The organism is Amycolatopsis sp. WGS_07, assembly GCF_045278895.1.
Classification (GTDB): domain Bacteria; phylum Actinomycetota; class Actinomycetes; order Mycobacteriales; family Pseudonocardiaceae; genus Amycolatopsis.
In genome coordinates, this window is record NZ_CP136053.1 from 5,456,007 (window position 1) to 5,568,400 (window position 112,394).

The 112,394-nt window shown below is 70.0% G+C and carries 101 protein-coding genes and 8 pseudogenes (2 of these 109 cut by a window edge); 63 read left to right on the forward strand and 46 right to left on the reverse strand.

Translation table 11 applies throughout. The features are described 5' to 3' along the window. Positions 1–2,110, forward strand: a pseudogene (locus RPX00_RS25840) (AAA family ATPase) (it extends 906 nt beyond the left edge of the window). Positions 2,111–2,114: 4 nt separating this feature from the next. Here the strand turns inward: RPX00_RS25840 and RPX00_RS25845 are convergent. Then, positions 2,115–3,725, reverse strand: coding sequence for a succinic semialdehyde dehydrogenase (locus RPX00_RS25845; protein WP_406629182.1), 1,611 nt, complete (start codon positions 3,723–3,725; stop codon positions 2,115–2,117). Between the two features lie 67 nt (positions 3,726–3,792). Continuing rightward, the gene (locus RPX00_RS25850; protein ID WP_344267802.1) at positions 3,793–4,401 is read right to left on the reverse strand and encodes a TetR/AcrR family transcriptional regulator; all 609 of its coding nucleotides are present in this window, start codon (positions 4,399–4,401) and stop codon (positions 3,793–3,795) included. Between the two features lie 98 nt (positions 4,402–4,499). Between RPX00_RS25850 and RPX00_RS25855 the strand changes: the two genes are divergently transcribed. Together RPX00_RS25855 and RPX00_RS25860 are read left to right on the forward strand one after the other, a co-directional pair. Continuing rightward, entirely contained in the window at positions 4,500–5,651 is a 1,152-nt protein-coding gene (locus RPX00_RS25855; protein WP_406629183.1) for an acyl-CoA dehydrogenase family protein, read from the forward strand. Positions 5,652–5,677: 26 nt separating this feature from the next. Further along, the gene (locus RPX00_RS25860) at positions 5,678–6,820 is read left to right on the forward strand and encodes a CaiB/BaiF CoA transferase family protein (protein ID WP_406629184.1); all 1,143 of its coding nucleotides are present in this window, start codon (positions 5,678–5,680) and stop codon (positions 6,818–6,820) included. Between the two features lie 10 nt (positions 6,821–6,830). On the opposite strand, the gene RPX00_RS25865 is transcribed toward RPX00_RS25860, so the two are convergent. Next, positions 6,831–7,346: a GNAT family N-acetyltransferase gene (locus tag RPX00_RS25865; protein WP_406629185.1), complete on the reverse strand. Its 516-nt coding sequence runs from the start codon at positions 7,344–7,346 to the stop codon at positions 6,831–6,833. A 194-nt stretch (positions 7,347–7,540) separates the two neighbouring features. On the opposite strand from RPX00_RS25865, the gene RPX00_RS25870 reads away from it, so the two are divergent. The 6 genes from RPX00_RS25870 (at position 7,541) to RPX00_RS25895 (ending at position 11,476) form a co-directional block, all read left to right on the forward strand. Next, the gene (locus RPX00_RS25870; protein WP_406629186.1) at positions 7,541–7,708 is read left to right on the forward strand and encodes a hypothetical protein; all 168 of its coding nucleotides are present in this window, start codon (positions 7,541–7,543) and stop codon (positions 7,706–7,708) included. Positions 7,709–8,048: 340 nt separating this feature from the next. Further along, positions 8,049–8,531 carry a hypothetical protein gene (locus RPX00_RS25875; RefSeq protein ID WP_037713183.1) on the forward strand — a complete coding sequence of 161 codons (483 nt, stop codon included), beginning with the start codon at positions 8,049–8,051 and terminating at the stop codon, positions 8,529–8,531. Positions 8,532–8,637: 106 nt separating this feature from the next. Then, complete coding sequence (locus RPX00_RS25880; protein ID WP_406629187.1) at positions 8,638–9,114, forward strand: hypothetical protein; 477 nt, start codon at positions 8,638–8,640, stop codon at positions 9,112–9,114. Between the two features lie 105 nt (positions 9,115–9,219). Beyond that, a complete protein-coding gene (locus RPX00_RS25885) occupies positions 9,220–10,152 on the forward strand; it encodes a lytic transglycosylase domain-containing protein (RefSeq protein ID WP_406629188.1) in 933 nt (310 codons plus the stop codon). A gap of 605 nt (positions 10,153–10,757) precedes the next feature. Beyond that, positions 10,758–11,099, forward strand: a complete 342-nt coding sequence (locus RPX00_RS25890) for a hypothetical protein (RefSeq protein ID WP_406643086.1) — start codon at positions 10,758–10,760, stop codon at positions 11,097–11,099. A gap of 26 nt (positions 11,100–11,125) precedes the next feature. Then, positions 11,126–11,476: a DUF3817 domain-containing protein gene (locus RPX00_RS25895; RefSeq protein ID WP_406629189.1), complete on the forward strand. Its 351-nt coding sequence runs from the start codon at positions 11,126–11,128 to the stop codon at positions 11,474–11,476. A gap of 54 nt (positions 11,477–11,530) precedes the next feature. Here RPX00_RS25895 and RPX00_RS25900 read toward each other — a convergent pair whose 3' ends face one another. After that, on the reverse strand, positions 11,531–13,132 hold the full coding sequence (locus tag RPX00_RS25900) for a cation acetate symporter (RefSeq protein WP_406629190.1): 1,602 nt from the start codon (positions 13,130–13,132) through the stop codon (positions 11,531–11,533). Next, positions 13,129–13,572 carry a DUF485 domain-containing protein gene (locus RPX00_RS25905; protein ID WP_406629191.1) on the reverse strand — a complete coding sequence of 148 codons (444 nt, stop codon included), beginning with the start codon at positions 13,570–13,572 and terminating at the stop codon, positions 13,129–13,131. Before RPX00_RS25905 ends, RPX00_RS25900 begins: the two co-directional genes overlap by 4 nt. Positions 13,573–14,536: 964 nt before the next feature. Between RPX00_RS25905 and RPX00_RS25910 the strand changes: the two genes are divergently transcribed. From RPX00_RS25910 to RPX00_RS25925, 4 genes are read left to right on the forward strand one after another with little or no spacing between them, the layout of a single operon-like run. Next, entirely contained in the window at positions 14,537–18,862 is a 4,326-nt protein-coding gene (locus RPX00_RS25910) for a nitrate- and nitrite sensing domain-containing protein (RefSeq protein ID WP_406629192.1), read from the forward strand. Then, entirely contained in the window at positions 18,859–19,311 is a 453-nt protein-coding gene (locus RPX00_RS25915; RefSeq protein ID WP_037809909.1) for a roadblock/LC7 domain-containing protein, read from the forward strand. Before RPX00_RS25910 ends, RPX00_RS25915 begins: the two co-directional genes overlap by 4 nt. 7 nt (positions 19,312–19,318) lie before the next feature. After that, complete coding sequence (locus RPX00_RS25920) at positions 19,319–20,089, forward strand: DUF742 domain-containing protein (RefSeq protein ID WP_406629193.1); 771 nt, start codon at positions 19,319–19,321, stop codon at positions 20,087–20,089. Continuing rightward, a complete protein-coding gene (locus RPX00_RS25925) occupies positions 20,070–20,684 on the forward strand; it encodes an ATP/GTP-binding protein (protein WP_093574469.1) in 615 nt (204 codons plus the stop codon). Before RPX00_RS25920 ends, RPX00_RS25925 begins: the two co-directional genes overlap by 20 nt. Positions 20,685–20,865: 181 nt before the next feature. Here the strand turns inward: RPX00_RS25925 and RPX00_RS25930 are convergent, their stop codons facing one another. From RPX00_RS25930 to RPX00_RS25945, 4 genes are all read right to left on the reverse strand, one after another. Then, entirely contained in the window at positions 20,866–21,429 is a 564-nt protein-coding gene (locus RPX00_RS25930) for a dihydrofolate reductase family protein (RefSeq protein WP_406629194.1), read from the reverse strand. Positions 21,430–21,515: 86 nt separating this feature from the next. After that, positions 21,516–22,166, reverse strand: coding sequence for a DUF899 domain-containing protein (locus tag RPX00_RS25935; RefSeq protein ID WP_406629195.1), 651 nt, complete (start codon positions 22,164–22,166; stop codon positions 21,516–21,518). Further along, positions 22,163–22,600: an SRPBCC domain-containing protein gene (locus RPX00_RS25940; RefSeq protein WP_406629196.1), complete on the reverse strand. Its 438-nt coding sequence runs from the start codon at positions 22,598–22,600 to the stop codon at positions 22,163–22,165. Before RPX00_RS25940 ends, RPX00_RS25935 begins: the two co-directional genes overlap by 4 nt. Further along, on the reverse strand, positions 22,597–22,929 hold the full coding sequence (locus RPX00_RS25945) for an ArsR/SmtB family transcription factor (RefSeq protein WP_406629197.1): 333 nt from the start codon (positions 22,927–22,929) through the stop codon (positions 22,597–22,599). Before RPX00_RS25945 ends, RPX00_RS25940 begins: the two co-directional genes overlap by 4 nt. A gap of 123 nt (positions 22,930–23,052) precedes the next feature. Here RPX00_RS25945 and icmF point away from each other — a divergent pair, with 123 nt between their 5' ends. After that, positions 23,053–26,292 (forward strand): fused isobutyryl-CoA mutase/GTPase IcmF, encoded by a 3,240-nt coding sequence (icmF, locus tag RPX00_RS25950; RefSeq protein ID WP_406629198.1) that lies wholly within the window; start codon positions 23,053–23,055, stop codon positions 26,290–26,292. A gap of 4 nt (positions 26,293–26,296) precedes the next feature. On the opposite strand, the gene RPX00_RS25955 is transcribed toward icmF, so the two are convergent. Next, positions 26,297–27,001: a class I SAM-dependent methyltransferase gene (locus RPX00_RS25955; protein ID WP_406629199.1), complete on the reverse strand. Its 705-nt coding sequence runs from the start codon at positions 26,999–27,001 to the stop codon at positions 26,297–26,299. Between the two features lie 109 nt (positions 27,002–27,110). Between RPX00_RS25955 and RPX00_RS25960 the strand changes: the two genes are divergently transcribed. Then, on the forward strand, positions 27,111–27,947 hold the full coding sequence (locus RPX00_RS25960; protein ID WP_406629200.1) for an LLM class F420-dependent oxidoreductase: 837 nt from the start codon (positions 27,111–27,113) through the stop codon (positions 27,945–27,947). 49 nt (positions 27,948–27,996) lie between these two features. Here RPX00_RS25960 and RPX00_RS25965 read toward each other — a convergent pair whose 3' ends face one another. Continuing rightward, positions 27,997–30,003, reverse strand: coding sequence for an acyl-CoA dehydrogenase family protein (locus RPX00_RS25965; protein WP_406629201.1), 2,007 nt, complete (start codon positions 30,001–30,003; stop codon positions 27,997–27,999). A 149-nt stretch (positions 30,004–30,152) separates the two neighbouring features. On the opposite strand from RPX00_RS25965, the gene kstR reads away from it, so the two are divergent. The 6 genes from kstR (at position 30,153) to RPX00_RS25995 (ending at position 36,666) form a co-directional block, all read left to right on the forward strand. Continuing rightward, on the forward strand, positions 30,153–30,785 hold the full coding sequence (gene kstR / locus RPX00_RS25970; protein WP_037809922.1) for a cholesterol catabolism transcriptional regulator KstR: 633 nt from the start codon (positions 30,153–30,155) through the stop codon (positions 30,783–30,785). 245 nt (positions 30,786–31,030) lie between these two features. Then, a complete protein-coding gene (locus RPX00_RS25975; RefSeq protein WP_406629202.1) occupies positions 31,031–33,766 on the forward strand; it encodes a DEAD/DEAH box helicase in 2,736 nt (911 codons plus the stop codon). Beyond that, positions 33,766–34,920, forward strand: a complete 1,155-nt coding sequence (locus RPX00_RS25980) for an SWIM zinc finger family protein (protein WP_406629203.1) — start codon at positions 33,766–33,768, stop codon at positions 34,918–34,920. Before RPX00_RS25975 ends, RPX00_RS25980 begins: the two co-directional genes overlap by 1 nt. A 96-nt stretch (positions 34,921–35,016) precedes the next feature. Continuing rightward, positions 35,017–35,838 (forward strand): SDR family NAD(P)-dependent oxidoreductase, encoded by an 822-nt coding sequence (locus RPX00_RS25985; RefSeq protein ID WP_406629204.1) that lies wholly within the window; start codon positions 35,017–35,019, stop codon positions 35,836–35,838. 1 nt (position 35,839) lies between these two features. Continuing rightward, a complete protein-coding gene (locus RPX00_RS25990) occupies positions 35,840–36,385 on the forward strand; it encodes a TetR/AcrR family transcriptional regulator (protein ID WP_406629205.1) in 546 nt (181 codons plus the stop codon). Continuing rightward, positions 36,385–36,666, forward strand: coding sequence for a hypothetical protein (locus RPX00_RS25995; protein WP_406629206.1), 282 nt, complete (start codon positions 36,385–36,387; stop codon positions 36,664–36,666). Before RPX00_RS25990 ends, RPX00_RS25995 begins: the two co-directional genes overlap by 1 nt. A gap of 267 nt (positions 36,667–36,933) precedes the next feature. On the opposite strand, the gene RPX00_RS26000 is transcribed toward RPX00_RS25995, so the two are convergent. Then, positions 36,934–37,644, reverse strand: coding sequence for a helix-turn-helix transcriptional regulator (locus tag RPX00_RS26000; RefSeq protein WP_406629207.1), 711 nt, complete (start codon positions 37,642–37,644; stop codon positions 36,934–36,936). 139 nt (positions 37,645–37,783) lie between these two features. Between RPX00_RS26000 and folE the strand changes: the two genes are divergently transcribed. After that, positions 37,784–38,380: a GTP cyclohydrolase I FolE gene (gene folE / locus RPX00_RS26005; protein WP_406629208.1), complete on the forward strand. Its 597-nt coding sequence runs from the start codon at positions 37,784–37,786 to the stop codon at positions 38,378–38,380. Here folE and RPX00_RS26010 read toward each other — a convergent pair. Continuing rightward, complete coding sequence (locus RPX00_RS26010; RefSeq protein WP_406629209.1) at positions 38,344–39,582, reverse strand: alpha/beta hydrolase; 1,239 nt, start codon at positions 39,580–39,582, stop codon at positions 38,344–38,346. The two genes, folE and RPX00_RS26010, sit on opposite strands and share 37 nt — an antisense overlap. A gap of 59 nt (positions 39,583–39,641) precedes the next feature. Between RPX00_RS26010 and RPX00_RS26015 the strand changes: the two genes are divergently transcribed. Further along, positions 39,642–41,036 carry a WS/DGAT/MGAT family O-acyltransferase gene (locus RPX00_RS26015; protein ID WP_406629210.1) on the forward strand — a complete coding sequence of 465 codons (1,395 nt, stop codon included), beginning with the start codon at positions 39,642–39,644 and terminating at the stop codon, positions 41,034–41,036. Here the strand turns inward: RPX00_RS26015 and RPX00_RS26020 are convergent. Then, positions 41,033–42,664 (reverse strand): TIGR04141 family sporadically distributed protein, encoded by a 1,632-nt coding sequence (locus RPX00_RS26020; protein WP_406629211.1) that lies wholly within the window; start codon positions 42,662–42,664, stop codon positions 41,033–41,035. The two genes, RPX00_RS26015 and RPX00_RS26020, sit on opposite strands and share 4 nt — an antisense overlap. A 490-nt stretch (positions 42,665–43,154) precedes the next feature. Here RPX00_RS26020 and RPX00_RS26025 point away from each other — a divergent pair, with 490 nt between their 5' ends. Further along, positions 43,155–43,694, forward strand: a complete 540-nt coding sequence (locus RPX00_RS26025) for a Uma2 family endonuclease (protein WP_406643088.1) — start codon at positions 43,155–43,157, stop codon at positions 43,692–43,694. Positions 43,695–43,706: 12 nt separating this feature from the next. Here the strand turns inward: RPX00_RS26025 and RPX00_RS26030 are convergent, their stop codons facing one another. Together RPX00_RS26030 and RPX00_RS26035 are read right to left on the reverse strand one after the other, a co-directional pair. Next, positions 43,707–44,255, reverse strand: coding sequence for a hypothetical protein (locus RPX00_RS26030; RefSeq protein ID WP_406629212.1), 549 nt, complete (start codon positions 44,253–44,255; stop codon positions 43,707–43,709). A gap of 251 nt (positions 44,256–44,506) precedes the next feature. Next, positions 44,507–45,520 (reverse strand): alpha/beta fold hydrolase, encoded by a 1,014-nt coding sequence (locus tag RPX00_RS26035; RefSeq protein WP_406629214.1) that lies wholly within the window; start codon positions 45,518–45,520, stop codon positions 44,507–44,509. A gap of 47 nt (positions 45,521–45,567) precedes the next feature. Here RPX00_RS26035 and RPX00_RS26040 point away from each other — a divergent pair. From RPX00_RS26040 to RPX00_RS26060, 5 genes and pseudogenes are all read left to right on the forward strand, one after another. Then, positions 45,568–46,634 (forward strand): annotated as a pseudogene (locus RPX00_RS26040) (acyl-CoA dehydrogenase family protein). Between the two features lie 2 nt (positions 46,635–46,636). Continuing rightward, the gene (locus RPX00_RS26045; protein ID WP_406643090.1) at positions 46,637–47,809 is read left to right on the forward strand and encodes an acyl-CoA dehydrogenase family protein; all 1,173 of its coding nucleotides are present in this window, start codon (positions 46,637–46,639) and stop codon (positions 47,807–47,809) included. Beyond that, a complete protein-coding gene (locus tag RPX00_RS26050) occupies positions 47,806–48,714 on the forward strand; it encodes a bifunctional MaoC family dehydratase N-terminal/OB-fold nucleic acid binding domain-containing protein (protein WP_406629216.1) in 909 nt (302 codons plus the stop codon). The genes RPX00_RS26045 and RPX00_RS26050 overlap by 4 nt, the downstream gene beginning before the upstream one ends. Then, on the forward strand, positions 48,711–49,109 hold the full coding sequence (locus tag RPX00_RS26055) for a MaoC family dehydratase (RefSeq protein WP_406629218.1): 399 nt from the start codon (positions 48,711–48,713) through the stop codon (positions 49,107–49,109). Before RPX00_RS26050 ends, RPX00_RS26055 begins: the two co-directional genes overlap by 4 nt. Next, the gene (locus RPX00_RS26060; protein WP_406629220.1) at positions 49,106–50,275 is read left to right on the forward strand and encodes a lipid-transfer protein; all 1,170 of its coding nucleotides are present in this window, start codon (positions 49,106–49,108) and stop codon (positions 50,273–50,275) included. The genes RPX00_RS26055 and RPX00_RS26060 overlap by 4 nt, the downstream gene beginning before the upstream one ends. Here RPX00_RS26060 and RPX00_RS26065 read toward each other — a convergent pair. Then, positions 50,247–50,816 carry a dihydrofolate reductase family protein gene (locus RPX00_RS26065; RefSeq protein WP_406629222.1) on the reverse strand — a complete coding sequence of 190 codons (570 nt, stop codon included), beginning with the start codon at positions 50,814–50,816 and terminating at the stop codon, positions 50,247–50,249. The two genes, RPX00_RS26060 and RPX00_RS26065, sit on opposite strands and share 29 nt — an antisense overlap. Positions 50,817–50,961: 145 nt before the next feature. On the opposite strand from RPX00_RS26065, the gene RPX00_RS26070 reads away from it, so the two are divergent. Continuing rightward, on the forward strand, positions 50,962–51,519 hold the full coding sequence (locus tag RPX00_RS26070; protein WP_406629224.1) for a DUF5134 domain-containing protein: 558 nt from the start codon (positions 50,962–50,964) through the stop codon (positions 51,517–51,519). A gap of 1 nt (position 51,520) precedes the next feature. On the opposite strand, the gene RPX00_RS26075 is transcribed toward RPX00_RS26070, so the two are convergent. Genes RPX00_RS26075 through kstD form a run of 6 tightly spaced genes read right to left on the reverse strand, consistent with a single transcriptional unit; the run spans position 51,521 to position 57,025 of the window. Then, entirely contained in the window at positions 51,521–51,988 is a 468-nt protein-coding gene (locus tag RPX00_RS26075; RefSeq protein WP_406629226.1) for a riboflavin kinase, read from the reverse strand. Positions 51,989–52,015: 27 nt separating this feature from the next. Further along, entirely contained in the window at positions 52,016–52,876 is an 861-nt protein-coding gene (locus RPX00_RS26080; protein WP_406629228.1) for a MaoC/PaaZ C-terminal domain-containing protein, read from the reverse strand. An 11-nt stretch (positions 52,877–52,887) separates the two neighbouring features. Beyond that, positions 52,888–53,913 (reverse strand): 2Fe-2S iron-sulfur cluster-binding protein, encoded by a 1,026-nt coding sequence (locus tag RPX00_RS26085; RefSeq protein WP_406629230.1) that lies wholly within the window; start codon positions 53,911–53,913, stop codon positions 52,888–52,890. Next, positions 53,906–54,172 (reverse strand): hypothetical protein, encoded by a 267-nt coding sequence (locus RPX00_RS26090; protein WP_406629232.1) that lies wholly within the window; start codon positions 54,170–54,172, stop codon positions 53,906–53,908. The genes RPX00_RS26085 and RPX00_RS26090 overlap by 8 nt, the downstream gene beginning before the upstream one ends. Further along, complete coding sequence (locus RPX00_RS26095; RefSeq protein WP_406643091.1) at positions 54,169–55,332, reverse strand: Rieske 2Fe-2S domain-containing protein; 1,164 nt, start codon at positions 55,330–55,332, stop codon at positions 54,169–54,171. The genes RPX00_RS26090 and RPX00_RS26095 overlap by 4 nt, the downstream gene beginning before the upstream one ends. A gap of 16 nt (positions 55,333–55,348) precedes the next feature. Next, positions 55,349–57,025 carry a 3-oxosteroid 1-dehydrogenase gene (gene kstD, locus RPX00_RS26100; RefSeq protein ID WP_406629234.1) on the reverse strand — a complete coding sequence of 559 codons (1,677 nt, stop codon included), beginning with the start codon at positions 57,023–57,025 and terminating at the stop codon, positions 55,349–55,351. A 100-nt stretch (positions 57,026–57,125) separates the two neighbouring features. On the opposite strand from kstD, the gene RPX00_RS26105 reads away from it, so the two are divergent. Genes RPX00_RS26105 through hsaB form a run of 5 tightly spaced genes read left to right on the forward strand, consistent with a single transcriptional unit; the run spans position 57,126 to position 62,221 of the window. Beyond that, the gene (locus tag RPX00_RS26105) at positions 57,126–58,712 is read left to right on the forward strand and encodes an FAD-binding protein (protein WP_406629236.1); all 1,587 of its coding nucleotides are present in this window, start codon (positions 57,126–57,128) and stop codon (positions 58,710–58,712) included. 32 nt (positions 58,713–58,744) lie between these two features. Further along, positions 58,745–59,914 carry a 3-hydroxy-9,10-secoandrosta-1,3,5(10)-triene-9,17-dione monooxygenase oxygenase subunit gene (hsaA, locus tag RPX00_RS26110; protein ID WP_043829213.1) on the forward strand — a complete coding sequence of 390 codons (1,170 nt, stop codon included), beginning with the start codon at positions 58,745–58,747 and terminating at the stop codon, positions 59,912–59,914. Further along, entirely contained in the window at positions 59,914–60,759 is an 846-nt protein-coding gene (gene hsaD, locus RPX00_RS26115) for a 4,5:9,10-diseco-3-hydroxy-5,9,17-trioxoandrosta-1(10),2-diene-4-oate hydrolase (protein ID WP_406629238.1), read from the forward strand. The genes hsaA and hsaD overlap by 1 nt, the downstream gene beginning before the upstream one ends. Next, positions 60,759–61,658 (forward strand): iron-dependent extradiol dioxygenase HsaC, encoded by a 900-nt coding sequence (gene hsaC, locus RPX00_RS26120; RefSeq protein ID WP_406629240.1) that lies wholly within the window; start codon positions 60,759–60,761, stop codon positions 61,656–61,658. Before hsaD ends, hsaC begins: the two co-directional genes overlap by 1 nt. Next, positions 61,655–62,221: a 3-hydroxy-9,10-secoandrosta-1,3,5(10)-triene-9,17-dione monooxygenase reductase subunit gene (hsaB, locus tag RPX00_RS26125; RefSeq protein ID WP_406629241.1), complete on the forward strand. Its 567-nt coding sequence runs from the start codon at positions 61,655–61,657 to the stop codon at positions 62,219–62,221. The genes hsaC and hsaB overlap by 4 nt, the downstream gene beginning before the upstream one ends. A 21-nt stretch (positions 62,222–62,242) precedes the next feature. Here hsaB and RPX00_RS26130 read toward each other — a convergent pair whose 3' ends face one another. Continuing rightward, positions 62,243–62,497 carry a Smr/MutS family protein gene (locus tag RPX00_RS26130; RefSeq protein WP_009075408.1) on the reverse strand — a complete coding sequence of 85 codons (255 nt, stop codon included), beginning with the start codon at positions 62,495–62,497 and terminating at the stop codon, positions 62,243–62,245. Between the two features lie 84 nt (positions 62,498–62,581). Here RPX00_RS26130 and RPX00_RS26135 point away from each other — a divergent pair, with 84 nt between their 5' ends. Together RPX00_RS26135 and RPX00_RS26140 are read left to right on the forward strand one after the other, a co-directional pair. Beyond that, a complete protein-coding gene (locus RPX00_RS26135; protein WP_406629243.1) occupies positions 62,582–63,175 on the forward strand; it encodes a PadR family transcriptional regulator in 594 nt (197 codons plus the stop codon). 44 nt (positions 63,176–63,219) lie between these two features. Further along, positions 63,220–64,351 (forward strand): annotated as a pseudogene (locus RPX00_RS26140) (FAD-dependent oxidoreductase). Here the strand turns inward: RPX00_RS26140 and RPX00_RS26145 are convergent. The 3 genes and pseudogenes from RPX00_RS26145 to RPX00_RS26155 all read right to left on the reverse strand — a co-directional run bounded on the left by RPX00_RS26145 (position 64,348) and on the right by RPX00_RS26155 (position 66,659). Further along, entirely contained in the window at positions 64,348–64,587 is a 240-nt protein-coding gene (locus RPX00_RS26145; RefSeq protein ID WP_406629245.1) for a hypothetical protein, read from the reverse strand. The pseudogene RPX00_RS26140 and the gene RPX00_RS26145 overlap by 4 nt on opposite strands. After that, the gene (locus tag RPX00_RS26150) at positions 64,566–65,615 is read right to left on the reverse strand and encodes an MBL fold metallo-hydrolase (RefSeq protein ID WP_406629247.1); all 1,050 of its coding nucleotides are present in this window, start codon (positions 65,613–65,615) and stop codon (positions 64,566–64,568) included. The genes RPX00_RS26145 and RPX00_RS26150 overlap by 22 nt, the downstream gene beginning before the upstream one ends. A gap of 10 nt (positions 65,616–65,625) precedes the next feature. Then, positions 65,626–66,659: pseudogene (locus tag RPX00_RS26155) on the reverse strand (fatty acid desaturase family protein). Between the two features lie 822 nt (positions 66,660–67,481). Here RPX00_RS26155 and RPX00_RS26160 point away from each other — a divergent pair. From RPX00_RS26160 to RPX00_RS26175, 4 genes are read left to right on the forward strand one after another with little or no spacing between them, the layout of a single operon-like run. Further along, complete coding sequence (locus RPX00_RS26160; protein ID WP_406629249.1) at positions 67,482–67,628, forward strand: hypothetical protein; 147 nt, start codon at positions 67,482–67,484, stop codon at positions 67,626–67,628. A 2-nt stretch (positions 67,629–67,630) separates the two neighbouring features. Beyond that, positions 67,631–69,064, forward strand: coding sequence for a sodium:solute symporter (locus RPX00_RS26165; protein ID WP_406629251.1), 1,434 nt, complete (start codon positions 67,631–67,633; stop codon positions 69,062–69,064). Continuing rightward, complete coding sequence (locus RPX00_RS26170) at positions 69,061–70,263, forward strand: amidohydrolase family protein (RefSeq protein ID WP_406629253.1); 1,203 nt, start codon at positions 69,061–69,063, stop codon at positions 70,261–70,263. The genes RPX00_RS26165 and RPX00_RS26170 overlap by 4 nt, the downstream gene beginning before the upstream one ends. A gap of 41 nt (positions 70,264–70,304) precedes the next feature. Then, a complete protein-coding gene (locus RPX00_RS26175) occupies positions 70,305–71,447 on the forward strand; it encodes a low temperature requirement protein A (RefSeq protein ID WP_406643092.1) in 1,143 nt (380 codons plus the stop codon). A gap of 378 nt (positions 71,448–71,825) precedes the next feature. Here RPX00_RS26175 and RPX00_RS26180 read toward each other — a convergent pair whose 3' ends face one another. After that, on the reverse strand, positions 71,826–72,641 hold the full coding sequence (locus RPX00_RS26180; protein ID WP_406629255.1) for an alpha/beta fold hydrolase: 816 nt from the start codon (positions 72,639–72,641) through the stop codon (positions 71,826–71,828). Between the two features lie 83 nt (positions 72,642–72,724). On the opposite strand from RPX00_RS26180, the gene RPX00_RS26185 reads away from it, so the two are divergent. Beyond that, complete coding sequence (locus RPX00_RS26185) at positions 72,725–73,201, forward strand: pyridoxamine 5'-phosphate oxidase family protein (RefSeq protein WP_406629257.1); 477 nt, start codon at positions 72,725–72,727, stop codon at positions 73,199–73,201. A 153-nt stretch (positions 73,202–73,354) separates the two neighbouring features. After that, positions 73,355–73,732 carry a VOC family protein gene (locus RPX00_RS26190; protein ID WP_406629259.1) on the forward strand — a complete coding sequence of 126 codons (378 nt, stop codon included), beginning with the start codon at positions 73,355–73,357 and terminating at the stop codon, positions 73,730–73,732. 339 nt (positions 73,733–74,071) lie between these two features. Here the strand turns inward: RPX00_RS26190 and RPX00_RS26195 are convergent, their stop codons facing one another. Continuing rightward, positions 74,072–75,202 carry a steroid 3-ketoacyl-CoA thiolase gene (locus tag RPX00_RS26195; RefSeq protein WP_406629261.1) on the reverse strand — a complete coding sequence of 377 codons (1,131 nt, stop codon included), beginning with the start codon at positions 75,200–75,202 and terminating at the stop codon, positions 74,072–74,074. A 254-nt stretch (positions 75,203–75,456) separates the two neighbouring features. Between RPX00_RS26195 and RPX00_RS26200 the strand changes: the two genes are divergently transcribed. From RPX00_RS26200 to RPX00_RS26210, 3 genes are all read left to right on the forward strand, one after another. Next, on the forward strand, positions 75,457–76,683 hold the full coding sequence (locus RPX00_RS26200) for a cytochrome P450 (protein ID WP_406629263.1): 1,227 nt from the start codon (positions 75,457–75,459) through the stop codon (positions 76,681–76,683). Between the two features lie 76 nt (positions 76,684–76,759). After that, complete coding sequence (locus tag RPX00_RS26205; protein ID WP_406629265.1) at positions 76,760–77,545, forward strand: transglutaminase family protein; 786 nt, start codon at positions 76,760–76,762, stop codon at positions 77,543–77,545. A gap of 43 nt (positions 77,546–77,588) precedes the next feature. Continuing rightward, complete coding sequence (locus tag RPX00_RS26210; protein ID WP_406629267.1) at positions 77,589–78,617, forward strand: YhjD/YihY/BrkB family envelope integrity protein; 1,029 nt, start codon at positions 77,589–77,591, stop codon at positions 78,615–78,617. On the opposite strand, the gene RPX00_RS26215 is transcribed toward RPX00_RS26210, so the two are convergent. From RPX00_RS26215 to RPX00_RS26225, 3 genes and pseudogenes are all read right to left on the reverse strand, one after another. After that, positions 78,614–79,774, reverse strand: a complete 1,161-nt coding sequence (locus tag RPX00_RS26215) for a thiolase domain-containing protein (RefSeq protein WP_406629269.1) — start codon at positions 79,772–79,774, stop codon at positions 78,614–78,616. The two genes, RPX00_RS26210 and RPX00_RS26215, sit on opposite strands and share 4 nt — an antisense overlap. Next, entirely contained in the window at positions 79,771–80,823 is a 1,053-nt protein-coding gene (locus tag RPX00_RS26220) for a thiolase domain-containing protein (protein ID WP_406629271.1), read from the reverse strand. The genes RPX00_RS26215 and RPX00_RS26220 overlap by 4 nt, the downstream gene beginning before the upstream one ends. Positions 80,824–80,829: 6 nt before the next feature. Then, positions 80,830–81,812: pseudogene (locus tag RPX00_RS26225) on the reverse strand (Zn-ribbon domain-containing OB-fold protein). Between the two features lie 81 nt (positions 81,813–81,893). Here RPX00_RS26225 and RPX00_RS26230 point away from each other — a divergent pair. After that, positions 81,894–83,422, forward strand: a pseudogene (locus RPX00_RS26230) (acyl-CoA synthetase). A gap of 234 nt (positions 83,423–83,656) precedes the next feature. On the opposite strand, the gene RPX00_RS26235 reads toward RPX00_RS26230, so the two are convergent. Further along, entirely contained in the window at positions 83,657–84,445 is a 789-nt protein-coding gene (locus RPX00_RS26235) for a crotonase/enoyl-CoA hydratase family protein (RefSeq protein ID WP_406629273.1), read from the reverse strand. 65 nt (positions 84,446–84,510) lie between these two features. Here RPX00_RS26235 and RPX00_RS26240 point away from each other — a divergent pair, with 65 nt between their 5' ends. Beyond that, the gene (locus RPX00_RS26240) at positions 84,511–86,106 is read left to right on the forward strand and encodes an acyl-CoA synthetase (protein WP_406629275.1); all 1,596 of its coding nucleotides are present in this window, start codon (positions 84,511–84,513) and stop codon (positions 86,104–86,106) included. An 8-nt stretch (positions 86,107–86,114) separates the two neighbouring features. Beyond that, complete coding sequence (locus RPX00_RS26245; RefSeq protein WP_406629276.1) at positions 86,115–87,221, forward strand: NAD(P)H-dependent flavin oxidoreductase; 1,107 nt, start codon at positions 86,115–86,117, stop codon at positions 87,219–87,221. 1 nt (position 87,222) lies between these two features. Here RPX00_RS26245 and RPX00_RS26250 read toward each other — a convergent pair whose 3' ends face one another. Genes RPX00_RS26250 through RPX00_RS26265 form a run of 4 tightly spaced genes read right to left on the reverse strand, consistent with a single transcriptional unit; the run spans position 87,223 to position 91,716 of the window. After that, positions 87,223–87,588, reverse strand: coding sequence for a hypothetical protein (locus tag RPX00_RS26250; RefSeq protein WP_406629277.1), 366 nt, complete (start codon positions 87,586–87,588; stop codon positions 87,223–87,225). Next, positions 87,588–88,577: a hypothetical protein gene (locus RPX00_RS26255; RefSeq protein WP_406629279.1), complete on the reverse strand. Its 990-nt coding sequence runs from the start codon at positions 88,575–88,577 to the stop codon at positions 87,588–87,590. The genes RPX00_RS26250 and RPX00_RS26255 overlap by 1 nt, the downstream gene beginning before the upstream one ends. Then, entirely contained in the window at positions 88,574–90,859 is a 2,286-nt protein-coding gene (locus RPX00_RS26260) for a hypothetical protein (RefSeq protein ID WP_406629280.1), read from the reverse strand. Before RPX00_RS26260 ends, RPX00_RS26255 begins: the two co-directional genes overlap by 4 nt. Next, the gene (locus RPX00_RS26265; RefSeq protein ID WP_406629282.1) at positions 90,859–91,716 is read right to left on the reverse strand and encodes a hypothetical protein; all 858 of its coding nucleotides are present in this window, start codon (positions 91,714–91,716) and stop codon (positions 90,859–90,861) included. The genes RPX00_RS26260 and RPX00_RS26265 overlap by 1 nt, the downstream gene beginning before the upstream one ends. A 52-nt stretch (positions 91,717–91,768) precedes the next feature. Between RPX00_RS26265 and RPX00_RS26270 the strand changes: the two genes are divergently transcribed. Beyond that, the gene (locus RPX00_RS26270; RefSeq protein WP_406629284.1) at positions 91,769–92,107 is read left to right on the forward strand and encodes a hypothetical protein; all 339 of its coding nucleotides are present in this window, start codon (positions 91,769–91,771) and stop codon (positions 92,105–92,107) included. A 35-nt stretch (positions 92,108–92,142) separates the two neighbouring features. Here the strand turns inward: RPX00_RS26270 and RPX00_RS26275 are convergent, their stop codons facing one another. After that, entirely contained in the window at positions 92,143–92,922 is a 780-nt protein-coding gene (locus tag RPX00_RS26275; RefSeq protein ID WP_406629285.1) for a Crp/Fnr family transcriptional regulator, read from the reverse strand. A gap of 150 nt (positions 92,923–93,072) precedes the next feature. On the opposite strand from RPX00_RS26275, the gene RPX00_RS26280 reads away from it, so the two are divergent. Then, complete coding sequence (locus tag RPX00_RS26280; RefSeq protein WP_406629287.1) at positions 93,073–93,594, forward strand: hypothetical protein; 522 nt, start codon at positions 93,073–93,075, stop codon at positions 93,592–93,594. An 8-nt stretch (positions 93,595–93,602) separates the two neighbouring features. Here RPX00_RS26280 and RPX00_RS26285 read toward each other — a convergent pair whose 3' ends face one another. Both RPX00_RS26285 and RPX00_RS26290 read right to left on the reverse strand, forming a co-directional pair. Further along, positions 93,603–94,289, reverse strand: coding sequence for a Crp/Fnr family transcriptional regulator (locus RPX00_RS26285; RefSeq protein WP_406629289.1), 687 nt, complete (start codon positions 94,287–94,289; stop codon positions 93,603–93,605). 53 nt (positions 94,290–94,342) lie between these two features. After that, positions 94,343–95,236, reverse strand: a complete 894-nt coding sequence (locus RPX00_RS26290; RefSeq protein ID WP_406629291.1) for an alpha/beta hydrolase — start codon at positions 95,234–95,236, stop codon at positions 94,343–94,345. A 135-nt stretch (positions 95,237–95,371) separates the two neighbouring features. Between RPX00_RS26290 and RPX00_RS26295 the strand changes: the two are divergent. Next, positions 95,372–95,542, forward strand: a pseudogene (locus RPX00_RS26295) (MarR family transcriptional regulator); the annotation flags it as partial. A gap of 575 nt (positions 95,543–96,117) precedes the next feature. On the opposite strand, the pseudogene RPX00_RS26300 reads toward RPX00_RS26295, so the two are convergent. Beyond that, a pseudogene (locus RPX00_RS26300) lies at positions 96,118–96,923 on the reverse strand (S1 family peptidase). A gap of 277 nt (positions 96,924–97,200) precedes the next feature. Beyond that, positions 97,201–98,421: an APC family permease gene (locus tag RPX00_RS26305; RefSeq protein ID WP_406629292.1), complete on the reverse strand. Its 1,221-nt coding sequence runs from the start codon at positions 98,419–98,421 to the stop codon at positions 97,201–97,203. 77 nt (positions 98,422–98,498) lie between these two features. On the opposite strand from RPX00_RS26305, the gene RPX00_RS26310 reads away from it, so the two are divergent. From RPX00_RS26310 to RPX00_RS26360, 11 genes are all read left to right on the forward strand, one after another. Beyond that, positions 98,499–99,275, forward strand: coding sequence for a GntR family transcriptional regulator (locus RPX00_RS26310; protein ID WP_406629294.1), 777 nt, complete (start codon positions 98,499–98,501; stop codon positions 99,273–99,275). Positions 99,276–99,328: 53 nt separating this feature from the next. Further along, the gene (locus RPX00_RS26315; protein ID WP_406629296.1) at positions 99,329–99,709 is read left to right on the forward strand and encodes a DoxX family protein; all 381 of its coding nucleotides are present in this window, start codon (positions 99,329–99,331) and stop codon (positions 99,707–99,709) included. A 105-nt stretch (positions 99,710–99,814) separates the two neighbouring features. Next, on the forward strand, positions 99,815–100,933 hold the full coding sequence (locus tag RPX00_RS26320) for a TIGR03364 family FAD-dependent oxidoreductase (RefSeq protein WP_406629298.1): 1,119 nt from the start codon (positions 99,815–99,817) through the stop codon (positions 100,931–100,933). Then, on the forward strand, positions 100,927–101,613 hold the full coding sequence (locus RPX00_RS26325; protein ID WP_406643093.1) for a phosphonatase-like hydrolase: 687 nt from the start codon (positions 100,927–100,929) through the stop codon (positions 101,611–101,613). The genes RPX00_RS26320 and RPX00_RS26325 overlap by 7 nt, the downstream gene beginning before the upstream one ends. After that, positions 101,610–102,644, forward strand: coding sequence for a 2-aminoethylphosphonate ABC transporter substrate-binding protein (locus RPX00_RS26330; protein WP_406629299.1), 1,035 nt, complete (start codon positions 101,610–101,612; stop codon positions 102,642–102,644). Before RPX00_RS26325 ends, RPX00_RS26330 begins: the two co-directional genes overlap by 4 nt. Further along, positions 102,641–103,708, forward strand: a complete 1,068-nt coding sequence (locus tag RPX00_RS26335; protein WP_406629301.1) for an ABC transporter ATP-binding protein — start codon at positions 102,641–102,643, stop codon at positions 103,706–103,708. Before RPX00_RS26330 ends, RPX00_RS26335 begins: the two co-directional genes overlap by 4 nt. Beyond that, entirely contained in the window at positions 103,705–104,568 is an 864-nt protein-coding gene (locus RPX00_RS26340; RefSeq protein ID WP_406629303.1) for a 2-aminoethylphosphonate ABC transporter permease subunit, read from the forward strand. Before RPX00_RS26335 ends, RPX00_RS26340 begins: the two co-directional genes overlap by 4 nt. Then, positions 104,546–105,343, forward strand: a complete 798-nt coding sequence (locus tag RPX00_RS26345; RefSeq protein ID WP_378313171.1) for an ABC transporter permease — start codon at positions 104,546–104,548, stop codon at positions 105,341–105,343. Before RPX00_RS26340 ends, RPX00_RS26345 begins: the two co-directional genes overlap by 23 nt. A gap of 76 nt (positions 105,344–105,419) precedes the next feature. Beyond that, on the forward strand, positions 105,420–105,896 hold the full coding sequence (locus RPX00_RS26350; protein WP_406629305.1) for a hypothetical protein: 477 nt from the start codon (positions 105,420–105,422) through the stop codon (positions 105,894–105,896). A gap of 44 nt (positions 105,897–105,940) precedes the next feature. Next, complete coding sequence (locus RPX00_RS26355) at positions 105,941–106,447, forward strand: hypothetical protein (protein ID WP_406629307.1); 507 nt, start codon at positions 105,941–105,943, stop codon at positions 106,445–106,447. Between the two features lie 273 nt (positions 106,448–106,720). Further along, entirely contained in the window at positions 106,721–107,158 is a 438-nt protein-coding gene (locus RPX00_RS26360; RefSeq protein WP_406629309.1) for an SRPBCC family protein, read from the forward strand. A gap of 18 nt (positions 107,159–107,176) precedes the next feature. Here RPX00_RS26360 and RPX00_RS26365 read toward each other — a convergent pair whose 3' ends face one another. From RPX00_RS26365 to RPX00_RS26380, 4 genes are all read right to left on the reverse strand, one after another. Beyond that, positions 107,177–108,838 carry a fumarate hydratase gene (locus RPX00_RS26365; protein ID WP_406629311.1) on the reverse strand — a complete coding sequence of 554 codons (1,662 nt, stop codon included), beginning with the start codon at positions 108,836–108,838 and terminating at the stop codon, positions 107,177–107,179. Between the two features lie 1,441 nt (positions 108,839–110,279). Further along, on the reverse strand, positions 110,280–111,311 hold the full coding sequence (locus RPX00_RS26370) for a sigma-70 family RNA polymerase sigma factor (RefSeq protein WP_406629313.1): 1,032 nt from the start codon (positions 111,309–111,311) through the stop codon (positions 110,280–110,282). Positions 111,312–111,588: 277 nt separating this feature from the next. Further along, positions 111,589–112,014, reverse strand: coding sequence for a D-aminoacyl-tRNA deacylase (gene dtd, locus RPX00_RS26375; RefSeq protein WP_406629315.1), 426 nt, complete (start codon positions 112,012–112,014; stop codon positions 111,589–111,591). Then, positions 112,011–112,394: the 3' end of a methyltransferase gene (locus tag RPX00_RS26380; protein ID WP_406629317.1), read on the reverse strand. It continues 1,122 nt past the right edge of the window; only the last 384 of its 1,506 coding nucleotides appear in the window; the start codon falls outside the window, past its right edge — the gene reads right to left on this strand; it ends in the stop codon at positions 112,011–112,013. Before RPX00_RS26380 ends, dtd begins: the two co-directional genes overlap by 4 nt.

Consider the following 112,394-nt stretch of genomic DNA (forward strand, 5'->3'; position numbering starts at 1 on the left):
CGGCCGAGACGCGCCGGGTGCTGCGGGTCATCTCGGTGGCCAACGAATCGGTGTCGCACGCCGCGCTCGCGCAGGTCGCGGGCATCGGCGACCTGGAGCTGGACGAGGCGCTGCGCGAGGCGGTGCAGCACCACGTCCTGGTGATCGAACGCGGTTTCTACACCTTCCGCCACGCATTGCTGCAGGAAGCGGTCTACGCGGACCTGCTGCCCGGCGAGCGCACGCGGATGCACGCGGGATACGCTGCGCGGATCAAGTCGATGCCGCAAGGCCGCGGCCACGACGCGAAGCTAGCCTTCCACAGCCTGGAAAGCCGGGATTTCGACACCGCGCTGCCCGCGTTGCTGCGCGCTGCGGACGAGGCGGAAAAGCTGGGCGCGCCCGGCGCTGCGTTGCGGCACATCGAGCAGGCACAGTCCATCTGGGACGCCGTCGCCCCGGAGAACCGTCCAGAAGGCGTAGACGAGCTGAGGCTGCTCAGCGAGGCGTCTTACTTCGCTGGCACTTCGGGTGAGCCGGAGCGCGCGGTCGCGTACGCGCGCTCAGCCACCGAAGCGTTGAAGCCGGACGCGTCGCCCGAGCACGCGGCGAAGGTCTGGCGTCGGCTGGCCGAAACGCTGCTCACGCTGGAAGGCACGTTCGACGAGGCGGTCCGGGCGATCGAACGGGCCTGGGAGCTGGTCGCGGACCGGGAACCGAGCGGAGCGCGGGCCTGGGTGCTGGCTTCGCGGGCCGGGTTCCAGCGGTTGCTTGACCAGCCGGACGAGGCGCTGGCCAGCGCGCACACCGCGGTGGCGGACGCACGCGCGGTCGGGGCCGTCGGGGCCGAGGCATCGGCGCTCGTCACGCTCGGCACGCTGGCCGACAGCGCGGGCGACCCGGTCGAGGCCCGCGAGCGGTTGCGCGAAGCCGAACGCAAGGCGCACGACGCGGGCGCGCTGAACGTCGAGATCCGCGCGATGTACTTCCTCGCGCTCAGCTACGACGACCAGGCCGAAATGGAGCTGGCTCTCGCGCACGCCGCGCGCGGGGTCGAGCGGGCGGAGGCAAGCGGGCTCACCTGGAGCACGTACGGGCTGGAGCTGCGCGCCCGGCTGCTGTACCTGCGCTACCTCAGCGGAGATTGGCCGAAGGAGGACGCTGCGGGTCGCGCGCAGCGGGGCGTGTCGAGTGCGGTCGCCGCCCGGATCCTGGCCAACTGGGTGCTGTTCCTCGTAGGACGCGGCCGGTTCGCCGACGCGGCCAAGGCGCTGCCCAGCCTCCGCCAGCAGTGGATGGCCGACCTGCAGATCGCGCTCGCGTCCGGCGACGCCGCGATCGAACTCGCCGCCTGGCGCGGCGAGCACGCCGAAGCGCTGCGGATCACCGAAGAACTGGTGCAGTGGCTGGAAAAGTCGAGACCGCGCTGCTCGGCGGGATCCGGATCGTGGCGCTGGCGATCCCGTCGGCCGCTGCGCTCGCAGCCGAAGCGCGGGCCAAGGGCGACCACGCCGCGGCGGACGCTTTCGCGGCGACCGGCCGTCGCCTGCTGGAACACGGCCGTCGCTGCGCCGCCGAAGGACATCCGCGCTCCGGCACGATGGGTCCGGAAGGCCGGGCGTGGCTGGCCCGGATGGAAGCCGCGGCGTCGGCGCTCGAAGGGGCGGCGGACCCGGACCGGTGGGCCGAAGCCGCCGAGGCTTATTCCTACGGCGCGATCTATGAACAGGCAGTCTGCCGCTGGCGGCAAGGCGAAGCGCTGCTGGCCGCCGGGCGTCCTGGCGCGGCGGAAGCGCTGGAGGCCGCGCATTCGGTCGCGGTGAAGCTGGACGCGGTCCCGCTGCGCGACGCGGTGCGCGACCTGGCGCATCGGGCCCGGATCGAGCTGTCCGGCGTCGAAGCGCCGCCGCCTGAGCGGCCCCAGCTGAACCCGTTGACCGATCGCGAGCGGGATGTGCTGGAGCGGGTCGCGCTCGGTCGCACTAACCGTCAGGTGGGGGAGGAGTTGTACATCAGCGAGAAGACGGTGAGCGTGCACTTGTCCCGGGTGATGGCGAAGCTGGGCGCGAGTCGCCGTGCGGAAGCAGTCGCGATCGCTTACGACCGCGGGCTGCTCACCGCACCCGAGTAAGGCCTCAGCGCCCCGGCATCCGCCGCAGCAGCTTCATGCTCACGGTCATGAACCGGGCCCACAGCGATCCCGGCACTCCCTTAGGCGGCCGCAAGCCGACCGCACGCTGCACCGCGATCGACTGCGCCTCGGTGTACTTCAACAGTCCTTCGGCGCCGTTCCGCCGTCCAGCGCCGGATTCCTTCATTCCGCCCATGGGCACGCCCACGGTGCCGAACGTCGCCGCGTAGCCCTCGTTCACATTCACCGTGCCCGCCTTCAGCCGCGCGCCGATTTCCCAGCCGGCCCGGCCGTTCCGCGTCCACACGCTCGCGTTCAGCCCGAACGGGGTGTCGTTCGCCCGCTCGATCGCGTCCGTGACGTCGCTGAACCCGTAGATCGACACCACCGGCCCGAACGTCTCCGAAGCGAACGGCGTCATCCCCGGCCGCACGTCTGTCAGCACGGTCGGCTCGTAGAACAACGGCCCGAGATCCGGCCGGGCCCGTCCGCCGGTCAGCACCTGCGCGCCCTTGGCCCGAGCGTCCTCCACGTGCGCCGACACCGTTTCCAGCTGGCTCTGCGAGGTCAACGACCCCATCCCGGCGTGGTAATCCAGCGCGCCGCCGAGCCGCAGCGCAGCCGTCCGCGTCACGAACTCGCGCGTGAACTCCTCGCGGATGCTGTCGTGCACGTAAATCCGCTCCACCGACACGCACAGCTGGCCCGCCGACGAGAAGCACGCCGTGACCGCGCCGGCGGCGGCCTTGGCGACGTCGGCGTCCGGCAGCACGATCATCGGGTTCTTGCCGCCCAGTTCGAGCGAATAGCTGGTGAGCCGCTGCGCGATCCGGCCGGCCAGGTCCTTGCCGGTCGGCGTGGACCCGGTGAAGCACAGGTAGTCGCATTCCTCCAGCAGCGCGTCGCCGATCCGCGAACCCCGGCCGAGCACGATCTGCCACAGCCCGGCGGGCAGCCCGGCCTCCTCGGCCAGTTCCTGCAGCCACAGCGCGGACAGCGCGGTCTGGTTGTCCGGCTTCTGCACCACTGCGTTCCCGGCGACGAGCGCGGGGAACACGTCCATCGCGGTCAGCGCGAGCGGGTAGTTCCACGGCGAGATGATCCCGACGACGCCTTTGGGATGCCGCAGCTCGCCCGCGCGCGTCAGGCCGGGGATCACCCCGGGCGCGCGTCGCGGCGACAGGATCTTCGCGCTGTGCTTGCCGTAGTAGGCCGCGACCAGCACGGTGGCGCTGACCTCGTCGAACGCGTCGATCCGGGCCTTGCCGGCTTCCACCTGCACGAGGTCGAGGACCTCCGCCTGCCGCGCGAGCACCAGGTCGTGCAGCCGCAGCAGGAACTGCTGCCGCCGGGCCACCGGCAGCGCCGCCCATTCCCGCTGCGCCTCGCGGGCGGAGGCGAACGCGGCGCGCACCTCGGCGTCGTCGGCCTGGGGGAGCGAGGCGATCGGCTGGCCGGTGAAAGGCGCGGTCATCTGCACCGGCGCGTTGTCGGCGCCGCCGGTCACGCGGGCCACGAGCGCCGCCGCACGGGCCGTGGACGGAGCGCCCGCCACGCCGCCGACGGTCGCGGGCAGGGACTGGCCGGCGAGGTTCGCCGGGGTCGTACTCGTCATCGAGCGCACCTTCTTCCGTGCGGGGCCGGGTGTTACCGACGAGTACACCATACCGGCGGTATGGACACTAGTCGCCCGAATACAGCAGCACGGCGATCCGCTTCCACTCCTCCAGCAGCTGACGGCGCCGACGCGGGTCGCCGCCCAGTTCGGCGTCGAGAGCGAGGCCCCGGGTGAGGTTCACGGTGAGCCAGAACAGCATCTCCGCGCGCTCTTTCGGCAGGTCGCCGGCGACCTCGCTGATGTGCTCCAGCGTTGCCCGGCCCAGCGCGCGGTCCACCGGCCGGATCGCCGCGCGCAGCTCCGGATCGGTGCGCGCGGCCACCCACAGCTCGGTGACCGCGGTGGACAGCGTGCCCGAGTAGCCCTCCCACAGCAGGTCGATCGCCGCCGCGACGCCGGACGCGCCGCCGGGCAGCGAGCCGAGCGAGGCGGCGAGCTGGGTGCGCAGCTTCGTGGTGAGGTGCTCGACCGCGGCCGCCATCAGCTCGGCCTTCGTGGCGAAGTAGTGCTGCACCGCGCCCTTCGAGACGCCCGCGCGGGTGCAGATCTCCTGCACCGACGCGCGCGAATACCCGATCTCGACCAGGCAGTCGATCGTCGCGTCCAGCAGGGCGGTGCGCGTCTGCTCGCGGCGTTCGGCCTGGGTGCGGTGTCCCCGGGCGACCTCGGTCATCGCGGCTCCTGCTTTACCTACCGGACGGATGGGATGTACATTCCGGCTAGAACTTACCTGCCAAGCGTCATGTTTTCCAGTTCGCGGGAGGCGTAGCCGTGCCGTTGCAGACCCAGAAAAGCTCGTGGAGCACCACCGAACTCGAAGACCTCCGGGAGCTGGCCCGGTCGTTCCTGCAGAAGGAATTCGTGCCGAACCAGGAGCGCTGGGCGGCGGAGAAGAAGCTCGACCGGGAGATCTGGACCAAGGCGGGCGAACTCGGCCTGCTGTGCCTGTCGATCCCGGAGGAGTACGGCGGGGGCGGCGGCACGTTCGCGCACGAGGCCGTGCTGTACGAGGAGCAGGCGCGCGCCGGGGACAGCGCGTGGGGCGTAACCGTCCACAGTGGAATCGTCGCGCATTACTTGCTGGCGTACGCGTCGGAGGAGAAGAAGCGTGAGTGGCTGCCGAAGATGGCCACCGGCGAACTGGTCGGCGCGGTCGCGATGACCGAACCGGGCACTGGTTCAGACCTGCAGAACATCAAGACCCGCGCGGTCCGCGACGGCGACCACTACGTGATCAACGGCGCGAAAACGTTCATCACCAACGGTTTCCACTCCGACCTCGTCGTGGTCGCGTGCAAGACCGACCCGGACGCCGGCGCGCAGGGCGTGTCGCTGATCGTGGTCGAGACCGACACCCCGGGCTTCCGCCGCGGCCGCGTGCTCGACAAGGTCGGGCTCAAGGGCCAGGACACCGCCGAGCTGTTCTTCGACGACGTCCGCGTGCCCGCCGCCAACCTGCTCGGCGACGCGGAGGGCCAGGGCTTCATCCAGCTGATGCTGCAGCTGCCGCAGGAACGGCTGATCATCGCGGTGACCGCGGTGGCCGGCTTGGAAGCCGCGGTGAACCTGACCATCGACTACACCAAGGAACGCACGGCGTTCGGCCGCCCGATCTTCAACTTCCAGAACACGAAGTTCAAGCTCGCCGAGGCGGCGACGGAAGCCGCGGTGTCGCGCGCGTTCCTCGACCAATGCATCGAACGGCATCTGCGCGGCGAACTCGACGTGCAGGGCGCGGCGATGGCGAAACTGTGGACCACCGAACGGGTCAACAAGGTGGTCGACGACTGCCTGCAGCTCTTCGGCGGCTACGGCTACATGACCGAGTACCCGATCGCGCGGGCCTGGGCCGACGTGCGGATCTCGCGGATCTTCGGCGGCACCAGCGAGATCATGAAGGAAATCATCTCCCGCACGCTCTGAAACCCCTTGCCGCGAAAGGACTTCCCGTGAAACAAGGTCCGCTCGCCGGGCTGCGGGTGGTGGAGCTGGCCGGGCTCGCGCCCGCTCCGTTCGCCTGCATGATCCTGGCCGACCTCGGCGCCGACGTGATCCGCGTCGACCGCGCCACCCCGGGCGCCGACGTGCTCGGCATTCCGAACGACCCGCTCGCCCGCGGCCGGCGCTCGGTCGGCGTGAACACGAAAACGCCCGAGGGCGTCGAACTGGTGCTGAAGCTGGCCGACCGCGCCGACGTGCTGATCGAAGGCTTCCGGCCGGGCGTCGCGGAGCGGATGGGCATCGGCCCGGAACAGGTGCACGCGCGCAACCCGCGGCTCGTGTACGGCCGGATGACCGGCTGGGGCCAGGACGGCCCGCTCGCCTCGGCGGCCGGGCACGACATCAACTACATCGGCGTCGCCGGCGCGCTCGATCCGATCGGCCGGGCGGGCGAACGCCCGGTGCCGCCGCTCAACCTGGTCGGCGACTTCGGCGGGGGCGGCCTGATGCTCGCGATGGGTGTGCTGGCCGCGCTGCACGAGCGCACGACGTCCGGGCGCGGTCAGGTCGTGGACGCGTCGATGGTCGAAGGCGCGGCGCTGCTCACCACGAGCCTGCACGGGATGCGCGCGGCGGGTGTCTGGCCGGGGGAGCGCGGCGAGAACCTCCTCGACGGCGGCGCACCGTTCTACGACACCTACGAGACGGCGGACGGCAAGTACGTCGCCATCGGCGCGATCGAGATGCGGTTCTGGGCCGACCTCGTCAAGGTGCTCGGGCTGGAGAACGAGGACCTGCCGATGCACGTCGACCAGAGCCAGTGGCCGCGGCTGCGCAAGATCCTGGCGGACGCGGTCGGCCGGTTCACCCGCGACGAACTGGTCGCGCGGGCGGAAGGCACCGACGCGTGCCTCACCGCGGTGCTGTCGCCGTGGGAGGCCGCCGGACACCCGCAGAACGCGGCGCGCGGAACGTTCGTCGAGATCGGCGGCACGGTGCAGCCCGCGCCGGCCCCGCGCTTCGACCGGACGCCGGCCGCCACCCCGGAAGCGCCGCACGAGAAGGGCGCGGACACCGCGGAAGTGCTGGCGGAGCTGGGTTACGACGACGCCGGGGTCGCGGCGCTGCGGGAGGCGGGCGCGGTCTTGTGAAGGGCACCGCTCACAAGTCGGACCGGACCATCGCGTAGAGGACGTGGTCCCGCCACTCGCCGTCCCGGAAGTCGAACCCGCGCAGGATCCCCTCGCGGGTGAACCCGGCCTTCTCCAGCGACCGCTGCCCGGCCCGGTTGCCGACCTCCGTGCTGGCCTCGACGCGGTTGAACTGCGTGTGCGCGAACAGGTAGCGCGCGAGCTGCCGCTGCGCCTGCGCGCCGAGGCCGTGCCCGCGCGCCTCCGGCAGCAGGACCATGCCGATGTTCCAGCAGTAGGTGTGCGGGCCGGTCCGCGTGCGATGCCACGACACGAGCCCGAGCGGCCGTTCGGCGAGCGTCGGGATCAGCATGCCGTTGTCGGTGGTCAGCATGCCGTTTTCGCGCCAGAGCCGCTGGAGGTACCCGGGGTCGTGCCAGCCGAACCACTGGTGTTCGCCGACCGTCTCCGGGTCGTTGGTCAGCGCCTCCAGCAGCCCGAGATCGGACTCCCGCACCGGGCGAAGAGTCACCGCGCCTTCGTCCATCGCCGGAGCGTACCGGGGCGCCGTCCGGACTTGATCACCCGATGGTGATCCGCGTCACCCCGTCGTGAGCTTTCTGGCTGGATCCGGGCCTGCGACGGGCCATTCCGCCGCGTCGTCACTACAGTGGGAGCCGACTCTGCCGAGGCGGGGCCGGCGTCCGACCGGGGGCCGGGGGAGCGGAGGGGGACGAAACCATGTCGAGCGGCCTGAAGAAGATCGTCGTCGTCGGAGTGGTCGCGCTCGTGCTGTTCTTCCTGATCACGCAGCCCACCAACTCCGCGGACTTCGTGCACCGCGTGCTCGGCTGGCTCAAGGACGGCGCCGAAGCGATCGTCACCTTCTTCAAGAGCCTCTTCGCCTGACCCGGCCTTTCTTCCCCCGCCGGGCCGCCGCCGCGCACCCGTCCGGGCAACCAGTCACGCATCGTCACCGGATCCCGGGATTCGGGCACTTCGCTCGACCATCCGGGTGGATTGGCCCGTGAAACCGCCTGGTCACGGAATTTCCGGGGTCCGGGGTATGGCGGAGAAAGCGGGTGCCGCCCTACGGTGCTCACATTGCGTGATCAGCCGGTTCTCCGGTCCCCCGGGAACCGGGTCACGGCGGGTGTTCCGCCCGGTCGCGCGTGGGGTGCCAGTCGTGGACGCGCAACGGGGCAGGTAGTCGAATGCCTGCCCGTCGGGGACCGATGAGGAGGCAGGGATGACCGGAGATCCCGGAGTGGACGCGTTGATCCGGCAGTGGTCGGCCGAGCGCGAGAAGACCCCCGAGGAGCAGGAGGTCGACCGCATCGCCTCGGCCTGGCTGGCCGACGCGCCGGCCGCTCCGCCCGGCATTCCCGGCCAGCGCGCCCGGTCCGGACCGGCCCGCTGGGCCCCGGTCGAGGCCGCCGACCCCGGCTACCTCGACGCGATGCGCGCCCGGCTGCCGGAGGTCCCGGAGGAACTGCTCGTGGCCGCCGCCGGCTGGTGGCAGATGGTCGGCGACGTCGCCGAAGCCCAGCAGTGGTGGGACGCCGGCATCAGCCCGCTGGACCAGCGGGCACTCGACTACCGGGCGGCCGGCCTCGCGCCGTCCGACCTCGCCCGCCGCCTCGGCCCGATGACGGTCTTGCAGCACCTCCGCCGCGGCAGCGCGCCGGCGTGGTGCGTCGCGCGGCTGGCGCGACAGCAGAAGCCCGCTTGACAGCTGTGTTGCCTGGCCGGTGCGTTCGGCCAGGCAACACGGCGGATTCGGGGTCTCTCCCCGCGCGCAGCCGCTAATGTTCGGCGGCGGACAGGGGGAGACCGAAATGCCGATTGCCGAACTGGTGGCGTGGCGGCGCGAGCTGCTGAGCGTGTGCGACGCCGATTTCGACGCCGAGCGCTACATGGAGCTGGCCGATCTGGTCGACGGCGACGAAGGACCCGCGGTGGTCCACACGCTGATCGCGTCGCTGCGAGCCGAGGACGATCACGGCGGCGCGCACGAAGCGGCCTACAGCGCTTTGGCACGATTCCCGCCGGGCGACCTCGTCTCCGGCACGATCACGGCGGCCGCCGATCTGCTTGCCCTCCCGCGAGACAACAGCGGCCAGGTGCTGCAGCTGATCACTCTCGTCGCCGCCGCGCAGGATCTCGAGGACTTCCATCGCGGCGTGCGCTTGCTGGACCCGGACCTGCGGCACCGGCTCGGCGACCTCGTCCGCGACCACGAGCAAGACGAATGGCTCGCCGGCGAGCGTTCCCTCGGCAAACTGCGCTTTGTACCGCCCGAACCGTCCGCCTGACGGAACCGGACTACCCGGCCGGGTGAACCGGCGTGGCGGGGACCATGGCGATGCGTGCGTAACGCTAACCTGCGCGGGCTCGTTGTGTGTTGCGAACCCCAAGCCATGCTGGAGGACCGGAGTTTCGTGCCCGCCACCGGACAGACCCCCGACACCGCGCGGACCGGGGACGAGACCGCGGCTCCCGCCGCCGACCCCTCGCCCGCCCGCCGCGGCCACGGCGCCGCGCTCGCGGTGCGGATCGCCGTCGTCGTCGCGGTGCTCGCGGTCGCGGGCGGCGGGATCTGGATCGTCACCAGGGCGGCCGCCCCGGAAGCCAGCCCGACCACGACGGACATCCCGGCGCTGAGCGTCAAGGCGGTCGACGTCAAACCCGGGTCGATCGCGCCGGTCAACGCCGTCGTCGCGGGCGGGGCCGCCGACCAGGGCACCGCGCCGCAATCGGCCCGCCCGAGCGGCGGCGACCCGCTGCAGGGCTGGGCGGACAAGGTCGCGCCGGTCACCGGCATCCCGGCGCGGGCGGTGCGCGCGTACGGCAACGCGGAACTCGCGATGCGCGAGGTCGACCGCGGCTGCCACATCTCCTGGGCGACGCTCGCCGGCATCGGCCGCATCGAGTCCAACCACGGCCAGTACGGCGGCGCGGTCCTCGGCGCGGACGGCCGCCCGTCGAAGCCGATCATCGGCGTCCCGCTCGACGGCTCCTCCGGGGTCCGCGCGATCAGCGACACCGACGGCGGCCAGCTCGACGGCGACCCGGTCGCCGACCGCGCGGTCGGCCCCATGCAGTTCATCCCGGGCACCTGGCGGAAATGGGCGTCCGACGCCACCGGCGACGGCCGCGCCGACCCGCAGCAGATCGACGACGCCGCCCTCACCGCGGCCCGCTACCTGTGCGCGGGCGGCCGCGACATGGCGAGCCCGGCGGGCTGGTGGTCGGGGATCCTGTCGTACAACAACTCGACCGAGTACGCGCAGAAGGTCTTCGGCCTGGCCGACGGCTACGCCAAGGCCGCCCAAAAGGTCCAGGCAGGCTGACGCTTCCGGCCTCCGCTCCGCTTCGTACCTCGCTCCCGTACTCGATGTCCGTGAAGGACTCCTTGAGGGAATCCGGTTCCCTCAAGGAGTCCTTCACGGACCTCTGCGGAGCCGCGCGGCCCGTCTCGCCTCGGCTGGCACCGCACACAGCACTGCGGAGAAACCCCCAACGCCACATTGGGTGCATCTGACGCACCCAATGTGGCGTTCGGTGCATGTCACGCACCCAATGTGGCGTTGGTTGCGTGGGACGCACCCAAAGTGGCATTGGGGCGTTTGGGCCGAGTCGGGTGCCGGGGCTGAGCTGTGGAGCAAGAGGGCTGGCGGCGGTTGCGCGGGGAGCGAGCGCACGGCGGATTCGGCGGCGAGCGCGGGGCGGGTGCAGGGCGGATTAGGCGGCGGGTGCGGGGCGGGAGTGCGGCGAGCGCGGGGTGGATCAGGCGGCGAGCGCGGGACGGGTGCGAGGCGGATCCGGCGGCGGGCGCGGGGTGGGGCGCCGGTCACGGCCTCGCCGCCTCTCAGCAACGCTCGCCCAGGCCAGTGCTAGCGTCGATACCGTGCCCGCACATCCCGGCCCGGCCGCCTCTCCGCTCGGGCGCCGGCTCATGATCGTCGCGACGAGCGTCGTGAGCCTGGCGCTGTGCTGCGGGCTGGCCTGGTGGCAGTGGGACCGGTTCACGTCCGCCACCGGCACCTTCCAGAACCTCGGCTACGTGCTGCAATGGCCGCTTTTCGGGCTCTTCCCGGCGTTCATGTTCTGGCGCATCAAGAAGCTGCGCGAACGCGAAGAGGAAGCCGCCGAGCAGGGCGAACAGACCCCGGCGGCCCCGGCTCCGGTGCGCGTGCCCGCCCCGCGACCGGCCGCGGCTCCCGCCGAAGAGGACGACGAACTCGCCGCCTACAACCGCTACCTGCGCGAGCTGAACGCCCGCGACCAGCAGTCCTGAACGCCCGCGGAAGTGAGGACGCTCCCATGACGACCAGCACCGACGGTGCCGCCCCGACGCGACAGGCGAAGGTGTCCGGCTCGCTGACCCGGTTCCGCGCCAGCGCGTACGTGACCGGCGTCGGCCTGCTTGCCCTCTGCGTCACCATGATCATCGAGTACGGCTTCGGCAACGCCACGCCCGCCGCGGTGTACTCGCCGATCCACGGCGTGCTCTACATGATCTACCTCGTGCTCACCATCGACCTCGCGATCAAGGCCCGCTGGTCGATCAAGAGCACCGTCCTGGTGCTGCTGGCCGGATGCGTCCCGTTCGTGTCGTTCGTCGTCGAGCGCCGGGTGACGCATCGCGTGCAGGCCGGGCGCGACATCTTCTGAGCAGTAAAAAACCGCGGCACCCGAGCGGGTGCCGCGGTTTTTTCGTGCCAGGGGTCAGGAGCCGAAGCCGATCCCGGTCAGCGACCGGACCTCCATCTCCGCGTGCTTGGCCGGATCGCCCTTCGCCCGGCCGACGAAGGTGCCGATCGCGCCGCACAGGAACGACACCGGGATCGACACCAGACCCGGGTTCTTCAGCGGGAACCAGTGGAAGTCGATGCTCGGGAAGATCGAGTCCGCCGCGCCCGACACCACCGGCGAGAACAGCACCAGCACGACGCACGCGGTGAGCCCGCCGTAGATGCTCCACAGCGTGCCGGTGGTGTTGAACCGCTTCCAGAACAGCGAGTACAGCAGGGTCGACAGGTTCGCCGACGCCGCCACCGCGAGCGCGAGCGCCACGAGGAACGCGATGTTCTGGCCGTTGGCGAGGATGCCGCCGAGGATGGCGAGCACGCCGATCACGACCGCGGTCAGCCGGGCGACCCGCACCTCCTCCTCCGGCTCCGCCTTGCCGCGCTTCACGACATTCGCGTACACGTCGTGCGCGAACGAGGCGGACGCGGTCAGCGTCAGCCCGGCCACCACGGCGAGGATCGTCGCGAACGCGACCGCGGAGATGATGCCGAGCAGCACCGTCCCGCCCACGTGCAGGGCCAGCAGCGGCGCGGCCGAGTTCTCGCCGCCGGGCGCGGCCTTGATCTCCTCCGGGCCGACGATCGCCGCCGCGCCGAAGCCGATCACCAGCGTGCACAGGTAGAAGACGAACATGCACGCGGTCGCCCACACCACCGAGCGGCGCGCTTCGCGGGCGTTCGGCACGGTGTAGAAGCGCATCAGCACGTGCGGCAGCGAAGCGACGCCGAGCACCAGTGCCAGCGACAGCGACACGAAATCGAGCTTCGTGGTCCCGTTGGCGCCGTAGGAACCGCCGGGGGAGAGCAGGTCCTTGCCCATCGGGCTGCGGTCGGCGGCCGCGCGCAGCAGGCTCGAGAAGTTGAAGCCGTACTTGCCCATCAGGAACACCGTGATCAGCGAGGCCGCGGTGAGCAGGATGGTGGCCTTGATGATCTGCACCCAGGTGGTGCCCTTCATGCCGCCGAGCAGCACGTAGGAGATCATCACCAGCCCGACCACGGTGATCACGACCGCCTGGCCCCACTTCGAGTGGACGTCCAGCAGCAGCGCGACCAGGCCGCCCGCGCCCGCCATCTGCGCGAGCATGTAGAAGAAGGAGATCACCAGCGTCGAGGTGGCCGACGCGGCGCGCACCGGGCGCTGCTTCATCCGGAAGCTGAGCACGTCGCCCATGGTGAAGCGGCCGGTGTTGCGCAGCAGTTCCGCGAGCAGCAGCAGGTCGACCAGCCACGCGACGAGGAAGCCGATGGAGTAGAGGAAGCCGTCGTAGCCGTTGATCGCGATCGCGCCGGCGATGCCGAGGAACGACGCCGCGGACAGGAAGTCGCCGGAGAGCGCGACGCCGTTCTGCCGTCCGGTGAAGGCGCTGTCGGCGGTGTAGTAGCCCGACGTGGACGAGCGGCGGTTGCCCGCGCGGTACACCACGTACAGGGTGATCGCGACGAACAGCGCGAACACCCCGGTGTTGATCAACGGGTTGCTCGCCGAAGCTCCTTCGGCGAGCGAAGCGGTAGTCACTGAGGAGTTCCTTCCGTGACGGCGGCCTGCGCGCGGATCTCGGCCGCGCGCGGGTCCATCTCGCGGTCGGCGAAGCGGACGTACAGCGCGGTGATCGCCGCGGTGGTGACGAACTGGCCGAGGCCGAACAGCATGCCGACGTTGACCAGGCCGAAGACCGGCGTGCTCATGAAGTCGCCCGCGTACGCGGCGAGCACGACGTAGACGAGGTACCAGACGAAGAACCCGATGCTCATCGGGAACACGAAACGGCGGAACCGCCCGCGCAGCGCGCGGAACTGGGGGCTGCGCTGGATCTGCTCGTAGTCCGGGCCGCGCTTGCGGCGCCTGCCGCGCGGGGCGGCGGCGGTGGCGGTTCCTTCGCGGTCGAACAGCGCGGGCATCTGGCCGGTGTCCTCGGTCGCGGCGGTCGGCCCGGTAGAGCGCGCGACGTTGTGCATGGCTGCCTCCGGCAACTTGCGCGATGGTGGCGGCGGGCGGGTGGGGAAGAAGCGCCCGGATCGCCCTTGCGGACTGGGAGGCGGCCATAGTAACGACGCCGCCGGAACGCGGAAAAAGCCGGTTCGGAAGGGCACCGGAAATTCCTTTTCGCCCGGGAAATAGCGCGAAACGAGGCGTCCGGGCAGATCACGGGCTGATCACTCGGAATAGTGAGCACCGATGTCACGGGGAGTTGCCGGACCCCGTCCGGGTTGCGGCAGATGGCGGAGTGACGGGCCGGTCAAGATCCAATACGGTGACCGGTCGTAGCCGCCGGGCGGGGCGGCCGCTCCGCTTCGGCGGGCAGGTCCGCGTCCGGGCGGGGATTCCCAGGCAGGGAAGGGAGGCTGGCAAAAATCACCGGGTCGAGCGGCGCGTCGCTGCATCTCCACAACATCGGGTTCAACTTCCGGGGCGCCCACCCGATGGGGGCACGGAGCGTAGTCCCATCGAGGGTGTCGCTTACGCTGTGTGGGCTAATCGGGTGACGGCCGGACGCTGCGGGCGAGAGCGCCGGGTAACCGGAATTCCCGCGCCGGGCGATCGTTGTCGAATCCGGGGCGCCGAGTCCGCGCACTTCGACTATTTTCCCTGGTCAGCACCCCGATGCGGAACGCAATAACGTCGGCGGCGATTGGTGTACGATTCTTTGGCCCCAGCCGCCCGCAGCGATCGATAAGGCGCAGACAAGTTGATCTCGACCACCGCCGTGCAGTCCGCAACTTGCGTCGTGCACGTGCATAGTCCCGGGAAGCCGATCGCCGACCGGGCCGGTGCCGGATCAGCCCCGTCGTGCCCGCCGGTCGGCCGCGCGGGCAGGCGGACCGCGGGGCGCCGGGCCGGGAGCGCGAGACGCGCCGGCCGCGCGCGAAGCCGCGGGAACCGCCGACTGGCAGCCACGACGCCGGACAGGGAGTCACTTTCGTGACCGTTGCAGGAGAAGGCCAAGTGCCTGTGGAGAAGCTGCTCGGCCGCCCGCCCAAGCGGTCGCGCTGGTCGTCGGGCTGGCGGTCGGCGCTGCGCTGGCGGGACTGGAGCCTTCCGGTCAAGCTGTCCGCGGTCACGCTCGTCCCCATCGTTCTCGCGCTCGTCCTCGGCATCACCGCCATCGCGGGCCAGGTCTCGCGGTCGAGCGACTACCAGCGGATCGACCGGCTCGTCGCGCTGAGCACCCAGCTGCGCGCGCTCACCGACGGGCTGCAGCGCGAACGCACCCAGACCGCCGCCCAGCTCACCGCGGGCACCTCGGGGGTCACCCCCGAACTGAAGGCCGCCCGCGCGGCCACCGACGCGGCGGTCGCGCCGTTCACCGAGGCGGCCGCCCGGGTCGGGGCCGACGGCTCGAGCGTGTCCGGCGCGGTGAACTCGGCGACCGCGCAGGTCAACGAGATCGCGGTGATCCGCCAGCAGGTCGGGGCCGGCCTGCTGAACGCGGCCGAGGCGGTGGGCGACTACAACGCCGTCACCAGCGCGCTGATCGGCGCCGACACCGCGGTGTCGGCGGGCGCGAGCGCCGACGCGCTCGGCAGCACCCCGAGCGCGCTGCACGACCTCGAAGCGGCGAAGGAACAGGCGTCGGTCACCCAGTCGCTGGTCGCCTACGGCATCTCCGCGGGCACGCTCACCCCGCAGCAGTTGAGCGACGTGCGCGACGCGGAACTGCGTTTCGACGACCGCGTCGCCGACTTCAACGCGGCCGCCACCGCGCCGCAGCGCCAGGACTTCGAGAGCACGCTCAAGCCGGACACCTCCTACGACCGCAAGCGGATGCTCGGCACCGTGCTCGGCGGGCAGGGCGTCTCGACCGACGACGCGCTCAAGCGGATTTCGCCGCAGGAGTGGAACAACGCCTCGAACGCGGTCGTCGCGCAGCTGACCGAGGTCTCCGGCCGGATGAGCACCGACCTCACCGCGGCGTCGTCCGCGCTCGTGGAGGACGCGGGCAGCAGCGCCGGTCTGCTGGCAGTGCTGCTGTTCGCGGCGCTCGCCGCGGCGGCCGCGGTCGTGTTCGTCATCTCCCGCCAGCTGCTGCGCTCGCTGAAGGTCCTGCGGCGCAGCGCGCTGGACGTCGCGGAGAAGGATCTGCCCGAGGCGGTCCGCAACATCCAGGAGGGCCGCGCGCAGAGCGTCGAGGTCGAGCCGGTGCCGGTCCAGGTGCAGGACGAGGTCGGCGAGGTCGCGCGGGCGTTCGAGAAGGTGCACAGCCAGGCGCTGCGGCTGGCGACCGAGCAGGCCGCCATGCGCGCCGGCTACTCCAGCGTGTTCGTCAACCTGTCGCGGCGCAGCCAGAGCCTCGTGCAGCGGCAGCTGCAGCTGATCGAGCGGCTGGAGCGCGACGAGGAAGACGCCGACCAGCTCGCCACCCTGTTCCAGCTTGACCACCTCGCCACCCGGATGCGGCGCAACAACGAGAACCTGATGGTCCTCTCCGGAGCCGAGCCGGGCCGCCGGTCCGGCCAGCCGGTCGCCACGCACGACGTGCTGCGCGCCGCGGTGTCGGAAATCGAGCAGTACCAGCGGGTTTCGGTGCAGCACCCGCCCGCGGTGAAGATCGTCGGGTTCGCCGCGAGCGACGTCCAGCGGCTCATCGCGGAGCTGCTCGACAACGCGACCGCGTTCTCCGCGCCGGAAACGCAGGTGACGGTCGCGACGCGGCTCGCCGAGGACGGTTCGCTCAACGTCGACATCCTCGACAAGGGCATCGGCATGAACGAGTACGAGGTGGTGGAGGCCAACGGCAGGCTCACCGACTCGGGCTCGGTCGACCTCGCGACCTCGCGCCGGATGGGCCTGTTCGTGGTCGGCCGCCTCGCCGGGCGCCACCGCATCGGCGTTTCGCTGCACGGCGGCAAGGACATCGTCGGCGTGCGGGCCACCGTGGTCGTGCCGCCGGAGCTGGTGATGACCGGGCTCGCCACCGCTCCGGGCGACCGGCCGGAGCCCGGGGCGCTGCCCGGCCCCAAGGCGAGCGTCGCCGCGCCGCCCGCCGCGCCGGGCGGGCTGCCGCGCCGCCAGCGCCCGGCCGCCAACGGATCGGCCGTGCCGGGGCTCGTCCCGCAGCAGGGCAGCAACTCCGAGGAGACGCAGCGGTTGCCGTCGGCGGGCGACCTCGCCGGTTTCTCCGGGGACAAGGCCGCGCGTCCGCCGTCGGACCTCGAAGTGTCCGGCACCGCGTTGTTCAGCCCGATCCCGCGCGACGACGACACGCCCGCTCCGCCGCCGCCCGCGCCGAAGCTGCCGCAGATCGTCGACGTCCCGCCGCCGCGGCCGGAGCCGGAACCGGCCGCGGAGACCCGCGACGAGCGCGACGGCGAACTGCCCTCGGGCAAGGACCTGTTCTTGGCGGCCAACGCCACGACGCTGAGCGACTGGTGGAACCAGGCCGCACAGCAGGTGCCGGAGGTGCCGCCGCCGTCCGCGGCCGAGACGACGATCGAGAACACGCCGATCTTCGACGAGATGCTCTCGGCCTGGTTCCGTTCGCCCGCGCAGCCGCCGCCCGCCGCCGCTCCGTCCACTTCGGACGCTTCGGCCGCCTCGGACAAGACCGCGGCGGACGAGGACCAGCAGCAGCGCAACTGGGACTTCGCGAGCGACGAAAACTGGCGGACGGTGCAGGCACTGTCCCAGGTGGAGCCGACCGCGTTCACGAAGTCGGGCCTTCCCCGGCGCCGCCGCGGCGAACAGCTCATGCCGGGCAGCGCCACGCCGGAGCCGACGGCTCCCGCGGCCGAAACGCAGGGCAGCGACCTTCCGGTCCGCGACCCGGCGGACGTGCGGGGCAGGCTGAACAGCTTCCAGCGCGGCGTGACCCGCGGCCGTCAGGAGGTTCGCGGGACCGCCGAGCCGGAAACCGCCGGCAGCACTCCGGATCCCGGCGCCGCCGAGCCGGAGCTTCCCCGCGGACACGACGAGGCAGCCCGGCGGCGGCAGACGGTCGCGGGGGCGTTCGGCGCTCCCGCGGACCAGAACCGTCCCGGCGGCATGCCGCAGCGCACCCCGGGCCAGGCCGACGCGCCCGCCGGGTTCGGCGGACGGCCCGCTGGCGCGGGGTCCTCGGACGAGACGGCTCCCGTCCCGGCCGTGCCCCCGGCGTTCGACCCGGACGGCGGATGGCCGCGCCAGTCCCCGGCCGCGCGCACGGAACTGCCCGCGCCGCAACCGGATCGCACGGTCCGGCCGGAGAAGCCGGACAGCCTGCCGACCCGCCGCAAGGGCGCGAGCAGCCTCCCGCCCGCCCCGCCGTCCGACCCGAACCAGGTCCCGGCCGCGGTGGCCGGCCTCGAAGCGGCGGTCTCCGGCACCGGTCAGACCCCGGCGTCGCAGGCGGCGCAGGCTTCGGCCAACGGCCAGGCCGCGGCGAAGGACCAGACGGACAGCGCTGTTCCGGAGAACGGGCAGGCTTCCGCGCCGCAGGAGACCTCGCTGTGGGGTGCGCCCGCCGAGAAACCGGTGCCGGGCAAGGCTTCGCCGTTGACGACGTGGCGCAGCGCCGCGCAGCCGCCGGCCGCCGCGCCGGGCCAGCAGGCCGAGAAGAGCGCGGTGGCGGACCAGGCTCCGGCTCCGGCTGCTCCGGCTTCGGCGCAGGGCTTGGCCGGGGGACTGGGCCAGACCCGGGTGCCGGGCCAGAACCTCCCTGGCCAGACCGGAACGCCGGGCCAGTCCGGGACGCAAGGCCAGACGGCGACGTCCGGCCAGTCCGGGACCCAAGCCCAGTCCGCGACTCCGGGCCAGACCGCGGTGCCGGGCCAGACCGGAACGCCGGGCCAAGCCGCGGCATCGGGCAACACCGCCGCTCCGGTGAAGACCGGGCTGTGGGGACAGCCGCTGGTGCCGGGACAGGCCCCGTCGCGGCAGTCCTCCGCCGGAGCGGACGCCCCAGCCCCGCAGCCCCCGCAGACCCCGTCCGCGCCGAGCGGCTCGGACGGTTCGGCAAGCCCCTCGCCCGGGCCCGCCGAAGCCGCCGCCGAGTGGAACTTCGGTTCCGACGAGGGGTGGCGGACCGTCCAGTCGGTGTCCCAGTCGACGCCCGCTTCGTTCACTTCGGCAGGATTGCCCCGGCGCCGTCGAGGAGAACAGCTTCTTCCCGGCAGCGCACCGCCGCCCGCCGGGTCGGCGAGCCCCCGTCCGTCCCGCGACGCGCACGACGTGCGCGGTCGCCTGAGCAGTTTCCAGCAGGGGATCCAGCGCGGCAGGCACCGCACCGCGCAGGCCGCTGAGACGAACCACGAAACATTGGAGGGTGAATGACCTCGCCGAATGCGGCCCAGCCGCAGCAGAACCAGTTCGGCTGGCTGGTGAACGACTTCGCCGACCGCGTCCCGGGCGTCGCGCACGCGGTCGTCGTGTCGGCCGACGGTCTCCTGCTGACGGCCTCCAACCGGCTGCCGCTCGACCGCGCCGACCAGCTGGCCGCCGTGGCGTCCGGGCTCGTCAGCCTCACCCAGGGCGCCGCCCGGTGCTTCGAGGCGGGCTCGGTGCGCGAGACCGTCGTCGAGATGGAACTCGGCATCATGGTGCTGATGTCCATCAGCGACGGCTCGTGCCTGGCGATCCTCGCCGCGCCCAACTGCGACATCGGGCAGGTCGCCTACGAGATGACGATGCTCGTCGACCGCGTCGGCCAGATCCTGACCCCCGAGCTGCGCGCGCAGCTGCAGGGCGCCGGGGGCTCGCTGATCGGCGAACCGGTGGGATGATGGCGCGATGAGCCAGGGGTCCGGATTGTTCGGCGAAGAGCCCGGTGCCGGCGGCGAGCCCCCGCGCGGGGACGAGCCCGCCGCCGGGGACGACGGCACGTTCGCCGACGTCCTCAACGGGTTCAGCCTTGATTCGGGCCGCTCGCGCAGAAAACGGAAGAAGAGCGGCAAAGAAACGAAGGAATCCCAGTCCTCAGCGCCGCCCGCCGCGGGAGCGCACGCGGCAGCGGACCCGCCGGCGGCACCCGTGCCGCCGGCCGACCAAGGAGATGGTGTGACCTCTCTCGTCTCTCCACCGGGCAGTACGGACTCCGACGGCCCCAGACCAGGCGGGCTCTTCGACCCCGGACCGCCGAGCGGCGAGTTCTCGATGCCGTCGGCGATCGCCCGGCCCGAGCGCCACGAACGGGTGGACCCGGCCGAGGAGACGTCGATCGTGCGCCCGTACGCTCTCACCGGCGGGCGCACCCGGGCGAACTACGCGCTCGAACTGGAGACCCTGATCTCCACGAAGGACCATGTCGCCGCGGGAGGCTTCCCGCAGGCGGCGGCGGAACAGATCGAGAGCATCTCGATCATGGAAGCGTGCCGGACCCCGCGTTCGGTGGCGGAGATCGCCGCGGTGCTGTCGGTGCCGCTGGGGGTGGCGCGGGTGCTGATCAGCGACGCGGCCGACGCCGGTCTCGTCACCGTGCACCGGACGATCTCGGGCCAGGACGGCGCCGAAGCACACTTGATGTTGATGGAAAGGGTTTTGAGTGGACTCCGTCGGCTTTAAGGCACCGCGGGAAACCGCGCCCCCGACCATGACATCGGCGAAGATCGTGGTGGCGGGCGGCTTCGGAGCGGGCAAGACGACTTTCGTGGGTTCGGTGTCGGAAATCGTTCCGCTCACCACCGAGGCGATGATGACCGACGCCAGCCGCGGCATCGACAACCTCGACCAGACCCCGTACAAGACGACCACCACGGTCGCCATGGACTTCGGCCGCGTCTCCCTCGACGCCGACCTGATCCTCTACCTGTTCGGCACTCCCGGCCAGCAGCGGTTCTGGTTCATGTGGGACGACCTGGTGCGCGGCGCCATCGGGGCGGTCGTGCTCGCCGACACGCGGCGGCTGGCGGACTCGTTCGCGCCGATCGACTTCTTCGAGGACCGCGGGCTGCCGTACATCGTTGGGGTCAATACGTTCGACGGGGTGCTCGAGCACGACATCAACGACGTGCGGGAAGCGCTGTCGATTGATTCGAGCATTCCGATCGTGCGATGCGACGCCCGGGAGCGGGAGTCGACGAAGCAGACGCTGATCACGCTCGTTGAGTACGCGATGCGGCAGTGGATCGCTTTGCGGGCTGCTAAGGCGCATCAGTAAGTCTGGGTCGGGTTGGCGGGGGCCGCGCGGCAGGCTGTGTTTTTGGCGTCGGCTCCGCCGCCGCGCGCGGGATCGCCTTTAGTCGGCGTCTGACCGAGCGGGGTGCTGGGCCCCAGGGGGCCGGGCACCCCGCTCGGTCAGACGCCGACGCGATCCCGCGGTTGTGGCTGGGTTTTAGGGATTAGTGCGTGGTGCGGTAGCGGAGTAGGGCGACTGTGCCGTCTAGGGTGCGGGACTCGGTGAGGCGCAGCCCGATGCGGTCGGTGTCCTCCGCGAAGGGGCGTTTGTCGCCGCCTAGGATTACTGGGTGGACGCAGATTAGGTACTCGTCGATGAGGCCTTGGCGGCTTAGTTCTGCGGCTAGGGTGTGGCCGCCCATGAGCAGGATGTCGCCGGGGGCCGTGGACTTGTGTTTGGCGACTTCTTCGGACAGGTCGCCGGCGGCGATCTGGGTGTTCCAGTCGGCGGTGCCTAGGGTGCGGGAGAAGACCAGTTTCGGCTTTTTCCGCCAGATCGGGGCGAAGGCCAGGTCGTGCGGGTGGTCCGAGATCGACTCTACGTCCGGCCAGTAGCTGGACATCATCTCCCACACCCGGCGGCCGTAGGCGAACATTCCGGCGCGCTGGGACACGTCGTTCGCGTAGTCGGACAGTTCCGGGCCCATCTGGGGCCAGTCGAACTCTCCGGCGGGGCCTTCTACGCAGCCGTCCAGGGACGTGTGGACGAAGTAGACCAGGTTGGCCATGACGGGCTCGCTTTCGTGGTGCGGGTCGGGTCGCCAAGAGGTCGGAGCCGGGATGGCCGTCTGGACATCGTCCGCGGAGAAATTTTTCAGTACTCGTCGTGGCGGCGCCACCAGCTGCTCGGGGCGTCGGTGCCGTGCGACTCTTCCTCCCAGGCTTCCTGCCGTCCGAAGGGCGTGACGTCCAGGTAGCGCAGAGTCGAAACGAACTGGTCGCCGCCGCGGCCGTCGGTGAAGTAGGTGCGGTAGACGTCGTCGCCGTCGCGGAGGAAGACGCTCACGCCGAAGCCGCCGTCGATGCCGCAGTCCGCCGGGAAATCCGTGCCGTGCGCCGAGGCCCACGGGAGGGTCCAGCCCATCCGGCTCCAGTAGCGTTCGATCTCCGGAGCCGTGGCGGGGGCGACGATCTTGAGGGTCGCGTCGCGGGCGTGCAGGTGGGCGGGGTGGCCCATGGAGTCGACCAGCATCGAGCAGCCGGGGCAGCCCGCTTCGTTGCCGGGGCCCAGCATGAAGTGGTAGACGATCAACTGGCGGCGGCCTTCGAAAAGGTCCAGCAGGCTTTGCGAGCCGTCGGGCGTGGTGAATGCGTACTGCTTCGCGAAGCGGACCATGGGCATCCGGCGACGTTCGGCCGCCAGCCGGTCGCCGGCGCGGGTGTGCTCTTTTTCCTTGCGCAGCAAGGCTTCCCGAGCGCTGGCCCATTCTTCCGGCGAGACGACACGGGGGAGTGCGACAGTCATTTCAGTTCCTCCAGGATGCGGTCGAGATCTTCGAAACCGGACTGCCAGCCGTCGCTGTGTCCGTCACGTTCGGCTTCGTTCGGGAACGGAGCCTGATGGAATGTCATCGAGGTTTTCCCTGCCAGCTCGGCGAAATCGATGGTGACGAGCGTTTCGCCGACCTCGTCCTCCGGGTGCTGCCAGCGGAAGGTGAACACGAGCCGCGAAGGCGCCGAGACCTCGCGGTAGACGCCGGACACCCGTCGGTCGATGCCCTGCTCGGGGCTGGTGATCCGGCTGTGCCAGGCACCGCCGGGGCGCGGGTCCGTGCGGGTTTCGGACGCGACGAAGCCGTGCGGGCCGAACCAGCTCGCGAGGTGCGCCGGGTCGGTCCAGGCCTGGAACACCAGCTCCGGCGGTGCGTCGAAGACTCGCACGATGGTCAGCTCGCTCATTCGGCCCCTTCCTGCAGCTGCCGCAGATGCTCGTCCAAGCGGTCGAAGCCGGACTCCCAGAACCGCCGGTACTCGGCGACCCAGCCAGCGACCTCGGCCAGCGGTTCCGCTTGCAGGCGGCAAGGCCGCCACTGCTTGGTGCGGCCCCGGCTGATCAGCCCGGCCTGTTCCAGCACCTTCAGATGCTTCGACACCGCTTGCAGGCTCACCTCGAACGGCGCGGCCAGCTCGTTGACGGTGGCCTCGCCGCGGCTGAGGCGGGCGAGGATCGCGCGCCGGGTCGGATCGGCCAGTGCGGCGAACGTGGTGCTCAGCTGGTCTGCGGGCATCGCGTACTCAATCACTTGGTTAATTAACTGATGAGTTGAATATAGCCCCGCTGTCAACCCCTGAGAGCCGGGTCACTTCCAGCTCGGGTTTCCAATAGTAGGAAGTCCTAGTAAATTGGGAGGATGAGCGGCAGCGACCTGTACCGTCCCGCGAACCCGGTCCGGTTCGTCACGGCTTCCAGCCTGTTCGACGGCCACGACGCCTCGATCAACATCATGCGGCGGATCCTGCAGTCCCAGGGCGCGGAGGTGGTGCACCTCGGCCACAACCGGTCGGTCGACGAGGTGGCCACGGCCGCGATCGCCGAGGACGTCCAGGGCGTCGCCATTTCCGCCTACCAGGGCGGGCACGTCGAGTACTTCAGCTACCTCGTGGAGCTGCTGAACGAGCGCGGCGCGGGGCACATCAAGGTGTTCGGCGGCGGTGGCGGCGTCATCGTGCGCGAGGAGATCGACCTGCTGCATTCGCGCGGCGTGGCGCGGATCTTCTCGCCGGAAGACGGCTACGAGATGGGCCTGCCGGGCATGATCAACATGATGATCAAGGCCTGCGACAGCGACCTGTCCGCGCAGCCGCCCGCCTCGGTCGACAAGCTGCTGTCCGGCGACGTGCCGGCGCTCGCGCGGGTGATCACCCAGCTGCAGCGCGAAAATCTCCCCGCCGAATGGCTGTCGGCGATCACCGAGGCCGCCGGGCAGCGGCAGGTGCCGGTCCTGGGCATCACCGGCACCGGCGGTTCGGGCAAATCGTCGCTCACCGACGAGCTGATCCGCCGTTTCCGGCTCGATCAGGAAGACAAGCTGCGCATCGCGGTGCTCGCGGTGGACCCGTCGCGGCGCAAGGGCGGCGGCGCGCTGCTCGGCGACCGCATCCGGATGAACTGCCTCGACGGCTCTCCGGTGTACTTCCGCTCGCTCGCCACCCGCACCACCAGCGGCGAGATCCCGGCCGGGCTGAGCGAGTCGATCCTGGCGTGCAAGGCGGCCGGGTTCGACCTCGTGATCGTGGAGACGCCCGGCATCGGCCAGGGCGACGCGGGCATCGTCGACTACGTGGACGAGTCGCTGTACGTGATGACGCCGGAGTTCGGCGCCGCGTCGCAGCTGGAGAAGATCGACATGCTCGACTTCGCCGACGTAGTAGCGATCAACAAGTTCGAGCGCCGCGGTGCCGAGGACGCGCGTCGGGACGTCGCGCGTCAGCTGGTGCGCAACCGCGAGGCGTTCGGGTCCGCGCCCGAGGAGATGCCGGTGTACGGCACGAGCGCGGCGAAGTTCAACGACGACGGCGTGACCGCGCTGTACCAGCACCTGCGCGACATGCTCGCCGACCGCGGGCTGTCGGTGTCGACCGGTACGCTGCCGGCGGTGTCGGGCAAGGTGTCCACGGACGCCAGCACGATCATCCCGGGCAACCGCGCGCGCTACCTCGCCGAGATTTCCGAGACGGTGCGCGGATACCACGAGCAGACCGAAAAACAGGTCGCCGCGGTACGCAAGCACGAGCACCTGGTCGAGGCCAAGGCCGCGCTGTCCGAAGCGGACGCGAGCACGGACGCGCTGGACGGCCTCATCGCCGCCGCGGAGTCCGATGTGGACGGCGAGTCGACAAAGCTCCTCGAGCGGTTCCGGGCGCTGGCCGCGGACTACCGGCAGGACGAGCTGGTGGTGAAGATCCGGGACAAGGAGCTGCGCACCCAGCTGTGGCGGGAAACGTTGTCCGGCAACCGGATCCCGCGCGTCGCGCTGCCGCGCTACACCGAGTCCGGCGAGCTGCTTTCCTTCCTGCGCCGGGAAAACCTGCCCGGCTACTTCCCGTACACCGCGGGCGTCTTCCCGTTCAAGCGCGAGGGCGAGGACCCGGCGCGGATGTTCGCCGGCGAGGGCGACGCGTTCCGCACCAACCGCCGGTTCAAACTGCTGTCGGCCGATTCCGAGGCCAAGCGGCTGTCGACGGCGTTCGACTCGGTCACGCTGTACGGCCACGACCCCGACACCCGCCCGGACATCTACGGCAAGGTCGGCACGTCCGGCGTCTCCATCGCGACGCTGGACGACATGAAGGCGCTCTACGACGGCTTCGACCTGACCGCACCGAACACATCGGTGTCGATGACGATCAACGGCCCCGCGCCGACGATCCTGGCGTTCTTCCTCAACACCGCGATCGACCAGAAGTTCGCCGCGTTCCGCGAGGAGCACGGGCGCGAACCGTCCGAGGCCGAGGCCGCCGAACTGCGCGAGTGGGCGCTGAAGAACGTGCGCGGCACCGTGCAGGCGGACATCCTCAAGGAGGACCAGGGCCAGAACACCTGCATCTTCTCCACCGAGTTCAGCCTCCGGATGATGGCCGACATCCAGGAGTGGTTCATCCAGCACGGGGTGCGCAACTTCTACTCGGTGTCGATCTCGGGCTACCACATCGCCGAGGCCGGGGCGAACCCGATCTCGCAGCTGGCCTTCACGCTCGCCAACGGGTTCACCTACGTGGAGTCGTACCTGGCGCGCGGCATGGACATCGACGATTTCGCGCCGAACCTGTCGTTCTTCTTCTCCAACGGGATGGACGCGGAGTACTCGGTGCTCGGCCGGGTCGCGCGGCGGATCTGGGCCGTGGCGATGCGCGAGCGCTACGGCGCGAACGACCGGTCGCAGAAGCTCAAGTACCACGTGCAGACCTCCGGCCGGTCGCTGCACGCGCAGGAGATGAGCTTCAACGACATCCGCACCACGCTGCAGGCGCTGTGCGCGCTGTACGACAACGCGAACTCCTTGCACACCAACGCGTTCGACGAGGCGATCACCACGCCTTCGGAGTCCTCGGTGCGCCGCGCGATGGCCATCCAGATGATCATCAACAAGGAGTGGGGCCTGTCGAAGAACGAGAACCCGCTGCAGGGTTCGTTCGTGATCGACGAGCTGACCGACCTGGTCGAGGAGGCCGTGCTCACCGAGTTCGACCGGATCTCCGAACGCGGCGGCGTGCTCGGCGCGATGGAGACCGGCTACCAGCGCGGCCGGATCCAGGACGAATCGCTGCTGTACGAACGCAAGAAGCACGACGGCTCGCTGCCGATCATCGGCGTCAACACCTTCCGCAACCCGAAGGCGGGCGAGGACGACGTCGAGGTGGAGCTGGCCCGCGCGACCGAGGACGAGAAGCAGTCGCAGCTGCGCCGGCTCGCCGACTTCCAGCAGGGGCACCGCGAGGAGGCCCAGCAGGCGCTCAAGGCGCTGCGCGACGCGGCCACCCGCGGCGGCAACCTGTTCGACGTGCTCATGGATGCCGCGCGGGTGTGCTCGCTCGGTCAGATCACCGAGGCGTTCTTCGAGGTCGGCGGCCAGTACCGGCGCAACGTCTGACCCGTCACGCCCGCCGCGCGGCCAGCCGCCACATCGGGACGAGGACCCGGCCCTGCTCGTCGACGTCCAGTGCGTTGAGCGCGGTCGGGTCCAGGTCTTCGTCCGGCGAGACGGAGGCGACCGCCGCGATGAGGCCCTCGCGGCTCATCGCGGTGGTGTAGACGGCCGGTTCGAGCGCGTCGATCGTCCAGCCGTCGCCGACGGTTTCGCGCAGGTTCTGCTCGGTGATCCGGTACGGCACCGGGAAGTTCTCCGGTACCGCGTCGGAGAAGCAGAACACGTTCAGCTGTGCGCCGGGCTTGGTCGCGCGCCCGAGCGCCGCCACGTACGCGTGCCGCTCCTCTTCGTCGAGACAGTGGTAGAGCGCGCTGTCGAGGACCGCGTCGAAGCGGCCTTCGTAGCCCTCAAGCCGGGTTGCGTCCGCCTGGGCGAAGGTGACGTCCAGGCCGCGCTTCTCGGCTGCTTCGCGGGCACGCGCGAGCGCGGTCGGCGCGCCGTCGAGACCGGTCACGCGGTGTCCGCGAGACGCGAGGAACAGCGCGTTTTCGCCGAGGCCGCACCCGATGTCGAGCACCTCGCCGTGGAATCCGCCGTCCGCTTCGAGCGCGACCACCGCCGGCTGCGGGCCGGCGATGTCCCACGGCATCTTGTCCCCGATCGGGGTCTTGCCCTGGTACATCTCCTCGAAGTCGACGTCTGTCACATCCATCCGCGGCCTCCTATTCAACAGGTGATGATTTCACGCTAGCGGACCATGCTGGTGATCTGTCAACACCTCTCCCGGGAATACCTGCCGGATCCGCGAGGTAGAAGGAGGCATGGATTTCGGGATCTCGACGTTCGTGACCGACGAAGGCATCCGGCCCGACGTGCTGGGCGAGGCGGCCGAGGAGCGCGGCTTCGCGTCGCTCTTCCTCGCCGAGCATTCGCACATCCCGGCGAGCCGGGAGACGCCGTACCCCAGCGGGGGAGAGCTGCCGCGGATCTACTACCGCACGCTCGACCCGTTCGTGGCCCTCACCGCGGCCGCGGTGAACACCTCGGAGCTGGTGCTGGGCACCGGGGTAGTGCTGCTGATCCAGCGCGACCTCATCCACACCGCGAAGGAGGTGGCCTCGCTCGACCTGATTTCGCGCGGCCGGTTCGCGTTCGGGGTCGGGGCGGGCTGGAACCGGGAGGAAATGGCCAACCACGGCACTGATCCTAAGACGCGGGGTGCGCTGCTGAACGAGCAGATCGCCGCGCTGAAGGCGATCTGGACCCAGGAGCAGGCGGAGTTCCACGGCAAGCACATCGACTTCGACCCGATCTTCGCGTGGCCGAAGCCGGTGCAGAAGCCGCATCCGCCGATCCTGGTCGGCGGCGCGAGCGACGCGGCGCTCAAGCGGCTGATCGAGCACGGCGACGGGTGGATCCCGAACCCCGCGGTCTCGCCGGACCAGGTGCGCGACATCCGGCAGCGGCTCGCCGACGCGGGGCGCGGCGACCTGCCGTCGACCCTGTACGGCGGACCGGCCGACGCGGACGCGATCAAGCAATACGCCGCCGCCGGGCTGGACCACTACGGGTTCATGCTGCCGACGCTGCCGGAGGCGGAAACGCTGGCGCTGCTGGACGAGTACGCCCGGCTGGCCGCCGCTCACCGGGCTGAGTAGCTGTCCGTGAAGGACTCCTTGAGGGAATCAGATTCCTTCAAGGAGTCCTTCACGGACGGTCAGCGGGGAGGCCGAGCACGCGTTCTGCGGCGGCGGAGAGCAGGACCTGCGTGGTGCCGCCCGCGATGGACAGGCAGCGGGTCAGCAGGAACTCTTGCGCCGCAGGGGTTTCCGCGACCAGGTCCGGCGCGAGATCGAGGGCGAACTCGGCGGTTTCCTGCCGATGCCGGACCCCGAGCAGCTTCGCCACCGACGATTCCGCGCCGGGTCCGAGTCCGTCGAGGCGGCGGAGCGTGGCCCGCAGGTCGAGGACCGAACATGCGCTGCCCTGTCCGATCAGCGCGCCGAGCCGGTCGCAGTCCACGTCCTCCGGCGCCGATTCCAGCAGCTCTTCGACGTTCTCGCCGACCGCCGAACCGCGGCCGAGCGCGACGCGTTCGTTCGCCAGCGTCGTGCGTGCCAGCTTCCAGCCCGCGCCGGGTTCGCCGACGACATCGGCGTCCGGCACGAAGACGTCGTCCAGGAAGACCTCGTTGAACACGCTTCGCCCGGTGATCTCGCGCAGCGGCCGCGTCGTGATCCCGGCGGCTCGCATGTCGACCAGGAAGTACGTGATTCCCTTGTGCTTCGGCACGTCCGGGTCGGTGCGGGCGAGGCAGATCGCCCAGTCCGCCTCGTGCGCGAGCGACGTCCACACCTTCTGCCCGGTGAGCAGCCAGCCGCCGTCCGTCCGCCGTGCCGAGGTGCGCAGCGACGCGAGATCCGAGCCGGCGCCGGGCTCGCTGAACAGCTGACACCAGGTCACCTCGCCGCGCAGGGTCGGCCCGGCGAAGCGTTCGCGCTGCTCATCGGTGCCGTGCGCGAGGATCGTCGGCACTGCCCAGCCGCCGATCACCATGTCCGGCCGCTGGATGTCCGCTGCTGTCAGCGCGGTGTCGATCCGCAGCTGCTCCGCCGCGTCCGCGCCCCGGCCGTACGGCTTTGGCCAATGCGGGGCGAGCAAGCCCGAGTCCGCCAGCGCTTGGCGACGGTTTTCCTCCGGCAGCGCGGCGATTTCCGCGACGAGCCGGGTTACCTCGGCGTCCTCGCCGACGTTCACACCAAGCGTCCGCCGCTTCCCGGCCAACGCCAGGTCCGCGGCCCGCTTCCGCCATCGCTGCGAGCCGCCGAGCCACTGCCGCAACGCCAACGCGCGTCGCAGATACAGGTGCGCTTCGTGCTCCCAGGTGAACCCGATTCCGCCGAGAACCTGGATGCAGTCCTTCGCGTTCTCGACCGCAGCGTCCAACGCCACCGCCGCTGCGCTCGCGACAGCCAGCGGATCGCCGACCGCTGAAGCCGCGTCCCACGCCAGCGCTTCGGCGGCTTCGGTGCGGCACAACATCTCCGCACACAGGTGTTTCACCGCCTGGAAAGCGCCGATCACCTGCCCGAACTGCTCGCGGACCTTCGCGTACTCGACGGCTGTCGTCAGGCACCAGCGCGCCACGCCCGCCGCCTCCGCCACCGCGAGCGTCGCCGCGAGATCGCGGACGTCCGGCAGGTCCAGCACCTCGCCCGATGCGTCGGCCTTGACGCGCCCCAGCGAGCGCGAAAAGTCGAAGGGGGCCAACGGTTCCACCGCCGTCCCAGGCGGAATCAGCGCGTATCGCTCGCCTCGCGGCACGAGCAGCCACGACCCGGCATCCGCGCCGGGCACTGTCGCGTCGTCCAGTTGCACCGCCACGTGAGCGGTCCCGTCCGCGATCTCGGCGGCGAGTTCCTTCGAGTGCTCCGCGAGCAGCAGCCCGGCCAGCGCGGTGCTCAGCAACGGCCCCGGCACCAGCGCTTCGGCGGCGGCCGCGAGCCCGGCCGCGAGATCCGCGACAGTCCCGTCCGCCCCGTTGACCGACGCAGGCAACGCGATGCCGGTGAGCCCCAGCGCGGCGAACCCTTCCGGCAGGCTGGCGCCAGTGGTTTCGGCGGCCCGCACAGCGGCGACCGGATCGTGTGCCGCCGCCCAGTCCCGCACAGCGGCGGCGAGCGCGGTTTGTTCCTCGGTGAGCGCGACCGGCATCGGTCTCCTCCTCGCGGGGTACAGAGCTACTGGCGAGTGTAGAACGTGTTACAGTTTTTCCGCCAGGTGGTCGCGAGTTGAAGCTTTCTTCAGGGCAGGTACGCTTAGCCGGAAACTGGAACGAGTTCCGCGAGACGAGGGGAAGGGCGATGCCGGGGAAGGCGAAGACGCCGGCGGCGAAAACGCGGGCGAACGGCCTCGGCGCGATGGGCGAGGAGCTGGGCTCCGCCGCCCAGCGGGACCGCCGCCGCCGCATCATCGACGCGACGCTGTCACTGGCCTCCAAGGGCGGCTACGACGCCGTGCAGATGCGCGCGGTCGCCGAGAAAGCCGACGTCGCGCTGGGCACGCTGTACCGGTACTTCCCGTCGAAAATTCACCTGCTCGTGTCCGGTCTCGCGCAGCAGTTCGAGGCCGCGCACGAGAAAATCCAGCGCAGCGCGATCCCCGGCGAAACCCCCGCCGAGCGCCTGATGTTCGTCCTGGGCCGCAACACCCGCCTCATGCAGCGCGATCCGCACCTGACCGAGGCGATGGTGCGCGCGTTCATGTTCGCCGACACGTCCGCGGCCGCCGAGGTCGAACTGGTCGGCAGGCTGATGGAGGACATGTTCGCGAGCGCGATGGGCATCGACGACCCGACCGAGGCGGACCGCGACATCTTCCACGTGGTCGCCGACGTGTGGATGGCGAACCTGGTCGCCTGGGTGACCCGCCGCGCTTCGGCCGCCGACGTGGCGAGCCGACTGGAGCTTTCGGTACACCTGCTCCTGGACAAGTAGCCGTCCTCACCGCCCAAACCGCAGCCAACCCACCCAAACCAGCGAGGCACCCAGCCCCCGCCCCGCACCCCGATACGAAGCCTCCCTGCGGTTCGGGGGTGGTTGTCAAGGCATCTTTCCCGCCTTGACAAGCACCCCCGAACCGTCAGCACAATCAAGCTTCGGGGTGCCCCACGCACTAACCACGGCAATGTCGCCGCCAGGCGACGAGCAAAATTGTCGGACCAAGACGTTACGGTGCCGGGGTGGAGTTCGACCAGACCACCCAAGCCACCTACCTCCCCTCGGATCCCCCGCGAGAGGGAGTCCTGGCGTTGTGGGGCGACGAGATCGAGGGGGACACCCCGATCCAGCTCGTCCTGCCCGGCGGCGGGAAGTTCGCCCGCACCGAGGTCGTGGCGAGGCTCGTGCCGCTGGCGGACGCCATCCCGCGGCTGCTCGTGGTGCCGGACGAAACGAGCCCGGCCCTCGCCGCCTGGTCGGCGGTCGTCAACGCCGGGGTGAACCTGGTGGCGCGCGGGCGGTTGCGTCCGGCGTCCACGCCGAGCGGCCTGGGCACCTGGCGGGTCGGGCCCCTGGACTCGGCCGACGAAGAACTCCTGCGCGGGCTCGCCGCGGCCCTGCCGCCGGAAGCACACGCGTTGCCGTTGTCCGGAGTGAAGCGGATTCGGTTGCACTCGCCGGAATCCCTGGTTCGCGCGGTGTGGGACGCGGCGGCGGACGTGCTGGTGCGCAGTCCGGCGGCGGCAGTCGGATCCGGCGGGGCCGCGTTCGCCGAGTTCCAGCCCACGCTGCTGGATCCGGACGGCGCGGCCTGGCTCACCGAACTGGAAGCCCGTCGCCCGGACGGCGCGCAACTGCTGTTGCGGATCGAAGCGACCGACGAGGAATTCGCCGGAGTTCTGGCCGTCCGGTCCACCCTCGAGCCCAGTCTGGTCGTTGAAGCCGCGACTCTGTGGGACGCACCCGAAGCAGTGCTGCACCGGCTCGGCGATCAAGTGGAAACCCAGCTCCTCCTTGGCCTGCGACGAGGCGCGCGGGCCTGGCCGCCGCTGAGCCGGGTCCTGTCCGAACCAGCGCCCACCACGCTCCCGCTGTCCGACGACGAGGTGGTCGACCTTCTCGGCACCGGTGCCCGCGATCTGGGCGGCGCGGGCATCGAAGTGTTGTGGCCCAAGGATCTTTTCGCCGGGGAGGTCCGCGCGAAGGCGAGTGTCACGCAGGCGCCGGCGAGCGAATCCGGTCCGGCGTTCCCGCTCAACGGCCTGCTGGAATTCCGCTGGCGGCTCAGCCTCGGCGGCAGCGACCTCACCGACGAGGAGGTGGCCGCACTCGCGGAGGCCAAACGCCCGCTGGTCCGGCTGCGCGGCCAGTGGGTGAAGCTCGATCCCGCGCTGCTGGCGCGAATGCGGGCCAAACGGTCGCGGCTCACCGGGGCCGAAGCGCTCGCCGCGGCGCTCACCGGCGAGCTGGAAGTCGACGGCGAGCGGGTCGAGTTCGCGCCGCAGCCGGCGTTGTCCGGGCTCGCCGCCCGGCTGCGCGAACGGGATCCCGCGCCCGTCGAAGAACCGGACGGGCTCACCGCCACGCTCCGGCCGTACCAGCGGGCGGGGCTGGGCTGGCTCGTCGCGATGACCGATCTCGGCCTCGGCGCGTGCCTGGCCGACGATATGGGGCTGGGCAAGACAATCCAGCTCATCGCACTGCACCTGCATCGCCGCGCGCTGACCGCGGGGCCGACGCTGGTGCTGTGCCCCACCTCGCTGCTGGGCAACTGGGAACGCGAGTTCGGCAAGTTCGCGCCGGAGGTGCCGGTGCGCCGGTTCCACGGCGGCGGACGGCATCTCGACGACCTGGCCCCGGACGAGGTCGTGCTCGCCACGTACGGCGTGCTGCGCCGCGACCGCGAGCTGCTGTCCGAAGTGGACTGGGGCATGGTCGCAGCGGACGAGGCGCAGCACGTGAAGAACCCGTTGTCCGCCACGGCGAAGCAGCTGCGGCAGGTGCCCGCGGCGGCGCGTGTGGCGCTCACCGGCACCCCGGTGGAAAACCGGCTCACCGAACTGTGGTCGCTGCTCGACTGGACCACGCCGGGGCTGCTCGGGCCGCTGGAGAAGTTCCGGCGCACCGTTGCGCGGCCGATCGAACGGGACCGGGACGAGGCGGTCACCGGGAGGCTGGCCGCCACGGTCCGGCCGTTTCTGTTGCGCCGCCGCAAAACCGACCCGGACATCGCGCCGGAGCTGCCGCGCAAGACCGAGACCGACCGGTACGTCCCGCTCACCGCCGAGCAGACCACGCTGTACGAGGCGGTGGTCCGGGAGAACCTGGCGCAGATCCGGCAGGCGCAGGGCGTGCAGCGGCGCGGCCAGGTGCTGAAGCTGCTCACCGAACTCAAGCAGATCTGCAATCACCCGGCGCATTACCTCAAGGAAAGCACCGGGACGCTCACCGGCCGGTCGGGCAAGCTCGCCGCGTTCGAGGAACTGCTGGACGTCATCCTCGACGAGGGCGAGAGCGTGCTGGTGTTCAGCCAGTACGTGCGGCTGTGCCGGCTGCTGGAGCGGCGGCTCGCCGAGCGCGGGCTGCCCACTGCGCTGCTGTCCGGCGAGGTCGGGCCGAAGCGGCGCGACGAGATGGTGGCCGCGTTCCAGTCCGGCGAGACGCCGGTGTTCCTGCTGTCGCTCAAGGCGGGCGGCGTCGGGCTCAACCTCACCCAGGCCACCCACGTGATCCATTACGACCGCTGGTGGAACCCGGCGGTGGAGGACCAGGCGACCGACCGCGCGTACCGGATCGGCCAGGACCGGCCGGTGCAGGTCCACCGGCTCATCGCGGAGGGCACGCTGGAGGAGCGCGTGGCCGCGGTGCTGGAGACCAAGCGCGGGCTGGCCGACGCGGTCGTCGGCGCGGGGGAGGACTGGATCACCGAGCTGTCCGACGACCAGCTCGCCGACCTCGTCCGGCTCGGGAGCGGCTGATGCCGCCGCGGCGCACGTTCGGCAGGCGATGGTGGGGCCGGGCGTGGGTGGAGGCGCTGGAACAACGCGCGAAGCTGGACCCGAACCGGCTGCCGCGCGGGCGGACGTACGCGCGCAAGGGCGTCGTGGACGAGCTGGCGATCAGTGCGGGCGAGATCACCGCGTGGGTGCGGGGAAGCAGGCCGGACCCGTACCGCGTCGCCATCCGGATGCGCGAGTTCAGCGCCGAGGAATGGGACAAGCTGCTGGACGTCGCGGGTCGCCGCCTCGGGCACGCCGCCGCGTTGCTCGACGGCGAACTGCCGGAGGAGCTGGCCGTCCAGTCCCGCGAGGCCGGGGCCGATCTGCTGCCCGGCCCCGGCGATCTGCGGCCGCGCTGTTCCTGTCCGGACAGCGCGAATCCGTGCAAACACGTGGCGGCGGTGTACTACCTGGTCGCCGACGAGGTGGACGCCGATCCGTTCGTGCTGTTCACCCTGCGCGGCCGGGGCCGGGACGAGGTTTTGGCCCGGCTGCGCGAATTGCGGGCGCCCAGCGCGGTGCGTCCGGCTCGCGCGCCGGACGTCGGGCTGACGCCGAAAAAGGCGTACTCGCGCCGGATCGCGCCGCTGCCGCCGTTGCCCGCGGTCCCCGGCGAACCCGGCTCGCCCGCCGTGCTCGACCTCGATCCGCCCGCCCGCACCGGCCTGACCTCCGCGGCGCTCACCGCGCTGGCCGCCGACGCGGCCGCGCTCGCGTTCGACCTGCTGCATACCCGGGATGCCTTGGCGGACTTGACTTTCGCCGAGGATCTGGCCCGGCGCGCGGCCCGGCCGGGTGCGGACGTCTTCGGGTTGGCCGAGGCCGCTGGGGTCGCGCCGTCGGAGCTGATCGTGTCCGCGCAGGCGTGGCGGGAGGCGGGCCGGAACGGGCTGGCGGCACTGCGGGACGTATGGAGCCCCGGCCCCGGGCCGCTGGCGACGGCCCGCGCGGAGCTGGCGGAGTTGCCGGGGGAGGTGAAGGTGTGGCGTAACCGGGTGACGGCCGGAGCGGTCCAGCTCCGCTACGGGCGGGACCGCCGGTGGTACCGGTTCGTGCGGGTCGCGGGTCAGTGGTGGCCGGACGGGCCGCCTGCCGAGCAGCCGGTGGATCTCGCTTATCCGGCGGAGGGCTGAGTCACCCGAGCGCACGAGACGGCCTGCCCCGCGGAAAGCGTGGCTCACGCGAGCGAAACGAGACGGTCCGTCTCGTTTCGTGCTACCGTCTGCGGCATGACGAGAACATGGGTGATCACCGGGGCCGGTCGCGGACTGGGCCGGGCGTTGGCGCTGGCCGCGGCGGAAGCGGGCGACCGGGTGCTGGCGACCGTCCGCACGCCGGGGAGTGCGCCGGAGCACCGGAACGTCGTGGAACACGTGCTCGACGTGCGTGACCGGGCCGCCGCGCGGGAAACCGTCCGCCGGGCGGTGGCGGAGTTCGGCCGGCTGGACGTCGTGGTGAACAACGCCGGGTACGGGCTGGTCGGCATGGCCGAGGAAGTGAGCGAGGACGAAGCGCGGGACATCCTGGAGACGAATCTGCTCGGCGCGCTGTGGCTGACCCAGGCGGCGCTGCCGGTGCTGCGCGAACAGCGGTCGGGGCACGTCGTGCAGGTCTCGTCGGTCGGCGGGGCCGGTTCGGTGCCGGGATTCGGCTTGTACAGCGCGAGCAAATGGGGGCTGGAGGGCATGAGCGAGGCGATCGCGCAGGAGGTCGCGGAGTTCGGCGTGCGGGTGAGCATCGTCGAGCCCGGCGGGATGGACACCGAATGGGCGACCGGCAGCATGCGGTTCGCCGCCCCGGACCCGGCCTACGACGGGCTGCGCGAGCGGACGTTCGGCACGACGGCCGTGCCGTGGGCGGCCAGCGGCACCGGCGGGGGCACGCCGCCGGAGGAGATCGCCGCCGAGATCCTGCGGCACGTCAACGATCCGGACGACCAGCGGCTCCGCGTGCTGGCCGGTGCCGACGCCCCCGCGATGGTGGCGACCGCACTGTCCGGCCGGTTGGCGGATTACCGGCAGGACAAGCGTTTCGCCGACGCGGAGATCTGACGTGGCGCGCGCCAGCACCCGGGCCCGCGTGCACGCCGCGGTGCTCTCGCTTGCCGCCGAGGCCGGTTTCGGCGGCCTGAGCATGGAGGGCATCGCGGCCCGCGCGGGCGCCGGGAAGCAGACGCTGTACCGCACGTGGTCGTCGCCCGCCGAGGTGCTGCTGGACGCGCTGCTCGAGCAAAGCCTGGACGCTTCCGGCGAGGTCGCCATCCCGGACACCGGCGACCTGCGCGCGGACCTGGAAACCTTGGTTGCCGGCATGATCGCCGAGCTGACCGACCCGGCGACCGACCGCCTGCTCCGCGCGGTGACCGCCGAACTGCAAACCGACCCGGCCGTCGGCGCTGAGGTCTTGGACCGCCTGCTGGGCCCGCAACTGCGCGCCCTAGCCGCCCGCCTGGCCCGGGCTGGCGTGGAATCGCCGGAGGACGGTGCGGAACTGTTGCTGGGCCCGGTTTTTCATCGGTGGCTGCTGCGCACGCGGCCGTTCACGGAGGACTGGCCAGCCGCGCACGTGGAGCGGGTGCTGCGCGCGGTGTCGCTGTGATGCACGAGATCGGGTACCGCAGGGTGCTTGACCGGGTGACAAGCGTCCGGCCTCCCGCGCAACCCGACGAGGAGGCGGAGTTCGAGGTTTGGTGCGCGCTCGTCGAGGCTGAGGCGGAGTTCGCTGGGCTGCTGGCCACCGCGGCGAGCCACGGCAGAGTCGATGCGTCGCAATGGGAGCGAGTCAGGCGGTCGCTTGAGCGGATTGACGCGCCGGAAGGTTCGCTGGCGGAGTGGCGGGAGGCCCTTCGCGGAGCGGTAGCCGAGGTGTGTCCGGGCTGATTCCGGTCACCCGCCAGCTGGCTCCGTTCCCCGTAGCTCGATGCAGCAACCCCCGTCGCGGGGCGGGACCCGGGTCGCCCCCGGCACCGGTCCGTCATCCCGCACACGAGGTCCGGCGCGCGTCTGGCCTCCCGCGCAACTCGAAGACGAGTCTGGCCCACGGCAGAGTCGATGCGCCGCAATGGAAGCACGTCAAGCGATCGCTCGAGCGGATTCACGCGTCGGAAGGTTCTCTGGCGGTGCGGTAGCCGAGGTGTGGCGGGCTGGTCACCCGCCAGCCGACTCCGTCCCCCGAAGCTCGATGCAGCAACCCCCGTCGTGCGGCGAGACCCGGGCCGTCGACACCCCCGGCACCTGCAGCCCCTCCACCACCCCGGTCAGGAACCGGTCCGTCATCCCGCACACCAGGTCCGGCGCGCGTGCGGCCAGCGGCTGGAACGGGCAGTTCCGCAGGCGCAGGCACACCGGCGTCTCGCGGTTCGGTTCGAAGCCGTGCCGGGCCAGGACCGTGCTCGTCAGGGTCAGCCCGCGTTCCGTGCCCAGCCGGCCGGGGCGGGAGCGTTCGCGTTCGGCCGCGCCTGCCGCGGAGCCGTGGCGTCCGGCCTCGCGCAGGGCCGCATCCCTGGCCGGTTCGCCGGGGGCCGCCGAGGCGACCGCGTCGACCAGGATGGCGGCCAGGACGTCCGGGTGCCGCGGCGGGATGGTGATCGCGAAATCGGTCGCGGCGGGTTCGTAGACCTTCGGGGCTCGGCCCACCTTGCGGACCCCGCCGACGGTCTCGTAGCGGGCGCGCAGCAGGCCCGCCGTCACGAGTTTGTCCAGGTGGAACGCCGCCAGCTTGCGCGAGATGCCGACCGCCGCGGCGGCCTCCTCGCGCGTCACCGGGCGGCCGGCGGCGCGGATGAACGCGTACATCCCCCGGCGCAGGTCCTCGTCCAGCGCCGCTACCGCGCGGATCGTCGCCAGGTCACTCGTCACACATCCACGATAACGCCCAGCGAGGTTCTCCGAACCCGCTACCCGGCTTGTTCACCTGGTCACATTGACTCCGCCCCGCGATAAGACCAAGATTTATAGGCGAAACCCGTCCTGCCAGCCCCGAAGCCGAGGATCGCCCATGTCCGGAACCGCACTCCGCGTCGTCCACGAGCCGGTCCCCGGCTTCGACCTGGCCGCGGCCGAAAACGCGGCGGGGGATTTCCTGCGCGCGCTCGGCATCAGCCTCGATTCGGAGAGCCTGCGCGGCACGCCTGGCCGGATGGCCCGCGCGTACGCCGAGCTGTTCACGCCCCGCTCCTTCGACCTCACCACGTTCCCCAACGACGAGGGCTACGACGAGCTGGTGCTGGCCCGCGACATCCCGGTGCGGTCGGTCTGCGAACACCACCTGCTGCCCTTCATCGGCGTCGCGCACGTCGGGTATCTGCCGGGCGAGCGGATCCTCGGGCTGTCGAAGCTCGCGCGCGTGGTCGAGCATTTCGCGTGCCGTCCGCAGGTGCAGGAGCGGCTGACGAAGCAGATCGCGGGCTGGCTCGGCGACCAGTTGTCGCCGAAGGGCGTCGGCGTGGTGATCGAGGCCGAGCACACCTGCATGACGCTGCGCGGGGTCCAGGCGACCGGTTCGTCCACGGTCACGTCCACCCTGATGGGCACGCTTCGCGAGGACGCCCGGTCGCGTCAGGAGTTCTTCTCGCTGACCGGGGTCAACGCCTGAGCGTGCGCCCAGTCCAGGAAGTGCTCGACGCCGCGCACCACGTGCGTGCTGCGGATTGACGGGAACACGTCGAACGCGTGCTGCGCGCCGGCGAGTTCCGCGTACGCCACCGGGTTGGCCGATTTGGCGCGCAGCCGGGAGACGAACTCCCGCGCCTCCGCGACCGGCACCAGCGAGTCGTGCTTGCCGTGGATCACGAAGAACGGCGGCGCGTCCTCGGCGACCCGGTCCATCGGGGACGCCGCGAGGTAGTCGTCCATCCGGTGTTCCGGGGCGAACACCCGCCGCGCCATCAGGCTTTCCAGGCGGTACCGGCTTTCCTCCTCGCCGGTCGACGCCGCGATGTCGTACACGCCGTAGTGCGGCACGCAGGCCTGCACGCTCGTGTCCGCCTCCTCGAACCCGGGCTGCAACGCCGGGTCGTTCTGGCTCAGCGCGAGCAGCGCGGCCAGATGCCCGCCCGCCGAACCGCCGGTGACCGCGACGAAGCGAGGATCGCCGCCGTACTCCGCGATGTGCTCGCGGATCCAGGCGAGCGCTTGCTTGGCCGCCACGATGTGCGCCGGCCAGCGCGAAGCGGGGGAGAGCGGGTAGTTGATCGCGACGCAGACCCAGCCTCGGCGGGCGAGGTGGCGCATCAGCGGCAGGCCCTGCTGTTCCTTGTTGCCGATGGTCCACGCGCCGCCGTGGATCTGCAGCAGCACCGGCGCGTCGCGGACCGGTTCGCGCGGCCGGTAGACGTCCAGGAGAAAGCGTTTGCCGCCAGGGGCGTAAGCGACATTCCGGTCGCGCACGACGTCCGGTTCGTGCATCCGGAACGGCATCAGCAGCCGCCCCCACGGCGTCGAGAAGTCTGACGGGTTCGAGAGCTGGGCGCGGTAGTCCTCGCCGAGTGCTTCGACGAGCGCGCCCTCGACTTCGTTGCGCGCCTTCTGCGAGGTCGCGATCAGCGAGGCGAAACCGGCCGCGGAGAGCGCCGCCAAAGCCAGCCCGGCGCGGTCGCTGCGGCGGCGCAGCCCGTGGCGCGCGACGTGCTGCACGGTGTCGGCCGCGGTGAGCGCGAGCAGGTGCGGCGCGAGTTCGCCGGTGAGCCAGCCGGCGAAGAACACCGGCACCGAGGTGGGCCGCGGTTTCGGTGGTCGCAGCGCGAGAGCGGCGAGGCCGAGCTGCGCCGCGCGGCGGGTCACGAAGTCCGGTTTCACCTGCCCGATGCTACCTCCGCCGAGAGCCGCGGCCAGGGTTCTGCCTTACGCTGGCAGGCATGCAGCGACTGAGCGGGCTGGACGCGAGCTTCCTCTACCTGGAGACGCCCTCGCAGGTCCTGCACGTCTGCGGCCTGCTGACGCTGGACGGCTCGACCATGCCGGGCGGCTACACGTTCGGAGAGTTCAAGCGCAGGCTGGCCGAACGGGTCGCGGTGATCCCGGCGTTCCGCCGCAAACTCCACAATCCACTCTGGAACCTGAACCATCCGGTGTGGGTCGAGGACGAGGATTTCGACCTCGACAACCACGTGCACCGGATCGGCCTGCCCGCGCCGGGCGACGACCGGGAGCTGGCCGAGCTGTGCGCGCACATCGCCGGGCAGCGGCTCGACCGCTCGCATCCGCTGTGGCAGTGCTACGTGATCGAAGGGCTGTCCGACGGGCGGCTGGCGGTGCTGCTGAAAATGCACCACGCGAGCGTCGACGGCGTCGGCGGGGCGAGCCTGATCGGCTACCTCGCCGGGCTCGAACCCGACGCCCCGCTGCCGGAGCTGCCCGACGGCGAGCGGCACAACGACGGCCTGCCCACCCGGTTGCGGCTGCTGCGCGAGAGCGCCGATTCGCTGCTGCACCGGCCGTTCGAGATCGCCCGGCTGCTGCCGGAGCTGCTCGGGCTGGTGCCGAGGTGGGCGGGGAAAGCGTTGCGCGGCAAAGGAATGCCGGTGCCGTTCACCGCGCCGCGGACCTCGCTGAACGGCACCATCACCGGGCACCGCTCGGTCGCGTTCGCGCAGCTGGACCTCGACGCGGTGAAGCAGATCAAGGACGCCTTCGGGGTCACCGTGAACGACGTGGTGCTGGCGCTGGTTTCCGGCGCGCTGCGGCAATTCCTGCTTGGTCGCGGCGAGCTGCCCGGGGATCCGCTGGTGGCGACCGTCCCGGTGTCGGTGCACGAACGCACGGAACGCGACCGCGGCAGCAACCGCGTGTCGGCGTTCTTCGCTTCGCTGCCAACGCATCTGCCCGATCCGGCGGCGCGCGTGTTCTTCCTGGCCGAGGCGAACCGGCGGGCGAAGGACCACCATTACGACATCGACGCCGACATGCTCGCCGACTGGGCCCAGTTCTCCCCGGCGACGGTGTTCGGGCTGGGCGTGCGCGCGTACTCGGCGCTGCGGCTGGCCGAACGGCATCCGGTGGTGCACAACCTGATCATCTCGAACGTCCCGGGGCCGCCGATGCCGCTGTACCTGCTGGGCGCGCGGATCACCGGGCTGTACCCGCTGGGGCCGGTGTTCCACGGGGCCGGGCTCAACGTCACGGTGCTGTCGAACGACGGCAAGGTCGGCGTCGGGCTGCTGGGGGCCAAGGAATTGGTGAAAGACCTTTGGCCGCTGGCGGACGCGTTGCCGGAGGCGCTGGACGAGCTGAGCAAGGCCGCGCCGGTTTAACGGCGGCGTTTCTTGGCTGTGTAAGGGATATCGGCGAACTTCAACGTCGCGCGCAGGCTGCGCACCGCCCGGTCCAGCCGCAGCAGGGCGACCTGCGAGAGCGTGAACAACTCGTCCACGTTCCACGCCCGTCCGGCGGCCGCGAGCACGACGGTGTCCGGCGCGCCGCCCAGCATCCGCCCGGGGTCCAATGTGGACACCTTGTCGGCCAGCTGTGCCAACGCGTCCGGCTCGTCATGCAGCGCTTCGGCGGACACGAGCGCTTGGGTGTAGAGGTGGCTGGCCGCCGTGGCGCGGCCCAGCCATTTGACGTGGATCAGCTCGTCGCCGGGGCCCAGCAGATCGCACAGCTCGAACCGCGGATGCAGGGGAGTGCTGGCGAAATCCTTGTCCAGGCACAGATATCCCGGTTCGAGCGCGGCGACTTGGCGGCAGTACCGGTGTTCGTCGTCCGGCTGGCCGCTCGGCTTCCAGGTGACGTCCGGCCAGATGTGCTTGCGCGCCAGCAGATCGCGCACCTGGTCCCGCATCTGCGCGACGTAGGTCTCGCCGATCCGGTACCAGCGGGACTGATGGAAGACGTACCGGGTGTGCTCGACGGTCGTCTCGAACACCACCCAGCGAGCGGCGGGCAGCGGCGCGCCGGTGGGTTCCGTGCCCGCCTCGTCGGCGCAGGTCGTGATGCGGCCCGCGCGCAGGGCTTTCAGCCGCCGCTCAACGGGAATTCCGCCGAGACGCGTGGTGAGGTGTTCCAGCTCAAGGCGGCCGGGGACGTGGATCGGGCCGCCGGGGCCGAGGCCGGTGATGCGGAACGAACCGGCGTTCTCCGCGTCGTTCGCGGCGCTCGACGGCCAGGCCAGGCCGAGCGCGTCGCTGCCGCCGAGTGCTTCGGCGAGCTGCCGTTCCAGCTCGGGCACGAGCGGGTGGTGCCGGTCCATCGGGCGGGTCTGGGCGATGAAGCGCAGCGCGGAATCCGCGTCGGGCTCGTCGACCACGGCGCCGACCGCGTCGAGATCGGCCAGGAACGCTTCGGGATCCTTCGCCAGCGGTGCCCACAGCGAGGTGCCGACGCGGATGCGGTAGCGCTTGCCGGTCACCCGGCCGTAGGTGAGGTCGGTGAGATCCGCTGAACCGGCCAGCCGGTGCACGAGATCGCCGTACGGTTCGAGCCGGAACGCGGACAGCTCGCCGCCGCCGGGGATGGAGATTTGCGTGGCCCGCGCGGAAACGTCCAGCGCGGCGCTCGCGACGAGCCCGAGGTCGAACGGGTCGAGCCGGCGGATTCCGAAGCGCAGCCCGAAACCCTGCTCGACGTGTTCGTCGTTGAGCACGAGATGTCCCGCGCCCCAGGTGACCGCGTAGGTCCACGGCGGGCGCGGCACGAGCAGCACGGCGAACGGCAGCGTCGAGGGCAGGTCCAGCGGCCCGCCGCCGAGCGCCTCGGCGTGCTGCAGCCATTGCGGGGCCTCGGTGCGGAACGCGCCCGCGACGAGCCGGGCGCGCGTGCCGGGCAGGTCGACCGGGCGGTCGGCGCTGATCTGCTCGGGGGAAAGCGGGGTCAGCAGGTCGGTTTCCGCCGCGGAACCGTCGAGGCGGAACAGGGACGCCGGACGGCTGGGGGCAGGCATGACCACCACCGGAGGACGGAATTCCAGGACTTCCGATCAGCGTAGGCGCGGCAGCGGTCCGCGCGGTTAATCACGGAGCGCGAATGGCGTGCGGAATAGTGAAATCCCGCTGAATCACCCATTCACGGGACGCGAGATAGGCCGATGATAGGGTTTCCTTTCGGGATGCATCCAAGCGGGTTTGCCGAGGTAAGGCAACGGGTAAGTGAGCCGGTGATGGCCGTTTACTGGACGCTGAATGGCGATTTCGATAAATCGGCCGGCGGCCCCGAAAGAACCTGTTCGCCGGGCATTGCTGGGCTGTCCGGGGTGATCACTCCGCATTTCGGTGACGCACGGTGATCGATTTGCCGGGCGCACACCTCGGCGAATGGGCTAGCCGGGTCGCCCGCCCGCCGGGGGACGGTTCGCGCTGCCGCGCGTGCCCGACTACCCTGGCCGAGTCGTTTCCGGTCGGCCCGCCTGCGGGGGCAGCATGATGACAGTCCCGATGTTCGCGCACGGCGACCGTCTCACCCGTCGGGACCTGGAGACGATCTCGGATGAACACCGCCGGTACGAACTGGTGGACGGGACGCTTCTGGTGAGCCCGTCCCCGCGTCCGCTGCACCAGCGGGTGGTCGCGCGCCTTCTCGCCGCGCTCACCCCGGTGTGCCCTGCCGACTGCGAGGTCCTGCCCGCGCCGGTGGACGTGGTGCTCGACGAGTTCACCGTGATGATCCCGGACGTCGTGGTCGGCCGCCGCGAGACGTTCACCGAACGCGCGCTGGTCGGCGTCCCGGTGCTGGCGGTCGAGGTGGTCTCGCCGTCGAGCAGGCACATCGACCGGTTCCTCAAACCGGCCCGGCTCGCGCTCGCGGGCTGCCCGTACTACTGGGTGATCGAGCCGAACGAGCCCACGCTGAGCTGCTTCCGGCTGTCCGGCGGCGAGTACGTGCTGGACGGCGAGGCGACCGGCGACGACGTGGTGCGGCTGGAGGAGCCGTACCGGATGGAGCTGCGGCCGGCGGATCTGGTGTCGACGTACTAGCCGGGCTGATCCTCATGCGGCCGGTGCTTTGTTCGCGACGGTGAAGACCAGATTGAGCACGCCGACGGGGACGAAGATGGACGACCACCACTTCAAGCTCTGCAGGCACGCCCCTCGCAGCCAGTTCGTGCTTCGCCGGTAGATGCCCGAGTTCGTCGCGGCCCAAGCCAAGACGAATCCCAGCGTTGCCAGGTATTGCAGCACCGTCTGCGTCGGACCGTCCGCCAAGACCGCGGTCCCCGTCAGCAGAATCGCCGTGACGAACGCGATCATCGCGAACCTGGTCGCGTTGACGACTCGTTCGAGCCCTTCCGCGACGTCGGTGCGCGCGGAGCCCGCTATGGCTTCCGGACGGCTGTCGGCCGCGGGTTTCTTGAGGCGCTTTCTTGATCCGTTGCCACGCCGCCGCGGCGGTGCCCGGCAGCTGGCGAAGCACCAGTCTGGGCGGGCGCACCGCACTGGCCAGACACGACCCCGCAAGATCCAGATCGCGACCGAGACCGCCGCGACGTAAATCGGGAACAGCAGGCCTATCCACAAGGGCCAAGGCACGTTCGACACGGACCCGAGCTGGTTCGAGACCCACTGCAAGGTCGACGGCAGCAAAGACAGATAGTCGTTCGACTCGCCCTCCCCGGCGACACGACGTCAAGCTTGGCTACTAGCCGTACTCGACTGGTCGCGCTTCGGGAATCCGCTGTCCGGAGAGCCGTTCGTCACTCGCTTGCGCACCAGGCACACCCGAGGTGGTCACGAAGTGGCTGCCGTGATCGGTGAGGCGGCGAGCGGCCTCTGTGGGTTATCGAGGCGGTTCAGGCCGAGTCCGCGATCCGCTCCTGCCCCGCGATCGCCGCCTGCACCGAAGTGCAAGCCGCCATCAACGCCGCCACGAACTGGTCCGCCGCGAAGACGCACGCCGTATGCCCGGCCGGGATTTCGTACGTCGCCGCCCCCGGAATCCGCCGCGCCAAACTCCGCTGATGCGCCGGCGCGATGAACCCGTCCCGCGAAGTCACCACCACCGCGGCGGGCAAGTCGAGGGTATGCAGCCAGGGCGTCGAATCGAAGCGGCCGATCTCGTCCAGCGCCACCGCGATCGCCCATGGGCTCGTGGAGCGGAATTCCTCCAGTGCCCACCGGTGATCCTCCAGCCGGGCGAGGCGTTCGCGGCGGGGTTCGCCGGGGACGAGGCCGATCCGGGCCTGGTCGCGCAGCAGGTGCAGGGTGCGGCCGAACAGGTCGAGCGCCACGCGTTGCCGGAGGCCGCGGCGGAAGTTGCTCGCCGTCGAGCACAGGACGAGGCCGGTGACGCGGTCCGGGAAGCGGTGCGCGGCCAGCTGGCCGACCATGCCGCCCATCGAGTAGCCCGCGACCATGAACTCGCCGATGCCGAGCGCGTCCGCGACCGCCGCCACGTCGTCCGCGCAGTCTTCGAGGCTGAACTCGTGCGAGCGGATGCCCTGGCCGTGCCAGCGCTGGTCGAACACGACGACCCGGTGGTTCTTGGCCAGCCGCTCCAGCGCGGGGTACCAGGTGAGCAAGCCGGTGCAGGCGACCGAGTGCAGCAGGATCACCGCGGGCGCGTGCCGCGGGCCGGCGTCCACCACGACGGTTTGCCCGCGCCCGGGCAGCGACAGCGGCTTCGGATCGGGGACGCCCGCGGTGGACGGGATGGTCGCGAGCTTGCGCGTGGCCTGCCATCCGACGTCGCCCAACGCTGATTTGAGAACTTGTTCCGCACCCACGTCGGCGTGCCGCCCCTCTTCGCTCGCCCGGCCGATCCACAGCCCGGACCCCGGATACCAGGGGTTGCCGAGCCAGCCCATTCCGGCTAAAAATAGAACGTGTTCCACCTAGGTGGAGGGAGACCGGAGTGGACTTCACCCCCGACGATACGCAGGGCGAGATCACCTCGCTCGCCGCGCAAGTGCTCGGGAAGGCCGACGAGCCCGCGGACCAGTGGCGAGCGCTGGCCGACGCGGGCCTGCTCGCGCTGCCGTTGCCCGCTGACCTCGGCGGGGACGGGCTCGGCGTCGGCCACGTCGCGCCGGTGCTCACCGAGGTCGGCCGGGCCGCGGCGGCCGTGCCCGCGTACGCCGTGCTGGCGCTCGGCATCCTGCCGGTCGAAGCGCTCGGCACGCCGGACCAGCGCGCCGAATTCCTCCCGCCCGCGGCGGCGGGGAGAGCATTCTCACTGCTGCCTTGCACGAGCCGTCCGCACCGCTGACCGCCATCCCCGGGACCAGCGGTGCGGCGGCGGACGGCGCGTGGTCGGTGACCGGCGTCAAAACGCACGTGCCGTACGCGGCCGAGGCGGCGCGGATTCTCACGCCGATCGCGTTGCCAGGCGGCACCGGTGTCGCGCTGATCGACCCGCACGCCGACGGCGTCGAAGTGTTGCCCGCGTACAACGCGACCGGGACCCCGGAGTACACCGTGCGGTTCGACGGTGCGCGGGTGAGCGAGGCCGACTTCCTGCGTGACCGCACGCCTGGCCATGCGGTGCAGACGCTGCATCGCTACGCGTTGGCGGGCGCGCTCGCGCTTGGCGACGGACTCCTCGCCGGGGCGTTGGCGTTGACGGCCAAGCATGTCGGCGAGCGCGAGCAATTCGGCCGTCCATTGGCGACTTTCCAGGCAGTGGCACAGCAGATCGCGGACGTCTACGTCGCTTCCCGCACGGTGCACCTGGCCGCGACGTCGGCGGTGTGGCGGCTGGCGTCCGGAATGGACGCGGACACCGAGCTGGACATCGCCGCCTACTGGCTGACCGAGGAAGCACCGTCCGCGCTGGCGATCTGTCATCACTTGCACGGCGGCGTCGGCGTGGATCGCACTTATCCGCTGCACCGGTATTCGTCGGCGGTGAAGGACCTCGGCCGCGCGGTCGGAGGAGCAGCGCACCGGCTCGGCAGGCTGGGCGAACGAGTGGCGGGATGAGCATGCACATCGAACTGACGGCCGCGCAACAGGAACTGCGGGCGCAGCTGCGCGAGTACTTCGCGGGCCTGCTGACCGCCGACGAGCGCCGGGCGTTGCTGCGGGAACGGCACGGGCAGGTTTACCGCGACGTGGTGCGGCGAATGGGCCGCGACGGCAAGCTTGGCGTCGGCTGGCCCAAGGAGTACGGCGGCGGCGGTTTCGGCGAGATCGAGCAGCACATCTTCGTGGACGAAGCCTCCCGCGCGGACGTGCAGCTCCCGTCGGTGACGCTGCAGACGGTCGGGCCGACGCTGCAAGCGTTCGGCACCGAGGAACAGAAAGCGCTGTTCCTGCCGAAGATTTTGGCCGGGGAAGTGCACTTCGCCATCGGGTACACCGAACCGGAGGCCGGGACGGATCTCGCCTCGCTGCGCACGCGCGCGGTCCGCGACGGCGACGATTACGTGATCAACGGCCAGAAAATCTTCACCACCGGCGGCCACGACGCGGACTACGTCTGGCTCGCCGTGCGCACCGATCCGGACGCGCCCAAGCACAAGGGCATCTCGATCCTCATCGTCGACACCCGCGATCCCGGCTATTCGTGGACGCCGATCATCACCTGCGACGGTGCGCACCACGTCAACGCGACCTTCTACGAGGACGTCCGGGTGCCGGCGAACATGCTGGTGGGCGAGGAAAACCGCGGCTGGCGGCTGATCACCACACAGCTCAACCACGAGCGCGTGATGCTCGGCCCGGCCGGGCGCATCGGCGGCCTGCACGACCGCGTGTGGGCGTGGGCGGCGGCGCGCCGGACCCCGGACGGCACGCCGCTGCTCGACCTTCCGGACGTGCGCGCGGTGCTGGCCGAGACGTTCGCGGTCGCGCGGGTCAACGAACTGCTGAACTGGCAGGTCGCGGCGGCCGCGGCGGACGGGTCGGTCGAGATCGCCGACGCTTCGGCGACCAAGGTGTTCTCCTCGGAGCGCATCCAGCGGATCGGGCGGCTGCTGGAGGAGCTGGTCGGGCGGCACGGCGACCTCGCCGACCCGGACACCGCGGAACTCGCCGAATGGCTCGACGTGCTGGCGAAACGGAACCTGGTGCTGACGTTCGGCGGAGGCGTCAGCGAGATCCAGCGCGAACTGATCGCCTCCGCCGGACTGAAACTGCCGAGGGTGCCGCGATGACGATCGAGGAAGCCGCCGCGAAAATCGCCGCACAGGGCGAAAGCGCGCCGAGGTATGCGCGCGATCCGGTGAACCAGGCGATGGTGAACAACTGGGTGGAGGCGATCGGCGACGCCAACCCGGTGTACACCGACGCGGAGTTCGCCGAGACGAGTGTCCACAAGGGACTTGTCGCGCCGCCGGCGATGGCGCAGGTGTGGACCATGCCGGGGCTGCACGGCGTGCGCGGGGACGACGATCCGCTCGGCCTGATCCTCAAGGTGCTCGACGACGCCGGGTTCACGTCCATCGTGGCCACCAACTCCGAGCAGACCTATCACCGCTACCTGCGGCCCGGCGAACACGTCTCGACCACGAACGTGCTGGAGGACGTCACCGGCCCTAAGCGCACCGGGCTCGGCGAGGGCTGGTTCGTGACCACCCGGACGAATTGGTACGTGGACGGGGAACTGGTGGCGGACATGGTGTTCCGCGTGCTGAAGTTCCGTCCGCGCGAACCGGAACCGCCGCCGTCGCCGGTGCTGCGGCCGGTGATCAGCCACGACACGAAGTTCTTCTGGGACGGTCTCCGCGAAGGCGAACTGCGCATCCAGCGCTGGGGCGAGGTGCTGCGGCATCCGCCCGGCCCGATGCCGCCGGACGGATCGCTCGACACCGTGCCGGACTACGTCGTGGCCAGCGGGCGCGGGACGGTCTACAGCTTTGTCGTGCACCACCATCCGGCGGTGCCGGGCAAGCGGCTGCCGTTCGTGGTCGCGCTGGTGGAGCTGGAGGAAGGCGTGCGGGTGATGGCCGAACTGCTGGACGCCGACCCGGACGAGGTCCACATCGGACTCCCGGTGACCGCCGCGTTCGTGCGCGTCGACGACGAACTGACCCTGCCCGCGTGGAAGGTGGCGCGATGACTGCCTCGGTTGGAACCGAACTGCCGCCGATGGTGCTCGAGGCGACGCCGACGTTCGTGATCAGCACCGCGCTGGCGACCCGGGATTTCCAGGACGTGCACCACGACCGGGACGCCGCGGTCGCGCGGGGTTCGAAGGATATTTTCCTCAACATTCTCACCGACACCGGGCTCGTGCAGCGGTATGTGAGCGACTGGGCGGGGCCGCAGGCGCTCGTCCGCTCGATCAAGATCCGGCTCGGCGTGCCGTGCTACGCCGGGGACACGCTCACCTTCACCGGCCGGGTCGTCGCCCGCGACGGCAACGACATCGAGCTGGAAGTGTCCGCTATGGACAGTCTAGGTGCGCACGTGACCGGCACGGTTTCGCTGACGCTGCCGGAGGAGGACGCATGACGTTCACCGGAACCACCGCCATCGCCGGGATCGGCGCGACGGAGTTCTCCAAGGATTCCGGACGCAGCGAGCTGCGGCTGGCGGCCGAGTGCGTGAGCCACGCGCTGGCGGACGCCGGGCTTACTCCGTCCGATGTGGACGGAATGGTTTCGTTCACTATGGACGGTAACGCGGAAATCGCGCTCGCCCGCGAGCTGGGCATCCCGGAGCTGACGTTCTTCAGCCGCGTGCATTACGGCGGCGGCGCGGCAGCGGCGACCGTGCAGCAGGCGGCTATGGCGGTTTCCAGCGGTATCGCGGATATCGTGGTGGCATACCGGGCGTTCAACGAGCGCTCCGGAATGCGGTTCGGGCGGGTGTCGGCGGCCGCGGCGCAGCAGGTGAATACGTCCGGTGTGGACAATGCGTTCCACTACCCGATGGGCATCGCGACCCCGGCCGCGACAGTGGCCATGGTCGCGCAGCGGTACCTGCACGAATACGGGGCCACCAGCGAGGATTTCGGCAAGATCGCGGTGATCGACCGGGCGCACGCGGCGACCAATCCGAACGCGTGGTTCCACGGCAGGCCGATCACCTTGGAGGAGCATCAGGCTTCCCGCTGGGTCGCGGAACCGTTGCACCTGCTCGATTGCTGCCAGGAAAGCGACGGCGGGGTCGCGTTGGTGATCACGAGTCTCGAACGCGCACGCGACCTGCGGCAGACGCCGGTGGTGGTCTCGGCGGCGGCGCAGGGCAGCGGTCCCGACCAGTACGTGATGACCAGCTACTACCGCGACGATCTCGCCGCGCTGCCGGAAATGGGCGTGGTCGGGCGGCAGCTGTGGGCGCAGTCCGGGATCGGACCGTCCGATGTGGACGTCGCGGTGCTGTACGACCACTTCACCCCGTATGTGCTGATGCAGCTGGAGGAACTGGGCTTCTGCGGCCGCGGCGAGGCGAAGGACTTCATCGCGGGCGACACGCTGACCCTCGACGGGAAGCTCCCGCTCAACCCGCACGGCGGCCAGCTCGGCGAGGCCTACATCCACGGCATGAACGGCATCGCGGAGGCGGTCCGGCAGCTGCGCGGCACGGCGGCGAATCAGGTCTCCGGCGCCCGCACCGCGGTGGTGACGGCGGGGACGGGGGTTCCGACTAGCGGGCTGGTGTTGACGGGGTCGTGAGCGGCACGTAACGCAACGCCACCGCGCCCCCGGCGAACTCCTGCCGCCCCACGAGCTTCAGGTCGAGGTACTCCGGCAGACCGGCGAACAATGTCGGCCCGTGTCCCGCGATCCGGGGGTGCACGACGAACTCGTACTCGTCGATCAGCCCCATCGAGGCCAGCGCGAGCGGCAGCTGCACGCCGCCGGTGTACAGCCCCTCGCCGGGTTGCTCTTTGAGCCGCAGCACCGCTTCCCGCAGGTCGCCGCGCACGAGTTCGGCGTTCCAGCCGACGTGCTCGAGGGTGCTGGACACGACGTACTTCTTCGCCGCGTCGATGGTACGGGCGAACGGTTCCATCCACTCCGGCCGTTCGCCGGTCGGCGCGGACGGCCCCCATGCCTCCTCCATCATCTCGTAGATCACCCGGCCGAAGAGGAGCGCGTCGGCTCGGGCGATGATTTCGGTCGCGTGCTGGTGCAGTTCCGCGTCCGGGAGGCCGGCGCGGTGGTCGACACAGCCGTCCAGCGTGAGGTTGATGGAGTACCGAAGCGGGCGCATCGGCCGAGGATAGCGGCTTGCCGACGCGCGCATAGCCCTTGTGGGTCAACGCGGATCACCTCATTGCTGGCTGGTGCCTCCCGCCTCGCGCGTGTCACGGTGGTAAGGCCCGTGTGACGCAGCGTGTCCGGAGTGAGGTGCCGAGGTGACTGTCCCGCTGGCCTGGCTGTTCACCGCGCTGTTCGCGTTGCTGGCGCTGCCGTGCGTGCTGCGGCTGGTGAAGCTCGACTACGTCAGTCTCGGCCACCGGGTGCGCAACGGCGACCTCGCCGAACTGCTGCTGGTGGTGGCGATGGTCGCGATGCTGTCCCCGGTCGGCGGCCCGATCCCGGCCGCGGGCTGGCAGGCGGTGCTGGTGCTGACCGCGGGCTGGTTCGCCTGGTCCGCCTGGCGGGGCCGCGCCGAGGGACACGGCTGTGCCCATCACGCGCTGTCCGCGGCGGCGATGCTGTACATGGTCACCGCGATGCCGCACGGCGGAACGGTGCACGGACCGTGGCTCAACATGTCCACAATGGACGCCAGGCTGGCGTGGCCGGTGCTCGCGATCGCCGGGGCGGTCTACTTCGCGGTGGACGCGGTCCGCTCGGGCGTGGTGGCGATGCGGTCGCGCGGCACGACGGTGCCGGGGCACGCGTCGCGCACCCTCTGCCGAGCCGCGATGGGCGCGGGCATGGGCATCATGCTGATCGCCGCGGTCTGACTCAGCCCAGCCGCTGGACTTCGCCGTCCGGCGGGAGTTCGGCCAGCTTCGGCAGGGTGTCCGCGGGGTGCGCGGCGACCCATTCGCGAGCGGCGGCGACGTCGCGGCCCAGCGCGTCGATCAGTTCCTGCGCGGAGCCGAACCCCTGCTGGTCCCGCAGGTGCTTGCCGAGCCAGACGGTGAGGCGCTCGCCGTACAGGTCGCCCTCGAAGTCGAGCAGGAAGGCCTCGACCAGCCGGTAGCCGTCGGCCCCGTAGTAGGTCGGGCGGCGGCCCACCGACACGGCGGCGGCCACGCGCGTGCCGTCCGCCCGCTCCGCCCAGCCGGCCCACACCCCGTCGCCCAGCTCGCCGCGCTGGTCGCGCAGCGCGATGTTCGCGGTGGGGAAGCCCAGCTCACGGCCGCGCTTGTCGCCCGGCTCGACTGGCCCGCGCACCACGAAGAAGGTGCCGTCTCGCTCGTCCGCCATGGGACAACCGTATAACGGTCCCGACGTTCAGCGAGGGGTGAGCACTGTGTCGGCCAGCACAGGCGCGTCGTCCCGCTCCGGCGCGGTGGTCGTGACCAGCAGACGGCCGTCTTCGCGCCACACGCGCACGCGCAGGTTTTCTCCGGGGAAGACGACGCCGGCGAACTTCGTCCCGAATGCCGAGACGCGCTCGGGATCGCCGTCGAGGAACGCGTCGACCACGGCCTTCGCGACCACGCCGTACGTGCACAGCCCGTGCAGGATCGGCCGGTCGAAGCCGGCGGCCTTGGCGAACGCCGGGTCGGCGTGCAGCGGGTTGCGGTCGCCGCACAGCCGGTACAAAAGCGCCTGCTGCGGCAGCGTCGGCACGTCGAGCACCGCGTCCGGTTCGCGGCCGGGCCACTCGATCTTGTCCGACGGCCCGCGTTCGCCGCCGAAGCCGCCCTCGCCGCGGGCGAAGATGCTGGACCGGGCTGTCCACAGTGGAGCGCCGGACTCGTCGGCGACCTCGGTCTCCTGCACCAGCACCGCGGCCTTGCCCTTGTCGAAGACGTCGGCGATCCGGGTGCGCGCGACCGCCTTGCCCTCGACCGGGATCGGCCGGTGCAGTTCGATCTCCTGCTTGCCGTGCAGCACTTTCGCCAGGTCGACGTCGACGCCGGGGAACTTCAGCGCGGGCGGTTCGAAGGTGCGCAGGTTGGCCGCGACGGTGGCGAAGGTCGGCAGCACGCGCAGGTCGCGCTCGTAGGTGTAGCGCAGTTCGCGCTCGGCCACCGGATCCGCGCCCGCGCCCACGGCGAGGTGGTACAGCAGCACGTCGGACGGCGTCCACGCGAAGTTGACCTCGCCGAGATCGGCGCCGATCGCGACCGCGGGGTCGATGGGCACGGGTTCTCCACTCACTCGTAGCTGACGGACACCTCGTCGGTCAACGGTACCGACTGGCAGGCCAGCACGATCCCGTCGGCGATGTCCTCGGCGTCCAGCACCTCGTTGTTCAGCATTTTCACCTCGCCGGAGACGATGCGGCACGCGCACGCGCTGCACTGGCCCTCGCGGCAGGAATACGGCGCGTCGAGACCCTCGGCGAGCAGATGGTCGAGCAGCTTCCGCTGCCGCGGCCAGGTGACCTGCCGGGTCTCGCCGTCCAGGTCGACGGTGAGCGCGGTGGTCTCGCCGCCGCCGTCTTCCTCGGGCTCGGGTTCGTTCTCGAAGGGATTCCCGGTCAGCGAATGGAATTTCTCCACATGCACGCGTTCCCGCGGCGCGCCCAGTTCGCGCAAGGCGTCCTGCGCGGCGGCCATGAACGGGGCCGGGCCGCAGAGGAATGCTTCGTGGCCCGCGTAAGGCTTGGCGAGCGCGCGCAACGCGGTGACGGTCGGCAAGCCCTGCAGGCTTTCCAGCCAATGCAGGACGGTGAGCCGATCCCCGTAGCGCTCGGCCAATTCGCGCAATTCCCGGGCGAAGATGACCGACTGCTCGTCGCGGTTGGCGTAAACCAGCACTACCCGGCCCGCGCCCTTTTCCAGCGCAGACTTGAGAATCGACATCACCGGCGTGATCCCGCTGCCCGCGGCGAACAACAGAAAGTCTGTGTCCAAAGAGGACGGGCAGAACACGCCGGACGGGCGCAGCACGTCGATCGTCGAGCCTGCCTTCAGCTCGTCGCAAACCCAGTTGGAGCCGTACCCGTCGGCGGTCCGCTTGACCGTGACCTGCACCCGATCCTCGTGCGGCGCGCTCGACAGCGAGTAGCACCGCGCGACGGAACCCGTTTGGTCGCTGGGAATCCGCAGCGTGAGGAACTGCCCGGGGGAGTAGGCGAACCGTTCGGCGTGCTCGGCCGGGACAGTGAACACAATGGACCGGGCGTCCGCGGTTTCCTCGATCACCTCGGCGACGGTCAGCGTGATGGCGTCAGTCATTGCTCACCGGCCCGAAATTACCGTCCCGCACCGCGCTGTCGATGCTGTCCGAGAGCTTCTCGCAGGTGTCCAGCAACGCGGTGTTGCCGCCGGACGCGGCGTGCGCGGCGAAGACCGGGCAGCTGGTCGCGGCGTCGGTGGTCCACTGGATGCTGGTGTGCTTCATGCTGTTTTTCTTGACCAGCACACAGGTTCCGCAGCTGCGGCATTCGTGCGGCCGCAGCCCGGACGTGAGGAATTCGGTGGCTTCGGCCGTCACACCCCAGCCTCCTCCGACTGAGCCGACTGGGCCGCCGCCTCGGCCTCCGCCCGCTGGCGCGCGAGGTTTTCCTGCACCTCGGCCGCCCACACCTCGTTCGCCTTCGTGGTGTCCACTTCGAACTCGAACCGGCGCGTCATGTCCTCGGTGACGTCCGCGGCGTCCACGTAGAACTGGTCGTACCAGCGGCGCAGCTGGTAGACCGGCCCGTCCTCCTCGCACAGCAGCGGGTTGTCGATCTTGGTCTTGTTCTTCCAGATCTCCACGTCCTGCAGGAAGCCGACGCCGATGCCCTTGGCGAGCTTCGCCGCGATCTTGTCCGCGTGCTCGTCCGAAATGCCGGGCATCTTCTTGACCATGATGCCCCACTGCAGCACGAACGACGTCGGCGAAACCGGATAGTGGCAGTTGATCAGCACGTTCTCGATTTCGAAGCCCTGGAAGGAATTCACCAGCCAGTTGATCATGTAGGACGGGCCGAAGTACGACGCCTCCGAGCGCAGCAGGTTTTCCTCGCCGCCGTAATTGGACGCCATGCCCATGTCCGGGCGGCCCTTGGTGTTGAGGTACTGGGTGGCGATGTGGCCCTCGAACACGTTCTTGAAATACGTCGGGAAAGCGTAGTGGATGTAGAAGAAGTGCGCCATGTCCACCACGTTGTCGATGATCTCGCGGCAGTTGGCGTTCTCGATCAGGATCGAGTCCCAGGTCCAGTTGCTCCACTCGTCGCTGAACGCGCCCTCGACGCGCGGGATCACGACGTTCTCCGGCGGCGGGTTGCCCTCCGGGTCGTGCCAGACGAACAGCTGCTTGTTCTCCTCCAGCACCTGCCACGCCCGGGTGCGCGCCCGCAGCGGGACCCGCTTGGCGTACGGGATCGACTTGCACTTGCCGTTGCCGCCCCACCGCCAGTCGTGGAACGGGCAGGCGATCTCGTCGCCCTTCACCGAACCCTGGGTGAGGTCGCCGCCCATGTGCCGGCAGTAGCCGTCGAGCACGTTCAGCTTCCCGGCGGTGTCGGCGAACACGACGAGCTTCGTGCCGAACGCCTGGACCGCGTGCGGTTTCCCGTCGCGGAAGCTGTCGGCGAGCCCGAGGCAGTGCCAGCCGCGGGCGTACCGCGCCGGCGGCGCCCCGCGTCGATCGTGCGGATCTCGGATCCCTCAGTCTTCGGCGTCACTGCCTGCCTCCCGTGCCGGTCTGATCTTCGTTCGCCAGCGCCTGTGCCGCAAGGTAGCCGAACACCATCGCGGGGCCGATGGTCGCGCCCGGCCCGGCGTAGGTCCGGCCCATCACCGGGGCGCTGGTGTTGCCCGCCGCGTAGAGACCGGACACGACCGTGCCGTCCTCGCGCAGGACGCGGGCGTTTTCGTCAATCCGCAGCCCGCCCTTGGTGCCCAGGTCGCCGGGCACCACGCGGACCGCGTAGTAGGGGGCCTTGGCCAGTTCGCCGAGGCTCGGGTTGGGGCGGTTGCGCGGGTCGCCGTAGTAGTGGTCGTAGGCGCTGAGCCCGCGCTGGAAGTCGTCGTCGACGCCCTTGCGGGCGAAGCCGTTGAACCGCGTGACGGTCTGCTCCAGCGCGTCGGCGGGCACGTCGATCTTCTCGGCGAGCCCGGCCAGCGTCGCGGACTTCGCCACGATCCCGGCCTTGTACCAGCGCCCGGGCAGCGGCTGCCGCGGGCCGAGGCCGGTGAACAGGTAGCGGTCGCGGTAGCGCTGGTCGAACACCAGCCACGCGGGGACGTGCTTGCCCGGACCGTCGCCGTCGCCGTACATCGCGTGCACGGCCTCGACATACGGCGCGGATTCGTTCACGAACCGGGTGCCCTTCGCGTCGACCATCAGGCAGCCGGGCCGGGACCGTTCGGCGAGCGCGAACCACGGGCCGCCGGTGAGCGGGAACGAAGGGCCCCACCAGGCGTCGTCCATCAGGTCGGTCGCCGCGCCGAGTTTGAGGCCGGCGTTGATGCCGTCGCCGGTGTTCGCGGCCGCGCCGACGGTCCATTCGGTGCCGATCGGCGCGCGCTGGTACTTGATCCGCATCTCTTCGTTGTGCTCGAAGCCGCCGCAGGCCAGCACCACGCCGCGGCGCGCGCGGAACAGCGTTTCGGCGCCGTCGCGGCGGGCCACGATGCCGGTGACGACGTCGTTCTCGACCTGCAGATCGACCAGCGGCGTGTCCAGCAGCACCTCGACGCCCGCGTCGCGAAGACCCTTCCGCAACCCGGCCGCAAGCGCTTGCCCCATCGACAGCGGCTGCTGCCCCCGGACGCGTCCGGCCAGCCATTTCATCCCGAGCGACAGCATCCGGGCGAACCCGCGCGGATGCCGGGCGATCAGGCTCAGCCAGCGATAGTCCGACTGGGTGATCGGCACCCCGAGCGGCGGCGCGCTGTACGGCGGTTCGAGCTGGGCGAGGTCGGCGCCGAGCAGCTTGCCGTCGAGCGGCTTCGGCTCGACGGACCGGCCGCCGGGACGTCCGCCGGGCGCCTCGGGGTGGTAGTCGCTGTAGCCCGGCACCCACTTGAACTCCAGCGGCGTGTTCCGGGTGACGAATTCGAGCACCTCGGGGCCGTGGTCGAGGAAGGTCGTGCGCAGGTGCTCCGGAACGACGTCGCCGACGATCGATTCCAGGTACTGCCTCGCGCGTTCGGGTGGTTCTTCGATGCCCGCGGCCCGCAGCGCGTGGTTGCCGGGCAGCCAGACGCCCCCGCCGGAGCGGGCGGTCGAACCGCCGAAGCAGGCTGCCTTTTCCAGCACCACCACGGAAAGCCCGCGATGGGCGGCGGCGAGCGCGGCGGTCATCCCGGCGGCGCCGCTGCCGGCCACCACCACGTCGTACTCGTCCGACATGCCACCTCACATGCAACGTGTTATCGGCTAAAGCTGGCCTGCTCGGGGCCACTTCCGTCACCATAGACGAGAACGTGTTCCAGTTCTAGGGTGGCGGGCTATGGACGAGTTCGGGGCGGACGTCGTGATCATCGGAGCCGGCGCGGCCGGCGTGTGCGCGGCCATCGAGGCGGCCGACGCGGGCGCCGAGGTGCTGCTGGTCGACCGGTTCTCCGGCGGCGGGGCCAGTCGTGTGAGCGGCGGCGTGGTCTACGCCGGGGGAGGGACGCCGCAGCAACGCGCGGCGGGCGTCGACGACAGCGTGGACGCGATGTACGCGTACCTGCGGATGGAAACCGGCGACGTCGTGTCTGAGCGGACGTTGCGGCGGTTCTGCGAGGAAAGCGTCGACATGGTGGCGTGGCTGGAGCGCCAGGGCGTGCCGTTCGAGGGCAGCATGTGCGACTACAAGACGTCGTACCCCAGCAACAAGCACTACCTCTACTACTCCGGCAGCGAACTGTCCGGCGGCTTCCGCGACGTGGCGAAACCCGCGCCGCGCGGGCACCGGGTCAAGGGGCCGGGCACGTCCGGGAAGCTGCTGATGAAGCAGTTGCTGGCGGCGGCCCGGCAACGCGGGGTGCGCGTTTTGCCGCAGACGCAAGCGATGAACCTGATCACCGACGACTCGGGCACGGTGACCGGAGTGATGGCGGCTACCTTGCGCGACGCGCCTTCCTGGGTGCGGGCGCGGCACGCGCGGCTCGCGGACTGGGCGGCGAAGCCGGGCATTTACGTGCCTGCGATGCGCCGGTCGCTGCATCGGCGGGTCGAACGGATCGAGCGGAAGCACGCGCGTGAGCTGCGGATTTCCGCGCGGCGGGGCGTCGTGCTGGCGGCGGGCGGGTTCATCGTGAACCGGGCGATGGTGCGCGAGCACGCGCCCGCGTATCGCGGCGGGCTGGATCTCGGCACGTCGGCGGACGACGGCTCCGGCATCCGGATGGGTGTCGAGGCCGGCGGTCGCACGGCGGAGCTGGACCGGGTGTCGGCGTGGCGGTTCCTCACGCCGCCGTCGGCGTTTCTCGGCGGCCTGCTGGTGGGCCGGGACGGCCGCCGGATCATCGACGAATCCCGGTACGGCGCGGCGATCGGCGAACGCATGGTCACCGAGCACGGCGGGCAAGGCTGGCTGCTGGTCGACGAGCCGATCGTCGCCGAAGCAAGGCGCGACGGGCGGAAACAAGGCCAATGGTTCGCGACGCTGCAGCTGCGCTATCTGCTCGGCAAGGGCCGGGTGACCGGCGGGACGCTCGAAGAAGTGGCCGCGCGCGCCGGAGTCGACCCGGCCGGGCTGGCGGCGACGTACGCCGAATACCAGCGCGGCCCGGACCCAGCGGGCAAACCCGCGGATTTCGCGCGCCCGCTGGACACGCCGCCGTACTCGCTGATCGACGTGTCGGTGAAGCCGAACCTCGGCTACCCGTGCCCGATGCTGACCCTGGGCGGTCTCGTGGTCGACGAGGACACCGGCGCGGTGGCCGGCGTACGCGGGCTTTACGCCGCCGGGCGCACCGCGGTGGGAATCTGTTCCAGGTCGTATGTGAGCGGTCTTTCGCTGGCTGACTGCGTGTTTTCCGGCCGCCGGGCAGGGTTGCACGGCGCGCGTGGCGCGGACCGCGTCGACAAAAACGAGAACGTGTTCTAGTCTTGAGCGTGTCGAGCGAGAGAGGACGGCCGATGAGCGAGCTGGCTGCCGTGATCGCGGGGGTGCGCGACCTTCTTCCCGTGCTGCGGGAACGCGCACAGGAGACCGAGGACGCCCGTCGGATCCCCGCCGAATCAGTGAAAGCGCTGCAGGAGACCGGATTTTTCCGCCTGCTGCAACCGAAACCGTACGGCGGCTTGGAAGCCGACCCGGTCACCTTCTACACCGCGGTCAAGCTCATCGCGAGCGCCTGCGGGTCCACCGGATGGGTCGCGTCGATTCTCGGCGTGCACCCGTGGCACGTCGCGTTGTTTGACGCGCAAGCCCAGGCGGACGTGTGGGGCGAGGACCACGACGTGCGGATTTCTTCGTCGTACGCGCCGATGGGCAAGGCGACCGTCGTCGAGGGCGGCTACCGGCTGTCCGGGCGATGGAGCTTCTCGTCCGGAAGCGACCACTGCACGTGGGTGCTGCTGGGCGGGCCCGCGTTCGCCGACGGCAAGCCGGTGGACTTCTGCACGTATCTCGTGCCGATCTCGGACTACTCCATTGTGGACGTCTGGGACACGGTCGGGCTGCGCGGCACCGGGTCCAACGACATCGTCGTCGAGGACGTGTTCGTGCCGAAGCACCGCGCGCTGAGCTTCATGGCGACGTCGAAGTGCAAGACCCCGGGCCAGGAAGTCAACCCCGGCCCGCTGTACCGGCTGCCGTACGGCTCCGTGCACCCGAGCACCATCACCGCGCCGATCATCGGGATGGCCCAAGGCGCGTACGACGCACACGTGGAGCACCAGGGCAAACGGGTGCGGGCGGCGTACGCGGGCGAACAGTCCAAAGAGGACCCGTTCTCGAAGGTGCGGATCGCCGAGGCGGGCAGCGAGATCGACGCGGCCTGGCTGCAGCTGACGCACAACATCGACGAGCTGTACCAGCTGGCCTGCAAGGGCGAGAAGCTGCCGTTCAGCACGCGGCTGCGGGTGCGCCGGGACCAGGTGCGCGGCACCGAGCGGGCGATCTCCGCGATCGACCGGCTTTTCGAGAACTCCGGCGGCCGCGCGCTGCAGCGGGGCACGCCGATCCAGCGGTTCTGGCGCGACGCGCACGCGGGCCGGGTGCACGCGGCGAACGACGCCGAGCGCGCGTACGTCATGTTCGGCACCGGCGAGTTCGGTTTGCCCGTCGAGAATGCGATGGTCTGATGGCTCCCGAAGGTTCCTATGCAGACACTGCGGGCGGCATTCGTCTGCACTATCACGAATCCGGCGCGGAAAACGCCGAGACGGTGCTGTTGCTGCACGGCGGCGGCCCCGGTGCGTCGGCGTGGAGCAACTTCGGCCGGAACCTGCCGGTGTTCGGGAAGTCCTACCGCACGCTGGCAATCGACCAGCCGGGGTTCGGCCGGTCCGACAAGCCGACCGACCACCCGCAGTACTTCCGGCACAGCTCGGACGCGGTCGTCGGCCTGATGGACCAGCTGGGCATCGAAAAGGCACACATCGTCGGCAACTCGCTTGGAGCGGGAGCGGCGGTCCGGCTCGCGCTGAACCACCCGGGACGCGCGGGACGGCTGGTGCTGATGGGCGCGGGCGGGCTGAGCGTCAACCTGTTCGCCCCGGACCCCACCGAAGGCGTGCGGCTGCTGTCCCGGTTCGCCGGGGATCCGACGCGGGAGCGGATGGAAGCGTTCCTCCGGATCATGGTGCACGACCAGGCTTTGGTGACCGACGAGCTGATCGACGAACGCTTCGAGATCGCGCGTTCGCCGGAATCGCTCGCCGCGATGCGGGCGATGGGCAAATCGTTCAGCCTGCCGGATTCCTTCGAGGAAGGCATGTTGTGGCGCGAGGCTTACCGCCTGCGGCAACGGGTCCTGCTCGTGTGGGGCCGGGAGGACCGGGTCAACCCGCTGGACGGCGCCTTGCTGGCGTTGAAGACGATTCCGCGTGCGCAACTGCACGTGTTCGGCGGCTGCGGCCACTGGGCGCAGCTGGAGAAGTTCGACGAGTTCAACCGACTCGCCCTCGACTTCCTCGGGAGTTCGTGATGGCTATCCGTTCGCTGGGATATCTGCGCATCGAAGCCACGGACATGGACGCCTGGCGCGTCTACGGGCTGAAGGTGCTCGGCATGGTGGAAGGTTCGGGCGCCGACCCGGACGCGCTGTACCTGCGCATGGACGATTTCCCGGCGCGATTGGTGATCGTGCCGGGGGAGAAGGACCGCTTGTCGGTAGCGGGCTGGGAAGCGGCCAACGCCGCGGAACTGGACGACGTCCGCGCCCGGCTCGACGCGGCTTCGGTGCCGTACAAGGAAGGCACGCCGGAGGAGTTGGCCGACCGCCGCGTGGCGGAGCTGATCAGCTTCGCCGATCCGTCGGGCAACACCCTGGAGGTCTTCCACGGCGTCGCGCTGCAGCACCGGCGGGTGGTGAGCCCGTACGGGCACCGCTTCGTGACCGGTGAACAGGGCCTCGGCCACGTGGTTTTGTCGACCCACGACGACGAGGCCGCGCTGCGGTTCTACCGGGACGTGCTGGGCTTCCGGCTCCGCGATTCGATGCGCCTCCCGCCGCAGATGGTGGGCCGCCCGGCCGACGGCGACCCGGCCTGGCTGCGGTTCTTCGGCTGCAACCCGCGCCACCACAGCCTGGCGTTCCTGCCGATGCCGACGCCGAGCGGGATCGTGCACCTGATGGTGGAGGTCGAGGAGACCGACGACGTCGGGCTGTGCCTCGACCGCGCGAAGCGCAAGAACGTCCCGATGTCGGCGACGCTGGGCCGGCACGTGAACGACCTGATGCTGTCGTTCTACATGAAGACCCCAGGCGGCTTCGACGTCGAGTTCGGCTGCGAAGGCCGTCAGGTCGAGGACGAGGACTGGATCGCCCGCGAGAGCACCGCGGTTTCGTTGTGGGGCCACGACTTCTCGGTGGGCGCGCAATGACAGCGGCGGTTCCGGAGGCGGTGCCGGACCGGTTCCGCGAGGTGCTGGGCCACTTCTGCACCGGGGTGACGGTGGTGACCGGCTTTGTCGAGGATTCCTCGGCTGTCGCGCCGACCGGACCGGTGGGGTTCGCCTGCCAGTCCTTCGCGGCGCTGTCGCTGGATCCGCCGCTGGTGCTGTTCTGCGTCGCCCGGACCTCGCGCACCTGGCCCGCGCTGGCCGCGGCGGGCACGTTCGCGGTGAACGTGCTCGCCGAGGACCAGCAGGCGGTCTGCGCCGAGTTCGGCCGCCGCGGCGGCGACAAGTTCTCCGGGGTCTCCTGGCGGCCCGCCCCGTCCGGCGCGCCGCTGCTGGACGGAGCCCTGACCTGGGTCGACTGCGAGGTGCAGGCCGTTCACCCGGCCGGCGACCACTACGTGGTGGTGGGCCGGGTGACCGCACTGGGCGAGACGTCCGACGCCCGCCCGCTGCTGTTCCACCGCGGCCGCTACACGGTCACCGAACCGGTGCCGGACGCGCTCACCGCGCTGATGCCCTGGCCCCGTCCGGACGACTGGCTCTGACGCTTCGGGCGGGTGTGCGCGCTACTTCCAGCGGAAGTGCACGAACACCCGCCCGAAGTTGTCCTTGTCCTTCTCGACGCGGTGGTAGAGCGCCTTCACGTCCTTGCGCTCCAGGAACCGCAGCACGTGCTTCTTCAGCTGCCCGGAGCCCTTGCCCGGGATGATCTCCACGAGCGGCGCCTTCTTCGCGACCGCCTCGTCGATGACCGCGCGCAACGCCCGGTCGATCTCGCCGCCGCGGTTGTAGATGTCGTGAAGATCGAGCTTGAGCTTCATTCCTCCTTCCTACCCTGCCGCGCGCTCACATAGTCGACATCGACTACTCTTCCGCGTATAGTCGATCCTGACTAAGGAGCTGTGGTGAAGCGACGCGTGGTGGGAAATCCGCTCGGGCTGGCCGTACTGGCGGGCTTGCTCGAGGAGCCGATGCATCCGTACGAGATGGCCCGGCGGTTCGTGGAGTACGGCAAGGAGCGGGATTTCAAGTACACCCGCAGCTCGCTGTACATGGTGGTCGGGCAGCTGGAGAAGGCCGGGTTCATCGCGGCGCAGGAGACCTTGCGAGATTCGGCGCGCCCGGAGCGGACGGTCTACGCCATCACGCCGACCGGGCGGCTCGAGCTGTTCGACTGGATGCGCGAACTCGTCGCCGAACCGGCCACTGAGTATCCGCTGTTCGGCGCTGCGCTGTCGCTGTTCGTGGTGCTGCCCGCCGACGAGGTCCGCGAGCTGCTGCAGCAGCGGCTGGCCGCGCTCACCGCGATCGCCGACGACATCCGCGCGGCCCTCGAACGCGGCCGCGAACAGGGGCTCGCCTGGTGGTTCCTGGTCGAGGAGGACTACCGGCTGGTGAAGGTCGAGGCGGAGCGCGGCTTCGTCGAACGGCTCGCCGAGTCGGTCGCCGGGGAGGACTACCGGCAGGCGTGGGAAACCTACTTCAAGGGGAGATCATGAATGTATTGGTGATCGGTGGCGGCATCGCCGGTGCGACTACCGCGATGGCGTTGCAGCGCGCGGGAATCGAAGCCGTTGTGTACGAAGCTTATTCAGAAGGCAGCGGACGGAGTCGGCAGCGCGCTCACGCTGTCTCCCAACGGCCGCAACGCCTTGCGGCAGATCGACGCCGACGACGCGGTGGCCGCGATCGGGCTCGAAGTGCCCGGAATGGTGATGCAGAACCACAAAGGCCGCGTGGTCGGCAGATTCGACGGGCTGCCGGAGCTGCCGCCGAGCCTGCTGCTGCGCCGGGACCGGCTGTACCGCGCGCTGATGGACGAAGCGCTGAGCCGGGGCATCACGGTCGAGTTCGGCAAACGGCTGAAGTCCATCGAGAACCAGCCGGACCACGTGGTCGCGCATTTCACGGACGGTTCTTCGGCCACTGGCGACATCGTGGTTGGCGCGGATGGCATCCGCTCGGCTGTCCGGTCCACTTTGGACCCGGCGGCGCCCGCCCCGCGCTACACCGGACTGCTCGGCCTCGGCGGCTGGATCCGCAATCCCGGCCTGCCGAGCACCGGCGCCTATCAGCATTTCGCCTTCGGCAAACGAGCGTTCTTCGGCTATTACATCGACGCGGACGAGATTCTCTGGTTCAGCAACGTCCCCGCCGCCGACCCGGCCGAGGCGAAGACCGTCGCTCCGGAACGCTGGCTCTCGGTGCTCCGGGAACGCCACGCAGACGACGTCCCCGCGCGGGACATCGTCGCCCTGCTGAAGCCGGAAGACGTTGCCCAGCCAGGAATCCTGGAGGACATCCCGACCGTGCGAACGTGGCACCGCGGCCGGGTCGTCCTGGTCGGTGACGCCGCGCATCCGACGTCGCCGAGTTCCGGACAGGGAGCCTCGCAGGCGATCGAAAGCTCCCTGGAACTGGCTCGTGCGCTCCGGGACAATCCTGACGTGGCAACGGCTTTCGCTCAGTACGAGGCGGCCCGGCGGGAGCGGGTCGAGCGCATCATCGCGCGGGCGGCGAAAATCAACAACGACAAGGCGGCGGGGCCGGTGGCGCGGGTCATGCGCGACCTGCTGATGCCCGTGGCGATGAAAACAGTCATGAGCCCGGAGAAGATGTTCGGGGACCTGCACCGGCACCGGATCGATTTCGCGCCTTCGACGGCGGCGGTCTAGCGGAGGCAGGCGAGCGCGGACCGGCGCACGAGGGCGGTGCGGCCGAGCAATCCCAGTACGGTCAAGGCATCCGGGGGTCCACCGGCCCGGATCACGCGCAGCTGGGTCCGTTCGGAGGCCCGCAGCAGGTCGTCGGCGCGCCAGTCCGGTCCGCTCGTGACGGCGCGGATCAGCGCGGCCGGGTCCGGAGGCGGACGGACGGGGACCCCGTCCGTCAGTCCAGGGTCTGCCACCATCCGTCCACCGCCGGCGGCGCGGACGCGTCGATCCGTTCCCCGGGCTTCGGGATCGCGAGCGGGAGGTCGTTGGCCTTCGCCTCCCGCCACACCCGGTCCGCGGGATCCGACCAGGTGTGCATGGCCAGGGTGAACGTGGCCCAGTGCACCGGGACCAGCAGCCCGCCGCGCACGTCGAGATGGGCGGCGACGCCCTCCTCCGGCGTCATGTGGATGTCCGGCCAGTTCGGGGCATACGCGCCGACCTGGATCAGCGTCGCGTCGAACGGGCCGTATTTCGCGCCGATCCCGGCGAAACCGGGGAAGTACCCGGTGTCGCCGCTGTAGTAGACGCGGTGCTCCGGCCCGGCGATCACCCACGACGCCCACAGCGTGCTGTCGTTCGCGAGGCCGCGGCCGGAGAAATGCTGTGCGGGCGTGGCGACGAACCGGATCCCGGCCACCGTCGCGTCCTCGTGCCAGTCGAGTTCGATGATCCGCGCGGCCGGGACGTGCCATCGTTCGAGGTGCGCGCCGACGCCGAGCGGAACGAGGAACGGCGCGTCGGTCAGCGAGATCAAGGCCTGAACGGTGGGCAGGTCGAGGTGGTCGTAGTGGTCGTGGGAGATCACGACCGCGTCGAGGCGGCCCAGCTCCCGCAGCGAAACCGGGGGAGCGTGCAGCCGCCGCGGCCCAGCGAAGGCGGCGGGCGAAACCCGGTCGCCCCACACCGGATCGCACAGCACGCGGGCGCCGTCGATCTCCACCAGCGTGGACGCATGTCCGTACCAGGTAAGGAAAAGACCGTCAGCGGAGGAGGCGGCCGGAGAGGAGACCAGCGGGACCGCACCGCCCGGACGGCGGCGATCGCGGTCCTCGCCGAACAGGAACTCGCGCACGAGCGCGCCAGGGGAGGCGGGCGTCGCGCGAGTGTGGGCCGCGTTGTGGAACACGCCGTCGCGGTACTGCGGAGACTGGCGCATCCGTTCGGCACGGGCTCCGGTGGCCTTCGCGCCGAAGGCCACCGGAGTCAATGCTGGGAAGTCCATACCTCCGAGTTTACGAAGCGTTCCTGAGAGGAGCCCCAGCTTCGTGGAGGTGCCGCAGCGTCTGCCGGTACGACGAGACCAGCCCAGTGCGCAGGTACGAGATGCCGATCTCCGCGCAATACGCCTCCACCATCGGCTGCGCCCGGCGCAAATGCACCGACGGCATGCTGGGGAACAAGTGGTGCTCGATCTGGTGGTTGAGCCCGCCGAGCAGCACGTCGATCACCGGCCCGCCCGCGACGTTGCGCGAGGTGAGCACCTGTTTGCGCAGGAAGTCGAGTTCCGGCTTGCCGGTCAGCGTCGGCATGCCCTTGTGGTTCGGCGCGAAGATCGAACCCATGTAGACGCCCCACAGCCCCTGGTGGACCGCGAAGAACAGCAGCGCGAGGCCCGGCGGGAGGACGATGAACAGCGCGGCCAGGTAGACCGCGATGTGGGTGAACAGCAACGCCGCTTCGAGCCCTCGCCGGCGCAGTCCGGGGCGGGCGACGGCGCGGATGCCGGACCAGTGCAGGTTGAGGCCTTCGAGGGTGAGCAGCGGGAAGAACAGCAGCGCCTGGTGCCGGCCGATGAACCGGGGCACGCCGCGCGCCTCGCGGGCCTGTCGCTGGGACCAGACGAGGACGTCCGGATCGACGTCCGGGTCCAGTTCCTCGTGGTTCGGGTTGGCGTGGTGGCGGGTGTGCTTGTCCATCCACCACCCGTAGCTCATGCCGATGCCGAGATTCCCGGCCAGCCGTCCGGCGATCTCGGCGGGCCGGCGGGTGCGGAACACCTGCCGGTGGGCCAGGTCGTGCGAAAGCAGGGCGATCTGCCCGAACATGAACGCCTGGAACGCGGCCACGGCGAGCTGCCACCACGAGTCGCCGAGCAGCGCGAACGCCACCCAGCCCCCGCGAACAGCACGGTCACGAGCGTGATTCGCGCGGTGTAGTAGCCGGGGCGGCGGTCGAGCAGACCGGCGTCGGTGATCCGGCGGCAGAGCCGGGCGAAGTCGCTTCCCGGCCGTGGGGGCGAGGGGAGGACGAGCTTGTCGGTGGTCACGGGGGAGTATTGCGGCGCACGACCCCAGCGGAAAACCGGCAGACCCGAACGCCAGTGCTGGGGTTGCCCCCACCCCGAGGGCACACTCGGCCGATGCATGCAGCTCAGGCCAGGGAAATATCGCCGAGCCGACGCACCGGAGACCAAAAATTCATCGGAACAACACCCACCGAACGGCCGCCCCCTAGCCCAGACGGCCCATCAGCCCGCCCGCCCGGTGCAGCTGCCCGCCCCACCGCCGAGCTGCCGTAACCCCCCTCCCCACCTCAGCCACCCCAAACCCAGCCACCCCCAAACCCAGCCACCCCAACTCAGCCACAACCGCGGGATCGCGTCGGCGTCTGACCGAGTGGTGTGCCCGGCCCCCCGGGCCCAGCACACCACTCGGTCAGACGCCGACTAAAGGCGATCCCGCGCGCGGCGGCGAAGCCGACGCCATCAAACACAGTCCCGTGCCGCACCTCCCCCGAAAACCCAGCCCCGGCTAGCTGTAGCTCTGGCTAGCTGTAGCTCCGGCAAACTCAGCCCAGCTAACCCACCCCCAGCTAGCCCACCCCCGGCTAACCCAACCTCGGCTAACCCAACCTCGGCTAACCCAACCTCGGCTAACCCAACCTCGGCTAACCCAACCTCGGCTAACCCAGCCCCGACAACCCAACCTCGGCTAACTCAGCCCCAGCTAACCCACTCCCGACAAACCCACCCCCGACAACCCCACCCCCCGACCAACACACCCTGCCGACCCCCCTCACTTCTGGCACTTTGATCCCCATGCGCTCCTACTACCTCCCCCCAGCCGTCCCCGTAGCCGCCCTAGTCCTCATGCCGTTCCTCCCCTTCGTCAACTCCGCCGGCCTGTGGCTAGGCCTGCCGAAGATGATGGTCTGGGGCGCCTTCTGGTGCCTCATGTTCACCCCGGCGCTGCTGCTGTCCGAACGGCTCATGGCCCGCAGCGGACAGGAGGATTAGCGATGATCCTCGCCTTCACCCTCGTCGGCATCGTGCTCATCGGCGTGCTCGGTTTCGTCGGCCGTCGCCGTCCTGCCGCGGATCTCGCGGAATGGACCGTCGGCGGCCGGAAGTTCGGCGCGCTCACCATGTGGTTTCTGCAGGCCGGCGAGGTCTTCACCACCTTCACCTTCCTCGGCATGGCCGGTCTGGCTTTCTCCGGCGGTGTCGCGGCGATGTACGCGCTTCCGTATGTCCCCATCGCGTACGTGGTCCTGTTTTTCCTGGCCAAGCGGATCTGGCGGATGGGAAAGGACCGCGGTTACCTGACCCAGGGCGATTTCCTGGAGGACCGGTACTCGAGCCGCGCGCTCGGTACCGTGTCGGCGATCCTCGGTGTCGTGTTCGTGCTGCCGTACCTGCAGTTGCAGATCACCGGGCTCGGGCTGATCGTCCGGCTCGTCACCGGCGACCGCGCGTCCGGCACGCTCAGCATGATCGCCGGCAGCGTGCTCGTGGTCGCGTTCGTGTTGTGGGCGGGGCTGCGCGGTGTCGCGGCGACGTCGTACTTCAAGGACGCGATCATGCTCGTCGTCCTGGTGGTGCTGATCATCGCGGTGCCCGCGCACTTCGCCGGCGGCGTGTCCGGGGTGTTCCACAAGATCGACCAGCTGCATCCGGAGAAGCTGTTCGTGCACGCCGGGGCCAACGACCACACGTGGTTCATCACGAGCATGCTGGTGAGCGCGATCGGCGTCGGGCTGATGACGCTGCCGCACACGTGGCCCGCGCTGATGTCCGCGCGCGATCCGAAGGTGCTGCGCCGCAATTACACCTGGATGCCGGTTTACGAGCTGTGCCTGCTGCTGCCGATGATCATCGGCTTCGCGGCGATCCTGGTGGTGCCCAAGGGAAGCGACCCGAACGGCGTGCTGCTGACGCTGAGCAAGGACGCGCTGCCGGGCTGGGTCACCGGTCTCGTGGTCGTCGCCGCGACGGCCACCGCGATGGTGCCCGCGGCGGGGATCCTGATCGGCATTTCCTCGCTGGTGGCGAGGAACATCGCCCGGGTGCGCAGCGAACGCAAGCAGTTCTGGATCAACCACGGGACGGTCGTGCTGGCCAGCGCGCTCGCGCTGGTGCTCGGGATCTTCCGGCCGGACCTGCTGGCGAACCTGCTGCTGCTCACCTATTCCGGTTCGGTGCAGCTGGCCCCGGCCAATCTGCTCGGCTTCCTGAAGAAGGTCCCGGTCGGCAAGGCCCCGGTGTTCGCCGGGCTGCTGGCGGGCGAGGTCGTGGTCATCTGGCTGACCTTCGTGGACACCAAACTCGTCGGAACGGTCAACGTCGGGCTGGTCGGCCTCGCGGTCAACGTGGTCGTGCTCGCCGTCGCGGCGGTCATCGAACGGGCCGTGACCCGGTCCGGAGACGTTGTGCAGACAGGAGAAACGGTATGACGCGCACTCTTTTCACCGGCGGCACGGTGTTCGACGGAACGGGCAGCGCGCCCGCGCCGGCAGACGTCGTGGTCGAGGACGGCCGGATCGTCGACGTCGGCACCGGCCTCGACGGCGACCGCGTGGTGGACTGCGCCGGCGCGACGCTGCTGCCCGGGATGTTCGACTGCCACGTGCACGTGACGGTGTCCGATCTCGGATTGCTGCAGCGGGTGCAGAAGCCGTTCTCGTACCAGTTCTACGAGGCGGCGCGGAATCTGTGGACGACGCTGAAGCTCGGCATCACCACCGTGCGCGACGCCGCCGGGGCCGACCTCGGCATCAAGCAGGCGGTCGCGGACGGGCTGATTCCCGGGCCCCGCTTGGAAATCGCGGTCGGCCTGATCAGCCCGACCGGCGGGCACGGCGACGGCTGGATGCCGTCCGGGCACTGCGTCCCGCTGTCGCTTCCGCACCCCGGCCGGCCGAGCGCGCTGGCCGACGGGCCGGACGAAATGCGCCGCGTCGCGCGGACCCTGCTGCGGGCTGGGGCGGACGTGCTGAAGGTCTGCACCACCGGGGGCGTGCTGTCGCCCCGGGACGATCCCCGGCATTCGCAGTTCACGCTGGAGGAACTGGACGTTCTCGTCGCGGAAGCGAACATGCAGGGGCGTGCGGTGATGGCCCACGCGCAGGGCGCGGAGGGGATCAAGAACGCCGTCCGCGCCGGGATCCGGTCGATCGAACACGGCATCTACCTCGACGACGAGGCTATCGAGCTGATGCTCGCGCGCGGCACCTGGCTCGTCCCGACGCTGGTGGCGCCGGTGAACGTCATCCGGGCGGCCGCCGCCGGTGCCGCATTGCCGGACGCGGTGGTGCAGAAGGCGAAAGAGGTCGCGGAGGTGCACCACGATTCGGTGCGCCGGGCAGTCGCGGCCGGGGTCCGGATCGCGATGGGCACCGACAGCGGCGTCGGCCCGCACGGGACGAACCTCGAAGAGCTGGAGCTGATGCACTCGGCCGGGATGAGCCCCGCGGACGTGCTGGTCGCCGCCACGTCGTCGGCCGCCCGGCTGCTGGGCAAGGACGCCGAACTGGGCCGCTTGGCTCCCGGGTATCGCGCGGATCTGGTGGTCGTTTCGGGCGATGTGTACGATTTCCCGGCTTTGGCGGGGAACGTTCGGGAAGTGTGGCAGGACGGGACGCGCGCGGTTTAGCGCGGCAGTTTCCTGATCGCGGCATACTGTCCGCCGTGATCATGAAAACCGAGGAACGCCACGCGTCCTGGCTCGAACTCTTTTTCGACCTGGTTGCAGTCGCCGGCGTCGCCCAGCTCTCGCACCTAGTGCGCGGAACCACCTCCTGGGGCGACGCCGGCCTGTACGTCGTGTGCTTCCTCGCGTTTTGGACCGCGTGGATGTGCTTCACCGTGTACGGCAATGTCACCGGTGCCGAGGCGCGCACGATGCCGGTGCTGCTCGCGATGGCCGGGCTGGTTTTCATGGCTGGCTCGGTGCACAACATTGGCGAGTACGCGCAGGCTTTCGCCATCGCTTATGTCGCGGTGCGCGGGCTGGCGAGTCGGGTCTGGGAGAGTAAAGGAGCCACGAAGGTCATTGTCGAATGGCCGGTTGTGCACGCTGGGATGGGTGTGGTGCCGTGGTTTGTTTCGTTTTGGGTCGACGCGCCTTGGAAGTACGCGCTGTGGGCGCTGGGGTTGGCGATTGACCTGGTTGCCGGGTTGACTATGTCCGGGGAGCAGGCTGCGGCGAGGGTGGCTGAACGGGCTGCCCAGTCTAAGCGGCCGATGCCGGGGTTGGCGTTTGCGCATTTGGATATCGCGCATTTTGGGGAGAGGTTGGGGCTTTTTACGATCATTGTGCTGGGGGAGGGGGTTCTTACGGTTACTGAGGCGATGACGGAGGTTTCCGAGTGGCAGGGGGCGTTGTTCTGGACTGTGCTTGGGGTTTTGGCGTTGCTTGCGGCGTTGTGGGGTGCGGCGTTGTTTCAGGGGTTTGGGGGGATTCCTTATTTGTCGCAGGCTGCTTGGGGGCCTCGGGTTTTGCTGCCGGTGCATTGTTTGGTGGCTGGGTTGCTGGCGGCTTTGGCGGCTGGGTTCGGGGATGTTGTCGAGGCGGTTTCGCATGGGCATGTCGATGCGGGGACGCGGTGGTTGGTGTGTGGGTGTTTGGCGGTCTTTACGGTGGTGGGGGTTGTTGCGCGGGTTGCTTCTGGGGGGTGGAAGCGGTGGGATTTCGTTGGGGTGGTTTTTGGGGTTGGGGTTCCGGTGGGGATGGGGGTTGTGGGCGGGGTGTTGACTCCGGGGCGGTTTTTGTGGGTTTTGGTGGTGGGGGTTCTGCCTGGGCTGGTGCGGGAGTTTCCTCGGCGGCGGTTGGGGTGATGGGGGCTCGTCGCCTGGCGGCGACATTGCGCCTCGGTGCTGCGTGGGGCACCCCGAAGCCCGAGTGTGCTGACGGTCTGGGGGTGCTTGTCAAGGCGGGAAAGATGCCTTGACAAGCACCCCCAGCCCGCAGGGAGGCTTCGTATCGGGGTGCGGGGGTGGGGCTGGGTGCCTCGATGGTTGGGTGCGCTGGCTGGCTGGCGCGCTCCAGTCGAAACCCTCGCTGCGCTGCTCTCGCACCTGGGTGTTGCGACAGCCCCATGGCCCTCAGGACAACCCGCCCGCTCCCTTCCGAAAGCTGCGCCAAACCTGGCCGAGCCCTTCGATCTGGGCAGACCGGCCTCAATCCGGGGGCGGTTGGGCGGTGCTGCGAGGGGGCTAGTCGCCGGTGAGGAGGTCGCGGAGGGCGGCCGCGAATTTGGCCGGATTGCGTTGCGGGGCCAGGTGTGCGCCCGGTGTTTCTACGAACGGCAGTCCCAGTTCCAGCGCGAGGATTTTGGCTGGCTGGTAGTGGTACCAGCCACGGCTCGCCTCCCCGGCGGTCGGCACGATTTCGGTGTTCGTGCGGCGCAGGGCGCGCAGGTCTGGCAGGTAGTCGAAGAACTCGGTCAGTTCGCGGTCGAACAGGCGGAGCCAGTCGCTTTCGTGCGGCAGGCGCAGGTGTGGCAGGTCGGGCAGGGCTGCGCCTGCGATGCCGTCCGCGAAGCGTGTCACCGCGCCCATCAGGTCACCCGAACGGGCCAACCGGACCTGTCCCGCGGCGGCCTCGAGGATTCCGGCTGCGTCCGGCATCAGCTGGATCGCAGGAGGTTCGTGCGCGACGAACGTGACGACCCGGTCCGGGTGCCGGGCGACGAGGTCCAGTCCGATCAGCGCGCCGGCGCTCGTGCCGAACATCGAAACCGGCCCGTCGCCGCCGACGTGGTCGAGGACGGCCAGTGCGTCGTCCGCCTGCACCTGCACCGAGACTGGGCCGGTGGTGGTGTCCGTGCTGGAGAAATGCCCGCGGCGGTCGTAGGTGATCACGGTGAAGTCCGTGCGCAAAAGCTTGACCAGCGCGCGGAACGAGTCTGCCGCACCGGTCCCGCCGGGGACGAGCAGCAGCAGCGGTCCCTCGCCGGTCGTGCGGACGGCCAGTTCGCCGCCTTCGACCGGACAGCGATGCTCGGCAGTCTCCGCATCTTCCGCGATCATGCCCAGAAGTCAAGCACAACCCCGGTCACCCGATGGATTCCGGGACACCGGTTTTTGTCGGTGGCGGGTGCGAGACTCCGGGAATGACGAGTTGGGATGAGTTCACCGCCGCCGCTCCGTCCCTGGCCTCGCGCGTACGGGCCCGCTTCGCCGCCGCGGAGTCGCACGTGCTGGCCACGCTCCGGCGCGACGGATCGCCGCGAGTGAGCGGTTCGGAAATCGACTTCCGCGACGGGGAGGCGTACATCGGATCGATGCTCGACGCGATGAAGGCCCGCGACCTTCAGCGCGACGATCGCTTCGCCCTGCACGCCTACCCAGGCATCGAGGAAGGCGGCGACGCGAAGATCGCCGGCCGGGCAGTGGAAATCACCGACCCGGCGGAGGTCTCGCGGATCCAGGAGGGACAGGAGAGCCACCTGTTCCGGCTGGATCTGCGGGAGGCAGTGCTGACGTGGGTGGAGGACAACACGCTGTGGATCGAATCGTGGCACCCAGGCAGCTGGGTGCGGTTCGCCCGGCCGGACAACGGCCCCGCGGTGCGGACAGAGCTGGGATGAGGTGGTTTCGGACGGGTTGAGCAGACAAGCCTGACCGCAGCGGCGGAAGCTGGCGGATTGACGAGGCTGGTCGGCGGGGAGTGGATGAGGTGGTGTGCGGATGGGTTGAGCTGGCGAGGTGAGGCGAGCCGCTCCAAGTTCTAGCCTGGGCTGATGAAACTCACGTCCACGGTGCTCGACGCGCCGGAGCCGCGAGTGCTGGCCGGGTTTTACCGGGAGCTGCTCGGGTGGCCGATCGGTGCTGACGAACCGGAATGGGTCACGCTGCGTCCGGCCGACGGCGGGGCTGGGCTGTCGTTCCAGCTGGAGCCGCGGTACGTGCCGCCGGTGTGGCCTGCGGGGTCTGGGGAGCAGCAGATGCAGCTCCACCTGGACTTCGAGGTCGAGGGACGGGCGGCACTGGAGGCCGCGGTCGCGAAGGCGGTCGCTGCCGGGGCCCGGGTGGCGGGGTTCCAGCCACAGCGGGACGTCCGGGTGCTGCTGGATCCGGTGGGGCATCCGTTCTGCTTCTGGACGCGCGACGTGCCTTGACAGTTCCGGCCGGGATGGTGCTGGGCCGGGTTGTGAATCCGTGGCCGGTCTCGACGGGTTCCGGCCGAGGCGGTGCTGAGCCGGGTTCTGGACCAGTGGCCTGCCCTGATGGTGCCTTCGGTGTTCTGATCCGGCGCGCGTGGCCAGCCCGCGCAGCGGCCCGGCCGAACGGAAGCGGGCGGCTGGAGAGCTTCCGGGTGATCGCGCCGGGCCCGGACCAGGCGGACTGTCCCGCGCTGGCCCGGTATAACCGCCGCATCGGGGTCGCTCGCGGGAGTTCCTTGCCACAGCGGAATTCCTGTGCGGCAAGGAAACGACCGCTAGCGAGACCCGGACACGTCAGATCCGTTCCAGGATCGTCGCGGTGGCCATCGCTCCGCCGGCGCACATCGACACCAGTGCCGTGGTCGCGTCGCGGCGTTCCAGCTCGTGCAGTGCGGTCGTCAGCAACCGGGCACCGGTGCTGCCTACGGGGTGTCCCAGCGCGATCGCGCCGCCGTTCACGTTCACTCGCGACTCGTCCGGCTTGTGCATGCGTTGCCACGAAAGGACGACCGATGCGAACGCCTCGTTCACCTCGAACAGGTCCACGTCGCCGATCTTCATCCCGGCCGCTTCCAAGACCCGCGCGGTGGCCTGGACTGGGCCGTCCAGGTGGTAGTACGGCTCCGCTCCGACCAGTGCCTGCCGTCGGATGCGGGCGCGCGGGCGCAAGCCCAAGGACCGGGCCAGTGAGGCGTCCATGATCAGCACTGCGGCGGCGCCGTCGGAGATCTGGGAGGACGAGCCTGCCGTGTGGATTCCGTCCGGCATCACCGGCTTCAGCCGGGCCAGACCGTCCATTGTGGTCTCTCGCAGGCCCTGATCCCGGTCCACCACCCCGGCTTCCGTCGTCACCGGCACGATCTCCCGGGAGAAATGCCCGGCCGCCCAGGCCGCGGCGGCGTTGGCCTGCGACCGCATTCCGAAGGCGTCGACGTCCTCGCGCGTGATGCCCCGGCGGACCGCGATCCGTTCCGCCGCGCCGAATTGGTCCGGCATGTCGATCGACCACGCGTCCGGTTTCGGGGAGCCGACGCCCTCGCCTCGGTTCGCGCCCAGCGGGACGCGGCTCATCGCCTCGGCCCCGCACGCCACGCCCACGCTGATAGCGTCCGCCGCGATCAGGCCGGCGACCAGGTGTGCGGCTTGCTGCGCCGAACCGCATTGCGCGTCGATCGTCGTGGCGCCGGTCGATTCCGGCAGGCCCGCGTGCAGCCACGCGGTGCGGGTCAGGTTGCCGCTCTGCTCGCCCGCCTGCGTGACCGCGCCGCCGATCACCTGCTCCACCGAGGCCGGATCGATGCCTGCCCGGTCGACGACGCCGCGCACCGCCGCGCCCAGCAGTTCGGCCGCGTGCAGGCCGGACAGCCAGCCGCCGCGCTTGCCGATCGGCGTGCGTGCCGCGGCCACGATCACCGGTTCGCCCACGAGTGTCCCCTTTCGAAGCTTCCTGTCCGCAAAACTAGAACACGTTCCTATTAATGACAAGCGAGCGCACGACAGGGCGGAAGTGGATCACGTGTTCCTGAGCAAGCGCTCACCTGCGCCAACCGCATCTGGAACGGTAAAGTAAACAGGTTTCACTCAAGCGGGTTCCGTTGGTAAACGCCGTATGCTCTACTGGGTTCATAGAACGCGTTGCAGTTGGGTATCACCGCCGATCCCGTGCAGGAGGCCAAGCCGTGGCAGCCCCGCTTTTGCCCGCCGGTTTCGACTTCACCGATCCGGATCTCTACGCCAGCAGGCTGCCCTTGGAGGAGTTCGCCGAACTCCGCCGCACGGCGCCTGTCTGGTGGAACCCGCAGCCGCACAACACCGCCGGATTCGGCGACGACGGCTACTGGGTCGTCACGCGACACGCCGACGTCAAGGCGGTTTCGCGCGACAGCGAGCTTTACTCGTCGAGGGAGAAGACCGCGATCATCCGGTTCGACGACCAGATGACCGCCGAAGGACTCGACGCCAACCGGCTCGTCCTGCTGAACATGGACGCGCCGCAGCACACCAAGCTCCGCCGCATCGTGTCGAAGGGGTTCACCCCGCGCTCGATCGCGAAGCTCGAGGACACCCTGCGCGACCGCGCCGAGCGGATCGTGTCCGAGGCGAAGAAGAAGGGCTCCGGCGACTTCGTCACCGACGTCGCGTGCGAGCTGCCGCTGCAGGCGATCGCCGAGCTGATCGGCGTGCCGCAGGAGGACCGGCTCAAGCTCTTCGACTGGTCGAACCAGATGGTCGCCTACGACGACCCGGAGTACGACCTCGAGCCGATCGCCGCGTCGGCCGAACTCGTCGGCTACGCCTGGAACATGGCCGAGGACCGCCGCCGCTGCCCGATGGACGACATCGTCACGAAGCTCGTCCAGGCCGATGTCGACGGCGAATCGCTCGGCTCGGACGAGTTCGGGTTCTTCGTGATCCTGCTGGCCGTCGCGGGCAACGAGACCACCCGCAACGCCATCACGCACGGCATGAAGGCGTTCCTCGACCACCCGGAGCAGTGGGACCTCTTCAAGGAGAAGCGCCCGAAGACCGCGCCGGACGAGATCGTCCGCTGGGCGACCCCGGTCGTCGCGTTCCAGCGCACCGCCACCCGCGACACCGAACTGGGCGGCGCGCAGATCCGCAAGGGCGACCGCGTCGGGATGTTCTACAGCTCGGCCAACTTCGACCCCGAGGTCTTCGACGATCCCGGCAAGTTCGACATCATGCGCGAGGACAACCAGCACGTCGGCTTCGGCGGCACCGGCTCGCACTACTGCATCGGCGCGAACCTGGCCCGGCTGGAGATCGACCTGATCTTCAACGCGATCGCCGACGTGATGCCGAACATCGCCGAGGCCGCCGCCCCCGAGCGGCTGCGTTCGAGCTGGCTCAACGGGATCAAGCACTATCAGGTCCGCTACGCCTGAGCGAGCCTGAGCACGCGAAACGCCCGGGGAAGCAACCTGATCGGCAACCCGCGCGGCGCACCGGCATGATGGCCCCGTGCGCACGACGGTAGACGCGGAATTCGGCGTCCGGGTGACCAAACCCGGTCTCGCCGCCATTTCGGTCGCCGCCGTGCGCGCGGACGCCGGCGAACTCACAGTGTCCGACGCCGGTTCCCCGCGTACCGCCGAGTTTGAACACGGCACTCGCGCGGAGATCTACGACCTCGCCGAGGGCGAGCATCGCGTCACCTATCACGGAGAACGCGTGCTGCACCGCGGTGTCGCCGAACCCGTGACGCTCGCCGACATCGCGCGGTACACGCGCCCCAGCCGGTACTGCCCGTCAGATCGGATGGGCGGTCTCTTGCCGCCAGGCATCGGGGACCTGACCGGCGCGCGGGCGCGAGTGCAGGCGATCGTCGACCACGTCCACCGCAGGCTCGCGTACGTCGTCGGTTCCGGCGGCCCTACGCACGACGCCATCGACACGATGCTCGCGGGCGAAGGCGTCTGTCGAGACTTCGCGCACGTATGCGTCGCGCTGTGCCGGCTCGTCGACGTCCCCGCGCGCTACACGTCGGTGTACGCGCCGGGCTTGCAGCCGATGGACTTTCACGCCGTCTTCGAAGCAGGCATCGACGGCCGCTGGTACGTCTTCGACGCCACCCGCCTGGCCCCGCGCCAAACCATGCTCCGCATCGCGACCGGACGCGACGCCGCCGACACCCCGTTCCTCGCGACGCTGGGCTGCGAACTCGACTTCCTCGGCGCGACGATCTTCGCCACCACCGACGCGCCGCTCCCGCGTGACGACGGGCACGCCCCGGTCGTACTGGCCTGATTGCGTGTCTTTTGCGACAAACGGCGCGTCCGCTGGGTAGACAGTGAGCGTGAAGCGTTCCCGCAAGCCCCCTGGGCCGAGCAGATGGGCCCGTGCGCGTGCCCGGTACCGATGGCTGGACCACATCGCTCGCGCCACCAACCGGTACATCGACTACGGCGGCTACCACTACGTCGCGTCGATCACCTACTTCAGCCTGCTGTCGCTGGTGCCGATCCTGATGCTGTCGTCGTCGGCGGCCGGATTCGTGCTCGCGACGCAGCCGCATCTGCTCGACGCGCTGGTGCGGGGGATCTCCGGTTCGCTGCCCGGCCCGATCGGCGCGCAGGTTTCGTCGATCCTGACCGGGTTCGTCGAACAGCGCACCGGAGTCGGCGTCGCCGGTCTGGTCGTCGGCCTGTACTCCGGCTGGAACTGGATGAACGCGCTGCGGGACGCGCTCACCGCGATGTACGGCCAGAACCGGTCCGACGGGCCGCTGCTGCGCACGATCCTCATGGACGTGCTGGCGCTGCTCGGCCTCGCCGCGGCGCTGCTGGTGTCGTTCGGGATCTCGGTGTCCGGCACCGCGGTCGGCCGATCGCTGCTCGGGCTGGTCGGCGTCGAGGACACGAGCTGGGGGCACAACCTGCTGTCGTTCGTCTCGGTGCCGCTGGCGTTGCTCGCCGACTGGATGGTGTTCCTGTGGGTGCTCACCCGGCTGCCGCGCGAACGCGTCGGCTGGCGCAGCGCGATGCGCGGCGCGGTCGCCGCGGCGGTGGGGTTCGAACTGCTCAAACTGGCCGGCGGCTTCTACCTGAACCTGATCAGCAAGTCGCCGTCCGGCGTGGCGTTCGGTTCGGTGATCGGTCTGCTGTTCTTCATCTCGCTGATCGCGCGGATGCTCGTGTACATCACTGCCTGGACCGCCACCGCCCGCGACGCGCCGCGCAAACCGATCCAGCCCCCGGCGGCGACGCCGCTGAGGCCGATCATCGCGCCCAAGCAGAACAACGGGAAGGCGGCTCTGCTGGGCGCGATGGTCGGGGCATTGGGGACGTTTTTCGCCTTGCGGGGGCGGCGGAAGGACTAAGGCTTTTCCGAGCCGACGACCCACATGCTGAAGTACTGCGAGCCGCCGCCGTACGCGTGTCCTAACGCGACACGAGCACCGTCCACTTGGTAATCACCGGCACGGCCCATCACCTGCTTCGCCGCTTCGGAGAACCGCAGCATCCCGGACGCGCCAATGGGATTCGAGGACAGCACACCGCCTGAAGCGTTCACCGGCAGCCGTCCGCCGATCGCGGTGTCGCCAGCTTCGGTGATCTTCCAGCCCTGGCCTTCGGCGGCGAAGCCGAGGTTCTCCAGCCACATCGGCTCGAACCAGGAGAACGGCACGTAGATCTCCGCGACGTCCACTTCGGACAGCGGATCGGTGATACCCGCGTCGCGCCACAACGCGGCCGCGGCGTCGCGACCGGCTTGCGGGCTGACCTGGTCGCGGCCGGCGAACGTCGTGGGCTCGGTCCGCATCGCCGTCGCGTGGATCCAGGCCGCGCCGCCCGGCACGGCGTCCCCGGCGGCTTCGTCGCCGAGCACCATCGCGCAGGCGCCGTCGGACGAAGGACACGTTTCGTCGTACCGGATCGGGTCCCACAGCATCTGCGACGCCTGCACCGACTCGACCGTGATGTCGGCCTGCTGCAGGTGCGCGAACGGGTTCAGCGCGCCATTGCGCCGATCCTTCGCCGCCACGATCGCGCCGATGTGCTCGGGCGCGCCCGAACGGCGGATGTAGGACCGCACGTGCGGCGCGAAGTACCCGCCGGCCCCGGCTCCGACCGGCATCTGGAACGGCGGCAGGATCGACAGGCCCCACATCGCGTTCGACTCGGACTGCTTCTCGAACGCCACGGTCAGCACGCGCCGGTGCACCCCGGACTGGACGAGCGAAGCGGCGACCAGCGCGGTCGATCCGCCGACCGAACCCGCGGTGTGCACGCGAATCAACGGTTTCCCGTTCGCGCCCAACGCGTCCGCGAGGAACAGTTCGGGCATCATGACGCCCTCGAACAGGTCCGGCGCCTTGCCGATCACGACAGCCTCGATGTCGTCCCAGCCGACCTGGGCGTCCGTCATCGCGCGGTCGATCGCTTCGCGGAGCAGGCCGGCCATCGACACGTCGGTGCGCTTCGCGCGGTGGTGCGTCTGCCCGGTACCGAGCACCGCGGCGAGCTGTTTCGTCATCGTGCCTCCAGCACGGCGAGGAGGTTCTGCTGCAGGGCAGGTCCGCTGGTCGCGTGGGCGAGCGTCTTGGCCGCCTCGCCGCGATGGATGCGCGCGGCGGCTTCGCCGATCCGCGCGAGACCGGCGGAGAACATCGGATTCCCGGTGAGCGCCCCGCCGGACGGGTTGATCCGCACGCCGTCGTCGAGACCGAGTTCGCGGCGCAGGATGAGTTCCTGATGCGTGAACGGCGCGTGCAGTTCGGCCAGTTCGACGCCGTCGAGATCCAGCCGGGCCGCGGCGATGGCCGTCGACGGCGAGCGCGTGAGGTCGCGCGCGCCGAGGACGGGGGAGTCGATGCGGTGTTCCAGCCCGGAGATGATCGCGGGCCGCTCCACGAGGTCGCGGGCTCGTTCTTCCGAGGCCAGGATGATCACCGACGCACCGTCGGTCACCGGCGCGATGTCATGGGCGCGAAGAGGATCGGCGACGTACGGGGCGTCGAGAAGTTCGGCGACGTCCACGTTTCCGGACAGCTGGGCGGCCGGATTGTTCGCCGCGTCGGCGCGTGATCGGGCGGCGACTTCGGCAAGGTCCTTTTCGGACCACAGCCCGCCTTCGAGACCCAGCCGGGCCTGGAGTCCGGCGATCGCCAGGGAGTCCGGCCACAGTGGAGCGACGAGGTACGGGTCCAGCTGCATCGCCATGACCCGGCGCAGCTGTCCGGCGCTGGCCTTGCCGAATCCGTACACGAGCGCGGTGTCGACCTCGCCGGTGCGGATCTTCAGCCATGCCTCGTACAGCGCCCAGGCGGCGTCCATTTCCACATGGGACTCGTTGATCGGCGGGAACGCGCCCAGTGCGTCTACCGCGGCGATGAACGAAAACGCGCGCCCGGCAAGGTAGTCCGACGAACCGGAGCACCAGAATCCGATGTCTTGTTTGGACAGTCCGGTCGCGGCGAACGCCTCGGCGAGGATCGGCACGAGCATTTCCACGCCGTTGGTGGTGCCCTCGGTCTCGCGAACGTTGGGCGCCTGCGCGAAACCGGCTACGGCTACTTCAGGCATGGTTCCTCACAGGTGGTGGGCGAAGGTCTCGTACGCGGCGTCCGGCTCGCCGGTGGGTTCGAAGTGGCTGATGTTCTCCAGCGACGTCCACCATTCCTCGCGCGGCCGCCAGTTGGCGCGCACCCGCATGCCCATCCGGACCTCCTCGGCGGCGCAGCCGAGCACCAGGTGCAGGAAGGCGATGTCGGCCCCGTCGAGCAGGATGTACGCCGCGACGTACGGCGGTTTGATGCGCTGGCCGAGGAACGGCACGTTGACGATGCAGAACGTCGTGACGATGCCGGTGTCGGGCAGTTCCACCTCGTCGGTGGTCGGCACGCCGTCCACCGGGCACGCGCCGCGCGGCGGGATGTAGACCTTGCCGCACTCCGGGCAGCGCTGGCCGAGCATCCGTCCTTCGGCGAGCCCGCGCAGGTACCGGCTTTCCTCCGGCGACGCGGAATGCTGGTACTTCAGGTGCACCGGGGTGATGATCACGCTGACCGGCGCGCCGTCCTCGCGTTTCGCCACCGGCGGGGAGCCTCGGTGGGCGTGGTGTCTGGCGCGTCCGCGGGCAGGAAGTACGCGATGTCGCGGATGTGGCCGACTGTTTCGTCCGCCCATCGCACACGCACGCGCTGTCCGATGTGGACGTTGTCCGGGGAGCCGGCGTCGAGCGCGTGCAGCAGGCTCGTGTCCGCGCCGTCGAGTTTCACCAGCACCCAGGCGAACGGACGCGACAGCGGCTGGCCGTCGAGCGGATCCGCGCACCAGGACCAGGAAACGACAACGCCTTCCGCGGCGACCGGGACGAACTCGGTCAGCGGGTCCGCGGTGGCCGGGTCGTACTCGACCGGGGGCACGTGCACGCGCCCGTCGCTGCCGCGCACGCCTTCGATCCGGCGTTCGCGCAGCGCGTTCACGAAGCGGCCGAGCACCGGGCCGGTCGAACGGGTGTAGTCGAAGCCGACGTTGAGCGGCGCCGACAGAGGGGCATCCGAAACCGTCACGGCTCCGAGTGAAACACGTTCTCGAATCCGAGGCAAGGAACCTGTTGTGTCCATGTGGAACGCGTTCTAGATTTGGGAGTTATGGACCTGGGACTGTGGACCATCGCCGCGGCCGAGCCCGCCCGGGTGGCGCTGGTGGATCCGGACGGGCGGGAAATCGCATACGGCGAGCTGGCGGCGAAAGCCAACCGGTACGCCTCGGGATTGCGCGAGCTGGGACTGGGCGTCGGCGATTCGGTGGTGCTGCTGCTGCCGAACGGCGACGACCTGGTCGCGGCGTACTTCGCGGCGATCCAGACCGGGCTGTACGTGGTGGTGGTGAACTGGCATCTCGTCGGCCCGGAAGTCGCGTACATCCTCGGCGACAGCGGGGCGAAGGCGTTCCTGGCGCACGAGCGGTTCGCCGACGTCGCGGTGGCCGCCGCCGACGAGGCCGGGCTGCCCGCGTCGGCGCGCTTCGCGGTCGGTTCCGTGCCGGGCTTCCGCCGGGTCGAGGAACTGGGTGCCGGGCTGGGCGACGGACGGCCGGAGAACCGGACGGCCGGCTCGCCGATGCTCTACACCTCGGGCACGACGGGGCGGCCCAAGGGCGTCAAGCGACCGCTGACCGGGGCGGACCCGGATCAGGTGCCCGCCGCGTCCACGTGGTTCTTCGGAGTGTTCGGGCTGCAGCCGTTCGACGATCACGTGCATTTGTGCGGATCACCGCTGTATCACACGGCGGTGCTCAATTTCGTGGCTATTTCGCTGCAGCTGGGGCACACCGCGGTGCTGATGGATCGTTGGGACGCCGAGGAAATGCTGCGGTTGATCGAGCGGCATCGGGTCACGCACAGCCATATGGTGCCGACGCAGTTCCGCCGGTTGCTGGCCTTGCCGGACGACGTGCGGGCGAAATACGACCTGAGTTCGCTGCGGGTGATGATCCACGGGGCGGCGCCTTGTCCGCTTGAGGTGAAGCGGAAGATGCTCGAGTGGTGGGGGCCCGTGGTCACCGAGTATTACGCGGCGACCGAAGGCGGCGGGACGGTGATTTCCGGCGAGGATTGGCTGCGCAAGCCTGGGTCGGTGGGGTTGCCGTGGCCGGGGTCGACGATCCGGATTCTCGATGACGACGGGAACGAGGTTCCGACGGGCGAGACCGGTGCGGTTTATATGAAGATGGGTGATTCGAAGTTCGAGTATCACCGGGATCGGGCTAAGACGGAGAAGGCTCGGGTCGGGGATTTGTTCACCCTCGGTGACGTCGGGCATCTCGACGAGGACGGGTATTTGTTCCTGCACGACCGCAAGGCCGACATGATCATTTCCGGCGGGGTGAATATTTATCCGGCGGAGATCGAGGGCGAGCTGGTGATGCATCCGAAGGTCGCGGACGTCGCGGTGTTCGGGGTTCCGCATGAGGATTGGGGGAGGCGATCAAGGCGGTGGTGCAGCCCGCGGACGGGGTCGAGGCGTCGCCGGAGTTGACCTCTGAGTTGCTTGCTTATGCGGAGACTCGGCTGGCTCGGTTCAAGTTGCCTCGGTCGGTGGATTATCTGCCTGAGTTGCCTCGGGATCCGAATGGGAAGTTGTACAAGCGGAAGTTGCGGGAGCGGTACGTGTCTTGAGGGTGGGCCACGGAGGGGTGGGCCGCCACCCCTCAGCCTGATTGTGACTACGGGCGGCGGGTGCTTGTCAAGGCGGGAAAGATGCCTTGACAAGCACCCGCCGCCCGTGTTTTCGGCTTCGTATCGGGGTGGGGGAGGTGTGGGTGGTTCCTCGGTGCGGCTGGGCGGGCTGAAGTTCGTGAAGGACTCCTTGAGGGAAACAGATTCCCTCAAGGAGTCCTTCACGGACGGTGGTCAGCGGCCCTGGAAGTCTGGCTTTCGCTTTTCGGTGAAGGCTTTCGGGCCTTCCTTCGCGTCGGCGGAGGCGAAGACTTCGATGCCGTACTTGGCGTCCAGTTTGAACGCTTCCTCCTCGTGCATCCCCTCGGTGTCGCGGATGGTCTTGAGGATCGCGCGTATCGCCAGCGGGCCGTTGTCGTTGATCAGTTCAGCGAGTTCCAGCGCGCGAGCCAGCGCCTGACCGTCGGGGACGACGTGGCCGATCAGCCCGATGTCGCGTGCCTCGGCGGCGGTGATGTGCCTGCCGGTGAGGAGGAGGTCGGCGGCGACGGTGTACGGGATCTGCCTGGGCAGCCGCACGGCCGAGCCGCCCATCGGGAACAGGCCCCAGCGGGGTTCGGAGACGCCGAACTTCGCGCTTTCGCCCGCGACCCGGATGTCCGTTCCCTGCAGGATTTCCGTGCCGCCCGCGATGGCCGGGCCCTCGACGGCGGCGATGAGCGGTTTGGTGAGCCGGCGGCCCTTCAACAGGCCCTCGATGCGGCTCGGGTCGAAGGAACCGTTCGAAAACGACTTGTCCGGAGCGTTGCGGGACATGGACTTCAGGTCCGCGCCGGCGCAGAACGCGCCTCCCGCGCCGGTCAGGACGCAGCTGCGCACCTGGTCGTCGGAATCCACCCGGTCCCAGGCCTCGACCATGATCGAAAGCATTTCGCCGGTGAGGGCGTTGCGGGCTTCCGGGCGGTTCATCGTCACCACGAGCGTGCGGCCTTCGAGCGAGACGAGCGCGTGCGGTTCGGCCACCGGGGCCTCCTTGTCAGCTGGCCGGGGTCATTGCCCAGAACGATAACATGTTCTACTTTGGGTGCGTGGCACTCAACATCGCGGATCTACTCGAGCACGCCGTCGACGCCGTGCCGGAACGCGTCGCGGTCGTGTGCGGCGAACGCCAGGTCACCTTCGCGCAATTGGAGAAACGCGCGAACCGGCTGGCGCACCACCTGGCCGCGCACGGCGTGGGACCCGGCTCCCACATCGGTGTCTATTCCCGGAACTCCATCGAAGCGCTGGAAGCCATGTTCGCCGCGTACAAGCTGCGCGCGATCGCGGTGAACGTGAACTACCGCTACGTCCACGGGGAGCTTCGCTATCTGTTCACCAACGCCGACCTGGTGGCGCTGGTGCACGAGCGGCGCTACTCCGACCGGGTGGCGGCGGTGCTCCCGGAAGCGCCAAAACTGAAACACGTTGTAGTCGTCGAGGACGGTTCGGACACCCCGTACGAGACGGGCGTCGAGTACGAATCCGCGCTCGCGGCCGAGTCGGACGAGCGCGACTTCGGCGAGCGCAGCGCCGACGATCTGTACATCCTCTACACCGGCGGCACCACGGGGTATCCCAAGGGCGTCCTGTGGCGGCACGAGGACATCTGGCGCGCGCTCGGCGGCGGCATCAACTTCGTCACCGGCGAGTACGTCCCGGACGAATGGACGCTCAGCGAACAAGGAAAGTCCGGTTCGCTCGTGCGCTTGCCCGCCGCGCCGCTGATCCACGGAGCGGCGCAGTGGGCCGCGTTCGGCGCGCTGTTCACCGGCAGCCCGGTGGTGTTCGTCCCGCAGTTCGACGCGCACGACGTGTGGCGCGCGGTCCAGGAACACAAGGTGCAGGTGCTGACGATCGTCGGCGACGCCATGGCGCGGCCGCTCGTGGACGCGTACCGCTCCGGCGACTACGACGCGTCGTCGCTGGTCGCGGTGTCGAGTCACGCGGCGCTGTTCTCGCATTCGGTGAAGCAGGAAGTGCTGGAGCTGCTGCCGAACGTCGTGATCACCGACGCGATCGGGTCGTCGGAAAGCGGATTCACCGGAATCGGCATGGTGGGCAAGGATTCCGACCATTCCGCGGGCCCTCGGGTGAACTTCGGCAAGGACGCGATCCTGCTGGACGACAACGGCGAAGTGGTCGAGCCGAAACCCGGCGCGGTCGGGCTGATCGGCCGGCGCGGGCACGTCCCGCTCGGCTATTACGGCGACCCGGAGAAAAGCCGCACCATTTTCACCGAAGTGGACGGCGTCCGCTACGTCGTGCCCGGCGACTACGCCCGGTATGAGGAAGACGGCACGGTCACCTTGCTGGGCCGGGGATCGCAGTGCGTGAACACCGGCGGCGAAAAGGTGTACCCGGAAGAAGTCGAGGGCGCGCTGAAATCGCATCCGGACGTTTTCGACGCTTTGGTCATCGGCATCCCGGACGACCGGCTCGGCCAGCGCGTCGCCGCCGTCGTCCAGCCGCGTCCCGGCGTGCGGCCGGATCTGGCCGCGCTGGAAGCGCACGTGCGGACCGAGGTCGCCGGATACAAGGTGCCGCGCACGGTGTGGCTGGCCGAGGAAATCGGCCGTTCGCCGAGCGGGAAACCGGATTATCCGTGGGCCCAGCGGTACGCCGCCGAACACGAACCCGCCTAGGAGGGCGCATGCGCACATCGTTGTGCGACCGGTTCGGCATCGAGGTGCCGATCTTCGGATTCACCCCGTCGGAGCACGTCGCGGCCGCGATCAGCCGCGCGGGCGGCATGGGCGTGCTGGGCTGCGTCCGGTTCAACGACGCCGCCGAACTCGACGCGGTGCTGTCCTGGATGGACGAAAACACCGACGGAAAGCCTTACGGCGTCGACATCGTCATGCCGGCGAAGATCCCGTCCGAGGGCACCCAGACCGACCTGAACGAGCTGATCCCGCCCGGCCACCGGGCGTTTGTCGACAAAGTGCTGAAGGACCTGTCGGTCCCGCCGCTGCCCGACGACACCGACGAACGCGCCGGAGTCCTCGGCTGGCTGCACTCGGTCGCCCGGTCCCATGTGGACGTCGCGCTGAACCACCGGATCAGCCTGATCGCCAACGCTTTGGGCTCGCCCCCGACCGACGTGATCGCCCGCGCGCACGACGCGGGCGTCCCGGTGGCCGCACTGGCCGGAAAGGGCTCGCACGCCGCCCGCCACGTCGACAACGGCGTGGATCTGGTTGTCGCGCAAGGACACGAGGCAGGCGGGCACACCGGCGAAATCGCGACCATGGTGCTGGTCCCGGAAATCGTCGACGCCGTCGGCGACCGCGCCCCGGTCCTCGCCGCAGGCGGCATCGGCTCCGGCCGCCAAGTCGCCGCCGCGCTCGCCTTGGGCGCCTCCGGCGCGTGGATGGGCTCGTACTGGCTCGCGACGGAGGAATACCTCCAGACGATGCCGGAATCGGAGGCCATGCAGACCGCGCTGGTGGAAGCGACCTCCGCGGACACCGTCCGAACCCGCATCTACACCGGCAAGCCCGCCCGCCTGCTGAAAACCCGCTGGACCGAAGCCTGGTCGGCGCCGGGTGCTCCGGAGCCGCTGCCGATGCCGCTGCAGAACCTGCTGGTTTCCCACGCGCACAACCGCATCCACGCCGCCGCGGACCCGTCGGTGGTGTCGATGCCGGTGGGCCAGATCGTCGGCAGGATGGACCGGGTCCGCCCGGTGGCCGACGTGATGGCGGATCTGGTCCAGGGGTTCGAGGACACGGTTTCCCGGCTGGACAAGATCCGCTGAATCAGAACGACACCGCCAGCTCCCAGGCGGCGGTGACGCCCGCGACGGCCAGCGGGTGCACCGTCGCCGCGGCTTCGGCGAGCGACCGAAGCAGGAGCACGACGCCGCGGTCTCCCAGACCGGCCAGCTGAACGATCCCGTCGCCGTAAGCGTAGGCGAACTGCGCGGGCACGGCGCCCCCGCGGCGACGGGATCGGCTGAGCCAGTACTCAGGAAGCAGGAGCAGCGCCGCGGCGAGGGAAACGCAGCCGCGGACGGGCTCCACGAGAACCTTCAGCACAGCCGGAAGGACGAACCGGACCGCGAGGCAGACAACGGCGATGACGAGCGCCGAGACGCCGAGTCCGTGGAGGAACGCCGCACTCATCACGTCTCGCTTGGCTCGGCGGGCGAGGCCAGCTGCGGTGCGTCCCCGTTCTGCTCCGGGTCGAACGGCAGCTGCCGGGCGGCGTCGCTGCCGGTCAGCACCCGTTTGACGATGGTCTCCATCCACTGCAGCGCCACCCGGACGTGGTCGTCGAGCTGCCAGCGGTCGAGCGCGTCCGAATCGACGAGTTCGTTGATGAACTTGAGCACGTCCTTGCGGTAGGTGTCCCGTTCCGCGACCAGCGCCCGGACCACCGGCTCGACGTTCTTCGGGTTCTGGGCCAGTTGCAGCGCGAACTGGTCGATGTCGCCGTTCTCGATGAGCTTCTTGAACGCGCGCACCTCGGCTTCGAGCCGCACGTTGCGTTCGGTCTGCGCGTCCATGCGAAGCCGGACGTGGACGGTCGTCGAGATCCCGTACTCGGTCTCGAACCGCTCGGAGCCGAAGGCCGAGTTGACCGCTTTCTCGGCGGTTTCGACGTCGGTGGCGGCCAACGCCCGGCTCGCTTGGCGGAGTTCGGCGAGCAGCCGCGGGACCAGCGGTTTGCGGAGGTCGCGGATTCCCGCCGCCACCACTTTCTCCGGGTCTTCGACCTTCCACTGCACATCCACTTCGGCGCGGAAGACGAACGCGTCGCCGGAACTGGGCAGGGTGATGTCCAAGGCGAGGTTGCGCAGCGAAAGATCGACGTCGTACACCGTCCGGTACCCGCCCCACACCAGCTCCCCGGTAGTCGGCTGCGCCGGCCAGGTGAAGGATTCGATGCTGCCGTCGCCTTTCACGAACACTCGCGCGACCCACGGCCGGTGGACCGCCCGTTTCCGGGCGAAGCCGAGGCGGCTGACCCGCTCCGCGGCGGTGATCGGCGCGTAGGCAGAACTCGGCAGGGTCCGGATCGTCGGGACGTGGTTCTCCGCGGCCGCTTCGAGCCAGCCGGAATCCGGTGCCGGAGGAGCGCTTTTCACCGGGACGTCCTGGTTTTCGGTCATGCCGCCACCCTCGTTCGTTCGCTTGCGTCGATCTCCGTGCTCAACCGCTGCGCGACGTCCGGGCGCAGCGGGTCCGCCCAGTCGTCGACAAGCCTTCTGATCAGGTATTTCAACCGCTGCGCGTCCCCTTCGCGGAGCACCAGGCGGCCGAGGAACCCGGCGAGCACGTCCAGGAACACGGGATCTCGTTCGGCCGACCGGATCCACCGGGCCAGCCCGAACTTGGTCAACCGGTCGCTGTCCCGGGTCCGCAGCGCCTTTCCGAGCAGCTCGGCGACCCGCCGGGAGACGTCGGAGTTCTGTGCGCACAACGCGGGCAACAGCGGCCACCGGCTGGAGCCTGGCGGCAGGTCGGGCCGGTCGTCCCCCAGCGACACCCACGGGTGATCGAGTTCGTAGGCGTAGAAGAGGATGAGGTGCGCGATGGCGGCCAGCGCGAACTGCCGAAGGCTGCTGCGCTTGCTCGCCAGCCATTCCCGGAGGTGGTCGAGGACTTCCGTGACCATGCCGAAGGCGAACAGTTTGGCCACGCTGTGTCCTGCGGTCCAAACGACGTCATCGTAGTCGTCCGGGTCGAACGGCCTGCCGCGTTCCGAAGGCGTGCCCAGCACCCGAAGCTCTTCGAGTGCGGCGAGAATTCGCTTGCGCCCCAGCGCATATCCGTAAGTCGCCGCGGCGGTTTGCTGTTGCTCCGCAGTGCCGTAGCGACGCCAGTGCCGGAGACGTTCGAGGACCGCCGGCTCGACGCTCTCCTCGCGTGCGGCTTGGTCCAGTGCGATGGCTGCCGAACGGCGGCGGTCGGAATCCCAGCCGGTTTCCTCGTCTGACTTGGAAGCCGGTTCGATGATTTTCGTGTACACATCGGCGAAATCGAGCCGGCCGAGATACCCGATGACCTGCGCCGCGCGCACCCACACCATCGTCTGGTCGTCCTTGCCGAGTTCCTGGAGCCAGGGGACGAGCGCGTTCCGCAGCCGGTGGTGGTGCCGCCAGACGTGGTTGAGGACTGCCTTCGGATAGCGCGGGTCCTCGAATTCCAGCATTTCCATGGGGATCAGCTCGTGCCTGAAGGTCGCGCGGCCTTCGACGATCTTCGCGCGCAGCGCGGGCAGGCGGCTGGCCGGATCGTCCGCGAACAGCGACAGGCCTTGGTCAGGCTTTTCCTTCGACTCCTCCCCTCCCGAGGAAAAACGGCGGCTCAGCCGGTCGGCGGCTTCGGCCACCAATGAGTAAGGAGACCTGTTCAGCACCGCCAGCGCGATCCGGAAAGCGGCGAGCCGCAACGCTTCCTTCAGTTCCGTGCCGGGGGCGAGCCCGGCCAGTTCGCCGAACCATTCGGCGACCTGGTTGTCCACGGCTTGCTGCCCGCCGTCTCGGACGTCTTGTTCGGTGATGTCGCCGCGTGCGTGCCGAGTGAGCAGCCTTGCCATCCAGACCGATTCCGACGGCGTCGGGCACGGCCCCAGTGCGGCGGACACCCAGGCCTGTTCGCACAGCCGGAGCAGTTTCTCCTCAAGATCCGGCGGGTCGTCGGCGACGACCTCGTGCCGGATGTGGTTCCGGAGGAGGTCGGCGGAATCCGGTGCCTGGTAGTCGACGGCGTATCCGCCGAACGAGCGGGCGTGCCGCGGGTCCCCGGCGGCGACCAGCACGCAGTAGGACCGGGGCTGGTCGAGTTTGCTGCGGAGCTGGTCGAGGATCACCTCGGTCAGCCCGCCGCTCACCCGGGCGGGCAGTTCCACGAGGTAGCCGGCGTCGTCCTCGGCGAAGGTGCCGCTGGTGAGCGATTTCGCGGTCTTGCCGCACTCCCACCGGAAAACCCGGCCGGGGACGAGCCGGTCGAGCAGGTGCAGCGCGGTGGTGACCCGGCCGGTACCGGGCTGGCCGCGCAGCACCAGCACGCGCCGGTTCTTCAGCGTTTCGGACAGATCCTCGTACGCCTCGACGGTGACGTACCGTTCCCGGACCCAGCGGCGCAGTTCCTCCGGCACGGCGCCGACGGTGTGGGCGACCTTCTGCCCGACGACGATCTCGTAGCGGTCGCCGACGTGCATGTCGCGGATCGAGGCGTTTCCGATGTTCGAGGTCGGTCCGCGCCGGGCGTGGTCCTGCGCGAGGAATTCCTCTCCGGCGTGGAGCGCGTCGTTCACCTCGCGCCCGTTCTCGCTGGACAGGAGTTTTTCGTCCGCCGGCCCGGTGTTCGGCGTCGCGGGGGCGGACGGCTTTTCGGCTGGGGGCGGTTGGGCGGGCGCTGGCGGTGGTGTCGGGGTGTCTTCGGCCATCACATCCGCCCGCCTCGGTAGACGTTCCCGGTGATGTGGTCGCCGTGGATGGTGGCTTGGCCGATGTTGGACACCGGACCGTGGTGCGGTGCGGAGGCTGGCGTCCACACGGGCGTCGGCGCCGCCCGGTCCGCGCGGGGTTCGGGTGGGAGGGAATAGCCGGGGACGCGGAGCCACGATTCCGGCTCGGTGCCCACGCGGCGGAAGCTTTCCGGGGCCACCATCCGGGCCGTCGACCCGGCGACGAATCGCCGGTGCACCTCGCCGGACACGATCAGGACCGGGGGCGCGTCGGCGGCTCCGGCGAAGATCGCGGCGGCCGCTTGGCTGGCGGCCAGCTGCCGCGCGGCCGCGACGTCGCTGTCGATTCCGATGGACATCGCCGGGCACCGGGCGTCGGCGAGGGCTCGCGTCAAGTGGTCCACCCACACCCCGAGGACGCGGCTGCCGGTGTCCGCTGTCGACAGCGGCACGACGAAATCGTTGTCCCAGTTGGAGATCTTCTCGACGGCGGAGATGCCGGCGGCTTCGAAGGAAGCGAGTGCGGCGCGGCCGGCCGAGTCCGCGAGCGCGGCGGGAAGGTCAGGTCGCCGCACGCAGACGGCGAGCGTCTCGGGGTAGGTCGACCTGGACAGTTGTTCGGCGCTGATGCCGGGGACCCGGATCCATGCCGCGGCCCGGAATCCTTTGCCCGGCGTGTCGACGAGGACCTCGGTGAAGTCCTCGGGGGACAGGTCGGTCAAGCGTTGCCGGACCGAGCCGTGGTAGATCGACTCCGACACGACCTGCACGAGGTTCGCCTCGGGGACGGCCTCCAGCGCGGCCCGGACTGGAGCCGCCTCGAGGAGCCTGCCCACGTGGACGGCACCGTCGGCGGCGTACCCAGAAGGCGGCGGGCACCATCCCGCCGTGGTGGATCGCCAGCCGCAGCCGAAGCCGGGTTTCCGCGCGTCGAACGTGATTGAACCGTGCGAGGCAGGCGTTCAGTTCGCGGACGAACGGGTCGACGAGGGCGAGTTCGGCCCCGCTGTCGCGGACGATGGCCAGGAAGCCGTCGCCGGCGTCTTGCCGCTCCCATCCCGCCGGATCGAGGTCGGCCGCCTGCCCTGCCGCGCCCACCGCGCCGACGAGCGCCTCCTGCAGCTCCGCTTGCTGACGTCCGTCGCGGCCGCCGTAGCGCCACGCGTCCGCGGCGACGAACAGCACCCTCGAGAATTCCTTGTGGTCCGGCACCCTGTCCTCCCTTGACCGCCCAGCGAGCCAGTACCCGTGACTCTGAGTTCTCAACTGTGCGGCACTTCGGAGTCGCAGACCCCGTATTGAGACGGGTTCTGGCGCTCGAGTACTCCGAACCGGGTCAGCCGGGCGAGATCGCCGATTACGATCCGTCGGGATCTCCGCCGGACCAGACCGGATCGGCGCAGCCGCCGCAAAGCCTTCTCGCACGTGGTGAGCGCGACCCCGGCCAGCGACGCGAGTTCGGGCTGCGTCAGTGCCGCCTGCAGTTCCCATCCGTCCTGGGTGCGGACTCCGTGCTCGGCGGCGATTTCGGCGAGGGCCTGGCCGACCCGCGCCGACGCCGGGCAGGCAACGAAGTCCGCCCGGCGCGCGTCGGCGGCGCGCAGCTGGGCGTTCAGCCGTCCGGCCATGGCGGCCCAGCCGTCCGGATTCCGGTGGAAGAAGTCCTGCAGCTGCGCGCCGCCGATCGATTTCGCGAGAACGGGGGTGCAGGTCACCACGTTCGCCGGATGCCTGCGTTCGAGCAGTTCGCCGAGCAGGTCCCCGCGCCCCCGCAGAGCCAGGACCACCGGTCTGCCGGATTCCGTGTGGACGACGACTTTCGTGAGACCGTCGAGCAGCAGGAGAACGCGGTGGCTTTCCTCGCCTTGGCGGAAAACCTGGTGCCGGGCGCGGTAAGTCACGGTCGTGCCGAGTTCGAGGATGCCCTCCCTGATCCGGGCGGGCAGCCTGCCGAGCAGGCTGTCGGCGGGCCAGGACTGTTCGTTCAGCGCTGCTCCTTCGCCGCGCCGGCCGGGCGCTCGGCCCGGCCGGATGCCGGTCAACGTCTTCCACCGTGGTCCGCGCGCACCGGTTCGCACCCCGTCGCGGGACGGGATTCGGCCGGGAAAGCGGCGCACCGCGAAAACCGCCGCACGACGGGGTTTTCGCTCCGGACGAACCGGATGATCGGGAAAACCGTGAGGAGTGCAACGATGCGAGGTTCCACCAGGAAGGCGCCGGCGGGCTCGGCCACGCGGACGGACGCGGAACTCGGCACTGTGCTGGCCACTGTTTCGTCGTTCCAGGGCGCGATTCAGCACGCCGACGACAAGGCGCGGACGGTGGCGGCCGTGCTCGCGATGATCACCGCGATGACGACTGCCCAGATCGGCTCGCTCAGCGCCGCGCGCCTGCTCGCGGCGCCGCGGTTCGCGGTGGCGGCCGTCTTGCTCTGTTTCGCGGCGGCCTACGTCTTTTCGTCGGTGCACCTGGTGAAGGCCATCTGGCCGCGGACGAGCGGGCCGGGGCGCGACAACAGGTTCGCGTTCCCGAGCGTCGCGGCCGGCCTCGGCCCGCGCTCGGTGCGGGATCAACGTGCCCAGGCCGGCGAACTGGCCGAGCTGCTGGCGAAGCTGGCGATGCGCAAGCACCGGCACGTCCGGGCCGCGCTGGCGGGGACGTGCGTGCTGCTTTCGAGCGGTCCGGCCGTTGTGCTGCTGACCGTGCTGGGATGACCCGCCGGTCAACCGTCGGCTAGGGCGGCGAGCCGGGACCGGTCGCGGATGCGCAGCCGGCGGTACCCGGTCTCGACGACGTTCTCCCGGCGCAGCTGAGCCAGCGCGCGATGGACGGTCGGCTCGGCGGCGCCGACGAGCGCCGCCAGTTCGGGCTGGGTCAGCGACACGCCGAGTTCGAGGTCGCCGCCCGCCGGGATCCCGTACGACGAGGACAGTTCGACCAGGACCCTGGCCAGCCGGATCCGCACCTCCCGGCTGCCGAAGTCGATGCGGCGGCGGGTCGCCCAGCGCAGTTTCGCCCCGACGCTGGTGGTCACGGCGAGCGCGGCCTCGGGGACCTGGCCGAGGAACCGGCGGAACTCGGCCTGGGAGAAGACCCGCGCCCGGACCCGCCCGGCCGTGATCACCGTCGCGGTCCTCGGCTGGCTGTCCATCGCGGCGAGTTCCCCGACGAGATCGCCGCCGACCCGGATGGCGAGGAGGGCCAGCTGGCCCTCGGGCGTCGTGCCGGTGACCTTCACGCAGCCGTCCAGCAGAAGGCAGACGTGCGTGGTCGGTTCCCCCTCGCGGACAATGACGGTTTCGGCCGCGAACTCCCGTGCGGTGCCGAGTTCCAGGAAGGCCGCCCGCGCCCTCGGCGGCAGCCCGGCGAGGAAGCTTCCTTCCGGGAACCGGAGATCTGGCTCGCTCACCGTCATCCCCCTCGCCCCAGGAGAATCCTAGGGCGCGAGAGGGGCGGAACCAATCATCGCAGCCGCTGATTGATGAAGAGGGCGGCCCGGTCGAGGGCTTCGCCTGCTTCGTCCAGGGTGTCGGTGAAGGTTTGGAACACGTGCGGGACGCCGGCGGTGACGTCCAGGGTCACGTCGACGTCGGCGTCGCGCGCGCGTTCTGCCAGCCGGACTGAATCGTCCAGCAGGACTTCGTTCGCGCCGACCTGCAGCAGGATCGGCGGGAAGCCGGTCAGGTCAGCGTGGACGGCCGGGGCGAGGAGCGGCTGGGCGGGATCGGCTCCGGCCAGGTACAGCTCGCCGGTGCGGACCATGCTTTCCCGGGTGAAGAAGGGGTCGGCCTCCTCCTTGGTCGTCATGGTCGACCCGGCGTAGGTGTGGTCGAGGCCGGGGGAGAACGCGACGATCCCGGCGGGCACCGGCAGTCCCGCGTCGCGGGCGGCCAGGGTGGTGGTCACGCTGAGGCCGCCGCCCGCGGAGTCGCCGGCGAAGACGATCGAGGACGGGTCGTTGTCCTCCAGGAGACTGCGGTAGGCGGCGAGGCAGTCTTCGATCCCGGCCGGGAACGGGTGCTCGGGCGCGAGCCGGTAATCCAGTGACAGCGCACGGATTCCCGTGCGCAGGACCAGGTTCGCCGTGAGGCTCATCGCGGTGTGCGGCGATCCCAGCGAGAACGATCCGCCGTGGAAGTACAGGATCGTGCCCGGCCGGGGCGTCGCCGGCGGTTCGACGAGGACGGTCGGCCGCCCGGCGAGCGTCGCCGGCGTTTGCCGCGCCTCGGCCGGGACCGGGAACTGGCTCATCATCGCGGCGAAACCGGCCCGCATCTTCTCGACCGACAGCGGCTCGAAGCCCTGCGGCTCCCGGCGCAGCAGCTCGTCCACCGCGCGGCGCTGTTCCTGGCTCATCTGTTCCCCCTTGAGGATTCTTCGGAAGTATATGCCGAAGCATGTAATGCTAGACTATATGCCGTGGCAGGTACTTCGGCAAACGAGCAGCTCTTCGACCATCTGGTGCGCGCCGAGACCCGGCTTTACAACGCGGTGGGGGAGCGGCTCAAGGCCGAGCACGGGATCGTCGCGTCGCAGTACGAGTTCCTGCGGTATCTGGAGCGGCATCCGCGGTCGCGGGTCGCGGACCTCGCGGTGAACTTCGCGGTGGGGATCGGGGCGACGAGCAAGGGCATCGACCGCCTCGAAGCGCGCGGCTGGGTGCGGCGGGCGCCGAATCCCGAGGACCGCCGGTCGTCGCTGGTCGAGCTGACCCCGTCCGGCCGCGAGCTGGCCGAGGCGGCGGGGGAGACCTACCGCGCGGAGCTGGACGCGCTGATCGGCACGGCGCTCGACGAGGACCAGGCAGCGGCGGTCGTTCCGGTGCTGGCCGCGCTGCGGGGGCCTTGGAGGAACGGAACGCGGGGCTTCCGGCGGGGTAGTGCGGGCTGGCGAAGCTACGCACGGGACCTCTGCTGGTTAGCGCGGGCTGGCGAAGCTGCGGAGGCGGAACGCGGCCTTCTGCCGGTTGGCGCGGGCTGGCGAAGCTACGGGCGCGGAACGCGGGACCGCTGGCGGTTAGCGCGGGTTGCCCGGCGATCTGACGGTGTGGTGCCCGCGACGCTTCAGGACTGCCCGCGCACCCGGTCGCACGGGCCCCGTGCGGCGCGATCCGCGACCTGGCGAACCAGCGCTCGCGTGCACCCCTCCGATTCCGCTCACGCCGCAACGGAAACGCCGCACGGCCGGGCCCGGAACCCCAGTGGAGTCCCGCGCCCGGCCGTGCGGTCAGCGTTCGATCAGATCTTCCCGGCCGCCTCCGCGATGTCGGAGGCGAACGTGCTCACCTCGGTGTACACGCCGGGCGCGTGGGCCCGGGCGCAGCCGTCGCCCCAGCTGACGATGCCCACCTGGATCCATTCGCCCGCCTCGTCGCGGCGGAACATCGGGCCGCCGGAGTCGCCCTGGCAGGTGTCGACGCCGCCGGTGTCGAGCTTGCCCGCGCAGAGTTCCGCGTCCGGCTTCAGCTCGGCGTAGCTGCCGCCCTGGGACTGGCAGGTCTGGTCGTCCACGAACGGGACGTCCGCCTTCAGCAGGTAACGCTGCTGCGCGCCGCCTTCCTGGGCCGCGCCCCAGCCGGCGATCGTGAACGTGCCGGAGTTGTTGTCGGCGTTCTTCGCGATCGGCAGCGTCGGGATGCCGCTCACCGGGCTCGCCAGCTTGATCAGCGCCCAGTCGCCGCCGGTGGAGTCGTACGTCGGGGAGCGGTATACGTAGGTCGAGCGCACCTTCTTGGCGCTCGAACTCTGCAGGTCGACCACGCCGAGCGTCGCGGTGATCGACGAGTCCGCCCCGGTGCGGTCGACGCAGTGCGCGGCGGTCAGCACGATCTGCTCGGTGTACAGCGCGCCGCCGCAGCCCATCGAAAGCCGGACCATCCACGGGAATTCCCCTGGCTGGCGCGAGTCCCGCCGACGACCTGGGTTTCCGGGCCCGACGGCGGTTCCGACGCCGCGGCGGGCGCCGCCAGCCCGGTGGCGGCCGCGAGTGCCGCCGCGCCTGCCAGTACTCGCGTGAGCATGCTGAAGTTTCGCTTGTCGACCAAGGGGATTGTCCTTCCGGTGTCCACTGTGGAGCGTGCGCTCCCAGGAGCGGGGAGGGGGTGCTGCGGTGACGAACCGACTACACCAGAGCGGCGGTAAGTGGACAACCAACTTTCTTCGGATCTTTCGGATTTCTCACCGGATCCGGCGGATTTACCCGGGCGCGACGACGAGAAAAGCCGTCCCGACCTGGGGATGTGTGCTTATCGCAGCAAACGGGTGAGAGCTGCGCGAGGGGGACTTTCGCGCAGAATTGCCGTGCCGGAGAACAAAATCGCGTCAGTCAACGCGCGATCCCCGGCGGCGCACCAAGTACGCGGCCGCTCCCAAGCCCAGCACCAAGCACCCGCTGACGACCGAGACGACCGGCAGGCTGAACGCCAGCACCGCGCATCCCGCCAATCCGCCGGCCGCGACCACTTTCGGTGCGGCCCCTTCGTCCCGGCGCAGCGTCAGTGCGGCAGCGTTCGCCACCGCGTAGTACCCCAGCACCGCGAACGACGAAAACCCAATCGCACCACGCAAATCCGTCGTCGTGGCCAGCACCGCGACCACCACTCCGACCGCGAGTTCGGCCCGGTGCGGCACCGAGAACCGAGGATGCACCGCGGCCAGAAACCGCGGAAGATGCCCGTCCCGTGCCATCGCGAGCGTCGTCCGCGAAACGCCCAGCACCAACGCCAGCAACGAGCCCAGCGCGGCCACCACCGCACCGGCCCGAACCGCCGGCGACAGCCACGGCACGGCCGAAGCGAGCGGATCGGGACTCGTGCCAATCCCGTCCGGTCCCAATGTCACCAGCAGCACCACCGCCACCACGGCGTACACCACGAGGGTCAGTCCCAACGCGATCGGGATCGCCCGCGGAATCGTGCGCGCCGGGTCGCGGACTTCCTCGCCGAGAGTGGCCAACCGGGCGTAACCGGCGAAGGCGAAAAACAGCAATCCGGCCGCTTCGAGCACTCCGCCGCCGCGGAATGGCGTCCACGCCGAAACGTGCTCGCCGGAAAATCCGAAAATCGCGACCAGGGTGAGGACCAGCAAGGTGATACAAACGATGATCCGCGTGGCCAACGCGGACCGGTGCACACCGAGATAGTTCACTCCGGTGACCAAACCGATCACGCCCACCGCGAGCACACTCCGCCAAGGCTGGCCAAGTCCAGGAGCGGCGTATGCGACGACGGTCAGCGTCGTGGCCGCACAGCTCGCCGTTTTCCCGACGACAAAGCCCCAACCCGCTATGTACCCCCAAAATTCACCGAGCCGAGCGCGCCCGTACACATAAGTGCCACCGGATTCCGGATACAACGCGGCGAGCCGGGCGGAAGAAGTCGCATTGCAGTAAGCAACTAACGCGGCGACCGCGAGAGCGGGCAGCAATCCCGAACCCGCGGCACGCGCGGCCGGGGCGAAGGCGGCGAAAACTCCGGCACCGATCATCGAACCGAGCCCGATGAAAACAGCGTCGGCGAGGCCTAGCCGGCGAGCCAATGGCATTGCGGGGTCCCTCCCGTGGGGCTTAGTTCGCGAGACAGCGAACCACGCGCCGCGCGTCTGGCATAGGCTCGGGTCTCGTGCCCACGTCTTCGCCGCTGTCCCGCCTGTCCGCCGACGGACCGGTCCGCGACGGCATCCCGGATCACGGCCGCGTGCCGCGCTACTACGCCGTGAAGGTCGAACTGCTGGCCGTCATCGCCGAACTGGGCGAAGGAAGCGCGCTGCCAACGGAACGCGAGCTGTGCGAGCGGTTCGAGGTGTCGCGTGCGACGGTCCGGCAGGCGGTCGGCGAGCTGGTCCTCGAAGGCAGGCTGTCGCGACGGCAGGGGAGCGGCACGTACGTCGCTCCGCCGAAGCTGGTGCAGCCGCTCGCGCTCGTCAGCTACACCGAAGGCCTGCGCCGCCAGGGCATCCGGCCCGGCCGCACGCTCATCACGCTCGAACGCCGCGCCGCGGGCACCGGATTGGCCGCCGACCTGGGGATCGAACCGGCCGCCGAGGTGATCCACCTGGAACGCGTGCTGCTCGCCGACGACGAACGCGTCGGCCTCGAATCGACCTTCCTCCGCGCCGACAGGTTCCCCACGCTGCCCGAGGATTTCGACCCGGAGCAGTCGCTGTACGCATACCTGCGCGACGAGCTGGGCGTGGTTTTCGAGGGGGCTGAGGAACGCGTGGAGACCGTGCTCGCGACGCCCCGGGAAGCGCTGCTCATCGGCACGAACCCGGCGCTGCCGATGCTGCTGATGCACCGCGTGTCGTGGGGCCCGGACGGTGAACCGTTCGAGCGGGTCCGGTCGCTTTACCGCGGTGACCGGCTGAGTTTCGTCACGAGACTGAGCCGCGTCGAGTAGCTGTCACATCCGGTGCCGCCGGTTCGTTCCCTCCGCATCGAACGGAGGGAACCATGGAAATCGCACTGTGGACCGCTCAGGTGGCGCTGGCCTTGCTCTTCGCGCTGTCCGGCGTGCTGAAGTCGACGATGTCGCGGAAACGGCTGCTCGAGACAGGGCAAACCGGCGTGGCCGCGTATCCGATGCCGGTCGTGCGCTTCGCCGCGATCTGCGAACTCGTCGCGGTGCTCGGTCTGATCCTGCCCCGGCTGACCGGGATCGCCCCGGTGCTCACGGGGTGGGCGGCAGTCGGCCTGGCGGTGGTGATGGCCGGCGCGATGGCGGGGCACTGGCGGCTGGCCGTGACCGAGCACCGGCCGGCGGAGTACCGCAACGTCGCGGCGAATGTCGTGATCCTGGCGGTGTGCGTGTTCGTCGCGGCGGGCCGGCTGTGAAGATAACGGAAAGGTAACTCATCCGGTCCAATATTCGAGGCTGCTTCACCTGGCGTTCCCCGGGCCGACAGGCTCCGTTGAGCGCGGGCGGCGACTGTTGCGGCCGTGCGAATCCTCATTGTTGGCGGCGGCGTGCTCGGCACCCAGCACGCCTGGCAGGCCGTGGAACGCGGTCACGAAGTCCTTCAGCTCGAACGCGAGCCGGAGGCGCGCGGGGCGTCCGTCCGCAACTTCGGGCTCGTCTGGGTCGGCGGTCGCGCCGCCGGTCCCGAGCTGGAGACGGCGGTGCGCGCCCGGGAGCTGTGGGAGCGGATCGGCGAACGCGTGCCCGCGCTGGGCTTCCGGCCCAACGGCTCGCTCACGGTCGTCCGCACGGACGCCGAGCTGGCCGTCGCGCAGGAGGTCGTCGCTGGTCCGGACGCGGCCGAGCGCGGGTTCAAACTCCTCGACGCGCACGAGACCCGGGCGCTGAACCCCGCGTTGCGCGGCAACTTCACCGGCGCGTTGTGGTGCGAACGCGACGCGGCGGTCGAACCGCGGACCGCGCAGCCCGCCCTCCGCGAAGCGCTCAAAGCGAGCGGCCGGTACCGCTGGCTGCCGGGCCGCGAAGTGCGGAACCTGACCGAAAACGGCGTCGTCGACGACCACGGCGAACGGCACGAAGGCGACGTCGTGGTGTTCTGTACCGGCGCGTGGCTCGGCGGGCTGGTCCGCGAGATCGCGGGCGAGATCCCGGTGCGGCGGGTCCGGTTGCAGATGGCGCAGACCGAACCGCTCGACGAACCGTTGCCCACCAGCGTCGCGGACGGCGACAGCTTCCGGTACTACCCGGCCTACCGCGGTGCGGCGCTCGACGCGATGAACGAAGGCCAGCCGCAGGGCGAAACCGCTGCTCGGAACGCGATGCAGCTGCTGATGGTGCAGCGTCGCGACGGTTCGCTCACTATCGGCGACACGCACGAGTACGCGCAGCCGTTCTCCTTCGACGTCACCGAAGACCCGTATGAACACCTCGCCGAAGTGGCGGGCGCGCTGCTCGGCCGTCCGCTGCCGAAGATCCGCCGCCGCTGGGCCGGCGTGTACGCGCAGGCAACCGACCCGGCCGCGGTGGTGCACCGGGAACGGTTGTCCGGCAACGCTTTCCTCGTCACCGGCCCAGGCGGCCGGGGGATGACCTGCTCGCCCGCAATCGCCGAAGACACCGCAAAGGAGCTGGGCTGGTGACCACCGAACTCGTCGTGCTCGACATGGCAGGCACCACCGTCGCGGACGACGGACTGGTCGAACGTGCCTTCACCGCCGCGATCGCCGCCGCCGGAGTGTCCGAAGAGGACGAACGATACGCCGGAATGCTCGACTACGTCCGGGAAACCATGGGCCAGTCGAAGATCACCGTGTTCCGCGCGCTGCTCGGCGACGAGGACCTCGCCCAGCGCGCGAACGCCGAATTCGAAGGCTCGTACGGACGCTTGGTCGCGGCTGGTGAGTGCAAGCCGATCCCCGGCGCCGAGGAAACCATCCGCGGCCTGCGGGAGAAAGGCGTCCGCGTCGCGCTGACCACCGGCTTCGCGCCCACGACGCAGCGCGCGCTGCTGGACGCGCTCGGCTGGCACGACCTCGCCGACCTCGCGCTCGCTCCCGGCGACGGCGTGCGCGGCCGCCCGTATCCCGACCTGATCCTCGCCGTGGCACTGAAACTGCAGGTCACCGACGTCCGCAACATCGCGGTGGTCGGCGACACCCCCACTGACGTCCGGACCGGTCTCGCCGCCGGTGCCGGAATCGCCGCCGGAGTGCTCACCGGCGCCAGCAACCGCGCCGACCTGGAAGCAGAAGGCGCGACCCACGTTCTCGACTCCGTCTCCGCCCTCCCCGCCGTACTCGAAGGAGCCACCCAGTCATGAGAATCCGGAAAGCGGCCGCCGTCGCTCTCGCCGCGACCCTCGTCGGCCTTCTGTCCGCCTGCGGCGGCACGGCGGGCGGAGCGTCCGGCGACCAGACCGTCACCGTCTACACCGCGGACGGCCTCGAGGACTGGTACAACGCCCGGTTCGCCGAGTTCAAGCAGCAGACCGGGATCACCGTCCAGGCGGTCACGGCCGGCTCCGCCGAGGTCGTTTCGCGCGTGGGCAAGGAAAAGGCCAACACCCAGGCCGACGTCCTCGTCACGCTCCCGCCGTTCGTGCAGCAGGCGGCGAAGGAAGGCCTGCTCGCCGCGTCCACGCCGAAGGGCGTCGACCAGGTTCCGGCCGCGCAGAAGGACCCGCAGGGCCGCTACTACGCGCTGATGAACAACTACCTCAGCTTCATCTACAACCCGCAGCAGGCGAACCCGGCCCCGAAGAGCTGGAACGACCTGCTCGACCCGAAGTACAAGGGCAAGCTCCAGTACTCGACGCCGGGTGAAGCGGGTGACGGCACCGCGGTGCTGCTGCAGGCCCAGCACGTCTTCGGCGACCAGGGCGCGCTCGAATACCTCGGCAAGCTGCAGGCGAACAACGTCGGCCCGTCGTCGTCCACCGGCAAGCTGCAGCCGAAGGTCGCGAAGGGCGAGGTGCTCGTCGCCAACGGAGACCTGCAGATGAACCTCGCCGAGATCGACAAGAGCGGCGGGTTCTCGGTGTTCTTCCCGGCCGACGCGCAGGGCAAGCGCTCCACCTTCGCGCTGCCGTACTTCGCCGGTCTGGTCGCCAACGCGCCGCACGCGGACAACGCCCGCAAGCTGCTCGACTTCCTGTTCTCGCCGGAAACCCAGGCGAAGGCCAGCGACTCGTACGGAATCCCGGCCCGTTCCGACGTCAAACCGCAGGGCCCGAAGGCGGAGAAGATCACCGCCGCGATGTCCGGAGTGGACGTCTGGACCCCGGACTGGAACGCCGTCCTCGGCCGTCTCGACGCCGACCTCGCCGCGTACCGGAAGGCCACTGGGCAGTGACTCCGGCAGTGGAATTCCGCGGCGTATCCGTCCACTTCGGAGCGACGCAAGCGCTTGCCCCGCTGGATCTTTCCGTGGCCCGCGGCGAAACGCTGGCTCTGCTCGGCCCGTCCGGATCCGGCAAGTCGACCGCGCTCAAGGCGCTCGCCGGGTTCCTCCGGCCGAGCGCCGGACGGGTGCTGCTCGACGGCCAGGACGTCACCGACCTGCCGCCGCATCGACGTGGCCTCGGCGTGGTGGTGCAGAGCTACGCGCTCTTCCCGCACCAGCGGGTCGCCGACAATGTCGCGTTTGGACTGAAGGCGCGGAAGATGCGCCGCGCGGACGTGACGAATCGCGTCGGCGAGGTGCTGGAACTGGTCGGAATGAGCGAGTACGCGCGCCGGTATCCGCGTGAGCTGTCCGGAGGGCAGCAGCAGCGGGTCGCGTTGGCGCGGGCGCTCGCGATCCGGCCCAACGTGTTGCTGCTTGACGAGCCACTGTCCGCATTGGACGCCGCGTTGCGCGAGGACATGGTCGCGGAACTCCTCCGGCTGCGCGCCGAACTGCCGGACACCACGCTGATCTACGTCACCCACGACCAGAGCGAAGCCCTCGCGCTCGCCGACCGGATCGCGGTGCTGCGCGACTCTCGGCTGGTCGAACTCGGTCCGTGCGAACAGCTTTACCGCCGCCCGGCCACCGAGTTTACCGCGAGCTTCCTCGGCGCGGCGAACCTCATTCCGGTCGAGTTGGTGCGCGCGGACGGAACGGTCGCGACGGTCCGGCTGGCCGGCCGCGAGCTGTCCGCCGAACCGTCTGGCACACTCCAGCCGGAGCGGCCGGTGGCGCTCGGCGTGCGGCCGCACCGGATTTCGGTCGGCGAACCCGGGCCGGGCACCTTCCCGGCGCTCGTCCGCGGCGTGCAGTGGCGCGGTTCCGGCTACCGCCTCGACCTGCGGCTCACCGACGAGGTCTGCGACATCCGCGCCGAGGTGCCGGACAGCCCGGTGCTGCCCGCCGTCGGCGACCGGGTCGGAGTGTCCATTCCGGACGGTTGCCCGCTGGTGGGAGTCGGCGGATGACCGGCCTCGCCCTCGGCACTGCTGCGGTCGCCCCGGCCCGCCGCCGCACGCGGCCCCGCCGATACCGGATCGGCTGGCTGCTCCCGCCCGCGATCGTGGTCGCCGGGTTCTTCGGCTACCCGCTGGTGCTGGTGATCCTGCAGTCGTTCACCGCGCAGGACGGCAGTTTCGGGCTGTCCGTGTGGACGCAAGTACTGTCGTCGCCGGAATTCGGCCGCGCGGTGTGGCAGACAGTGTTGCTGGCTTTGGGTTCCACCGTCGGCTGCGTGCTGCTCGGCGGATTCCTCGCGCTGGTTGTCGCGTTCGTCCCGTTTCCCGGGGCGACGCTGCTGGCCCGGCTGGTGGACACGGTGCTGGCGTTCCCGTCGTTCCTGATCGCGCTGGCGTTCACGTTCCTTTACGGCGGCGCGGGAATCTTCGGCACCGCCGGGTTCCTGTACTCGCCATGGGGCGTACTGCTTGCCGAGATCACCTTCTACACCCCGTTCGTGATGCGGCCGGCGCTCGCGGCGTTCAGCCAAGTCCCGGCGGCACAACTGGAAGTGGCGGCGAGCCTCGGCGCGCGGCCGGGCCGGGTGCTGTGGCGGGTCGTGCTGCCGGAGGCGTTGCCTTCCCTCGCGTCCGGTGCGTGCCTGGTGCTGCTGTTGACCATGAACGAGTTCGGCATCGTGCTGTTCCTCGGCGCCAAGGGCGTCTCGACGTTGCCGATGCTGGTGTACGGCAAGGGAATCGTCACGTTCGACTTCCCGGCGGCTTCGGTGGTCGCGGTGGTGAACGTGGTGCTGTCGCTGGCGCTCTACGCGGTTTACCGGCGAGTGGTCGGGAGAGGAGGCCGTCGTGCTGCTGTGGACGCGGCGTAGCCGGTTGCTGGTCTGGCTGGTGTTCGGCGTGGTGTTCCTCGGGGTGGTGGCCGCACCGCTGGTGATGATCGTGCTGGCGTCGTTCGCCGGGAGCTGGACCGGCGTGCTGCCCAGCGGACTCACCGGGGCGCATTACGCCGAGGCGCTGTCCGGCGAGACCTTCGCGAGCCTGTCGGTGAGCGTGCAGACCGGGGTGATCACGTCGCTGGTCGCGGTGCTGATCGGGACCTGGGCCGCGCTGGCCGTCGACCATGCCCCGCCGCGGCTGCGCCGGATCGCGGATTCGCTGTTCCACCTGCCGATCGCGGTCCCGTCGGTGGTGCTGGGGCTGGCGTTGCTGATCGCGTTCAGCCGTCCGCCGATCGCCTTCAACGGCACGCGCTGGATCGTGCTGGCCGGGCACCTGATGATCCTGCTGCCGTTCGCGTACAGCACGGTTTCGGCCGCGTTGCAACGTGTTGACCCGCTGCTCGCGCAGGCCGCGGCGAGCCTCGGCGCGCGTCCGCTGCGGGTGCTGCTGCGAGTCCGGTTGCCGGTGCTGCTGCCCGCGATGTCGGCTTCGGCCGGTTTGGCGCTGGCGATGTCGATGGGCGAATTGGGCGCGACGATGATGCTGTACCCGCCGGACTGGCGGACGCTCCCGGCGACCATTTTCTCCCTGACGGACCGGGGACAGGTGTTCCTCGCGTCGGCGAGCACGGTGCTGTTGCTGGTGGTGACGCTGGCCGGGGTGGTGCTGCTGGGGCTGGTGCGGGGGAAGGCTTCGGCCCGGTGAACGGGTTTTTCTCGTCCGGATGCAACCTCCGGGGCCTCGATTCCGTCCGCGATGCATGCGGACTACAGGGAAAATCGTGGGAGCGAGCGCGCTGCTGCTGACGGTCGCGGCGTGCGGGGGCAAGGGAACCCCGGCCGCGCCGGGTTCCTCGAGCCCTGTGTCGGTCACATCGCCGCCGTCGGCTTCGGTCCCTGTCGCGCCCCCGCCGGGGTCAGCGCCGCCGAAGAGCCGCCCGACGCAGGGCGTGCCGCCGGGAGACACCGCGCCCGCCACTGGGCAGGTCAACGCTTCGGCGCTGCCGCCGGAGTATCCGCACGACGTCACGCTCGCGGAGGGCGGCTCAGTCGTCGTGATCCAGGCCGAAGAGGGCGGGTGCAACAAGCTCAGCGCGAAGGCGGGGGAGCAGACCGCCGCGCAGGTCGTCGTGCTGGTGACGATCACCAAACCGCCGCACGGGCAGATGTGTCCCTTGCACATACGGGAGATTTCGCTGCCGGTGCGCCTCGACGCGCCGCTGGGCGGACGGGAATTGGTGTTGCGCCCCGGTCCGTGAAGATCGGGTGCAACCCGCCCGGGCGGTCCTTCCGTCTAGGGATCATGAGGTACTCGACGAAGCTGATCGGAACGACACGACTGGCGGGCGCGGCACTGGTGCTCACGGTGGCGGCCGCGTGCGGCAGCCCGACGAGCATGGCGAACGCACCAGCGTCCGGGACCGAGACGGCGCCGCCGAGCGGCAGCGCCAGCACCTCGACGTCGGTGCCGCCGCCGGGCAAACCCCAGTTCGACCCGCCGCAAGGCGCGGCCCGGGTGCCGGACAAGCGGGTCGACGGGTCCGCGCTGCCCAAGACTTTTCCGAAGGAGGTTTATTCGGACAACGGGGGCACGGTGTTGGTGGTCCGGGCTGAGGAAGGCGGCTGCGGGCATGCCCTTGGCGAGGCGGTCGAGCAGACCGCGCAGAAGGTGGTCGTCGATTTGAGCGAGACCAAGGCGCAGACCGGGCAGATGTGCACGATGGATTTGCGGCATCCGGTGATTTCGGTGGCGCTCGGGGCACCGCTGGGTGAGCGGACTGTGGTGTTGAAGCAGTCTCCGCCTCGGTGATACCGCTGCCGGACGACTTCGTCGGGGGGCCGTCCGGTGGCTGGTCGCGGTTGTGCTCGGTGGTGCGGTGGGGCACCCCGAAGCCTGATTGTGACTACGGCGCGGAGGTGCTTGTCAAGGCGGGAAAGATGCCTTGACAAGCACCTCCGCGCCGTGTTTGGGCTTCGTATCGGGGTGCGGGGGGTGTGGCTGCCTTGATGGGGTGGGTTGGTGCGGTTGTGTGTGGGTCCACAGTGGACTCTGTTGCGTGCGTTGATGGCCTAGGCTTTGGGAATGGGAACTCGCCAGGTTTCGCGTAGTGCCGTGGTTGCTGCTGCGCCGGAGCGGATTTTCGCGTTGCTCGCCGATCCGGCTCAGCATCCGCTCATCGATGGGTCCGGTACCGTGCGGGCCAGTCGCGGGGCGGCGCCGTCGCGGTTGTCGCTGGGGGCGCGGTTCGGGATGGAGATGCGGATGGGCGCGCCCTACCGGATCGAGAACACCGTGGTCGAGTTCGAGGAGAACCGGCTGATCGCCTGGCGGCACTTCTACGGGCACCGGTGGCGCTGGCGGCTCGAGCCCGCGGGGGACGGGCGCACCGAGGTCACCGAGACGTTCGACTGGTCCACCGCGCGGTTGCCGTTCGCGATCCGGCTGCTGGGGTTTCCGAAGCGCAACGCCGAGGCCATCGAGAAGACTCTCGCCCGGCTGGGCGGGATGTTTCCCGGCTGACCCCGGCGTCGCGGCGCGTCAGCGGAAGCTGATCTGCAGGACCGGTTCGCTGGTTTCGGAGAAGAAGTCGTTGCCCTTGTCGTCGATGACGATGAACGCGGGGAACTCTTCGACCTCGATTTTCCAGACCGCTTCCATGCCGAGTTCGGCGTACTCGAGGACGTCGACCTTCTTGATGCAGTCCTTGGCCAGCCGCGCGGCCGGGCCGCCGATCGAGCCGAGGTAGAAGCCGCCGTGTTCCTTGCACGCGGCGGTGACCTGCTTCGAGCGGTTGCCCTTCGCCAGCATCACGAGCGAGCCGCCCGCCGCCTGGAACTGGGCGACGTACGAGTCCATCCGGCCGGCGGTGGTCGGGCCGAACGAGCCGGACGCGTAGCCGTCGGGAGTCTTCGCCGGGCCCGCGTAGTACACCGGGTGGTCGCGGAGGTACTGCGGCATTTCCTCGCCGGCGTCGAGCCGTTCGGCGATCTTCGCGTGCGCGATGTCGCGCGCCACGACCAGCGGGCCGGTCAGCGACAGGCGCGTTTTCACCGGCAGTTGCGCCAGTTGCGCGCGGATCTGGTCCATCGGCTGGTTCAGGTCGACCGACACGACCTCGTCGGACAGGTCGTCCTCGGTGACGTCCGGGAGGAAGCGGGCCGGATCGCGTTCGAGCTGCTCGATGAACACGCCCTCGCTGGTGATTTTCGCCTTCGCCTGGCGGTCGGCCGAGCACGAGACGGCTACGCCGACCGGGCAGCTCGCGCCGTGCCGGGGCAGGCGGATCACGCGGACGTCGTGGCAGAAGTACTTGCCGCCGAACTGCGCGCCGATGCCGAACTGGCGCGTCATCTCCAGCACCTGCTGCTCGAGGTCGCGGTCGCGGAACGCGTGGCCCAGCTCGGAACCCTCGGTCGGCAGGTTGTCCAGGTAGCGCGCGGAGGCGAGCTTCGCGACCTTGAGATTGAACTCGGCCGACATGCCGCCGACGACGATCGCCAGGTGGTACGGCGGGCACGCCGCGGTGCCCAGGCTGCGCAGCTTCTCGTCCAGGAACCGGGCGAGCCGCTTCGGGTTCAGCACGGCCTTGGTTTCCTGGTACAGGAACGTTTTGTTGGCGCTGCCGCCGCCCTTGGCCATGAAGAGGAACTCGTACGACGGGTCCGCCGCGTCCGAGTCCTTGTGGTACAGCTCGACCTGCGCCGGAAGGTTCGTGCCGGTGTTGCGCTCTTCCCAGAAGTTGAGCGGGGCCATCTGCGAATACCGCAGGTTCAGCTGCTGGTAAGCGTCGAAAATGCCCTGCGAGAGCGCACGCTCGTCGTCGCCGCCGGACAGCACGCCCTCGGTGCGCTTGCCGATGACGATCGCGGTGCCGGTGTCCTGGCACATCGGCAGCACGCCGCCCGCCGAGATGGCCGCGTTGCGCAGCAGGTCCATCGCGACGAACCGGTCGTTGCCGCTGGCCTCGGGATCGTCGACGATCCCACGCAGCTGCTGCAGGTGTGACGTGCGCAACAGGTGCTGGATGTCGGTGATCGCCGTGCGCGCCAGCGTGGTCAGCGCCTCCGGATCGACCTTCAGAAACTTCCGCCCGGCGGCCTCGACGGTCTCGACGCCGTCGGCGGTGACCAGCCGGTACTCGGTGGTGGTGTCCTTGCCGAGCGGCAGGACTTCGGTGTGCTGGAACGTGGTGGGCGGCACAGCGAGGCTCCTTTGCCCTGATCGGGATTGGCTCACGGTACTCAGCGCGTTCCGCCCGGCCGCACGGGCGCGGGGACGCTGTGGGATAGCGCACTCCGCGGGTTTTCGGGCAGGCATGGTCGGGAGGCCGGGCCCACCCCGACGGACCCGACCTCCCGGGGAAAGCGGACCGGATGCGCACACACCCGCCCCGCGTGACTAACGGGGACCCCCGCCGGCGCGTTGACCGGACGCCGCACAGCGGGGGTCGCGAACGCTTGCTACCCACTGCCCAGAACCGCCAAACGCGAACGAGAGCCGAATTCCACGATCGGGTGCGCGGAGTGGTGACGGTATTGCGGTGGGTGGTGGTGGGAACGGGATCAAGGGGAGGAAACGGGGCACGGAAGGAGGATTTCGCACTCTGGTGGGGCTGGAGTGTCTGGTGGGGCTGGGGTGTCTGGTGGGGCTGAAGTGACTGGAGAGAACAGTAGGGCTGGTGATGTTGATGTGGCGATTTATCGGCAATGAGGAGGGAGGTGGCTTCGGGTGTGGTCTGGGTGGGAGAGGTCGGTGGCCTGGGTGAAAGGTGCTTGGCTGAGCGAGAGAGGCGGCTAGGCGGGGGAGCGGGCGGTTGGCCAGCGGGGAGAGGCGGTCGGCCGGGTCGGGGCGGCTAACCCGGCGGGAAAGGTGGCCAGCCGGGCGAACGAGCGCCCGGCCGGGCGAAATCCAGGACCAGACACAATGCCTTCTCCGCCCAGGCGCGGGCAGACCCGGCCCGGAAGCGGCAGACCTTCCGGTCTGGAAGCGAGAATCCCGAGCCCGAGGGCGCAACCTCGGACCCCGAAAGCGACAAATCCCAGCTCAAACTGGCGTCCTGGGGCCTGAAAGCGCACCCAGTCCGCAAGGACAAACCCGGCTCGAACCGGCCCGGCCCCGCAAGGCAAATCCGCCCCGAACCGGCACTCCGGCCTCACAAAAGACAAAACCCGGCCCGAAGCGGCACCCCGGCCGCAAAAGACAACACCGAAGCGGCCCGGCTCCGAAAGCGACAAACCCCGCTCAAGCTGGTGGCCCCGGGACCAAAACGCCCCCCGGCCCGAAGCGGCACCCCGCCTTGAAAAGACAAAACCCCCGGCCCGGAAACCGGACCGAGGGTTCTGCGCAACCAGCGACGGCCATCGCAGTCCGCTGCAAGCCCACTGCAAAGCTCACCGCAGCCCGCCGCTGCCCACCGAAATAATCTTCCGGTCGAAAGCCCCCGTCCCGCCTGACCGGGTCCCCACCCGGTCCCCACGGGAACCTCGACCTGCCCGTCCGCGCAAGCTCGCCGCGAAAACCGGCTCACCGGACCCCGCGCCCGGTCAGCCGGAGGAGGCGGCTTAAAAACAGCCCGCGGACCGGCTTCTCCGCCCTCTCCGGGACCCGGGCCCCGAAACCCCGGCCCGGAGAGGGAAGAAACTCAGCTGGCGTAGGCGCGCAGCCGGTCGGCTCGCTCGCCCTGGCGCAGTTTCGCCATGACCTCGCGTTCGATCTGCCGCACGCGTTCGCGGGACAGGCCGAAGTGCTTGCCGATCTGGTCGAGGGTGCGCGGCTGGCCGTCGTCGAGGCCGTAGCGGAGGCGGATGACGTGCTGTTCGCGGTCGTCCAGCGTCGCCAGGACCCGGCGGAGGTCGTCCTGCAGCAGGCCGGAGATGACGGCGCTCTCGGCGTCGGTCGCCTCCGAGTCCTCGATGAAGTCGCCCAGCGGGGCGTCCTCCTCGGTGCCCACCGGCATGTCGAGGCTCACCGGGTCGCGGGACTGGTCGAGCAGGTCCGAGATCTTGTGGACCGGAATGCCCGATTCGGCGCTCAGTTCCTCGTGCGTCGCGTCGCGGCCCAGCTGCTGGTGCAGGTCGCGGCGGATCCGGGCCAGCTTGTTCACCTGCTCGACCAGGTGGACCGGCAGCCGGATCGTGCGGCCCTGGTCCGCCATGCCCCGGGTGATGGCCTGGCGGATCCACCACGTGGCGTACGTGGAGAACTTGAATCCCTTGGAGTAGTCGAACTTCTCCACCGCGCGGATCAGGCCCAGGTTCCCCTCCTGGATCAGATCGAGCAGCGGCATCCCCCGTCCGGTGTAGCGCTTCGCGAGCGACACCACGAGCCGGAGGTTGGCCTCCAGCAGGTGGTTCTTCGCGGTGTGCCCGTCGCGCATCAGCGCGCGCAGCTCCTTGCGGCGCTGCGGCGTGAGGTCCTCGGCGGTGTCGAGCATGTGCTGGGCGAAGACGCCTGCCTCGATCCGCTTCGCCAGCTCGACCTCGTCGGCCGCGGTGAGCAGCGCGGTCTTGCCGATGCCGTTCAGGTACACGCGCACCAGGTCGGCGGCGGGGCTCTGAGCGTCGAGGTCGGCGTCGGTGAGCGCCCCCACGCTCGGACGCTCCTCGGTCTGCTGTGCTGGAATCCCGCGCTCGCGAATCCCGCGCGCTTCGCGTTCGAGAGTCTGGACTGACATTCTGCCTCCCCGGTCACGGGCTGAACGTGTCTCGCCGGCGCCTGCGGAACGGGGCCTGTGGAATCCCGTGTCCGCGGGCCCAGCCGGCTTGGCTGGACACTGGTCTCAACGCCCCGGGAAGGCCAAACGTTCCCGGCTCGCTGAAATGAGGACGGGCGTACCCGCCCCGCGGTTGCTCCACCAAAACTGAGGTTTTGCTGAGAACCGCTCCGCTCCGGGAAATCCGCGCGAATCGCGCGCTCCGCCTTCGATGTTACGCGTGCTTCTCCAATGTGGTCTAGACCTCAACGAGAACGGTGAACGGGCCGTCGTTCACGCTTTCCACGGCCATCTCCGCGCCGAACCGTCCGGTCGAGACGGTCGCGCCGCGTTCGCGCAGTTCCGCGACCACGGCGTCGACCAGCGGTTCGGCGTTTTCCGGCCGGGCGGCGGCGGTCCACGACGGGCGGCGGCCCTTGCGGGTGTCGCCGTAGAGCGTGAACTGCGACACCACGAGCAGCGGCGCCCCGGTCGTCGCACACGATTCCTCGTCGCGCAGCAACCGCAGTTCGTGCAGTTTCCTGGCCATCGTTTCGGCTTTGCCGAGATCGTCGTCACGGTGCACGCCCAGCAGCACGAGCAGTCCCGGTTCTTTGATCTCCCCGGCGATCTCCCCCGCGACGGTCACGCTCGCGCGGGTGACCCGCGCCGCTACCGCCCTCACCGCGGCGAACCGGGCACGAGCATGCCGTGCCGCACGAGTTCGCGGACGATCGGCAATGCCGCGGCCGTCAGTTCTTCCGAATCGAGGCCCTGCGCGGCGGACAGCAGGTCGAGCAGATCCGACAACGGCAGTGCGCCGCGGCAACCCGCGAGAAGGCGCGTCGTGAGTTCGTCGACCTCGTGCTGCCAACCCGGTCCGTCAGTGCGGTGCAGCCGGCGCACGGTCGTTTCCCAGCCTTCGTCACCGGGGGAGTCGACGCGTTCGAGCAGCACTGTGTCAGGGACGCGGAACGCTACGTCCAACACGTTGTCGCCGTGCGTACGCAACCACTCGACGCGGTCGAGCCAGTTCGCTGCTTCGGGGCCCAGTGGGTCGTCGTA

What these genes read in the sequence shown, in the direction of transcription:
- RPX00_RS26330 (WP_406629299.1), top strand. Translation starts at nt 101,610, where the DNA reads ATGAGAATCCGGAAAGCGGCCGCCGTCGCTCTCGCCGCGACCCTCGTC.
- RPX00_RS25940 (WP_406629196.1), bottom strand. Translation starts at nt 22,600, where the DNA reads ATGAGCGAGCTGACCATCGTGCGAGTCTTCGACGCACCGCCGGAGCTG.
- RPX00_RS26015 (WP_406629210.1), top strand. Translation starts at nt 39,642, where the DNA reads ATGCAGCGACTGAGCGGGCTGGACGCGAGCTTCCTCTACCTGGAGACG.
- hsaD (WP_406629238.1), top strand. Translation starts at nt 59,914, where the DNA reads ATGGCTCCCGAAGGTTCCTATGCAGACACTGCGGGCGGCATTCGTCTG.
- RPX00_RS25865 (WP_406629185.1), bottom strand. Translation starts at nt 7,346, where the DNA reads ATGGACGAAGGCGCGGTGACTCTTCGCCCGGTGCGGGAGTCCGATCTC.
- RPX00_RS26065 (WP_406629222.1), bottom strand. Translation starts at nt 50,816, where the DNA reads ATGCGCCCGCTTCGGTACTCCATCAACCTCACGCTGGACGGCTGTGTC.
- RPX00_RS25880 (WP_406629187.1), top strand. Translation starts at nt 8,638, where the DNA reads ATGCCGATTGCCGAACTGGTGGCGTGGCGGCGCGAGCTGCTGAGCGTG.
- RPX00_RS26255 (WP_406629279.1), bottom strand. Translation starts at nt 88,577, where the DNA reads ATGACCGAAAACCAGGACGTCCCGGTGAAAAGCGCTCCTCCGGCACCG.
- RPX00_RS25930 (WP_406629194.1), bottom strand. Translation starts at nt 21,429, where the DNA reads ATGGCCAACCTGGTCTACTTCGTCCACACGTCCCTGGACGGCTGCGTA.
- kstD (WP_406629234.1), bottom strand. Translation starts at nt 57,025, where the DNA reads ATGTCGGACGAGTACGACGTGGTGGTGGCCGGCAGCGGCGCCGCCGGG.
- RPX00_RS25960 (WP_406629200.1), top strand. Translation starts at nt 27,111, where the DNA reads ATGGATTTCGGGATCTCGACGTTCGTGACCGACGAAGGCATCCGGCCC.
- RPX00_RS26215 (WP_406629269.1), bottom strand. Translation starts at nt 79,774, where the DNA reads ATGACGAAACAGCTCGCCGCGGTGCTCGGTACCGGGCAGACGCACCAC.
- RPX00_RS26180 (WP_406629255.1), bottom strand. Translation starts at nt 72,641, where the DNA reads ATGATCGCGGAAGATGCGGAGACTGCCGAGCATCGCTGTCCGGTCGAA.
- RPX00_RS26035 (WP_406629214.1), bottom strand. Translation starts at nt 45,520, where the DNA reads ATGGGCTGGCTCGGCAACCCCTGGTATCCGGGGTCCGGGCTGTGGATC.
- RPX00_RS26250 (WP_406629277.1), bottom strand. Translation starts at nt 87,588, where the DNA reads ATGAGTGCGGCGTTCCTCCACGGACTCGGCGTCTCGGCGCTCGTCATC.
- hsaC (WP_406629240.1), top strand. Translation starts at nt 60,759, where the DNA reads ATGGCTATCCGTTCGCTGGGATATCTGCGCATCGAAGCCACGGACATG.
- RPX00_RS25885 (WP_406629188.1), top strand. Translation starts at nt 9,220, where the DNA reads ATGCTGGAGGACCGGAGTTTCGTGCCCGCCACCGGACAGACCCCCGAC.
- RPX00_RS25985 (WP_406629204.1), top strand. Translation starts at nt 35,017, where the DNA reads ATGACGAGAACATGGGTGATCACCGGGGCCGGTCGCGGACTGGGCCGG.
- RPX00_RS25850 (WP_344267802.1), bottom strand. Translation starts at nt 4,401, where the DNA reads ATGACCGAGGTCGCCCGGGGACACCGCACCCAGGCCGAACGCCGCGAG.
- RPX00_RS25915 (WP_037809909.1), top strand. Translation starts at nt 18,859, where the DNA reads ATGACCTCGCCGAATGCGGCCCAGCCGCAGCAGAACCAGTTCGGCTGG.
- RPX00_RS26160 (WP_406629249.1), top strand. Translation starts at nt 67,482, where the DNA reads ATGCCGTTCCTCCCCTTCGTCAACTCCGCCGGCCTGTGGCTAGGCCTG.
- RPX00_RS26020 (WP_406629211.1), bottom strand. Translation starts at nt 42,664, where the DNA reads ATGCCTGCCCCCAGCCGTCCGGCGTCCCTGTTCCGCCTCGACGGTTCC.
- RPX00_RS25995 (WP_406629206.1), top strand. Translation starts at nt 36,385, where the DNA reads ATGCACGAGATCGGGTACCGCAGGGTGCTTGACCGGGTGACAAGCGTC.
- RPX00_RS26045 (WP_406643090.1), top strand. Translation starts at nt 46,637, where the DNA reads ATGCACATCGAACTGACGGCCGCGCAACAGGAACTGCGGGCGCAGCTG.
- RPX00_RS25905 (WP_406629191.1), bottom strand. Translation starts at nt 13,572, where the DNA reads ATGCACAACGTCGCGCGCTCTACCGGGCCGACCGCCGCGACCGAGGAC.
- RPX00_RS25870 (WP_406629186.1), top strand. Translation starts at nt 7,541, where the DNA reads ATGTCGAGCGGCCTGAAGAAGATCGTCGTCGTCGGAGTGGTCGCGCTC.
- RPX00_RS26190 (WP_406629259.1), top strand. Translation starts at nt 73,355, where the DNA reads ATGAAACTCACGTCCACGGTGCTCGACGCGCCGGAGCCGCGAGTGCTG.
- RPX00_RS26370 (WP_406629313.1), bottom strand. Translation starts at nt 111,311, where the DNA reads ATGTCAGTCCAGACTCTCGAACGCGAAGCGCGCGGGATTCGCGAGCGC.
- RPX00_RS26145 (WP_406629245.1), bottom strand. Translation starts at nt 64,587, where the DNA reads ATGGTGGCAGACCCTGGACTGACGGACGGGGTCCCCGTCCGTCCGCCT.
- RPX00_RS25945 (WP_406629197.1), bottom strand. Translation starts at nt 22,929, where the DNA reads ATGCCCGCAGACCAGCTGAGCACCACGTTCGCCGCACTGGCCGATCCG.
- RPX00_RS26105 (WP_406629236.1), top strand. Translation starts at nt 57,126, where the DNA reads ATGGACGAGTTCGGGGCGGACGTCGTGATCATCGGAGCCGGCGCGGCC.
- RPX00_RS26220 (WP_406629271.1), bottom strand. Translation starts at nt 80,823, where the DNA reads ATGCCTGAAGTAGCCGTAGCCGGTTTCGCGCAGGCGCCCAACGTTCGC.
- RPX00_RS26150 (WP_406629247.1), bottom strand. Translation starts at nt 65,615, where the DNA reads ATGGACTTCCCAGCATTGACTCCGGTGGCCTTCGGCGCGAAGGCCACC.
- RPX00_RS25895 (WP_406629189.1), top strand. Translation starts at nt 11,126, where the DNA reads ATGACGACCAGCACCGACGGTGCCGCCCCGACGCGACAGGCGAAGGTG.
- RPX00_RS26315 (WP_406629296.1), top strand. Translation starts at nt 99,329, where the DNA reads ATGGAAATCGCACTGTGGACCGCTCAGGTGGCGCTGGCCTTGCTCTTC.
- RPX00_RS26050 (WP_406629216.1), top strand. Translation starts at nt 47,806, where the DNA reads ATGACGATCGAGGAAGCCGCCGCGAAAATCGCCGCACAGGGCGAAAGC.
- RPX00_RS26245 (WP_406629276.1), top strand. Translation starts at nt 86,115, where the DNA reads ATGCGCACATCGTTGTGCGACCGGTTCGGCATCGAGGTGCCGATCTTC.
- RPX00_RS25980 (WP_406629203.1), top strand. Translation starts at nt 33,766, where the DNA reads ATGCCGCCGCGGCGCACGTTCGGCAGGCGATGGTGGGGCCGGGCGTGG.
- RPX00_RS26170 (WP_406629253.1), top strand. Translation starts at nt 69,061, where the DNA reads ATGACGCGCACTCTTTTCACCGGCGGCACGGTGTTCGACGGAACGGGC.
- RPX00_RS25965 (WP_406629201.1), bottom strand. Translation starts at nt 30,003, where the DNA reads ATGCCGGTCGCGCTCACCGAGGAACAAACCGCGCTCGCCGCCGCTGTG.
- RPX00_RS26085 (WP_406629230.1), bottom strand. Translation starts at nt 53,913, where the DNA reads ATGACTGACGCCATCACGCTGACCGTCGCCGAGGTGATCGAGGAAACC.
- RPX00_RS25955 (WP_406629199.1), bottom strand. Translation starts at nt 27,001, where the DNA reads ATGGATGTGACAGACGTCGACTTCGAGGAGATGTACCAGGGCAAGACC.
- RPX00_RS26130 (WP_009075408.1), bottom strand. Translation starts at nt 62,497, where the DNA reads ATGAAGCTCAAGCTCGATCTTCACGACATCTACAACCGCGGCGGCGAG.
- RPX00_RS26280 (WP_406629287.1), top strand. Translation starts at nt 93,073, where the DNA reads ATGCGAGGTTCCACCAGGAAGGCGCCGGCGGGCTCGGCCACGCGGACG.
- kstR (WP_037809922.1), top strand. Translation starts at nt 30,153, where the DNA reads ATGCCGGGGAAGGCGAAGACGCCGGCGGCGAAAACGCGGGCGAACGGC.
- RPX00_RS26060 (WP_406629220.1), top strand. Translation starts at nt 49,106, where the DNA reads ATGACGTTCACCGGAACCACCGCCATCGCCGGGATCGGCGCGACGGAG.
- RPX00_RS25845 (WP_406629182.1), bottom strand. Translation starts at nt 3,725, where the DNA reads ATGACGAGTACGACCCCGGCGAACCTCGCCGGCCAGTCCCTGCCCGCG.
- RPX00_RS26075 (WP_406629226.1), bottom strand. Translation starts at nt 51,988, where the DNA reads ATGGCGGACGAGCGAGACGGCACCTTCTTCGTGGTGCGCGGGCCAGTC.
- RPX00_RS26055 (WP_406629218.1), top strand. Translation starts at nt 48,711, where the DNA reads ATGACTGCCTCGGTTGGAACCGAACTGCCGCCGATGGTGCTCGAGGCG.
- hsaB (WP_406629241.1), top strand. Translation starts at nt 61,655, where the DNA reads ATGACAGCGGCGGTTCCGGAGGCGGTGCCGGACCGGTTCCGCGAGGTG.
- hsaA (WP_043829213.1), top strand. Translation starts at nt 58,745, where the DNA reads ATGAGCGAGCTGGCTGCCGTGATCGCGGGGGTGCGCGACCTTCTTCCC.
- RPX00_RS26185 (WP_406629257.1), top strand. Translation starts at nt 72,725, where the DNA reads ATGACGAGTTGGGATGAGTTCACCGCCGCCGCTCCGTCCCTGGCCTCG.
- RPX00_RS26305 (WP_406629292.1), bottom strand. Translation starts at nt 98,421, where the DNA reads ATGCCATTGGCTCGCCGGCTAGGCCTCGCCGACGCTGTTTTCATCGGG.
- RPX00_RS26360 (WP_406629309.1), top strand. Translation starts at nt 106,721, where the DNA reads ATGGGAACTCGCCAGGTTTCGCGTAGTGCCGTGGTTGCTGCTGCGCCG.
- RPX00_RS25935 (WP_406629195.1), bottom strand. Translation starts at nt 22,166, where the DNA reads ATGACTGTCGCACTCCCCCGTGTCGTCTCGCCGGAAGAATGGGCCAGC.
- RPX00_RS26260 (WP_406629280.1), bottom strand. Translation starts at nt 90,859, where the DNA reads ATGGCCGAAGACACCCCGACACCACCGCCAGCGCCCGCCCAACCGCCC.
- RPX00_RS26165 (WP_406629251.1), top strand. Translation starts at nt 67,631, where the DNA reads ATGATCCTCGCCTTCACCCTCGTCGGCATCGTGCTCATCGGCGTGCTC.
- folE (WP_406629208.1), top strand. Translation starts at nt 37,784, where the DNA reads ATGTCCGGAACCGCACTCCGCGTCGTCCACGAGCCGGTCCCCGGCTTC.
- RPX00_RS25875 (WP_037713183.1), top strand. Translation starts at nt 8,049, where the DNA reads ATGACCGGAGATCCCGGAGTGGACGCGTTGATCCGGCAGTGGTCGGCC.
- RPX00_RS26355 (WP_406629307.1), top strand. Translation starts at nt 105,941, where the DNA reads ATGAGGTACTCGACGAAGCTGATCGGAACGACACGACTGGCGGGCGCG.
- RPX00_RS25920 (WP_406629193.1), top strand. Translation starts at nt 19,319, where the DNA reads ATGAGCCAGGGGTCCGGATTGTTCGGCGAAGAGCCCGGTGCCGGCGGC.
- icmF (WP_406629198.1), top strand. Translation starts at nt 23,053, where the DNA reads ATGAGCGGCAGCGACCTGTACCGTCCCGCGAACCCGGTCCGGTTCGTC.
- RPX00_RS26290 (WP_406629291.1), bottom strand. Translation starts at nt 95,236, where the DNA reads ATGAGCCAGGAACAGCGCCGCGCGGTGGACGAGCTGCTGCGCCGGGAG.
- RPX00_RS26175 (WP_406643092.1), top strand. Translation starts at nt 70,305, where the DNA reads ATGAAAACCGAGGAACGCCACGCGTCCTGGCTCGAACTCTTTTTCGAC.
- RPX00_RS26025 (WP_406643088.1), top strand. Translation starts at nt 43,155, where the DNA reads ATGTTCGCGCACGGCGACCGTCTCACCCGTCGGGACCTGGAGACGATC.
- RPX00_RS26340 (WP_406629303.1), top strand. Translation starts at nt 103,705, where the DNA reads ATGACCGGCCTCGCCCTCGGCACTGCTGCGGTCGCCCCGGCCCGCCGC.
- RPX00_RS25890 (WP_406643086.1), top strand. Translation starts at nt 10,758, where the DNA reads ATGATCGTCGCGACGAGCGTCGTGAGCCTGGCGCTGTGCTGCGGGCTG.